Source organism: Massilia sp. R2A-15, from assembly GCF_030704305.1.
Lineage (GTDB): Bacteria > Pseudomonadota > Gammaproteobacteria > Burkholderiales > Burkholderiaceae_D > JAFCUW01.
This window is the reverse complement of record NZ_CP131935.1, coordinates 3183650-3298992: the sequence shown is the minus strand read 5'-3', so window position 1 is coordinate 3298992 and position 115343 is coordinate 3183650. Positions and strand designations below refer to the sequence as shown.

At 63.0% G+C, this 115343-nt stretch carries 101 protein-coding genes and 1 pseudogene (2 of these 102 running past the window's edge); 60 read left to right on the top strand and 42 right to left on the bottom strand.

Annotation, left to right across the window (positions count from 1 at the left end):
- From Q4S45_RS15110 to Q4S45_RS15100, 3 genes are all read right to left on the bottom strand, one after another.
- Positions 1-612, bottom strand: partial view of a SpoVR family protein gene (locus Q4S45_RS15110; protein ID WP_305505594.1) — the 5' end (the start) only. 918 nt of this gene lie to the left of the window's left edge; 612 of the gene's 1530 nt are visible here — the first part of the coding sequence; it begins with the start codon at positions 610-612; the stop codon falls past the left edge of the window.
- A 7-nt stretch (positions 613-619) separates the two neighbouring features.
- Positions 620-1888 (bottom strand): YeaH/YhbH family protein, encoded by a 1269-nt coding sequence (locus Q4S45_RS15105; RefSeq protein ID WP_305505592.1) that lies wholly within the window; start codon positions 1886-1888, stop codon positions 620-622.
- Between the two features lie 74 nt (positions 1889-1962).
- Complete coding sequence (locus Q4S45_RS15100; protein ID WP_305505590.1) at positions 1963-3885, bottom strand: PrkA family serine protein kinase; 1923 nt, start codon at positions 3883-3885, stop codon at positions 1963-1965.
- Positions 3886-4458: 573 nt separating this feature from the next.
- Here Q4S45_RS15100 and Q4S45_RS15095 point away from each other — a divergent pair.
- Positions 4459-5466 carry an adenosine deaminase gene (locus Q4S45_RS15095; protein ID WP_305505588.1) on the top strand — a complete coding sequence of 336 codons (1008 nt, stop codon included), beginning with the start codon at positions 4459-4461 and terminating at the stop codon, positions 5464-5466.
- 6 nt (positions 5467-5472) lie between these two features.
- A complete protein-coding gene (locus tag Q4S45_RS15090; RefSeq protein ID WP_305505586.1) occupies positions 5473-8001 on the top strand; it encodes an ABC transporter permease in 2529 nt (842 codons plus the stop codon).
- A gap of 102 nt (positions 8002-8103) precedes the next feature.
- Here the strand turns inward: Q4S45_RS15090 and Q4S45_RS15085 are convergent, their stop codons facing one another.
- The gene (locus Q4S45_RS15085) at positions 8104-8922 is read right to left on the bottom strand and encodes a response regulator (RefSeq protein WP_305505584.1); all 819 of its coding nucleotides are present in this window, start codon (positions 8920-8922) and stop codon (positions 8104-8106) included.
- A 141-nt stretch (positions 8923-9063) separates the two neighbouring features.
- On the opposite strand from Q4S45_RS15085, the gene Q4S45_RS15080 reads away from it, so the two are divergent.
- The 3 genes and pseudogenes from Q4S45_RS15080 to Q4S45_RS15070 form a co-directional block, all read left to right on the top strand.
- Positions 9064-9453 (top strand): group II truncated hemoglobin, encoded by a 390-nt coding sequence (locus Q4S45_RS15080; protein WP_305505582.1) that lies wholly within the window; start codon positions 9064-9066, stop codon positions 9451-9453.
- A gap of 3 nt (positions 9454-9456) precedes the next feature.
- Positions 9457-10737 (top strand): DNA recombination protein RmuC, encoded by a 1281-nt coding sequence (locus Q4S45_RS15075; RefSeq protein ID WP_305505580.1) that lies wholly within the window; start codon positions 9457-9459, stop codon positions 10735-10737.
- Positions 10738-10829: 92 nt separating this feature from the next.
- A pseudogene (locus Q4S45_RS15070) lies at positions 10830-12374 on the top strand (acyl CoA:acetate/3-ketoacid CoA transferase); the annotation flags it as partial.
- Positions 12375-12470: 96 nt separating this feature from the next.
- On the opposite strand, the gene glp reads toward Q4S45_RS15070, so the two are convergent.
- The 4 genes from glp to Q4S45_RS15050 all read right to left on the bottom strand — a co-directional run bounded on the left by glp (position 12471) and on the right by Q4S45_RS15050 (position 19949).
- A complete protein-coding gene (gene glp, locus Q4S45_RS15065) occupies positions 12471-14348 on the bottom strand; it encodes a gephyrin-like molybdotransferase Glp (protein WP_305505578.1) in 1878 nt (625 codons plus the stop codon).
- Positions 14349-14355: 7 nt separating this feature from the next.
- The gene (moaA, locus tag Q4S45_RS15060; protein WP_305505576.1) at positions 14356-15465 is read right to left on the bottom strand and encodes a GTP 3',8-cyclase MoaA; all 1110 of its coding nucleotides are present in this window, start codon (positions 15463-15465) and stop codon (positions 14356-14358) included.
- Positions 15458-16798, bottom strand: coding sequence for a chromate efflux transporter (chrA, locus tag Q4S45_RS15055; protein ID WP_305505574.1), 1341 nt, complete (start codon positions 16796-16798; stop codon positions 15458-15460). The genes moaA and chrA overlap by 8 nt, the downstream gene beginning before the upstream one ends.
- 163 nt (positions 16799-16961) lie before the next feature.
- Entirely contained in the window at positions 16962-19949 is a 2988-nt protein-coding gene (locus tag Q4S45_RS15050; protein ID WP_305505572.1) for an Rne/Rng family ribonuclease, read from the bottom strand.
- Positions 19950-20630: 681 nt separating this feature from the next.
- On the opposite strand from Q4S45_RS15050, the gene Q4S45_RS15045 reads away from it, so the two are divergent.
- Genes Q4S45_RS15045 through Q4S45_RS15030 form a run of 4 tightly spaced genes read left to right on the top strand, consistent with a single transcriptional unit; the run spans position 20631 to position 23743 of the window.
- Positions 20631-21623, top strand: a complete 993-nt coding sequence (locus tag Q4S45_RS15045) for an RluA family pseudouridine synthase (RefSeq protein WP_305505570.1) — start codon at positions 20631-20633, stop codon at positions 21621-21623.
- A gap of 58 nt (positions 21624-21681) precedes the next feature.
- The gene (locus Q4S45_RS15040) at positions 21682-22341 is read left to right on the top strand and encodes an HAD-IIIA family hydrolase (RefSeq protein ID WP_305505568.1); all 660 of its coding nucleotides are present in this window, start codon (positions 21682-21684) and stop codon (positions 22339-22341) included.
- Entirely contained in the window at positions 22341-22739 is a 399-nt protein-coding gene (locus Q4S45_RS15035; protein ID WP_305505566.1) for a Rieske 2Fe-2S domain-containing protein, read from the top strand. Before Q4S45_RS15040 ends, Q4S45_RS15035 begins: the two co-directional genes overlap by 1 nt.
- 23 nt (positions 22740-22762) lie before the next feature.
- Entirely contained in the window at positions 22763-23743 is a 981-nt protein-coding gene (locus Q4S45_RS15030; RefSeq protein ID WP_305505564.1) for a S49 family peptidase, read from the top strand.
- A 288-nt stretch (positions 23744-24031) separates the two neighbouring features.
- Here the strand turns inward: Q4S45_RS15030 and Q4S45_RS15025 are convergent, their stop codons facing one another.
- On the bottom strand, positions 24032-24796 hold the full coding sequence (locus Q4S45_RS15025; RefSeq protein ID WP_305505562.1) for a class I SAM-dependent methyltransferase: 765 nt from the start codon (positions 24794-24796) through the stop codon (positions 24032-24034).
- A gap of 402 nt (positions 24797-25198) precedes the next feature.
- Entirely contained in the window at positions 25199-25528 is a 330-nt protein-coding gene (locus tag Q4S45_RS15020; RefSeq protein ID WP_305505561.1) for a hypothetical protein, read from the bottom strand.
- A 230-nt stretch (positions 25529-25758) separates the two neighbouring features.
- Between Q4S45_RS15020 and Q4S45_RS15015 the strand changes: the two genes are divergently transcribed.
- From Q4S45_RS15015 to Q4S45_RS14945, 15 genes are all read left to right on the top strand, one after another.
- Positions 25759-26469, top strand: coding sequence for a pseudouridine synthase (locus Q4S45_RS15015; protein WP_305505559.1), 711 nt, complete (start codon positions 25759-25761; stop codon positions 26467-26469).
- Between the two features lie 593 nt (positions 26470-27062).
- Positions 27063-29012: an SLBB domain-containing protein gene (locus Q4S45_RS15010; protein WP_305505557.1), complete on the top strand. Its 1950-nt coding sequence runs from the start codon at positions 27063-27065 to the stop codon at positions 29010-29012.
- Between the two features lie 81 nt (positions 29013-29093).
- A complete protein-coding gene (locus tag Q4S45_RS15005; RefSeq protein WP_305505555.1) occupies positions 29094-30299 on the top strand; it encodes a GumC family protein in 1206 nt (401 codons plus the stop codon).
- Between the two features lie 118 nt (positions 30300-30417).
- Positions 30418-31491 (top strand): EpsG family protein, encoded by a 1074-nt coding sequence (locus Q4S45_RS15000; RefSeq protein ID WP_305505553.1) that lies wholly within the window; start codon positions 30418-30420, stop codon positions 31489-31491.
- 69 nt (positions 31492-31560) lie between these two features.
- Positions 31561-33027, top strand: coding sequence for a flippase (locus Q4S45_RS14995; protein ID WP_305505551.1), 1467 nt, complete (start codon positions 31561-31563; stop codon positions 33025-33027).
- Positions 33028-33031: 4 nt separating this feature from the next.
- On the top strand, positions 33032-33934 hold the full coding sequence (locus tag Q4S45_RS14990) for a glycosyltransferase (protein WP_305505549.1): 903 nt from the start codon (positions 33032-33034) through the stop codon (positions 33932-33934).
- A gap of 50 nt (positions 33935-33984) precedes the next feature.
- Entirely contained in the window at positions 33985-35118 is a 1134-nt protein-coding gene (locus Q4S45_RS14985) for a glycosyltransferase (protein WP_305505547.1), read from the top strand.
- A gap of 101 nt (positions 35119-35219) precedes the next feature.
- The gene (locus Q4S45_RS14980; RefSeq protein ID WP_305505545.1) at positions 35220-36074 is read left to right on the top strand and encodes an SDR family oxidoreductase; all 855 of its coding nucleotides are present in this window, start codon (positions 35220-35222) and stop codon (positions 36072-36074) included.
- A 13-nt stretch (positions 36075-36087) separates the two neighbouring features.
- Positions 36088-37098 carry a nucleoside-diphosphate sugar epimerase/dehydratase gene (locus tag Q4S45_RS14975; protein WP_305505544.1) on the top strand — a complete coding sequence of 337 codons (1011 nt, stop codon included), beginning with the start codon at positions 36088-36090 and terminating at the stop codon, positions 37096-37098.
- Positions 37091-38221 (top strand): non-hydrolyzing UDP-N-acetylglucosamine 2-epimerase, encoded by a 1131-nt coding sequence (wecB, locus tag Q4S45_RS14970; protein WP_305505543.1) that lies wholly within the window; start codon positions 37091-37093, stop codon positions 38219-38221. Before Q4S45_RS14975 ends, wecB begins: the two co-directional genes overlap by 8 nt.
- A gap of 102 nt (positions 38222-38323) precedes the next feature.
- Positions 38324-39622, top strand: a complete 1299-nt coding sequence (locus Q4S45_RS14965; RefSeq protein WP_305505541.1) for a glycosyltransferase family 4 protein — start codon at positions 38324-38326, stop codon at positions 39620-39622.
- The gene (locus tag Q4S45_RS14960; RefSeq protein WP_305505539.1) at positions 39516-40040 is read left to right on the top strand and encodes a WbuC family cupin fold metalloprotein; all 525 of its coding nucleotides are present in this window, start codon (positions 39516-39518) and stop codon (positions 40038-40040) included. Before Q4S45_RS14965 ends, Q4S45_RS14960 begins: the two co-directional genes overlap by 107 nt.
- Positions 40041-40458: 418 nt before the next feature.
- A complete protein-coding gene (locus Q4S45_RS14955; protein ID WP_305505537.1) occupies positions 40459-41703 on the top strand; it encodes a glycosyltransferase in 1245 nt (414 codons plus the stop codon).
- 186 nt (positions 41704-41889) lie between these two features.
- Positions 41890-44742 carry a YjbH domain-containing protein gene (locus Q4S45_RS14950; protein ID WP_305505535.1) on the top strand — a complete coding sequence of 951 codons (2853 nt, stop codon included), beginning with the start codon at positions 41890-41892 and terminating at the stop codon, positions 44740-44742.
- 46 nt (positions 44743-44788) lie between these two features.
- Positions 44789-46225: a phosphomannomutase gene (locus Q4S45_RS14945; protein ID WP_305505533.1), complete on the top strand. Its 1437-nt coding sequence runs from the start codon at positions 44789-44791 to the stop codon at positions 46223-46225.
- A 44-nt stretch (positions 46226-46269) separates the two neighbouring features.
- Here Q4S45_RS14945 and Q4S45_RS14940 read toward each other — a convergent pair whose 3' ends face one another.
- On the bottom strand, positions 46270-46626 hold the full coding sequence (locus tag Q4S45_RS14940) for a diacylglycerol kinase (protein ID WP_305505531.1): 357 nt from the start codon (positions 46624-46626) through the stop codon (positions 46270-46272).
- An 87-nt stretch (positions 46627-46713) separates the two neighbouring features.
- Positions 46714-46944 (bottom strand): hypothetical protein, encoded by a 231-nt coding sequence (locus Q4S45_RS14935; protein WP_305505529.1) that lies wholly within the window; start codon positions 46942-46944, stop codon positions 46714-46716.
- A gap of 341 nt (positions 46945-47285) precedes the next feature.
- On the opposite strand from Q4S45_RS14935, the gene flhB reads away from it, so the two are divergent.
- Positions 47286-48464: a flagellar biosynthesis protein FlhB gene (gene flhB / locus Q4S45_RS14930; RefSeq protein ID WP_305505527.1), complete on the top strand. Its 1179-nt coding sequence runs from the start codon at positions 47286-47288 to the stop codon at positions 48462-48464.
- Entirely contained in the window at positions 48461-50575 is a 2115-nt protein-coding gene (gene flhA / locus Q4S45_RS14925) for a flagellar biosynthesis protein FlhA (RefSeq protein ID WP_305505525.1), read from the top strand. Before flhB ends, flhA begins: the two co-directional genes overlap by 4 nt.
- A gap of 160 nt (positions 50576-50735) precedes the next feature.
- Here the strand turns inward: flhA and Q4S45_RS14920 are convergent, their stop codons facing one another.
- Both Q4S45_RS14920 and Q4S45_RS14915 read right to left on the bottom strand, forming a co-directional pair.
- A complete protein-coding gene (locus Q4S45_RS14920) occupies positions 50736-51596 on the bottom strand; it encodes an L-type lectin-domain containing protein (RefSeq protein WP_305505523.1) in 861 nt (286 codons plus the stop codon).
- A 256-nt stretch (positions 51597-51852) separates the two neighbouring features.
- Positions 51853-52827 (bottom strand): IS110 family transposase, encoded by a 975-nt coding sequence (locus tag Q4S45_RS14915; protein ID WP_305505521.1) that lies wholly within the window; start codon positions 52825-52827, stop codon positions 51853-51855.
- Positions 52828-53174: 347 nt separating this feature from the next.
- Here Q4S45_RS14915 and rfbB point away from each other — a divergent pair, with 347 nt between their 5' ends.
- The 12 genes from rfbB to Q4S45_RS14855 all read left to right on the top strand — a co-directional run bounded on the left by rfbB (position 53175) and on the right by Q4S45_RS14855 (position 68057).
- Positions 53175-54203 carry a dTDP-glucose 4,6-dehydratase gene (rfbB, locus tag Q4S45_RS14910; RefSeq protein WP_305505519.1) on the top strand — a complete coding sequence of 343 codons (1029 nt, stop codon included), beginning with the start codon at positions 53175-53177 and terminating at the stop codon, positions 54201-54203.
- Positions 54200-55096: a glucose-1-phosphate thymidylyltransferase RfbA gene (gene rfbA / locus Q4S45_RS14905; protein WP_305505517.1), complete on the top strand. Its 897-nt coding sequence runs from the start codon at positions 54200-54202 to the stop codon at positions 55094-55096. The genes rfbB and rfbA overlap by 4 nt, the downstream gene beginning before the upstream one ends.
- Before the next feature lie 7 nt (positions 55097-55103).
- Entirely contained in the window at positions 55104-55976 is an 873-nt protein-coding gene (gene rfbD / locus Q4S45_RS14900; RefSeq protein ID WP_305505515.1) for a dTDP-4-dehydrorhamnose reductase, read from the top strand.
- A 677-nt stretch (positions 55977-56653) separates the two neighbouring features.
- Positions 56654-57661 (top strand): SLBB domain-containing protein, encoded by a 1008-nt coding sequence (locus Q4S45_RS14895; protein ID WP_305505513.1) that lies wholly within the window; start codon positions 56654-56656, stop codon positions 57659-57661.
- Positions 57661-58095: a low molecular weight protein-tyrosine-phosphatase gene (locus Q4S45_RS14890; RefSeq protein ID WP_305505511.1), complete on the top strand. Its 435-nt coding sequence runs from the start codon at positions 57661-57663 to the stop codon at positions 58093-58095. The genes Q4S45_RS14895 and Q4S45_RS14890 overlap by 1 nt, the downstream gene beginning before the upstream one ends.
- Before the next feature lie 64 nt (positions 58096-58159).
- Positions 58160-60391, top strand: a complete 2232-nt coding sequence (locus Q4S45_RS14885) for a polysaccharide biosynthesis tyrosine autokinase (RefSeq protein ID WP_305505509.1) — start codon at positions 58160-58162, stop codon at positions 60389-60391.
- Positions 60392-60623: 232 nt separating this feature from the next.
- Positions 60624-62132: a hypothetical protein gene (locus Q4S45_RS14880; RefSeq protein ID WP_305505507.1), complete on the top strand. Its 1509-nt coding sequence runs from the start codon at positions 60624-60626 to the stop codon at positions 62130-62132.
- 145 nt (positions 62133-62277) lie between these two features.
- Positions 62278-63660 (top strand): lipopolysaccharide biosynthesis protein, encoded by a 1383-nt coding sequence (locus Q4S45_RS14875; protein WP_305505505.1) that lies wholly within the window; start codon positions 62278-62280, stop codon positions 63658-63660.
- A complete protein-coding gene (locus Q4S45_RS14870) occupies positions 63653-64471 on the top strand; it encodes a glycosyltransferase family A protein (protein WP_305505503.1) in 819 nt (272 codons plus the stop codon). The genes Q4S45_RS14875 and Q4S45_RS14870 overlap by 8 nt, the downstream gene beginning before the upstream one ends.
- A gap of 81 nt (positions 64472-64552) precedes the next feature.
- Positions 64553-65629, top strand: a complete 1077-nt coding sequence (locus Q4S45_RS14865) for a glycosyltransferase (protein ID WP_305505501.1) — start codon at positions 64553-64555, stop codon at positions 65627-65629.
- The gene (locus Q4S45_RS14860) at positions 65626-66873 is read left to right on the top strand and encodes a glycosyltransferase family 4 protein (RefSeq protein WP_305505499.1); all 1248 of its coding nucleotides are present in this window, start codon (positions 65626-65628) and stop codon (positions 66871-66873) included. The genes Q4S45_RS14865 and Q4S45_RS14860 overlap by 4 nt, the downstream gene beginning before the upstream one ends.
- Positions 66870-68057 (top strand): glycosyltransferase family 4 protein, encoded by a 1188-nt coding sequence (locus Q4S45_RS14855; RefSeq protein WP_305505497.1) that lies wholly within the window; start codon positions 66870-66872, stop codon positions 68055-68057. Before Q4S45_RS14860 ends, Q4S45_RS14855 begins: the two co-directional genes overlap by 4 nt.
- Before the next feature lie 266 nt (positions 68058-68323).
- Here Q4S45_RS14855 and Q4S45_RS14850 read toward each other — a convergent pair whose 3' ends face one another.
- Complete coding sequence (locus tag Q4S45_RS14850; protein WP_305505495.1) at positions 68324-69334, bottom strand: acyltransferase; 1011 nt, start codon at positions 69332-69334, stop codon at positions 68324-68326.
- Positions 69335-69543: 209 nt separating this feature from the next.
- Between Q4S45_RS14850 and flhF the strand changes: the two genes are divergently transcribed.
- The 6 genes from flhF (at position 69544) to Q4S45_RS14820 (ending at position 74998) form a co-directional block, all read left to right on the top strand.
- Entirely contained in the window at positions 69544-70836 is a 1293-nt protein-coding gene (gene flhF / locus Q4S45_RS14845; RefSeq protein WP_305505493.1) for a flagellar biosynthesis protein FlhF, read from the top strand.
- Complete coding sequence (locus Q4S45_RS14840) at positions 70829-71641, top strand: antiactivator of flagellar biosynthesis FleN protein (RefSeq protein WP_305505486.1); 813 nt, start codon at positions 70829-70831, stop codon at positions 71639-71641. Before flhF ends, Q4S45_RS14840 begins: the two co-directional genes overlap by 8 nt.
- A 12-nt stretch (positions 71642-71653) precedes the next feature.
- Positions 71654-72382, top strand: a complete 729-nt coding sequence (locus tag Q4S45_RS14835) for an RNA polymerase sigma factor FliA (RefSeq protein ID WP_305505484.1) — start codon at positions 71654-71656, stop codon at positions 72380-72382.
- The gene (locus Q4S45_RS14830; protein ID WP_305505482.1) at positions 72364-73110 is read left to right on the top strand and encodes a flagellar motor protein; all 747 of its coding nucleotides are present in this window, start codon (positions 72364-72366) and stop codon (positions 73108-73110) included. The genes Q4S45_RS14835 and Q4S45_RS14830 overlap by 19 nt, the downstream gene beginning before the upstream one ends.
- 2 nt (positions 73111-73112) lie before the next feature.
- Positions 73113-73862, top strand: coding sequence for a flagellar motor protein MotD (motD, locus tag Q4S45_RS14825; RefSeq protein WP_305505480.1), 750 nt, complete (start codon positions 73113-73115; stop codon positions 73860-73862).
- Between the two features lie 617 nt (positions 73863-74479).
- On the top strand, positions 74480-74998 hold the full coding sequence (locus Q4S45_RS14820) for a hypothetical protein (protein WP_305505478.1): 519 nt from the start codon (positions 74480-74482) through the stop codon (positions 74996-74998).
- A 167-nt stretch (positions 74999-75165) separates the two neighbouring features.
- Here Q4S45_RS14820 and Q4S45_RS14815 read toward each other — a convergent pair whose 3' ends face one another.
- The 4 genes from Q4S45_RS14815 to flgA all read right to left on the bottom strand — a co-directional run bounded on the left by Q4S45_RS14815 (position 75166) and on the right by flgA (position 78253).
- Positions 75166-76251: a M35 family metallo-endopeptidase gene (locus Q4S45_RS14815; protein ID WP_305505476.1), complete on the bottom strand. Its 1086-nt coding sequence runs from the start codon at positions 76249-76251 to the stop codon at positions 75166-75168.
- Positions 76252-76674: 423 nt separating this feature from the next.
- The gene (locus tag Q4S45_RS14810) at positions 76675-77142 is read right to left on the bottom strand and encodes a flagella synthesis protein FlgN (protein WP_305505475.1); all 468 of its coding nucleotides are present in this window, start codon (positions 77140-77142) and stop codon (positions 76675-76677) included.
- Between the two features lie 5 nt (positions 77143-77147).
- Positions 77148-77453, bottom strand: coding sequence for a flagellar biosynthesis anti-sigma factor FlgM (gene flgM, locus Q4S45_RS14805; protein ID WP_305505473.1), 306 nt, complete (start codon positions 77451-77453; stop codon positions 77148-77150).
- A 104-nt stretch (positions 77454-77557) separates the two neighbouring features.
- Positions 77558-78253, bottom strand: coding sequence for a flagellar basal body P-ring formation chaperone FlgA (gene flgA, locus Q4S45_RS14800; protein ID WP_305505471.1), 696 nt, complete (start codon positions 78251-78253; stop codon positions 77558-77560).
- Positions 78254-78448: 195 nt separating this feature from the next.
- Between flgA and flgB the strand changes: the two genes are divergently transcribed.
- The 12 genes from flgB to Q4S45_RS14740 all read left to right on the top strand — a co-directional run bounded on the left by flgB (position 78449) and on the right by Q4S45_RS14740 (position 89831).
- Positions 78449-78868, top strand: a complete 420-nt coding sequence (gene flgB / locus Q4S45_RS14795; protein WP_305505469.1) for a flagellar basal body rod protein FlgB — start codon at positions 78449-78451, stop codon at positions 78866-78868.
- Positions 78869-78870: 2 nt separating this feature from the next.
- Positions 78871-79272: a flagellar basal body rod protein FlgC gene (gene flgC / locus Q4S45_RS14790; RefSeq protein WP_305505467.1), complete on the top strand. Its 402-nt coding sequence runs from the start codon at positions 78871-78873 to the stop codon at positions 79270-79272.
- Positions 79273-79288: 16 nt separating this feature from the next.
- Positions 79289-79978, top strand: a complete 690-nt coding sequence (locus tag Q4S45_RS14785) for a flagellar hook assembly protein FlgD (protein WP_305505465.1) — start codon at positions 79289-79291, stop codon at positions 79976-79978.
- Between the two features lie 37 nt (positions 79979-80015).
- Positions 80016-81551, top strand: a complete 1536-nt coding sequence (locus Q4S45_RS14780; protein WP_305505463.1) for a flagellar hook protein FlgE — start codon at positions 80016-80018, stop codon at positions 81549-81551.
- 146 nt (positions 81552-81697) lie between these two features.
- Positions 81698-82438: a flagellar basal-body rod protein FlgF gene (gene flgF / locus Q4S45_RS14775; RefSeq protein ID WP_305505461.1), complete on the top strand. Its 741-nt coding sequence runs from the start codon at positions 81698-81700 to the stop codon at positions 82436-82438.
- Between the two features lie 65 nt (positions 82439-82503).
- On the top strand, positions 82504-83286 hold the full coding sequence (flgG, locus tag Q4S45_RS14770; RefSeq protein WP_305505459.1) for a flagellar basal-body rod protein FlgG: 783 nt from the start codon (positions 82504-82506) through the stop codon (positions 83284-83286).
- Complete coding sequence (locus tag Q4S45_RS14765; protein ID WP_305505457.1) at positions 83283-83927, top strand: flagellar basal body L-ring protein FlgH; 645 nt, start codon at positions 83283-83285, stop codon at positions 83925-83927. The genes flgG and Q4S45_RS14765 overlap by 4 nt, the downstream gene beginning before the upstream one ends.
- A 5-nt stretch (positions 83928-83932) precedes the next feature.
- Positions 83933-85042, top strand: coding sequence for a flagellar basal body P-ring protein FlgI (locus Q4S45_RS14760; protein WP_374046041.1), 1110 nt, complete (start codon positions 83933-83935; stop codon positions 85040-85042).
- A 4-nt stretch (positions 85043-85046) separates the two neighbouring features.
- Positions 85047-85940: a flagellar assembly peptidoglycan hydrolase FlgJ gene (flgJ, locus tag Q4S45_RS14755; protein WP_305505453.1), complete on the top strand. Its 894-nt coding sequence runs from the start codon at positions 85047-85049 to the stop codon at positions 85938-85940.
- A gap of 72 nt (positions 85941-86012) precedes the next feature.
- Positions 86013-87992, top strand: coding sequence for a flagellar hook-associated protein FlgK (gene flgK, locus Q4S45_RS14750; protein WP_305505451.1), 1980 nt, complete (start codon positions 86013-86015; stop codon positions 87990-87992).
- A gap of 12 nt (positions 87993-88004) precedes the next feature.
- Entirely contained in the window at positions 88005-89222 is a 1218-nt protein-coding gene (gene flgL, locus Q4S45_RS14745; protein WP_305505449.1) for a flagellar hook-associated protein FlgL, read from the top strand.
- Positions 89223-89498: 276 nt separating this feature from the next.
- Entirely contained in the window at positions 89499-89831 is a 333-nt protein-coding gene (locus tag Q4S45_RS14740) for a hypothetical protein (protein ID WP_305505447.1), read from the top strand.
- A gap of 221 nt (positions 89832-90052) precedes the next feature.
- Here Q4S45_RS14740 and fliR read toward each other — a convergent pair whose 3' ends face one another.
- The 13 genes from fliR to fliF form a co-directional block, all read right to left on the bottom strand.
- Positions 90053-90871, bottom strand: a complete 819-nt coding sequence (gene fliR / locus Q4S45_RS14735) for a flagellar biosynthetic protein FliR (RefSeq protein ID WP_305505445.1) — start codon at positions 90869-90871, stop codon at positions 90053-90055.
- A gap of 5 nt (positions 90872-90876) precedes the next feature.
- Positions 90877-91146: a flagellar biosynthesis protein FliQ gene (fliQ, locus tag Q4S45_RS14730; protein ID WP_305505443.1), complete on the bottom strand. Its 270-nt coding sequence runs from the start codon at positions 91144-91146 to the stop codon at positions 90877-90879.
- 10 nt (positions 91147-91156) lie between these two features.
- Positions 91157-91897: a flagellar type III secretion system pore protein FliP gene (gene fliP / locus Q4S45_RS14725; protein WP_305505441.1), complete on the bottom strand. Its 741-nt coding sequence runs from the start codon at positions 91895-91897 to the stop codon at positions 91157-91159.
- Positions 91887-92192, bottom strand: coding sequence for a flagellar biosynthetic protein FliO (gene fliO / locus Q4S45_RS14720; RefSeq protein ID WP_305505439.1), 306 nt, complete (start codon positions 92190-92192; stop codon positions 91887-91889). The genes fliP and fliO overlap by 11 nt, the downstream gene beginning before the upstream one ends.
- A 266-nt stretch (positions 92193-92458) precedes the next feature.
- Positions 92459-92875, bottom strand: coding sequence for a flagellar motor switch protein FliN (gene fliN / locus Q4S45_RS14715; protein WP_305505437.1), 417 nt, complete (start codon positions 92873-92875; stop codon positions 92459-92461).
- A 48-nt stretch (positions 92876-92923) separates the two neighbouring features.
- Complete coding sequence (fliM, locus tag Q4S45_RS14710) at positions 92924-93901, bottom strand: flagellar motor switch protein FliM (RefSeq protein WP_305505435.1); 978 nt, start codon at positions 93899-93901, stop codon at positions 92924-92926.
- Positions 93902-93907: 6 nt separating this feature from the next.
- The gene (gene fliL / locus Q4S45_RS14705) at positions 93908-94393 is read right to left on the bottom strand and encodes a flagellar basal body-associated protein FliL (protein WP_305505433.1); all 486 of its coding nucleotides are present in this window, start codon (positions 94391-94393) and stop codon (positions 93908-93910) included.
- 165 nt (positions 94394-94558) lie between these two features.
- Complete coding sequence (locus tag Q4S45_RS14700) at positions 94559-95884, bottom strand: flagellar hook-length control protein FliK (protein WP_305505431.1); 1326 nt, start codon at positions 95882-95884, stop codon at positions 94559-94561.
- Between the two features lie 26 nt (positions 95885-95910).
- Positions 95911-96351 (bottom strand): flagellar export protein FliJ, encoded by a 441-nt coding sequence (gene fliJ, locus Q4S45_RS14695; RefSeq protein WP_305505429.1) that lies wholly within the window; start codon positions 96349-96351, stop codon positions 95911-95913.
- Positions 96352-96384: 33 nt separating this feature from the next.
- Positions 96385-97785, bottom strand: coding sequence for a flagellar protein export ATPase FliI (gene fliI / locus Q4S45_RS14690; RefSeq protein WP_374046040.1), 1401 nt, complete (start codon positions 97783-97785; stop codon positions 96385-96387).
- Positions 97782-98396 (bottom strand): flagellar assembly protein FliH, encoded by a 615-nt coding sequence (locus Q4S45_RS14685; protein ID WP_305512111.1) that lies wholly within the window; start codon positions 98394-98396, stop codon positions 97782-97784. The genes fliI and Q4S45_RS14685 overlap by 4 nt, the downstream gene beginning before the upstream one ends.
- A gap of 40 nt (positions 98397-98436) precedes the next feature.
- The gene (gene fliG, locus Q4S45_RS14680; RefSeq protein ID WP_305505427.1) at positions 98437-99432 is read right to left on the bottom strand and encodes a flagellar motor switch protein FliG; all 996 of its coding nucleotides are present in this window, start codon (positions 99430-99432) and stop codon (positions 98437-98439) included.
- A complete protein-coding gene (gene fliF, locus Q4S45_RS14675) occupies positions 99425-101092 on the bottom strand; it encodes a flagellar basal-body MS-ring/collar protein FliF (protein ID WP_305505425.1) in 1668 nt (555 codons plus the stop codon). Before fliF ends, fliG begins: the two co-directional genes overlap by 8 nt.
- 233 nt (positions 101093-101325) lie before the next feature.
- Between fliF and fliE the strand changes: the two genes are divergently transcribed.
- The gene (gene fliE, locus Q4S45_RS14670; RefSeq protein WP_305505423.1) at positions 101326-101685 is read left to right on the top strand and encodes a flagellar hook-basal body complex protein FliE; all 360 of its coding nucleotides are present in this window, start codon (positions 101326-101328) and stop codon (positions 101683-101685) included.
- A gap of 105 nt (positions 101686-101790) precedes the next feature.
- Positions 101791-102051, top strand: coding sequence for a hypothetical protein (locus Q4S45_RS14665; RefSeq protein ID WP_305505421.1), 261 nt, complete (start codon positions 101791-101793; stop codon positions 102049-102051).
- Positions 102052-102169: 118 nt separating this feature from the next.
- Here Q4S45_RS14665 and Q4S45_RS14660 read toward each other — a convergent pair whose 3' ends face one another.
- The 7 genes from Q4S45_RS14660 to yddG all read right to left on the bottom strand — a co-directional run bounded on the left by Q4S45_RS14660 (position 102170) and on the right by yddG (position 112255).
- Complete coding sequence (locus Q4S45_RS14660; RefSeq protein WP_305505419.1) at positions 102170-104830, bottom strand: nitrate reductase; 2661 nt, start codon at positions 104828-104830, stop codon at positions 102170-102172.
- A 14-nt stretch (positions 104831-104844) separates the two neighbouring features.
- Positions 104845-106074, bottom strand: coding sequence for an NAD(P)/FAD-dependent oxidoreductase (locus Q4S45_RS14655; RefSeq protein WP_305505417.1), 1230 nt, complete (start codon positions 106072-106074; stop codon positions 104845-104847).
- Positions 106071-106418, bottom strand: coding sequence for a nitrite reductase small subunit NirD (nirD, locus tag Q4S45_RS14650; RefSeq protein WP_305505415.1), 348 nt, complete (start codon positions 106416-106418; stop codon positions 106071-106073). Before nirD ends, Q4S45_RS14655 begins: the two co-directional genes overlap by 4 nt.
- Before the next feature lie 16 nt (positions 106419-106434).
- Positions 106435-108969, bottom strand: a complete 2535-nt coding sequence (nirB, locus tag Q4S45_RS14645) for a nitrite reductase large subunit NirB (protein WP_305505413.1) — start codon at positions 108967-108969, stop codon at positions 106435-106437.
- Between the two features lie 12 nt (positions 108970-108981).
- Complete coding sequence (locus Q4S45_RS14640; protein ID WP_305505411.1) at positions 108982-110283, bottom strand: MFS transporter; 1302 nt, start codon at positions 110281-110283, stop codon at positions 108982-108984.
- Positions 110284-110648: 365 nt separating this feature from the next.
- A complete protein-coding gene (locus tag Q4S45_RS14635) occupies positions 110649-111275 on the bottom strand; it encodes an ANTAR domain-containing response regulator (protein ID WP_305505409.1) in 627 nt (208 codons plus the stop codon).
- 68 nt (positions 111276-111343) lie between these two features.
- On the bottom strand, positions 111344-112255 hold the full coding sequence (gene yddG, locus Q4S45_RS14630; RefSeq protein ID WP_305505407.1) for an aromatic amino acid DMT transporter YddG: 912 nt from the start codon (positions 112253-112255) through the stop codon (positions 111344-111346).
- Positions 112256-112445: 190 nt separating this feature from the next.
- On the opposite strand from yddG, the gene Q4S45_RS14625 reads away from it, so the two are divergent.
- Both Q4S45_RS14625 and Q4S45_RS14620 read left to right on the top strand, forming a co-directional pair.
- Positions 112446-112868 (top strand): VOC family protein, encoded by a 423-nt coding sequence (locus Q4S45_RS14625; RefSeq protein ID WP_305505405.1) that lies wholly within the window; start codon positions 112446-112448, stop codon positions 112866-112868.
- Between the two features lie 15 nt (positions 112869-112883).
- Positions 112884-113591, top strand: coding sequence for a fumarylacetoacetate hydrolase family protein (locus tag Q4S45_RS14620; protein ID WP_305505403.1), 708 nt, complete (start codon positions 112884-112886; stop codon positions 113589-113591).
- An 81-nt stretch (positions 113592-113672) separates the two neighbouring features.
- Here Q4S45_RS14620 and Q4S45_RS14615 read toward each other — a convergent pair whose 3' ends face one another.
- The 3 genes in view from Q4S45_RS14615 to Q4S45_RS14605 are tightly spaced (each overlapping or abutting the next) and all read right to left on the bottom strand, a layout consistent with a single transcriptional unit that may run on beyond the window.
- Entirely contained in the window at positions 113673-114431 is a 759-nt protein-coding gene (locus tag Q4S45_RS14615; protein WP_305505401.1) for a flagellar brake protein, read from the bottom strand.
- The gene (locus Q4S45_RS14610; RefSeq protein ID WP_305505399.1) at positions 114418-114774 is read right to left on the bottom strand and encodes an EscU/YscU/HrcU family type III secretion system export apparatus switch protein; all 357 of its coding nucleotides are present in this window, start codon (positions 114772-114774) and stop codon (positions 114418-114420) included. Before Q4S45_RS14610 ends, Q4S45_RS14615 begins: the two co-directional genes overlap by 14 nt.
- Positions 114767-115343: the 3' portion of a flagellar hook-length control protein FliK gene (locus Q4S45_RS14605; protein ID WP_305505397.1), read on the bottom strand. Its footprint extends 572 nt past the window's final position; the window shows 577 of its 1149 coding nt (coding positions 573-1149); its start codon lies beyond the right edge, outside the window; its stop codon occupies positions 114767-114769. The genes Q4S45_RS14610 and Q4S45_RS14605 overlap by 8 nt, the downstream gene beginning before the upstream one ends.

Sequence of the window (115343 nt, the reverse complement as noted above, 5' to 3'; positions counted from 1 at the left end):
TTCCTCGCGCTCCTTCTGGCGCGCGTTTTCCTGCGCCAGCGACAGCTTGGCCGGGCGCTTGTAGCGATCCACGCCGTAGTTTTGCAGCGCGTGGCAGGAGTCGAGGATCTGCTCGACCGCGTCGATGCCGTGGCGCTGCTCGCATTCGGCGATGTAATTCTTGGCGAACACCATGTAGTCGACGATGGCCTCGGCGTCGGTCCAGGTGCGGAACAGGTAATTGCCCTTGAAGAAGGAGTTGTGGCCGTAGGCGGCGTGCGCGATCACCAGCGCCTGCATGGTCAGGCTGTTCTCCTCCATTAGATAGGCGATGCAGGGGTTCGAGTTGATGACGATCTCGTAGGCCAGTCCCATCTGGCCGCGCTTGTAGCTTTTTTCCGTCGACAGAAAATGCTTGCCGAACGACCAGTGGTTGTACGAGACCGGCATGCCGACCGAGGTGTAGGCATCCATCATCTGCTCGGCGGTGATGATCTCGAGCTGGTTGGGGTAGGTGTCGAGCCCGAAGTTGCGGGCGACACGGCGGATTTCCTCGTGCGCCTGCTCGATCAGGTCGAAGGTCCACTCCGACTGTTCGGGCAGGGCGCGCGGGTTTTTCGGATCTCTGGGCATGGCAATCTCACTTCGGCTGCTTCTTGAACAGTTCCCGGAACACCGGATAGATGTCGGCCGGCGTGACGATCTTCTGCATCGCGAAATTCGGATGGTGGTCGCCCACTTCGGCGTACTGTTCCCACAGGTTCTGTTGCGGGCCGTCGGTGATTTCCACGTAGGTGTAGTACTGCACCGCCGGCATGATGGTGTTGATCAGGAGCTGCTTGCACAGCACCGAGTCGTTGTCCCAGTTGTCGCCGTCGGAGGCCTGGGCCACGTAGCTGTTCCACTCGCCGCTGCCGTAGCGCTCGCTGATGATCTTTTGCAGCAGGTGCAGCGCCGACGACACGACGGTGCCGCCCGATTCGCGCGAATGGAAAAATTCGTTCTCGTCCACCTCGGCCGCGGCCGTGTGGTGGCGGATGAACACGACCTCGATCTTGTCGTAGGCGCGCTTGAGGAATAAATACAGCAGGATGAAGAAGCGCTTGGCGGTGTCCTTGCGGCTCTCGTCCATCGAGCCCGACACGTCCATGATGCAGAACATGACGGCCTGGGTGGTCGGCTTGGGCACCTTGATGCGGTTGCTGTAGCGCAGGTCGAACGGGTCGATGAAGGGAATCGCCAGCAGCTTGGTGTGCAGGTGGTGCACCAGCTTTTTCAGTTCGACGACGTGGGGATCGTCGAGCGGGGCGCCTTCCTCTAACAGGCGCGCCAGTTCGTGCTCGGCGTGGGTGAGCTGCTTGCGCGAGTTGCCGCCGACGGCAATGCGCCGGCCGAGGGCGCCGCGCAGCGAGCGCAGCACGTGGATGTTGGACGGCGTGCCGGAGATGTTGTAGCCGGCGCGCTGGTTCTTGAATTCGGTGGTTTGCGTCAGCTGCGTCTTGACCATGTTCGGCAGCTCGAGGTCCTCGAAGAAGTAGTTCATGAATTCTTCGCGCGACAGCTCGAAGATGAAATCGTCTTCGGTGGTCTGGTCGCTGTTGCCGGCCTTGCCGCGGCCGGCGCCGCCGCCGCTGCGGGGGCGGTTGAACTGGTCGCCCTTTTGATATTCCTTGTTGCCGGGGTTAACCGTTTCCCAGACGCCGCCGTGGGCGTGGCCGAAATTCGGTTCGTTGACGTCCTTGACGGGAATGGACACCTTCTCGCCATTTTCGATGTCGGTGATCGAGCGACCTTTGATCGCGCGCCCGACAGCATCCTTGATCTGGCTTTTGTATCGCCGGAGGAAGCGCTCTCGGTTGATCGCTGACTTGTTCTTGCCTTGCAAGCGTCGGTCGATGAGGTAAGTCAAAACATGCCTCCTGCTCAAAATCCGCGGCGGGCCGGCGGAAACCCGCCTGACCCTCCTATCTTAACCCTTTCCGGTCAAGACGACTTCCGCACGCGCAGATACCACTCGCACAGCAGGCGAACCTGCTTGGCCGTATAGCCTTTTTCCACCATGCGCGCCACGAAGTCGGCGTGCTTGTTGGCGTCCTCGGCCGACGCCTTGGCGTTGAACGAGATCACCGGCAGCAATTCCTCGGTGTTCGAGAACATCTTCTTCTCGATCACGGTGCGGAATTTCTCGTAGCTGGTCCAGGCCGGGTTCTTGCCGCCGTTGGTGGCGCGGGCGCGCAGGCCGAAGTTGACGATCTCGTTGCGGAAATCCTTCGGATTCGAGATGCCGGCCGGCTTCTCGATCTTCTCCAGCTCGCTGTTGAGCGCATCGCGGTCGAACGATTCGCCGGTGTCGGGATCGCGGAACTCCTGGTCCTGGATCCAGAAGTCGGCAAAGGTGACGTAGCGATCAAAAATGTTCTGGCCGTATTCCGAATAGCTTTCGAGATACGCGGTCTGGATTTCCTTGCCGATGAAATCGACGTAGCGCTGCGCCAGGTGCTCCTTGATGTAGGAGAGGTAGCGCTGCTCGGTCTCGGGCGCGAACTGCTCGCGCTCGATCTGCTGCTCCAGTACATACAGCAGGTGCACCGGGTTGGCGGCCACTTCTGTGTTGTCGAAGTTGAAGACCTTCGACAGGATCTTGAAGGCGAAGCGGGTCGACAGCCCGTTCATGCCTTCGTCGACGCCGGCGTAGTCGACGTACTCGTGCATCGACTTGGCTTTCGGATCGGTGTCCTTGAGGTTTTCGCCGTCGTACACCAGCATCTTCGAGAAGATCGACGAATTTTCGGGATCCTTCAGGCGCGACAGGATCGCGAACTGCGCCATCATCTTCATGGTGCCAGGCGCGCACGGGGCGTGCTCGAGCGAGGAGTTGCGGATCAGCTTGTCGTAGATCTTGATTTCATCGGACACGCGCAGGCAGTACGGCACCTTGACGATGTAGATGCGGTCGAGGAAAGCCTCGTTGTTGCGGTTGTTGCGGAAAGTTTTCCACTCCGACTCGTTCGAGTGGGCCAGCACGATGCCGTCGAACGGGATCGCGCCGAAGCCCTCGGTGCCCTTGTAGTTGCCTTCCTGGGTCGCGGTCAGCAGCGGGTGCAGCACCTTGATCGGCGCCTTGAACATCTCGACGAATTCCATCAGGCCCTGGTTGCCCAGACACAGGCCGCCCGAATAGCTGTAGGCGTCCGGATCGTCCTGCGCATAGTCTTCCAGCTTGCGGATGTCGACCTTGCCCACCAGCGAGGAGATGTCCTGGTTGTTCTCGTCGCCCGGCTCGGTTTTCGAGATGGCGATCTGCTTGAGCATCGACGGGTAGCGCTTGACCACGCGGAACTTGTTGATATCGCCGTTGAACTCGTGCAGGCGCTTGACCGCCCAGGGGGAAGGGATGGTGCGCAGGTAGCGCCGCGGGATGCCGTAGTCCTCTTCGAGGATGGTGCCGTCTTCCTCTTCGTTGAACAGGCCCAGCGGCGACTCGTTGACGGGCGAGCCCTTCAGGCAATAGAAGGGCACCTGTTCCATCAGCGACTTGAGTTTTTCGGCGATCGACGACTTGCCGCCGCCCACCGGGCCGAGCAGGTAGAGGATCTGCTTGCGCTCCTCGAGGCCCTGGGCGGCGTGGCGGAAGTAGGACACCACCTGCTCGATGACCTCCTCGGTGCCGTAGAAATCCTTGAAGGCGGGATACAGCTTGATGACCTTGTTGGCGAAGATGCGCGACAGCCGGGTGTCGTTGCGCGTGTCGACCAGGGTCGGCTCGCCGATCGCGGCGAGCATGCGTTCGGGCGCCGTGGCGTAGGTCAGCGGGTCCTTCTTGCACAGTGCCAGATACTCAACGAGGGAAAATTCCTCTTCCCGGGTACGCTCGTAGCGAGCCGCGTAGTTGTCAAAAATGGTCATTTGAATGTCCTTTAATGTGCTTACACTGATCACTGTGCTGTCGGGCAATGCGTGCCCCAGGCCTGGTCGCTGGCGTCTCTCCTTTGGTATCGACAAGAACGTTTCCCGATTCAAACTTCTGAAACAAAAACGGCTGTCGAGGATTTATTTTTATGCCGGTTTTTGCCGGTCGATTGCGCGTGCTGACAACGTCTTCTTACGCCTATGAAATTTATTATGTGCTTAATGGAAGGAGAAGTCAAAGCAATGAAGCGCGATCGTGTGTAACTAATCCAAGTGACTGATTAATAAGGTAAAACAAGCGTTCTATACAGGTGATTTCTGTCGTATTACGGCCTCGTCCGCATCGACGTTTATCGATTCGATCACGCGACATGGGACACTTTTTGCGCGCGCCAACGGCGCCGGCTTTTGGTGGCGCGGGCACGTCCGGATCGATTGCCCGACGGTGCACCGAAACAGGGCAAATGTCACACTTTTTCCTTTGCGAATTAATCGGCCGGCCAACCCATCGGGCGCCTTGCGCTACACTGTTCGAATCCCCCGCATCGACCGCACACCTGGAGAATAAAAATGTCGCAAAAACAGTTGCAGAGCGTATTGCAGCAGATGCCCAAGGCAGAATTGCACATACACATCGAAGGGTCACTCGAACCCGAACTGATCTTTGAGTTGGCTCAAAGAAATGGGGTCGCGCTGGCCTACGAATCGGTGGACAGCTTGCGCAAGGCTTATGCATTCGATAATTTGCAGTCGTTTCTCGACATTTATTACGCCGGCGCCAGCGTGCTGCTGAAAGAGCAGGATTTCTACGACATGACGATGGCGTACCTGCAGCGCGCCGCCGCCGACAACGTGCGCCACGCCGAGATCTTCTTCGACCCGCAGACCCATACCGCGCGCGGCGTGCCGTTCGAGACCGTCATCAACGGCATCTGGCGCGCCTGCCAGGACGGGCCGATCAGCGCGAGCCTGATCATGTGCTTCCTGCGCCACCTGTCCGAAGCCGACGCCATCGCCACGCTGGAAGAGGCGCTGCCGTTCCGCGACAAGATCATCGGCGTCGGCCTCGATTCGTCCGAGGTCGGCCATCCGCCGGAAAAATTCTGCCGCGTGTTCGAACGCTGCCGCCAGCTTGGCCTGCACCTGGTGGCGCACGCCGGCGAAGAGGGCCCGCCGGAATACATCGAGACGGCGCTCGACCTGCTCAACGTCGAACGCATCGACCACGGCGTGCGCTGCCTCGAAAGCCCGGTGCTCACCGAGCGCCTGGCGCGCGAACAGATCGCGCTGACCGTGTGCCCGCTGTCGAACATCAAGCTGCGCGTGTTCGACCACATGGGCCAGCACAACCTGCTCGAGCTGCTCGACGCGGGGCTGGCGGCCACCGTCAATTCGGACGACCCGGCCTACTTCGGCGGCTACATGAACGATAACTTCCTGGCCGCGTTCGACGCGCTGCCGCTCGGGCTGTCGCACGCGCACCGGCTGGCGCGCAACAGCTTCAACGCGTCCTTCCTCGAACCGGAGGCGAAGCGCGCCTTCATCGAGGAACTCGACGCCTTTTTCGCCAAGGTGTAGCTCCGGATGCTGGCTCAATCGTTCCGCATGACCGCGCGCGACTGGCGCGCCGGCGAGCTGCGCTTCCTCCTGGTGGCGCTGATCGTCGCCGTCGCCTCGCTGTCGGCGGTGGGCTTTTTCATCGACCGCATGCGCAGCAGCCTCAATCGCGATGCGCACCAGCTGCTGGGCGCCGACCTGCTGGTCAACGCCGACCAGCCGGTGCGCGCCGAGTGGCGCGCGGAGGCGCAGCGGCGCGGCCTGGTGCTGGCCGACACGGTGACGTTTCCCAGCATGGCGCAGGCGGGCGAGGGCGAGCAGTCGCAGGCGCAGCTGGCGTCGGTCAAGGCGGTCAGCCAGGGCTATCCCCTGCGCGGCCAGGTGCGCATCACTACCAGTGCGATCGAGGCCAGTGCCGCGCGCGGGCAGAAGACCGCCGCCACGCCGGCGCCGGGCACGGTGTGGGTGGACCCGAATGTGCTCTCCGGCCTGAAGACCACGGTCGGCGCGCCGCTCAAGCTGGGCGACAAGACCTTCACCATCGCGCAGCTGATCTCCGCCGAGCCGGATCGCGGGCCATCATTCGCCAATTTCGCGCCGCGCGTGATGCTGTCGATGGCCGACCTGGCGGCCACCGGCCTGGTGGACAACGGTTCGCGAGTGACCTACCGGATGCAGGTGGCGGCGCCGTCGAACAACGACCTGACGCGCGTGAACCAGTATGAGCAATGGCTGAAGGCGCGCATCGCCGCGCAGAACATCAAGGGCGTGCGCATCGAGTCGCTGGAAAACGGCCGGCCCGAGATGCGCGCCACGCTGGACCGCGCCGACCGCTTCCTGTCGCTGGTCGGCCTGCTGTCGGCGATGCTGGCGGCGGTGGCGGTGGCGATGGCGGCGCGCCGCTTCATGCTGCGCCATCTCGACGCCTGCGCGATGCTGCGCTGCCTGGGGCTGTCGCAGAACCAGGTGACCGCGCTGTACCTGACCGAATTCGTGCTGGTCGGCCTCGCCGGCAGCGTGCTTGGCGTGCTGGTGGGCTTCGGAGCCCATTACGTGCTGCTCGAGCTGATCGGAAAATTCATCAGCACCGATTTGCCGCCGGTGTCGCCGCTGCCGGCGCTGCAGGGGATCGCGACCGGAATGTTGCTGCTGGTCGGCTTCGCGCTGCCGCCGGTGCTCCAGCTGCGCAACGTGCCGCACAACCGCGTGATCCGGCGCGAGCAGGCGCCGCCGCGCAAGATGGCGCTGGCCACGTATGGACTGGGCGTGTGCGCTTTCGTGGCGCTGCTGCTGTGGCAGGCCGGCGACACGCAGCTGGCGCTGGTCACGGCCATCGGCTTCCTCGGCGGCTTCGCCGTCTTCGCGCTGGCCGGCTGGCTCGGGCTAGTGTCGCTGCGCCGGCTGCGCGGTGCGATCGACCATCAAAGCTGGCGCTTCGCCGTCACCGCGCTGCAACGGCGACCGGGCGCCACCATCGTGCAGGTAGTGTCGCTGGCGCTGGGCCTGATGGCGCTGCTGCTGTTGACCGTGGTGCGCGGCGACCTGATGTCGGCCTGGCGCAGTTCCACGCCGGCCGACGCGCCGAACCGCTTCGTCATCAACATCATGCCCGACCAGAAGGAGGCGGTGGAGCAGCGCCTTGGCGCCGCGCGCGTCAGGGACGTGGTGCTGTACCCGATGATCCGCGGCCGGCTGACGGCGATCAACGGCAATGCGATCGACGCGGCCAACTACGACGAGAACGCGCGGCGCCAGGTCGACCGCGAACTGAACCTGTCGACCATGAAGGACATGCAGCCGACCAACCAGCTTGTCGCCGGCAAGTGGTACAGCGACACGCCCGGCGTGGCCGAGGCGTCGGTGGAGCAGGGCATCGCGAAGTCGCTGCACCTGAAACTGGGCGACGTGATGCGCTTCGATGTCGCCGGGCAGATGGTCGAGGCGCGCGTGACCAGCCTGCGCAAGCTCGAATGGGGCTCGATGCGGGCCAACTTCTTCGTCATCATCAACCCGCGCGCGATGGCCGCTATGCCGCAGACGTTCATGACGGCGTTCCGTCTGCCGCCGGCGGACAGCGCGCTGACCAACGCGCTTACCCGCGAGTTTCCCAACCTGACCGTGATCGACGTGAGCGGCATCATCGGCCAGCTGCAGGAAGTGCTGGACCAGGTGGTGACGGCGGTCGAATTCCTGTTCCTGTTCACGCTGGCCTCCGGCGTGCTGGTGCTGTACGCGGCGCTGATGGGATCGCAGGACGAGCGCACGCGCGAGGCCGGGCTGCTGCGCGCGCTCGGCGCCACGCGCCGGCAGCTGTCGCAGGCGCAGTGGATCGAGTTTTCGCTGGTGGGCGGCCTGGCCGGCGTGCTGGCGGCGTCGGGCGCCGCGGCGCTGGGCTGGGCGCTGGCGACCTACCAGTTCAAGTTCGCGTGGAGCTTCAGTCCGGTGGTCTGGCTGGCCGGCCTGGCGGTGGGCGTGGCATGCGCCATTGCCGGCGGCTGGCTCGGGCTGCGCAATGTGCTGAAGCAACCGCCGCTGCAAACCCTGCGCGAGGGTTAGCCCTCGAATGTCGTACCTGCGAAGGCAGGTACCCATGCTGAGCGCGCAATATGGTGAAAGCCAGCTCGGTATAGGTACCTGCCTCGGCAGGTACGACATTCATCAGGTTTCGAACAGCGCCCAGTAGTAGCGCTGCGCGCCTTCGCACACGCGGGCCGGCTCGCAATACCGGTGCCAGCGTTCCCCGACCGATTCGTCGTACATCCCGTCGCCGTTGCGGAACCACGGCACGATGCAGCGCGCATCGAGCGCATCGAGCAGCGAGGGCGGCGCGCCGCTGTCGCGCGCAACCTCATGGTGCGACTGCATGCCGCCATCCGTTTCGATCGCCAGCAGCCGTTCGCCGCCCGCTGCGTCCATCAGCATCAGCCCGCACGGCGCGGCGTGCAGGTAGTGTTCGACCACGCCATGCGCCGCGCTGACCTTGCGCACCAGCCTGGCCACCGCGGGGTCGGCCAGGAAGCCGTAATCGCCAAGCGCATGGGGCGGGACCGTCGCGTCGGACAACGCCAGAAAATATTCATCGCGCAGCGCCGCGATCGCATCCGCCAGCTGGTCCAGCGCGTCGTCGTCGCTCTTGCAGATGGCGCGGTCGATCACGCCGCGATTGAAGGCGTCGATCGCGGCGCGCTCGTCGCCGGCGCCGGTCAGCAGGATCTTCCTGCACGGGTGACTGGCCAGGGCAGCGCAAAATCCAACGCCAGTCATCGCTGCCATCCGCTGATCGACCACCACCACCGCGGGCGCCTTGGGGTTGCCGATACCGGCCTGTTCCCGCATCCATTCCAGCGCCGCTTGCGGGTCGCCGAACGCCCTGGTGGCGATGGCGTCGCCCAGTTCGCGCTGCAGCCGCGCCAGGAACGCTTCGCTGTCGTCGACCAGCACGGTGAGGCTGGGGTGCTGGAAGATCGGAAGCCGCATGCCTGTTCGCTTGGGAAGGGTTGATGAAGATCAACACCATGATCCCGCACAAGCGGACTGTGCCGTTTGATCTAAATCAAGCTCAACAATGGTGCAGATTTGACAGATGTGCCGCGGCCCGCCGTGCGCTATGATGGCGCAATGACACAATCTCACACCTTGTACGAGGTCTTCGGCGGCGAGCAGCGCGTGCGCGAGCTGGTTGACCGGTTTTACGACCTGATGGAACTCGAGCCGGAATTTGCCGGCATCCGCGCGATGCACCCGCCCACCACCGAAGGCTCGCGCGAAAAACTGTTCATGTTCCTCTCCGGCTGGATGGGCGGGCCCGACCTGTTCGTCGAGCGCCACGGCCACCCGCGCCTGCGCGCGCGCCACCTGCCGTTTGCCATCGGCAGCAGCGAGCGCGATCAGTGGCTGCGCGCGATGGCGTGGGCCATGGAAGATATCGGCATCGACGAAGCGCTGCGGCTGCGCCTGATGGAGTCGTTCTATCAAACCGCCGACTGGATGCGCAACAAGGCCGACTGACCGATGACCCAGACCGAATTCCTTATTCTCGCCGCGCTCGCGGCCATCGCCGTGGTGCTGCAGCTGGTATGGCTGATGCGCGGCCGCGGCAACCAGGACAGCCAGTTCGAACGACTCGAACGCGCGCTGCAAGGAACGGCGCAGGCGACGCGCCAGGAGCTGGCCGCGACGCTGGCGCACAACCAGCAGGCCAGCGCGCAGCAGCTCGACGCGATGCGCCAGCAGATCCACCAGCAGGCCATGACGGGCCGCGAAGAGCAGGCGGCCACGCTCAAGCGCTTTTCAGACAGTTTCGGACAACGCATGCTGGAAGTGCGCGCCACGCTGGAGACGAAAATTCGCGACCTGCAGACCGATAACGGCGCGCGCCTGGAAGAGATGCGCAAGACGGTGGACGAGAAGCTGCACGCCACGCTGGAAACGCGCCTGACCGAATCGTTCCGGCAGGTGTCCGAGCGGCTGGAAAAAGTCCACCAGGGCCTGGGCGAAATGCAGCAGCTGGCGATCGGCGTGGGCGACCTGAAACGCGTGCTCACCAACGTGAAGACGCGTGGCACCTGGGGTGAAGTGCAGCTGGAGATGCTGCTCGAGCAGGTGCTGACGGTGGACCAGTACGCGAAGAATGTCGAGACGATTCCGGGCAGCGGCGCGCGAGTCGAATTTGCGATCAAGCTGCCGGGGGCATCCGACGACGGCGCGCCGGTGTGGCTACCGATCGACGCGAAATTCCCGAAGGAGCAGTACGAGCGGCTGGTCGAGGCGGCCGAGCGGGCGGACGCGGACGGCGTGCTGCTGGCGGGACGCGAGCTGGAACGCGCGGTGCGCGGCGAGGCGAAGACGATCTGCGAGAAGTACCTTTCGCCGCCGCTGACCACCGACTTCGCCATCCTGTTCCTGCCGACCGAAGGACTGTATGCGGAAGTGATGCGCCGTCCCGGCCTGGCCGACGATCTGCAACGCACCCTGCGCGTGTCGATCGCCGGCCCGTCGACGCTGTCGGCCATCCTGAACAGCCTGCAGATGGGCTTTCGCACGCTGGCGCTGGAGAAGCGTTCGTCGGAAGTGTGGCAGGTGCTGGGCGCGGTGAAGACCGAGTTCGGCAAGTTCGGCACGGTGCTCAGTAATACGCGCCTGACGCTGGAGAAGGCGGCCAAGAGCATCGAGAACGCCGAGGTGCGCAGCCGGCAGATGGCGCGCAAGCTCAAGTCGGTGGAGGCGCTGCCGAGCGAGACGGCGGAGCTGATGCTGGGGACGGATACCGACCTGGATCCGGAGATACTGTAGAAAACGCCCGCGGCGGCGACAAACCCGGGGTCAGGTCCGCCGGACCTGACCCCAGTCCTTGGGCTGCGGCCCTGGAAAAACTTGGGGGCACGATGCGCGACAAGGTTGTGACGGCAGCAGAAGCAGTCCAGCGCATCCGCGACGGCGACACCGTCGCCACCGGCGGCTTCGTCGGCGTGGGCTTTGCCGAGAACATCGCGGTGGCGCTGGAGCAGCGCTTCACGTCCACCGGCGCGCCGCGCAACCTGACGCTGGTGTACGCCGCGGGCCAGGGCGACGGCAAGCAACGCGGCCTGAATCACTTCGGCCACGAAGGCATGGTCGGGCGCGTCATCGGCGGGCACTGGGCGCTGGCGCCGGCGCTGCAGAAGCTCGCCATCGATAACAAGATCGAGGCTTACAACCTGCCGCAAGGCGTGATCAGCCAGCTGTTTCGCGATACCGCCGCCGGCAAGCCCGGTCTGGTGACTTCGGTGGGCCTCGGCACCTTCGTCGATCCGCGCTATGGCGGCGGCAAGATCAATGCGCTGGCGCGCGAGGATGTGGTGTCGCTCATCGAGATCGCCGGCCAGGAGTACCTGTTCTACAAAACGCGGCCGATCCACGTGGCGATCGTCCGCGGCACCTCGGCCGACCACGCCGGCAACGTGACGATGGAGAAGGAGGCGCTGACGCTCGAGGCGCTGGCGATCGCGATGGCGGCGCATAATTCGGGCGGCATCGTCATCGTGCAGGTCGAGCAGGTCGTCGCAAACCGTTCGCTGAACGCGCGCCAGGTCAAGATCCCCGGCATCCTGGTCGATTGCGTGGTGGTGGCCGAACAGCCCGAATATCACATGCAGACCTTCACCACGGCGTACAGCGCCGCTTACGCCAGCGCGCACCGGGTGCCGCTGTCGTCGCTGGCGCCGATGCCGCTGTGCGAACGCAAGATCATCGCGCGGCGCGCTTTGATGGAGCTGTCGGAAGGCGACGTCGTCAACCTGGGTATCGGCATGCCGGAAGGCGTGGCGCAGGTGGCTGCGGAGGAGGGAATGCTGGAATCGATCACACTGACGGCCGAAGCGGGCGTGATCGGCGGGATGCCGGCCGGCGGACTCGATTTCGGCACCGCGACCAATGCCGACGCGGTGATCGACCAGCCGTACCAGTTCGATTTCTACGATGGCGGCGGACTCGATGTCGCGGTGCTCGGGCTGGCGCAGGCGGACCGCGAGGGCAACCTGAACGTCAGCAAATTTGGATCGAAACTGGCCGGCGCCGGGGGCTTCATCAACATCAGCCAGAATGCGCGCAAGGTGGTGTTCGTCGGGACCTTTACCGCCGGTGGGCTGGAAGTGGCGGTCAGCGAAGGGCGCCTGCAAATCGTGAAGGAAGGATCGGCGCGCAAGTTCGTCGATTCGGTCGAACACCGTACCTACGCGGGACGGTTCGCCTACGCGCGCGGGCAGGAGGCGTTGTACATCACCGAGCGCTGCGTGTTTCGCCTGGCGGAATCCGGACTCGAAATAATCGAGGTGGCGCCGGGAATCGACATCGAGCGCGACATCATGGCGCAGATGGATTTCCGGCCGCAGGTCAGCGCGCAGCTCAAGACCATGGACGCGCGCATCTTCGCGGACCGGAAAATGGGAATCGTCGTACCTGCGGAGGCAGGTACCCATGCTGAGCGCGCAGAAGAGTGAACGCGTATTCAGTATAGGTACCTGCCTTCGCAGGTACGACGAGTCGGATTAGACGAGGCCTTCGAACAGCAGCACGTCGACCATGTCGCCGGCGTTCACGTTGCCCATTTCGTCGTGCAGCACCACCATGCAGTTCGCTTCCGACATCGAGCGCAGGATGCCCGAGCCTTGCGAGCCGGTGATCGCCACCTGCTGCTGGCCGTTCGCATCGACCGACAGGATGCCGCGCTGGTATTCGGTGCGTCCGGACTTCTTGCGGATCGCGCCAAGCGACTTCACGCGCAGCAGCGGCAGCGGCGCCTCGGCACCCATCATCGCCAGCAGCGCGTTGCGGGCGAAGAAGTAGAACGACACCATCACCGCGACGGGATTGCCGGGAAGGCCGAACAGGAAGGCGCTCTTGCCGTTGGAGTTGATCTTGCCGAAGGCGAGCGGACGCCCGGGGCGCATGCCGATCTTCCAGAACGTGACGTCGCCCAGCTTGGCCATGATCTCGCGCGTGTAGTCGGCCGCGCCGACCGAAACGCCGCCCGAGGTGACGATGGCGTCCGCGTTTTCGCAGGCGTTGCGCAGCGCGTCTTCCAGCGCCTGCGGGTCGTCGCGCACGATGCCCATGTCGATGATGTCGCAGCCAAGGCGCGTGAGCATGCCGTACAGCGTGTAACGGTTGCTGTCGTAGACGCAGCCGGCGTCGAGCGGTTCGCCGATCGAGCGCAGTTCGTCGCCGGTCGAGAAGAACGCCACGCGCAGGCGCCGCTGCACCGGCACTTCCGCGATGCCGAGCGAAGCGAGCAGGCCCAGGTCGGCCGGGCGGATGATCTTGCCTTTCCTGAGCGCGGGACTGCCGGCCTTCAGGTCTTCGCCGGCAAAGCGGCGGTTGTCGCCGGTGCGGATGGCGCCGGCGTCGATGGTGATTTCGGTGTCGGAGATCGCCGCTACATGCTCCTGCGGGATCACGCTGTCGCAGCCGGCCGGCATCACGCCGCCCGTCATGATTCGCACGCATTCGCCGGCGCCAGGCACCGCGTCGTTCGGGCGGCCGGCGAACACTGTGGAGATGACTTTCAATGTGGTCGGGCCGTCGGCACGCAGGTCGGCGCCGCGCAGCGCAAAGCCGTCCATCGCGGAGTTGTCGTGCGCGGGCACGTTGATCGGCGAGATGATGTCCGCCGCCAGCACGCGGTCGAGCGCGGAGCGCAGCGCGACCTTTTCGACCGAGCGGACCGGAGTGACGAAGTCGCCGATGATCTTCTGAGCGTGGCGCACGGGAAGCGCGTCGGGATCGTAGTCGGACAGGCAGCTGACGACATCCTTCAGGCGTGGCGCGCGCGCGGTGTCGAAACTGTGCAATTCGTCGAGCGTGTTGATGTTGCGGAAGGCGTCGCTGTCCTCGAACACGACTTCGGCCACTTTCAGATCCGCGTACCAGCCATCCATCTTGCGGCCGCCCTCAAGCAGGTATTGCGACAGCACGGGGAGCAGCGAGGTTTTCACGAGGCAGAAAACCGGGTGCGGCTGCTTGCGCATGCCGGCTTCCTGCGTCACCGCCAGCGCGATGTCGGCGCCTTGCGATTGCAGCGCGTCGAACAGGCGCGCGGCCAGGTCGGCCGGGAGGAAAGGCGAGTCACACGGTGCGGTGACCAGGTAGGGCGTGGCGCAGTGGCGCAAACCGGCTTCAAGGCCGGCCAGCGGACCGGCAAATCCTGTGGTTTCATCAGGCCACACCGGCATGCCGAACGCGGCGTACGCGTCGAGGTTCTGGTTGGCGTTGATGGCGATGCTGTCGACTTGCGGCGCGAGCCGTTCGAGCACATGCTGCACCATGGTCGTGCCGCGGAACGGCTGCAGCCCCTTGTCGACATGGCCCATGCGCGAGCCGCGCCCGCCCGCCAGGATCAGTGCGCTGATCTGTTCAATCTTGTTCATGCTTGGTTTATCCGCCGATGTAAGACATTTCGACCCGCTTGGGGCCGCGTTCGATACCTGTGGTGTTGATGGTGCGCGTGTCGGAGTAGCGGTCGGCGCGCGCGCGCCACAGCTGCGCGACCGCGCTGGAGATTTCGGCGTCGCTGCGGCCAGTGCGCAGCAGGCCGCGCAGGTCGTGCCCGCGCGTGGCGAACAGGCAGGTGTAGAGCTGGCCCTCGGTCGACAGGCGCGCGCGCGTGCAGTCCTTGCAGAACGACTGGGTGACGCTGGAGATCATGCCGACCTCGCCGCCGCCATCGACGTAGCGCCAGCGCGCCGCGGTCTCGCCGGTGTAGTTGGCGCCGACCGGTTCGAGCGGCATCTCGGCCGAGATGCGGCGCACCACCTCTGCCGACGGAATCACCTCGTCCATGTTCCAGCCGTTCGAGGCGCCCACGTCCATGTATTCGATGAAGCGCAGGATGTAGGGCGTGCCCTTGAAATGGCGCGCCATCGGCACGATCTCCTGATCGTTCATGCCGGCCTTGACGACCATGTTGATCTTGATCGGGCCCAGTCCCACCTTGTGCGCGACGTCGATCCCGTTGAGCACATCGGCGACCGCGAAATCGACGTCGTTCATGCGCTTGAAGGTGGCGTCGTCGAGCGAGTCGAGCGACACGGTGACGCGGTTCAGGCCCGCGTCCTTGAGCGACTGCGCCTTGCGGGCCAGCAGCGATCCGTTGGTCGTGAGCGTGAGGTCGAGCGGGCGGCCGCTGGGCGTGCGCAATTCGGCCAGCATGCCGACCAGCCGTTCGACGTTCTTGCGCAGCAGCGGCTCGCCGCCGGTCAGGCGGATCTTTTCGACGCCGTGGTTGACGAAGATGGAGGCGACGCGGGTGATTTCCTCGAACGACAGCAGCGAGGTGTGCGGCAGGTACTGGTAGTCCTTGTCGAACACTTCCTTGGGCATGCAGTACACGCAGCGGAAATTGCAGCGGTCGGTGACGGAGATGCGCAGGTCGTGCAGCGGGCGCGCGAGGGCGTCGTCGACACGGCCGGTGGGCGATTCGAGGACGGCGGGAATGGCCAGCTGTGGCCTGCGCTCGTCGTTGAGCATAATGATTTTTTCAGCCATGCCAATACGATAGCACGAGGCCGACAACTGCACAGGCGAAGATCAGTTTGATGGTGCCGATTTTGAAGCGGAATAGGGCGACGCAGGCGGCCGCGCCGATCGCCAGCGCGGCGATATTCCAGCGGCCGTCGCGCAGGAACACGTGCTGGCCGAAGAAGACCGCCAGGCTGACGATCACGCCCACCACCGCGGCCGAGATCGCGGTCAGCGGCGCCGTCATGCGCACGTCGCCGCGGGTCGATTCCACCAGCGGGCCGCCGGCCAGGATGAAGATGAACGAGGGCAGGAAGGTGAACAGGGTGGCGACCGTGGCGCCGGCCACGCCGGCCGCCAGCAGCGACGAAGTGCCGAACAGGGCGTGGCTCCAGCCGCCGACGAAGCCCACGAAGGAGACGATCATGATCAGCGGGCCGGGCGTGGTTTCGCCCAGCGCGAGCCCGTCGATCATCTGCGGGCCGGTGAGCCAGTGGTACTGCTCGACGCCGCCCTGGTAAACATAGGGCAGCACGGCATACGCACCGCCGAAAGTCATCAGCGCGGCCTTGGTGAAGAACCAGCCCATCCGCGCGAGCACGCCCGCAGGCCCGAAGCACAGGGCCAGCAGCAGCCAGGCGCCGGCGCCGATGGCAACGCCGGCCAGCACGACGCGCGCGAGATGCGGCATCGAGAAGCGCGCGTGGCCGGGCGTTGGCGTGTCGTCGTCGATCAGGGCCAGGCCGTACGACGCCTGCTTGCCGGGCTGGCGGCCGCCGACCTGGAACCACGCCGGCCACCAGCGCCCGCCGGCCAGGCCGATGCCGGCCGCGCCCAGCACGATCAGGGGGAAGGGCAGGCCGGCCAGGGCGATTGCGCAGAAGGCGGCGAGGGCGATGGCGATGAGCACCGGGTTTTTCAGGGTGCGGCTGCCGATGCGCCACGCAGCGGCCAGGACGATCGCCACCACTGCAGGCTTGATGCCGTTCATGATGCCGGCCACCGCGGGCAAGCTGCCGAAGGCCATGTAGATCCACGAGAGCGCCATCAGGATCAGCAGCGAGGGCAGCACGAACAGCACGCCGGCGATGATGCCGCCGCGTGTCTTGTGCAGCAGCCAGCCGATGTAGATGGCGAGCTGGGTCGCTTCGGGGCCGGGGAGCAACATGCAGTAGTTCAGCGCGTGCAGGAAGCGCTGCTCGGAGATCCAGCGGCGCCGCTCGACCAGCTCGGCGTGCATCAGCGCGATCTGGCCGGCCGGACCGCCGAAGCTGATGAAGCCGAGCTTGAGCCAGTACCAGAAGGCTTCGCGCAGGGTGACGTCGGCGGGGCGGGTGTCTGGCGTGGAGGCGTTAGTCATTGATGGCGTAAGCGTTAAAAATGGCTGCTTAATGCGCCGCGGCCCAAGGGCGGGACTCGGCGTCCCCGTCGCTCCGTCGGACCTGCCCCCCGGGGTTGGTCGGCGCCGCGGATAAAAAAAGGGAAGCACGCGGCTTCCCTTTTTCATCAGGCTACTTCACTTGTTACTGACGAGTGTCGATCTGGATCAGTGGCTCGTCCACTGGCGGCGGGAGCGGCTTGCGCTCGCGCGGCACACGTACCGGCGGGGCAACCTTGGCCGCCGCTTCCTGGGCTGCACGCAGCTTTTCAGGATCGGTCGCAGCCAGGACCAGGCCAGCCGAACCCAGCATTTCGTTCAGGTCGGCCATCGGCGCCGGCGCTGGCGTTGGTGCTGGTGCTGCAGCAACAACTGGCGCTGGCGCTGCAACTGGCTCCGGTGCTGGCGCAACTGCGACTGGCTCCGGCTGCGCCACTGGCGCTTGCTCGACTGCCGGCGCAGCAACTTCTTCCGGAATCGTCTGGACGGCGATCGGGGCTGCCACCACGCGCTCTTCAGCGACGGGCTCGGCGGCCACCGGCGCTTCCGGCGTGAACAGCGGCGCTTGCACAGGTGCAGGCGCGGCGACCGGCGCTTCAGCAACGACCGGCGTCTCGACTTTCGGTTCCGGCGCTGGCGCTGGAGCGATTTCGATCGCCTCGGCAATCACATATTCCGACACCGGCTCCGGCGCGGCAACTGCCGCGGCGGCGATTTCCTGGTCCGCTACCGGGGTGAATGCTGGGGCAGCAACTGCCGCTGGCGCTTGTTCCGCACCCTCGGTTTCGCCTTCCGCGCCTTCAACGCCCTCGACCTGGTCGCGGTCGCGGCGATTGCGGTTGCGGCCGCCACGACGACGACGGCGGCGCGGCTCATCGCCGCCGGCTTCGACTTCGATCTCTTCGCCGTTCGGGCCGATGGTGGTGACCATCTTGACCGGTTGCGGCGCCGCTTCCTGGATGCCTTCAGGACCTTGCGACTCCACCGTTGGCGCTACCAGCGCTTCGGCTGCAACAACTTCCTCGGCCTTGGTTTCGGTGACGACGGCACGGTAGTCGGCGCGTTCGCGCGGTGCACGCACCGGGCGCTCGCCACGCTCGGGACGCTCGCCGCGTTCGGCGCGCGGTGCGGCCGGCGCTGCGCTTTCCACCTGCTCACGCGGTTCGCGCGGCGGACGTGGCTCGCGCGGTGGACGCGGAGGACGCGCGGCGCGGGTTTCGCCTTCGGCCGCTTTCACGGTCTCGTCGGCTGCACCTTGCTTGGCTTCACGCGGTTCACGCTCTTTCTTGTCGCCACGGTTGCGGCCACGCGGGCCACGGCCGTTGCGGTCGCCGCCGCGCTCGCCCGATGCGGCCGGCTTGACTGGCGCTGCCACCGGCGCTGGCGCCGCGACAACTGGCGCTGCCTTCTTGCCCATGAAGAAGTTGATGATCTTGTCGAGGAAGCTTTCCTCGGCCGGCGCTGTCAGCACGGGTGCGACCACGGCTGGCGCCTTGACCGGCTCGGAGCGGTCGACGATAGGCGCAGGCTGGGCCGGGGTGATCGTCTTGACGACGGCTTCCTGGCGCGGCTTGACGTCTTCCTTCTGGCGCTTGCTGTAGGCCATGTCCGTGTCGGCCTTCTCGGCCAGGTTGTAGCTGGCCTGGCTGTCTTCGAGGCGCGGATCGTCGTGCTTGATGCGCTCGAGCTTGTAGTGCGGGGTGTCGAGGTGCTTGTTCGGGATCAGGATCACGCCGATGCGGTGGCGGTTCTCGATCTTCAGCACTTCGCCACGCTTCTCGTTCAGCAGGAAAGCGGCGACGTCAACCGGCACCTGGACGTGGATGGTGGCCGAGTTTTCCTTCATCGCCTCTTCCTGGATGATGCGCAGGACTTGCAGGGCGGACGATTCGGTATCGCGGATGTGGCCGGTGCCCGAGCAGCGCGGGCAGGTCACGTGGGAGCCTTCGGACAGCGACGGACGCAGGCGCTGGCGCGACAGTTCCATCAGGCCGAAGCGCGAGATCTTGCCCATCTGGACGCGGGCGCGGTCGTGGTGCAGCGCGTCTTTCAGGCGGGTTTCCACCTCGCGCTGGTTCTTCGCCACTTCCATGTCGATGAAGTCGATGACGATCAAGCCGCCCAGGTCGCGCAGGCGCAGCTGGCGCGCCACTTCTTCGGCCGCTTCGCAGTTGGTGTTGAAGGCGGTCGTTTCGATGTCGGAGCCGCGGGTCGCGCGCGCCGAGTTGACGTCAACGGACACCAGCGCTTCGGTGTGGTCGATCACGATGGCGCCGCCCGATGGCAGCGGCACGGTGCGCGAGTACGCGGTTTCAATCTGGTGCTCGATCTGGAAGCGCGAGAACAGCGGCACGTCGTCGCTGTAGCGCTTGACGCGGTGCACCATGTCGGGCATCACGTGGCTCATGAACTGATGGGCCTGCTCGTAGATGTCGTCGGTGTCGATCAGGATCTCGCCGATGTCCGGCTGGAAGTAGTCGCGGATCGCGCGGATCACCAGCGACGATTCCTGGTAGATCAGGAAAGCGCCCTTGCCCTGGTTGCCGGCGCCTTCGATCGCGCGCCACAGTTGCATCAGGTAGTTCAAGTCCCACTGCAGCTCTTCGACGTTGCGGCCGATGCCGGCGGTGCGGGCGATCACCGACATGCCTTGCGGCAGGTCGAGCTTGTCCATGGTCTCGCGCAGTTCCTGGCGCTCTTCGCCTTCGACGCGGCGCGACACGCCGCCGCCGCGCGGGTTGTTCGGCATCAGGACCAGGTAGCGGCCGGCCAGCGACACGAACGAGGTCAGGGCCGCGCCCTTGTTACCGCGCTCTTCCTTCTCGACCTGGACCATGATTTCCTGGCCTTCGCGCAGGGCATCCTTGATCGACGCGGTGCGCACATCGACGCCTTCGCGGAAGTAGGTGCGGGCGACTTCCTTGAACGGCAGGAAGCCGTGGCGGTCTTCGCCGTAGCTGACGAAGCACGCCTCGAGCGACGGCTCGATGCGGGTGATGACACCCTTGTAAATGTTGGATTTGCGCTGTTCGCGCCCGGCGGTTTCGATATCGATGTCGATCAGCTTCTGGCCGTCGACGATGGCTACGCGCAGTTCTTCTTGCTGCGTAGCGTTAAACAACATACGTTTCATTTTTATAGGCTCCACGGCACGAGGCCGTTCCAGGCCGCTTTGTCAGGGCGGCACAATTGTCACGGGATGTACGCGGGGAGCAGGGTTTGGAGGGTGGGTATGCCTTTACGCACGGCGCAGCAACGACTTTGCATTGCGGCCGCGACAGGGCGCGGTGGGGTCGATCGACATGCCGAGTGCACGCATCACCTGCAACTGTCCTGATTGCTGCCCGGTCGAACCGGGGCACAGGACCAGCCAGGCGGTGAGCAGATCAACGAGCCAAACCGTAGCCAGCGAACAACCTAAGACTTCGAACCACAGGCGATTATTCCGCCATTATTCTCAAGCCTTTGGGATGAGGCTTACATCGGGTCGGGCGAAAACGACAAGCGTTATCGACGCCATCATCTGGCGAGCTGGCCCTGCGGGACAGCTTGCCAGTACTTATCCTTACAATTCCAAACTATCCATTTCCGGCAACCTTGCGCGTTATCCGATTACAACAACGGTGCAACCTTGATTCGCGCAGGGCTGTGCGTACACGATTTTCCATCGAATTTGCAATTTGGCGAGGCCGATGGAGACGCCCCTGTGTAAAATATCGTTTTAATTCTTACACCAGCAGAGGTTTGACCGCCGCCTGTCGATTATATATTCAAAATGAAGGACTTAGAGAGAATTTCTGGGAAGACAGGACAAATGAAGATGCAAAGCGATGTTGTTCCCCCTTCATCGGGCAATCAGCCCCAGGCGCAGTTTGTCACAATTACCGAAGAAGAGGCCGGCCAGCGGATCGATAACTACCTGCTGCGCGTCTGCAAGGGCGTGCCGAAGAGCCACGTCTACCGCATCCTGCGCTCGGGCGAAGTACGGGTCAACAAGGGGCGAATCGACCAGTTGTACCGGCTCGAGAGCGGGGACGTGGTGCGCATCCCGCCGGTGCGCATCGCCGAAAAGGCCGCCCCCACCGCGCCCGGCGCCGAGTTCGCCATCCTGTACGAGGACGCCCACCTGCTCGTCATCGACAAGCCCTGCGGCACCGCGGTGCATGGCGGCTCAGGCGTGTCCTACGGCGTGATCGAGCAGTTGCGCGCGTCGCGCCCGGACGCCAAGTTCCTCGAACTGGTGCACCGGCTCGACCGCGAGACGTCCGGCGTGCTGATGCTGGCCAAGAAGCGCTCGGCGCTGACCAACTTGCACGAGCAGATGCGCGACGGCCTGACCGACAAGCGCTACCTGACGGCGGTGGGCGGCGACTGGAAGAACGCCCGCCAGCACATCAAGCTGCCGCTGCACAAGTTCACCACGGCCGACGGCGAGCGCCGGGTCTGCGTGCAGGCCGGCGGCATGGAGTCGCACACGGTGTTCACGCTGCTGCGCAAGTGGCCGAATATCGCGCTACTCGAAGCCGAGCTCAAGACGGGGCGCACGCACCAGATCCGGGTGCACCTGGCCTCATCGGGCTTTCCGATCCTGGGCGACGACAAGTACGGCGATTTTGCGCTGAACCGCCAGCTGCTCAAGGCCGACGCCACGCGCGGCGCGCTCAAGCGCATGTTCCTGCATGCGCACCAGATCACGTTTACCCACCCCGAATCTGGCAAGCAGGTGACCATTAACGCGCCGTTGCCGGCAGAATGCGAGCGTTTCTTGGTAAGCTTGGGGAAACCGCTTAGTATTGCGCAGCGCTGACACGGCGCGCATCCGACAATCCCTGGAAGGAGCCGGCCGCCACAAGCGGCCGCAAAACATGGCAAGAAAGCAATTTGACCTGATCGTTTTCGATTGGGACGGCACCCTGATGGACAGCACCTCGACCATCGTCAAGAGCATCCAGGCGGCGGCGCGCGACCTCGGCCTGCCGGTTCCGCGCGACGAACAGGCCTCGCATGTGATCGGCCTGGGCCTGCACGAGGCGATGCAGGCCGTGTTCCCCGGAATCGAACCGGCCCTGTACGCGAAGCTGGTCGAGCGTTATCGCTTCCATTTCCTGACGAAGGACCCGGAACTGGTGCTGTTCGACGGCGTACGCGAGATGTTGACCGAACTTAGCCAGAATGGCTACTTCCTGGCGGTGGCGACCGGCAAGAGCCGAGTGGGCCTCAATCGGGCGCTGAACGCGGTCGGGCTGCTGTCGCTGTTCCACTCGACCCGCTGCGCCGACGAAACGTTTTCCAAGCCGCATCCGGCGATGCTGCAGGAACTGACCCGCGAACTGGGCCAGGACCTGAAGCGCACCGTGATGATCGGCGACACCACGCACGACCTGTTGATGGCCAACAACGCCGGCGCGGCCGGCATCGCCGTCGAATACGGCGCCCACCCGGTCGAGCAGTTGCAGTCGTGCCAGCCGCTGTTTTCGGCGCCGACCGTAGCCCACCTGCACGAGTGGCTGAGCGGGAACGCCTGATGACGGGGGAGGCGGCCGACAAGCTTTTCATCTGCGAGGGTGACGCCGTGCTCGAAGGCGGGCGCGGGGTGCGCTTCGCCGTCACCGCGTTCGGCGACGAGGCGACCGGCTTCGTGGTGCGCTACGGCGGCGCCGTGTACGGCTACCTGAACCGCTGCGCCCACGTGCCGATCGAGCTCGACTGGGCCGAAGGCGAATTTTTCGAGTCCAGCGGGCTGTTCCTGATGTGTTCGACGCACGGCGCCATCTACGTGCCCGAGACCGGCCAGTGCGCCGGCGGGCCGTGCAAGGGCGGGCGGCTGCGGCCGATCGCCGTCCGCGAAGAGCTTGGCAAGATCTACTGGCAGCCGGACGAGTTCATCAAGCCGCCCCGGGTCATTCCGATTCAACCCATTTAACGACGAGCAAGAAGCGACGATCTATGAGCGACAACCCGAGCAGTCCGCCGCCTGGCGAACCGATCAACGCCAACTGGGAGCGTGAAACCCTGGAAAAGCTGCTGTTTGCCACCGTCAAGGAGCAGCGCGCGGCGCGCCGCTGGAGCATCTTCTTCAAGCTGCTGACGCTGGGCGTGATCATCTTCGCGCTTTGGGCGTATTTCGATTTTTCCACCGGTACCGACATCGAGGCGCTGGGCCGCCATACCGCCCTGATCGAGATCAATGGCAGCATCGAGTCGGAGGGCAGCGGCTCGGCCGACAACGTGATTCCGTCGCTGAACAAGGCGTTTTCCGACGCCGGCTCGGCCGCGATCGTGCTGCGGATTAACAGCCCGGGCGGCAGCCCGGTCCAGGCCGGCATGATCGTCGACGAGATCGTGCGCCTGCGCAAGGGCTATCCGAACAAGCCGCTGTACGTGGTGGTGGACGAAATCTGCGCCTCGGGCGGCTATTACATTGCCGCGGCGGCCGACAAGATCTACGTCAACAAGGCCAGCATCGTCGGCTCGATCGGCGTGCTGATGGACGGCTTCGGCTTCACCGGCACCATGGAGAAGCTCGGCGTTGAGCGGCGTTTGCTGACGGCGGGCGAAAACAAGGGCTTTCTCGATCCGTTCAGCCCGCAGTCGGACAAGCACAAGGCGCACGCCCAGGCGATGATCAACGAAATCCACCAGCAATTCATCAGCGTGGTGCGCACGGGCCGCGGCAAGCGCCTGAAGGAAACCCCGGACATGTTCTCCGGCCTGTTCTGGAGCGGCGCGAAGGCGATCGAGATGGGGCTGGCGGACGGCTACGGCAGCGTCGACAGCGTCGCGCGCGAAGTGGTCAAGGTGGAGGACATCGTCGATTACACCGCCCACGAAGGCCTGCCGGAGCGGGTGCTGAAAAAATTCGGCGCCGCGGTGGGCGCCGGCGCGGTGAAGTCGGTGTACCACGGCGCCAGGCCGGCGCTGCGCTGAACGCAACGTCAATTTTCTCCTTGTAAGTCCGGTCAATTGTTCTATATTGAACCCGTAGTTCATCCAAGGGGGGCAATATAATAAGTTCAGTATTTTTTCATCATAAATTCGAACCGAACTACTGACTGCATCGCTGATGCGGGATCGAGAGAATTTAAATTCCTCAAAAAATGTCTCCGCAGGGGACGTGGAACGGCGGCGCAATGCCGCCGTTTCTTTTTGTGCTACGTCAACGTTTATTGTCAAATGGCACGTAAATAATGTTGCCGCCGATTCACCGAGCTGCGATTAATTGTATGTCGAAAGAGCCGTCGACACTTGGTCCCTGGTCCACAAGCACATCTGGCGCTCCGGTTCCGGAGCCATCCAGTCATCTATGCGGAATAGCGGGGCGGCAGGGAAGTTGTAGGGCGCGGATAAGAGATCGATCAGCCTGAAATCGCCGGTCAAGATGTTCCTGTTTTCAATGTCAGGTTGCGTGTGGGTAGTCGTTAGCAAATAAGGAATTCCGGAATCGACAAAGTTTTTGAGAACAGATTTGGTGTCCGCGAACGAAAGGTGAAAGAGGCAATCCCGGCAGATCATCAGGTCAGCTTTTGGGAAGCTGTCCTCGATCAAATTGATATGAATGAATGACACTTTGTCGTTTTTGTATTTTTCGCTGTGCGATTCGATCATTGGTCGAACGATATCGCCACCGATGTACTCCACGTCTACCCGGGGCAACAAATGCTGCATCCAGTTGAAGTCGCCACAGGGCGCATCGAACACGGTCTTGATCGACAAGCTGGCGAACAGCTTGGGCAGTTCCTTCCGCAGATTTTCGGTGTATTCCAGCGTGGATCCCGCCCCACTGGCACTTTCGTTGCTGTGCCAATGGTTAGTACTATAAATCCAGGTAAATTTGTCTTCGGTAGACTGATTAGGAAGAACATTCTTGATGAAGTTCCGTTGTCTCAGGGAGTGGACAGGGTAACTGACAACTTTCCCGGCAGTCTTGAAAACCCCTTCGGTGCGGAGCGAATTGCTGAACTTTTTGAGCAGAGTGGACATTAAGCGAATCCATTTCATTGGAACGGCTGATGGGTGCAACAAAATCGCCCGGGTAGGGGAAGGGTCCAAAAAAACGCAAGTTCAAGCGGGCAGCGTATGGAATACTACGGTTCGCCTAAATGGCTCCCATCAAAGCTTCCCTGGCGTGCACTCGTACGCGCACGGAAAAAATGTGCACGGACTTCGCAATCACGGAGGATAGCAGCGATCTGTCGGGAGGTTCGGGCCGAGTTCGGCTTCAAATCAGGCTTGCAAGAATAATACTGTGGCGAGATCGCTATCGTAAAGAATAATTTTGAAGCATGCATGCGAAGTGATTCTGCCAGTCAGCGCAGGTGTCAAGGGTTCTGATCGTCTGCGCTCGAGGGCTGCCGTGTGCGGACACGCCATCCTTGTTTCGCCTCAGGACGCAGCCGACGGGATATCGGTACCTGCCGGTTCGGCCACGGGAGCGCTGATCGTATACATGGCCGGAGCCAGCTCGGTGCAATCGTCGGGATACTGGGCGAACCCGCCGCGCCCCAGCCATTGCTGGAAGTTGTTCTGGTATTCAGCGTACCAGTCGGCCTGCGCCATCTGGGGCGCCGCACCGGTATCAGCCCAACGCGCGATCGCCAGGCGCGCGGCGAACAGCGCCGACTGCGCAAGGGCGACGCGGAAATGGGCCTCGGCATGCGAAACGGAGAAGGAGTCGTACCGGTCATCTCCGCTGCAGTAGTTGTCGATGGTCATGTCGTCCTCATGGTGGTTGCTGGGTTAGGTTATCCTACCGCTGAGGTAGGGGATTTACTGAGTTACCGTTAGGCCGATTCCTAACGAGGTTTCACTGTACCAACGGATGCGGTCGAAAGCTTGATCTTTGTCAAACGTGTGGCATGCACCGCAAAAAAATTCACCCTCTTGCAAATCGTCACCGCGGCGGCGGCTGACGAGGGACATGCGCTTCTGTTAAAGTCTCGCGCATGAGCAAATTATCCCTGGACCGCATCCTCCAATCGCAAGGCTTCGGCACGCGGAAATACTGTCGCGCGCTGATCGAAGACGGCGAGGTCGCCGTCAATGGCGCTCCGCATTCCAATTACAAGACGACGTTCGACACAGAAGACCTGGTATTGACCATTTTTGATGAAGAATGGGCCTACCGCGAACACGTGTATCTCGCGCTGAACAAGCCGGCCAATTTCGAATGCTCGCGCAAACCCAGCCACCATCCCGGCGTGCTGACCTTGCTCCCGGAGCAATTTACCTGGCGCGAAGTGCAGCCGGTCGGCCGACTCGACCACGATACCACCGGTATGCTCCTGATGTCCGACGATGGGCCGTTTATCCATGCGCAATCGTCGCCGAAGCGACACGTTCCGAAAATTTACCAAGCCACGACCCAGGATCCGGTGACCCCGGAGCTGGTGGCCCAGCTGCTGGCCGGCGTGAAGCTGCACGACGAGCCGGCGCCGCTGGCGGCCGTCACCTGCATCGAGCGCGGCGAGCACCAGCTCGAAATCGTGCTCGAGCAAGGCAAGTATCACCAGGTCAAGCGCATGCTGGCGGCGGCCGGCAACCATTGCGTGGCACTGCACCGTTCGGCGATCGGCGGCCTGACGCTGGCATCGCTGGGCATCGCCGAAGGGGAGTGGTGCTATCTCGACCAGAGTCAACTGGACTTGCTGCGATGAATCGCGCGAGGCTGACGAGAGAACACCGCGACAGCGCCAGTACGCTCCCATGCCTTACCACGCTGTCGGGCCTGCGCGACACTGTGCTTCAGGCCATGAAACCGATCTGACTAATTTCATAGCGATCGCGCCTGCTCCACTCAGTTAGCCTGCGACTCGAGTCCATTGAAGAGCAACCCCGGTACGCTGTGTGTTGTATGTGGCGCGGACTGGCGTTTCGATTCATTTCTGCGACCATAATTATGCTGCTTGATGGTAAAATCCGACCCGGTTGTCAAGCTAAGCAAGACATTGTCACAAAGATAGCGCACGTTTTGGTGAATTTGCCCGTTTGGATTATTTCATATTTGGCATGTCTCCACCTCCTTCGATATCTGTTCTGCGGTATCGGTACATGGCGAAGTTAACCGCGCAATGTGGTTTTTGCATGTGAATTTCGCATCGGGAACCTTTTGAAAACGATGTGACGAGCGTGCGTTGCCGTCTTGTGAGGTAGAGCCCTTATCCCAGCTGGATTGAGCACGGCTCTTTTTGAGTCGATGGACAATTGTGTCGTCCCATCAATATCGTAAACTTATCCTGAAAAGGACCGCATGCGTAAGAAAAATTGGTTCGTCGCTAACGTAAGGCAGCTGGCCGTTGTCGGAAGCGTCATTGGTTTGCTTTCGGCACAGGCCGGCGCGCAGTCGTTCAATCAGCCCGTTGAGATGCCCAGGTCGCAAAATGCGCCCTCCGCGTCCCCGAATTTGCCTGAAGGTACGGTCGACCGGGCAACCCCGGCCGAGCGCAGTTTGCCGAATATCGTCGGCACCGTTCCCCAATCGCGGCAAACTATGGACGCGCAACGCACAGTGCGTACTTCAAAGCCGTCCGGCGATGACAGCAAGGGTCCGCGGAACGCTTTCGATTTGTATGCGGAAACCGCTACCGGTTCGCGCCTTGAATTATTCGGTAAAAGTTTGTTCACCGATGTGCCGACTACCTTCGCGCCATTCGATACGGCTCAGGTGAATGCCGATTACGTGATCGGTACCGGAGACGAAATCCAGATTCGTGGCTGGGGCATGGTCAATATTGATGTGACCGCAGTGGTAGATCGCAATGGCGGGATTTATATTCCTCGCGTCGGATCGGTTAAAGTTGCGGGGGTGAAATATCGCGATTTACAAGCTTATCTGAAACAGGCGATCAGCAAAGTCTTCAGCAATTTCGAACTGACCGCGAGCATTTCGCAGACTCGCGCGGTGCAGATTTATGTGGTCGGGCATGCCGTTCGTCCTGGCACCTACACGCTCAATTCGATGAGCACCTTGCTCAATGCGCTTTTCACGTCGGGTGGCCCTGCCACTTCCGGTTCGATGCGCAATATTCAGCTCAAACGCGGCAGCGCGATCGTGACCACATTCGACTTGTACGACATGCTGGTTAAGGGCGACAAGAGTCGTGATGTTTCGATTCGCGACGGCGACGTGATTTACATTCCGGAAGTGGGCCCGCTGGTCGCACTGACGGGCAATGTCAAGACGCCGGCAATTTTCGAGCTTAAAGGTCCCGCATCCTTGGCCGACCTTGTCGGTTGGGCCGGCGGGATCGACTCTGCGGCAGAGCAGCAGAAGGTGGTTGTCGAGAAAACCGTTGGCAACGTTTACCAGACGGTGGCGCAGTTCGATGCCGCCACGACGTCAGTCAACAGCGGCCTGGCTTCGGTGCCTGTCAAGCCGACCGATGTGTTCCGCGTATTTGCCCCTGGAGCGGTGCCGATTCAGGCGCGAGTGCAAAACGAGTTTGTGCGAGTTTCCGGTGAAGTGAACCAGAGTGGCATGCTGCAAATCCGCAAAGGCGAAACCTTGCGTGAATTGATGGCGCGTCTTGGCGGCGTCTCCGACATGGGCTATTTGTATGCGACCCAAGTGAACCGCGAATCGGTTAGGCGCGCTCAGCAATTAAAACTGAACGAAATTGCGGACCGTTTCGAACGCGATATTGAGTCGGCTGCGACCGCACGTGTGAGCGGATCGACCGACAAGGACGCCATTGCCCTTCAGGCCTCTGAACTTGAGCGCCAGCGCGGGGTCGCGCAGAAACTGCGCACCGTAAAGGCCGAGGGCCGCATCGTCCTGGAGCTGGACGACAGTAACGCGCAAGTGAAAAATTTGCCTGATTTGCCCTTGCAGGACGGCGACTCCATTTATGTGCCCCGCAAGCCTGGCACAGTGGAAGTGCTGGGCGCGGTGTTCCAGTCGAATTCGTTTATCTATAAGCCACATCGTAGCGTCAAGGACTATATGCTGCTCGCCGGTGGGGTAACCGAATCGGCCGATCCTTCGGAAGTTTATGTCATTCGCGCCGACGGCACGGCCAAGAGCAGCCGGGGCATGGGTTGGTTCAGTGGTGTCGGTGGGGCGATTGTCAATCCGGGCGACACCATTGTTGTCCCCGAGAAGATCGACCGCAGCACCTTCCGCCAGAGCCTAAAAGAATGGACGGCGATCTTCTATCAATTTGGTTTGGGCGCAGCCGGACTGAAAGTTTTGAAAAATTAAGTCGCGGACGGACGGTCTGGACGGGGATTGATGCTCTGTCCGGCCTTTCCGTGTCGGCTGTGGAAACCATATCGAGAATTGATGATGCCTGATCACGCAGTCCCGAGTACCAATTTGCCGCTCCGCAAAGATGCCGAGTTCAGCATGCTGGACGTTGCAATTGTTGTCGCGAAACGCAAGAAATTTATTGTCAGCTCAATGCTCGTCGCGGCCGTGCTTGCCGCCGGTGTGAGCTTGCTGATTCCGAATACATATACGGGCACTGCCCAAATCCTGCCGCCGCAACAGCAGTCCGGAGCGTCTGCGCTGCTGGGCCAGCTGAGCAGTTTGGGTGGCTCCGTGGGGCAATCGCTTGGGGTGAAGAACCCCAACGACACCTACGTGGCGATGCTCAATAGCCGCACCGTGAGCGACAACCTGATCAAGCGATTCGACTTGTCCCACGTGTACGACAAGGAGTCGCCGACGGATCTTCGCACCGAATTGGCACTGCGATCGACGATTTTCAGTGGCAAGGATGGCGTGATTAGCATCCAGGTCGACGACAAGAATCCAAAGCGGGCAGCGTTGCTGGCCAACGGGTATGTGCAGGAGTTGCAAAAACTGACGCAGACACTGGCGGTGACTGAGGCGTCGCAGCGGCGCCTGTTCTTCGAAAAGCAGTTGATCCTGGCGAAGGAAGGGCTTGCGAACGCCGAAGCCGCATTGAAAGCCGTACAGGAAAAGACTGGCCTGATTCAACTGACGGGACAGGCCGAGGCCGTGATTCGGGCCGCCGCGGAATTGAAGGCCCAGATCGGCGCAAAAGAGGTAGCGCTGGGGGCGATGCGTACCTTCGCGACCAACAATAATCCGGAAATCGTGAAACTCGAACAAGAACTCACCGGCATGCGCCAGCAGCTGAGGAAATTAGAGACCGGAATGAATGCCGGGCATGGCGACGTATCGGTGTCGACCAGCCAAGTTCCGCAAGCTGGCCTGGAATACATCCGGAAGGTGCGAGATGTCAAGTATTACGAAACCGTTTTCGAACTGATCGCAAAGCAATTTGAACTGGCGAAAATTGATGAGGCCAAAGAAGGCTCGATCATCCAGGTGCTCGACAGTGCAATCGAACCGGACAAAAAGACCAAGCCTGCGCGGTCGATCATCGTCCTGGTCGCAGCGTTACTCGGACTGCTGCTCGCGGCGGGCAAAGCGGTTCTGGACGAAGTCTTGAGCAAATCGGACGCTGGGCAACGCGCCCGCCTGAGCGCGCTGCGCGATTCGTTGCGCTGGAAATCATAGCCGTGTGTCAGCGGCGCCGGGACGGCGCGGCGATTCCTTGACTGGGCTCGGAGTCATGCGGGGTGCTGCAAATAGCGCCGCCGCAACTTGAGCGCGGCTAACATCTATCAGACCAGACATGCACTATTTATTGGCCAATTCACTGCTGATGCTTCTCCTCCCCGTGCGCAGGGTGAGCGTGAGCGCAGTCCTGATGCTGGCCGTCCTGATGGGCGCGTTCACGATCGTGTATATGAACGGTTCGCCGGATTACAAAGGGTATCTGACTTACTTTCTTTGCTCGCAGAATCAATTTTGCTTGAAAGACGGCACGCTGAATTTCGAAACAAGTTATGTAATCATTTCGAATATTTTCTTTGCGCTGTTTTACAAAGTGGGCGGGCCGTGGGTGGTGGCGTTCTATTCGTCGCTGGCGCTGTTTATGAAATTGTTTATCCTGCGCTCCCACGCCAGCCACTTTGGCGTTGCGCTGATGGTGTACGCGACCTATGCATGGTACGTGCAGGAGATGACGCAGATTCGGATCGGTTTGGCGATTGCGTTTTATTGGTTGGCGGTGCTTCACGGCAGTCGCAGAGAAATGTGGCGCAGTGCAATATTTTTTATGGCCGCGGTATTCTTCCATAAATCGACGTTGGTCGGCGCAGTGTATTTTGTTTTTCCGTTCATTCAAGCCAGTTCTGCAAAGATTTTTAAATTTTGCGTTGCGGGAAGCGCGGTTGGTTTGCTCGTGTCGGGTACTCCGCAGTTTTTGAAGTTTATGTTTGCGATCGGGGGCGTTGATCCCCGGATCTCCGTCTATTCCGAAGCTGTCGGAAACATCGTGTCGTCCACAAATTATCTGACGGTTTATTTCGCGGCCAGCCTGGTCATGTTGGCGATCTATGCGCTGGTGGTGCCCGACGAGGAAGCGACCCAGTTCGAAATTTATAGTTTCCGATTGGCGTGCATCGGCTTGCTGTATTACGCATTTCTCTATTGGGTACCTACCGTCGGCTTGCGGGGATTCGAGTTTTTCTTATGCCTGATGCCCTTTATTGCAGCGGCGGCGTTCCGTACCACACAGAGTTATGTGATAAAGGCTGTGCTGATCGGTCTTGCGGTATTGATTTTTTATAATTTGGTGATTCGCAATGGCACCCGTCTTGATTTTGTTTTGCCAGGCCAGGCGCAGGAACAATGGATGGAATAAGGTTGTTTTCGCGGCTTAGGCCGGGTGTTCCGGTTGTATCACGAGATGAATGGATGATAGTGCGGTCCTATGGTAGTTAAAAACACGGTATATAACCTCGCAGGACTTGGTCTGCCGCTGCTGGTTGCGCTTGGGGCAATGCCGATGCTCATCCATAATTTGGGCGATGCGCGCTTCGGCGTGTTGACCCTGATCTGGGCGGTGGTGAGTTATTTTGGCCTATTCGACCTCGGACTGGGGCGTGCGCTCACGCAGCAACTGTCGGTGTTCATCGCCGAAAAGCGCGAGCGCGAGATTCCTACGCTGGTGTACTCCAGCGTACTCGTGCTGAGCGGACTGGGCGTGGTAGCGGGGGTGTTGATGTGGGTTGGCGCGTCGTGGGGTGCGCAGCGCATTTCGTTCCATGGTGACTTGCGAGAAGTGATCGGATCGATTCGGGTCATGGCCATCGCCATGCCCTTCATCGTGCTGACCTCGGGCTTGCGCGGCATCCTTGAAGCCAGGTCGGCGTTCAAGATCATTAATTTGATCCGTCTCCCTATGGGAATTTTCACCTTTTTGGGACCATTGGTCGCTGTGCTCTGGATCAAGAATGATCTGGTGTTTGTCACGCTGGTGCTCACGGTTGGCAGGGTGGTCGCTTGTGTGGTGCACGGGTATTACGCTTACCTGCAAATACCCGGGTGCCTTTCGGACCGGAAGTTTAATGGAGGCGCGATCAAGGAATTGATGTCCTCCGGCGGCTGGATGACGGTCAGCAATATCGTGAGCCCGTTGATGGGCTACCTGGATCGTTTTTTGATCGGGATTACAATCTCGGCCGCGGCGGTGGCGTATTACGTAACGCCGAATGAAATGATCACCAAACTGTGGATCATTCCGAGCGCCCTGACTGCGGTGATTTTTCCAAAGTTTGCAGTCGAAATTGCAGCGCGAAGCACGAACGCCGGGAAGTTGTTCCGAAAATCGGTGATGGTGCTTTTCCTGACACTGTATCCGATCACCTTGGCATTGGCGCTGTTTGCCCATGAAATCCTGCAGGTGTGGGTGGGTCCGGTCTTTGCGCAACACAGTTATGTCGCGATGCAGATCTTTTCGTTCGGAATACTTGTAAATTGTCTGGCGCATATTCCCTTCGTATTGATTCAGAGTGCAGGTAAGTCCAGGATCACTGCAATCGTGCACGTGCTCGAATTCGTGCCATTTGCGATTGTTTTATGGTTTCTTTCCGTTAATTTCGGCATAATCGGCGCCGCCGTCGCCTGGTTGCTGCGAATGGTAATCGACACCGGCGTCTTTTTTGCGATCGCCGGGCGCATTGTCGGCAAGGAAAGGATGGACTTTGGAAGGCTTTCGACCCTGTGTGCTCTGGTCGTCATCTCGTTTCTTGCCGGCACGTTGGCAAATGAATTGGTGAAAGCATTGATTTTCGTCGGTTCTTGCCTGGTTATTTATTGTTTTACCTGGTTTTTCCTCGCATCCGAGGAGGACCGTAGCTGGGTCGGTGCGCTTGCGCGCCGATCCCCATTGACTTGATATAATGACTACCCGACAATATCCGCTCGTATCCATTATCACGCCGGCTTACAATCAAGCCGAATATCTCGACGCGACGATTCAAAGCGTATTGGCCCAGACTTATCCCAATCTGGAATATATCGTCCTTGACGACGGCTCGTCCGATCGCACCCCGGAAGTCCTGAAGAAATACGACGGACAACTGCGCTGGGAGCGCCACGAGAACATGGGGCAGGCGCGCACGCTCAACAAGGGCTGGCGCATGTCGAATGGTGAACTGCTGGCCTATCTCAGTTCGGACGACCTGCTCGACCCGCGTGCGATAGAACGCCTGGTTGAGGAGTATGACGGCCAGGATTCCGTGATTTTCGGCGCCTACCGCTTGATCGATCAGAACGGCGCCACGATCAAGACCAAGAACACGGTTTTTCTTGGCTACGCAGATATGGTGCACAATTTCAATTGTCCGATCGGCCCTGGCGCCATATTCAGCCGCAGCCTGTTTGAGTCGAGCGGAGGCTGGAATACCGAGTTGCGGCAGATTCCGGATTATGACTTCTGGATCCGCATCGGCGCCCGGGCAAAATTCATCCGGGTCGACGAGGAATTGGCCGGTTTCCGGGTACATACCGGTTCGCAGACTTTTGCGCAGTCGAGCATTCAGAAGTCCGATGAGTCCATCGCCTCGATGGCGGACCTGTTCGAGAAGATGATGGCAACGCCTGGGCTGAGCCGAACCAAGGCCATGGCTGCCGCGTATGTGTATTCGGCCTGTCTGCATCTACGCTCTGGCCGCTACGGGACTTCAGTCAATCGTCTGGTCGATTCGCTTCGGTTCGGAGGCGCGCATGCGCTTTCGTTGAGAAACCTGAAGCGCGTGGCAGGCACGCTGTTTTCGATGTTCCGCTACTATCGGATCAAGTGAGCACGGTAGTTCTGGCAAGCATTTTATTGGGGTAACGCAGGTTGGCGAAAATGAAAATTATTCATGTGATCGAATCGCTGGCAGGCGCGGGTGGTGGGCTGCCGGCGGCGGTGAAGTCACTGGCGGTGCTACAGGAATCGATGGGCTATACAGTCGGCTTCGCTGCGACCGCCATGAAGGCGGATGCCTCGGCTTCCGATACCGGTATGGTTCGTCACCTTAAGGGCGCGGGTTTTTTCGCCAGTCTCGGCAGGAAGTTGGCATTTTTCCGCGCGATCCTCGCGCACGAATATGATTTCGTGCACGTGCATGGCCTGTGGAATCTTTCTTTTATTGCCATTTGTCTCTGCTGCAAACTGAGCGGAACGAAATATGTGGTCACGACGCATGGCCAGTTGCTGTCGACAATACTGCGTGCGGACTCGTTCGCGAAGCGCCTGAAGAAACAGCTCTACCAGTCGATAGTCGGAAAAGCGATTTTGCGGTCAGCGTATAAGGTGCACGTGTCCAGCGAGAACGAGCGCCTCGAGTTTCTGCGCAATCCCTGGCTGGCGAAAAAGGTCAATCTGATTCCGCATATCATCGATCCGATTTTTTTCTCCTGGCGCGACAATGATGCCGGCGCTGGCGCTGGCGCCGGCGCCGGCAAGTTCAAGGACATTTTGTTTGTCGGCCGCCTCGACCCGAGGAAGGGCGTGCTCGACCTGATAGAAGGATTTGCGCAATCGCGGCTGGCTCCGGAATGGCGCTTGCGCCTGGTCGGGCCCAGCAGTGACGTGGCCTTCATGGACGCGATAAGTAATGCTATTGCCGCGGCCGGAGTGCGAGACCGGGTACTGGTTGAAAGTCCGGTATATGGCGATCTGCGCCCGGCGCTGTACGCGAGCTGCTATGTGTTTTGTTTGCCCTCGTACTCGGAGGCCCCCGGGCTGGTGAATATCGAAGCGGCTTTGCTGGCGCGGCCCGTTGTCACGACGCCATATACCGGCCTATTCGACATCGCCGACAGCGGCGGGGTCCTTTGCGGCACGGGGGCAGGGGCAATCAGTGCGGCGCTGAACCAGGTCGCCAACTGGTCACCCGCCGAGTATCAAGCCCGATCGCAACGGATCCGGCAGTGGGCGGAGTCGATGCATTCGCTCGATGCCTTGGTTCCTTCCTGGCGTGCGTTTTATTCCGAGTAGCGCCGGGTAAGAATATTTCGCCAAGGTCGCTGACGGCGAGTGTTTCCGGCTTCTTGCTGAGCCAGATTTGTAAAAGATTATTTTTTGTATAGGGAATGACGATGAAAGTTTTGGTTTTAGGCGTTTCCGGCATGCTGGGCAATGCCGTGTTCAGGCTGTTTTCCGAGTCGCCCGAACATGAGGTGTTTGGTTCGGCGCGCAGCGGCGCGGTGCGTAGCGCATTCGGCCCAGAGCTGGCGAAGAACATCGTGGTCGGCACCGATGTCGATAACGCCGATTCGCTGGCGTTGCTGTTCGCGAAGGTGAAGCCGCAAGTGGTTATCAATTGCATCGGCCTCATCAAGCAACTGGCCGTCGCGAACGACCCGCTCCAAGCGATTCCCATCAATGCGCTGTTGCCACACCGTTTGGCGCGACTGTGCGAAATCGTTGGCGCACGTCTCGTGCACGTCAGCACCGATTGCGTGTTCGCCGGAACCAAGGGAAATTATCGTGAATCGGATCCATCCGACGCCGAAGACTTGTATGGCCGTTCGAAATACCTTGGCGAAGTGGACTATCCGCACGCCGTCACGCTGCGCACGTCGATCATCGGCCACGAGCTCGGCAGCGCAAATGGACTGGTCGGCTGGTTCCTGTCGCAGAGCGGTACCGTAAACGGATTCACCAAAGCGATCTTCTCGGGTTTTCCGACCATCGAGCTGGCGCACATTATCCGCGACGTCGTGTTGCCGCGGCCGGAACTGCACGGCTTGTACCACGTCGCCGCCGATCCGATTTCCAAGTTCGAATTGCTCAAGCTGGTGGCTGCTGTGTATCAGAAGGATATCGAAATCGTGCCGCAAGACCAGTTCGTACTGGACCGTTCCTTGAATGCTGACCGCTTTAAGGAAGCAACGGGGTACGCCCCGCCGAGCTGGCCCGCGCTCGTTGAAAAGATGTTCAAATTTAAATAAGGTAGGAATAGCTATGTTTGCTAATAAAGTTTTGATGATCACCGGCGGCACCGGCTCGTTCGGTAACACGGTGCTGAAGCGCTTTTTGAAAACGGATGTGCGCGAAATCCGCATCTTTAGCCGCGACGAAAAGAAGCAGGAAGAGATGCGCATTGCAATGAACAACAGCAAGCTGAAGTTCTACATCGGCGACGTGCGCGACTATGCGAGCGTGCATCAGGCGATGAAGGGCGTCGATTATGTATTCCACGCAGCGGCGTTGAAGCAGGTCCCTTCGTGCGAGTTCTATCCGATGGAGGCGGTGCGTACCAATGTGCTCGGCACCGAGAACGTCATGAACGCCGCCACCGCGAACGGCGTCAAACGCGTAGTCGTGCTCAGCACCGACAAGGCTGTGTATCCGATCAATGCGATGGGTATCTCGAAGGCGATGGCGGAAAAGCTGATGGTCTCCAAGTCGCGCATGCAGTTGGAAGGCGAGACGGTGTTTTGCGCTACGCGTTACGGCAACGTGATGGCGTCGCGCGGCTCGGTCATTCCACTGTTTGTCAACCAGCTGCGTGAAGGCAAGCCCTTGACGGTGACCGACCCGAACATGACCCGCTTCCTGATGTCGCTGGAAGACTCCGTCGACCTGGTGCTGTACGCATACGAGCACGGCAAACAGGGCGATATTTTCGTTCAGAAGGCGCCTGCCTCGACGGTGGCCGATCTGGCCCAGGCGGTCAAGGAGCTCTTCAGCAAGGAAGGCGAAGTCAAGATTATCGGTACCCGCCACGGCGAGAAATTGTACGAATCGCTGATTTCGCGCGAGGAAATGGCTCACGCCACCGACATGGGCGGCTACTACCGCATTCCTGCGGACAATCGCGACCTCAACTACGCGAAATATTTTAGCGAAGGCGAAAAGGAAATCTCCGAGCTCGACGACTACACCTCGCACAACACGCATCGCCTGAATGTCGAACAGATCAAACAGCTGCTGTTGAACCTCGACTACATCAAGGAAGAATTAAATGCGTAAGGTCATGACCATCGTCGGGACGCGCCCCGAGCTGATCAAAATGAGCCGCGTCATCGCGGAGTTCGATGAGCACACCGAGCACGTGCTGGTGCATACCGGCCAGAATTACGATTTCGAACTGAACCAGGTTTTTTTCGACGATCTGGGCATTCGTAAGCCGGATCACTTCCTGGAAGCCGTGGGCGACAACGTCGCGCAGACCATCGCTCGTGTGATCGAAAAGGCCGACGCCGTGATGGAACTGGAGAAGCCGGACGCATTGATGCTCTACGGCGATACCAATTCCTGCCTGGCAGTGCTGGCGGCAAAACGGCGCAAGATCCCAGTCTTTCACATGGAAGCCGGCAACCGCTGCTTCGACCAGCGCGTTCCGGAAGAGCTGAACCGCAAGGTGCTTGACCATCTGAGCGACATCAACATGGTGCTCACGGAGCACGCGCGCCGTTACCTGATCGCGGAAGGCATTCCGTCGGAAACGATTATCAAGACCGGCTCGCACATGCATGAAGTGCTGCAGTTCTACAAGGACAAAATCGCCAAGTCCGATGTGCTGGAGCGAATGGGCCTGAAGACGGACAAATTTTTCATTGTCAGCGCACACCGCGAGGAGAATGTCGACAGCCCCGAGAATCTGGTCGACATGATCGAAACGCTCAATGCACTGGCCGAGCAGTACGACGTGCCCGTGATCGTATCGACGCACCCGCGCACCAAGAAGCGTCTGGACGCGCTGGAGTTGGGCGAGCTGAACGCACACATTCAATTCCTCAAGCCATTTGGCTTCTGCGATTACATCAAGCTGCAGCAGGAAGCATTGTGCGTGATCTCCGACAGCGGCACGATTACCGAAGAAAGCTCGCTGCTCAACTTGCCTGCTATTACGATCCGCAACGCCCACGAGCGCCCCGAAGGAATGGATGCGGGTACCTTGATCATGAGCGGACTGAAGAAAGCCAGCGTGCTTGACGCGGTACGCGTGATCACCTCGCAATACGATAGAACCAGGCAAGTGATGCCGCCGGTACTCGATTACGAAGGCGGCGCGGTCTCGAAAAAAGTGCTGCGCATCGTGCTGAGCTACATCGATTATGTCAACCGGACCGTTTGGTCCAAGCCAGTGTAAGCAGATGCAAATGCAGTCGAATTTTGTATCTTTTTCCCCAGCTGCGAAGCGCTGCGCCGTCTTGCAGGCGGTCCGGCTGAAGCTTTCGGAGGCCGCGCCGTCATGCGTATTGCCCTAGTTGCGGACGTATTTCCGCCGCTGCGTTCGTCAGGCGCCGTACAGCTGCGCGACCTGGCGCGGGAACTGGTGCGTCAGGGGCACGAAGTGACCGCAATGATCGCGTCACCCGACCTTCAGAAGGATTGGCAGCTCGAATCTATCGATGGGGTGCAGGTGCTCCGCTTGCGCACGCCGAAAACCAAAGATGTCGGCTATTTGCGCCGCACCATCGGTGAACTGCTGATGCCGTTTGCCATGCTGCGTAATTTGCGCAGGTCGCCGCTGGCCGGCCAGCGCTTCGATGGGGTAACGTGGTATTCGCCGTCGATTTTTCTCGGCCCGCTCGTCAAGATGCTCAAGACTACCAGCGCTTGTCCGAGTTACCTGATCATTCGGGATATCTTTCCCGAATGGGCCGTCGACATGGGATTAATGGGGCGCGGGCTGCCGTATCGATTTTTCAAGGCTGTCGCGAATTATCAGTATTCCGTGGCCGACATAATCGGCGTACAGAGCCCGGGTAATCTCGATTATTTCGCGAACGTCGGCGATCGTTCGGTGCAGCGCCTCGAGGTGCTGCACAATTGGTTGGCGGAGGGCGCGGATGCCGGTTGCAGCATTAATGTGTCCGACACCGCGTTGAAGGGCCGGAAGATTTTCGTATATGCCGGCAATATGGGAGTGGCGCAAGGCGTCGACGTATTGCTCGAGTTGGCGGAGCGCTTGCAAGAACGTGCCGATATCGGTTTTCTGTTCGTCGGCCGGGGCAGCGATGTTGCGCGTTTGCGCGGTGTGGCAGTGCAGCGTGAACTCGACAATGTCGTATTTGCCGACGAAATTGATCCAGACGAAATTCCGGGTCTGTATGCGCAATGCCATGTTGGTCTGGTTGCGCTCGATCCGCGGCATAAAAGCCATAATATTCCCGGGAAATTCCTGTCGTATATGCAGTCTGCGCTCCCAGTGCTGGCGTGTATCAACCCAGGGAACGATCTGATTGGTTTGATCAACGGCGAGCGCATTGGATCGGCCTATACCGGTGGTGATCCCGCTCATTTCGCGGCCTTGGCTGAACAATTAGTCGAGCAAATCGAAAAGGAGCCGGAAATTCAAATCCGATGCACTCGACTTGCCGCTAAGATGTTTTCCGCGGAGGCCGCGGTGTCAAAAATTGTTTGCGCATTAGGTCAGAAAAATGAACATCACAGTATTTTCGCCGGAGCTACTGAGCGGCCTTATCAACCAGGCGCGGAAGTCGCCAAGGACAAGGCAGCACCACAATATCCATCAAGATTATCTTGATCCGTCCCAGCGCTTTCTGAACGCAATTGAACCTGAGAGTTACATCCGTCCGCACCGTCATTCACTCGATCCCAAAGCGGAAACTCTCATCGCGATCAAGGGGCAGTTCGGTTTGGTGTTGTTCGATGATGACGGGGGTGTCCAGAAGGTCATCAAGCTGGGGTCGGAAAAGTTCGGCGGCAATACCGGCGCCGATCTGCCGCCGGGCACTTGGCACACGATCGTTGCACTGACACCGGGTGCGGTTTTGCTCGAGCTGAAGGCGGGGCCGTTCAGGCCGGATGCTGCGAAGGAGCTGGCGCCCTGGGCGCCGGAAGAGGGCGGTGATGCGGCTGTACGGTATCTTTCAAACCTAAGAAAGATTATCGACACCTTCCCGAAGGTCGATGCGGACGCATCGTGCACACTGACTGCGTAACCGCGTCGTATCGAAAGCTACCCGCACGCCGCCGGTGCGTGTTCGCCGGATCGCCGCCGAGCTCGCCTGGCGCGCTCGTCCGGCGGGCGTAATTGTGCCGTGCCCCCCGGTCGATATCTGGTGCCTGGCGATCGTATTTTGCCCTGCGCGGGAATAACCGTTCCAAGCTGAGAACAAGATTTGTCGTTTCAGCAAGTGGACAGCGCTCCATTTAGTTGCTTCGCACAACCGAGGGGGTAATTGTCTGAATCTTTAGGGAAATTGTCACAATTTGTAATGTGGTGTTTAGTATGCTGCGCGCCACAAAACCCTGTTTCAATTGCCTTAATGTTTGGGTGGGCAAATTGCTTCATGTTAAAATCTCGCCTTGTAGCTGTTTTAAAAAATACGAAAGCTTAACTTGGCCCTGAAGTTGTTTATGAACCTGTCTTCGTCTGAAAATATCGGTTGGGTGTTGGGATTGCTTGGGGCGTTCCTCTGTTCGATCGGCCTGGTAGTGACGACGCGCTGGCATGGCAAATTCACGCTCGACGGCACCGCGGGCGTACAGAAATTCCACATCGAACCGACCCCCCGTATCGGCGGCGTCGCGATTTTCCTCGGCCTGATGATTGCCTGGCTGGCGTCCGACGACGCCCTGCAGGATGTGTTCGGCCCGATCCTGATCGCCGGCCTGCCGGCTTTTTGTTTCGGCGTGGCCGAAGACCTGACTAAGCGCGTCTCGGTGCGCACCCGGCTGGTCGCCACCATGGCCAGCGGCATGCTGGCCTGGGCGCTGACCGGCGCCAGCGTCACCCATACCGGTATCGTCGGCGTCGATTTCGCCCTGGCCTGGGTGCCGTTCTCGGTGCTGTTTACCGCCTTTGCGGTCGGCGGCGTGGCCAATTCGGTCAACATCATCGACGGCTTCAACGGCCTAGCCGGCGGCACCGTCACCATCTGCCTGGTGGCCCTGGGCCTGATCGCGCAAAACTGCGGCGACGTCGAGCTGGCAAAGCTGTGCTTCATCGTCGGCGCCGTCACCGTCGGCTTCCTGATGGTGAACTTCCCGTTCGGCAAGCTGTTCCTCGGCGACGGCGGCGCCTACCTGCTCGGCTTCATCCTGGCCTGGCTGGCCGTCACGCTGGCCTACCGCAACCCCGGCGTCTCCGCCTGGGCCCCGCTGCTGGCCTGCGCCTATCCGATCTTCGAAACCGTGTTTACCATTGCGCGCCGCGTGTGGGCCAGGACCCATCCCGGCCAGCCGGACAGCCACCATCTGCACAGCCTGATCAACGTCGCCGTGTCGGCGCGTCTGTTCCCGAACGCCCGCGCCGACCTGCGCAACGCGTCGGTGTCGCCGATCTCGTGGACGATCGCGGCGATCCCGGCGGCGTTTTCGGTGCAGTTTGCCAGCCGTAACAGCGCACTGGCCCTGTGCGGCCTGTTCAGCTTCATGATCTACCTGACGTGCTACTTCCTGGTCGCCTCGTCGAGCCGCGTGCGCAAGCAGAAGGCCGCAATCAAGGAGGACGCCGGCGCCGCGCTGCCGGCCCGGCACGGCAACATCATTCCGATGATCCCCAAGGCGCCCGCGCCGTCCGTTTCGGTGCGCAGCGGCGCCCGGCGCATGGCCTCCGAGCGCGGGATCGCCCACGCGGACCGGTACCAGGAAGCCGAATAAGCTTGCTGCATGCGGCCTCCACAAGCTTGACGTCGTCCAGGAACGGGCCCGCACTGCCGAGCGGAGTGCGGGCGCAAACATTGCTGCTAGAATAACGCACTTTCCGGCCCCGCCAAGTCGCGGCCCCCACCTGCCGTCTCCTGCCGCCAGCGGCGGGCGAGGGCGCTGACAATCTGGACCAATTCCTTGCTTACGTTCCTGCGCAATACCATCAAAATCACGTGGTGCGGCTGTGTGGTGTTCGGCGCCGCCCAAGCCGGCGCCGCCACCCCCAGCCTGAACGGCCAGTCGGGCTACATCAATATGCCCAACGCCTCGGTCGAACAGGACGGCACCTTCAGCACGGGCTACAGTTACGACAATCCTTACGGCGCGATCTGGACCAGCGCCACCATCCTTCCTTTCCTCCAGGTCGGCGCGCGCTACGTGTCGATCAGCGGCGTCGCCGGCTTTTCCAGCGTGCCGGGCCAGTACGGCAGCAATTACGGACGGTTCAAGGACAAGGTGTTCGACGCCAAGGTGCGCCTGTGGAGCGAGACGGCCTGGCTGCCGCAAGTGGCGGTCGGGGCGACCGACCTGCAGGGCACCGAGCTGTTCAAGGGCCAGTACGTGGTGGCCACGAAGACTTTCGGCGCGGCGAAGAACCTGGAGCTCTCCGCCGGTGTCGGGCGGCGGCGGCCGGACGGCGTGTTCGCCGGCGCGCGCTGGACCCCGGCGCAAGCACCAAACTGGTCGGTGGTGGCCGAATACGACGCCATCGATTACGCGCGCGATTTCCGCGCCGGGCAAACCTTCGCCGGCCAGCGCAAGGCCGGCCCGGTGGTGGGCCTGGAATATCACCGCGGCTGGCTGGGCGCCCAGATTGCCCGCCACAGCGACCATTTCAGCGCCAACGCCTACGTCTCGATTCCGTTCGCCCAGCGCGAATTCCTGCCGAAACTGCGCGAGCCCAAGGCATTCGAACAGAAGGACGCGCCGCCGCGCGCCTCGATGGCCGCGTGGCAGAAGGACGGCAAGCCGGGCGCCGCGCTGGTGCAGGCGCTGGCGCGGCAGGACTTCAAGAACATCCGGGTCGAGCTCGACGGCGGCATCCTCAAGATGACGCTGACCAATAACCGCATCTCCAACCTGGGGCGCGCGGTCGGGCGCGCCAGCCGCACGGCGCTGGCGTTCGCGCCGGCCGGCACGCGCGGCCTGCACATCACCTATACCAAGAACGAGCAGCCGGTCGCCACCTACGAATTCCAGGATCTGTATGCGCTCAGCTACTACCTGGGCGGCACGATCGACCGCGAGGCATTCCTGAAGACCGTGCTGGTGCGCCAGGGCACGCCGGACGACCGGCTCGCCACCGCCGACCAGCCCGGCATGCTGGCCGGCCTGAACGAGGACGTGCCGATCGGCGTCGATGTCGGCCACGACGGCAACGCCATCCAGCTGCGCTCGGAAGACCGCGAGAGCAACCGCATGCGCATCGCGCCCAAGCTGGGCCTGTTCTTCAACGATCCGAGCGGCGCGCTGCGCTACGAAGTGGACGCGGCCGCCAATTACGACCGGCGCCTGGCGACCGGCCTGTACCTGAACGGCGGCCTGACCGCCAAGGTGATCGAAACCGTCTCCGGCGTGACCCAGCCGTCGAACAGCCTGCTGCCGCACGTGCGCACCGACATTGCCGAGTACAAGCGCGGTTCGCGGATCAAGCTCAACAAGCTGATGCTCAACCAGTACGCGATGCCGGCGCCGAACTGGTACGGCCGGCTGTCCGGCGGCTTTTACGAAGAGATGTACCGCGGCGCCGGCGGCCAACTGTTGTATGCGCCGAACGACGCGCGCTGGGCCGCCGACCTGACGGTCGACGCGCTGCAGCAGCGCGGCGTGCGCGGCTGGTTCGACGCGCGCGACTATCGCACCGTCACCGCCCTCGGCGCCCTGCATTACCGCCTGCCGTCGGACATCACCGTCACCGCGCGCGCCGGGCGCTTCCTGGCCAGGGACGCGGGCGTGCGGATGGAATTCAAGCGCCGCTTCCTGTCGGGCATCGAACTGGGCGCCTGGTACACCAGGACCAACGGCAAGGACATCACCAATCCGGGCTCGCCGGCCAATCCCTACAACGACAAGGGCGTGTTCCTGAACATCTCGCTCAACAGCATGCTGCTGGCGGACACCCAGGCCAGCGCCATGCTCGCGGTCTCGCCATGGACGCGCGACGTCGGCCAGCTGGTGGCCACGCCGGGCGACCTGTACGAGATGATCGAAAAGCCGCGCCGCGACATGTCGATCGCCGACGGCCTGGGCAACCTGGGCGAGCGTCCCGACGAGCAGGCGCTCGCCGCGCTGTACATGGACCCGAAGCCGCTGAGCAGCCCGTGGCCGGTATTTCGCCTGCGCCTGGACCAGGCCGCCGCTTCGTCGCCGACCCTGCCCGTGTGGATCAAGGGCGGCGCGCTGGGGACCGGCGCGGTGCTGGCCAGCGCGGCGCTGGACAAGCCGGCCGACCGCTTCGTCAAGCGGCACCAGGAAAACGCCGTGATGCGCGGCTGGGGCAATTTCGGCAAGGCTGCGCCGATCGCGCTGGTGGGCGCCGCCGGCGCCGCGTTCGCGTTCGGCGACCAGCGCGCGCAGAACATCGGCCTGATCTCGCTCGAGTCGGTGGCCGGCGCCATCGGCGTGACGACGGTGGGCAAGTACGCCGTCGGCCGCGCCCGTCCCGGCGAAGAGCTGGGATCGTGGGCGCACACCGGCGGCAAGCGTTCGGAGGCATCGTTCCCGTCCGGCCACAGCGCGGTGGCGTTTGCCGCCGTCACGCCGTTCGCCCAGGAATACGATGCGCCGTGGCTGTACGGCCTGGCCGCGCTCAGTTCGGCGGGCAGGGTGGCGGCGCGCCAGCACTTCGTCTCCGATACCGTGGCCGGCGGCCTGGTCGGCTATGCGATCGGCAGCTGGCTGTGGCAGTCGCAGCGCGAAAACCGCGGTTCCTTCCTGTCGATCAATCCGGGGCCGAAGGAAATCGGCGTGTCCTGGCGCGGATCGTACTAAGCAAACGGCAACCCGGCCACCGGCCGGCCACCTCTCGGAGAACATTTTGAAAAAAATCAACATCGCCGACATGATGCGCAGCACCGGGGTGGCCTTCGGCACCAGCGGCGCGCGGGGCCTGGTGGCCCAGATGACCCCGGAAGTGTGCTACGCCTACACCGCGGCGTTCTGGCAGGCGGTGGGGACGGGCAAGCGCGCCGTCATCGGCCACGACCTGCGTCCGAGCAGCCCGGCGATGGCGGGCGCCTGCGCCGCCGCGCTGGCCGACCTTGGCGTCGAAGTGCTGTATGCGGGCGCGCTGCCGACGCCTGCGCTGGCCTCGTTCGGCCGCACGCTGGGCGCGCCTGTGCTGGTGGTGACCGGCAGCCATATCCCGTTCGACCGCAACGGCCTGAAGTTCTACAGCGCGAGCGGCGAAATCAGCAAGGCCGACGAACAGGCGATGCTGCACGCGGTGTTGACGGTCCCCGACCAGGTCGCGCCGGCCAGCCTGCCGGCGCCCGACCCGCGCGCGCAAGCGGCTTACCTGGAGCGCTATACGGGGTTCTTCGAGCCGGGCAGCCTGCGCGGCATGCGCGTGGCCGTCTACGAGCACAGCAGCGCCGGGCGCGACGTGCTGCGCGCCATCCTCGCGGCGCTGGGCGCCGAGGTGCTGGCGCTCGGCCGCGCCGACACCTTCGTGCCGATCGATACCGAAGCGGTCGGCGCGGACGACGTCGCGCGCGGCAGGCAGTGGGCCGCCGAGCACCGGTTCGACGCGATCGTCTCGACCGACGGCGACGCCGACCGCCCGCTGATCGGCGACGAGACCGGCGCATGGTTTCGCGGCGACATGGTCGGCGTCCTGTGCGCGCAATTCCTGCACGCCGATGTCGTCGTCACTCCGGTCAGCAGCAACACCGCGGTGGAGAAGTGCGGCGCCTTCGGCCAGGTGCTGCGCACCCGCATCGGCTCGCCCTATGTGATCGCCGGCATGGAGCAGGCGCAGGCGGCGCAGGGCGGCATCGTCACCGGATATGAAGCCAATGGCGGCTTCCTGCTGGGCAGCGACATCAGCCAGGGCGGCAAGCGCCTGGCGGCGCTGCCCACGCGCGACGCGGTGCTGCCGATGCTCGCTCTGCTAACCATGGCGCGCCAGCGCGGTTGCCGCCTGTCCGAGCTGGCGCGCGGCTTGCCGGCGCGCTTCACCCACAGCGACCGCCTGCAGGAGTTTCCCACCAGCGCAAGTGTCGCCCTGGTCGCCGCGCTACAGGAAGACCGCGACGCCATGGCCGCCGTGATGGCGCCGGGGGCGGGCGCGGTAACGCAGGTGGACACCACCGACGGCCTGCGGGTCACGTTTGGCAGTGGCGACATCGTGCACCTGCGCCCGTCCGGCAACGCGCCGGAACTGCGCTGCTACGCCGAGGCGGCCGATGCCGCGACGGCGCAGCGCCTGTGCCAGGAATGCCTGGCGCGAATCTTGGCGCGGGCGCGCACTTAGCAAAATGGGGTCCCCGCTTGCGCGAGGACCCCATTGCATTGCGCTCAGAGCGCGAAAGACTCGGCCAGGAAGGCGGCGAACACGGCCGCGCTGGCCAGGCTCAGCACCAGCACGGCGCCGGCGGCGCAGTCCTTGGCGATGCGGATCGCGTCGTGGCGTTCCGGGTGCAGGTGGTCGAGCGCCGCCTCGAGTGCGCTGTTGAACAGTTCGGCCGCCAGCACCATCCCGCACAGCACCAGCAGCAGCGCCCACCACAGCAGCGGCGGCCGCCGCCACGCCAGCACGGCTATGACGCCCAGCGCGGCGCAGCACTGGGTGCGAAAACTCGCCTCGTTGCGCCAGGCCGACGCGATGCCGTGCAGGGCGAAGCCGAAGCGGCGATAAAAGGGCTGATTCTTCATGTCGATGGCGGAAAGGGAGCGGGCATAAAAAACGGCCGAACGAATCGGCCGATTTCTTACCTCTGCGGCGCCGAAGCGCCGTCCAAATTAATGGTGGGTGGTGGTGCTGTTGCTGTCCGAAACGGCCACTGCAACTGCAGCAACGGCCACGCCGATGACGATGGCGGTAGCGACTGGCACGCCAGCGATGGTGCCCGACATCAGCGGAGCCGGTGCGACCGGTGCTGGTGCTGGGGTAACGGTTGCTTCAGCGGTCTGGGCGAAAGCTTGAGCCGAAACCAGGCTCAGGGCGGCGGCGATAGCGAAAATCTTTTTCATTTGTTTAATTCCTTGTGATCGAAAAATTTTGGAAGCACGGTATTCATTGATGCTTTCGTATTATAACCACGAAAACAGAATCAATTGCAACATTCTGCCAATCGCGTGCCGAATCCCATTTGACAGGCGCGATGGCGTCGGATATACGCGACATAATGCCACTTATATATTAGTCCTTGTAAATCAATCATCTGCCGTGGCCGCTTTGCCCAACGCCGCGCCGGGCCGGCCCGATAAGACCGCCCTTTGCACCCCTGTTCAGGGGATAGCCCCAGAGCAATATGACGAATAATGTCGGCTATCGTCGCCCCTCGGTGTGAAGGGGCGTAACCGGAGTGGACATGGCAGAAGACAGCGACGCAGAAAAGACCGAAGCCGCGTCAGCCAAGCGACTGGAGCAGGCCCGTGCCGAAGGCGACGTGCCCCGGTCGCGTGAATTGGCAACCTTTGCAGTATTGATGACCGCCGGCGCCGGCCTGTGGATGACTGGCGGCAGCGTGGTGCGCAGCCTGAACGCCGTGATGGTGTCGGGCCTGGCGCTCGACCGCGCCCAGGTGTTCGACGCCGACGTCCTGATCCGCCGGGTCGGCGTGGACATCGGCCACGTGCTGCTGACCTGCCTGCCGCTGGCCTTCGCGGTGATGGTTGTCGCGCTGGCGTCGCCGCTGCTGATCGGCGGCTGGCTGTTCTCCGCCAAGTCCTTCATGCCCAACTTCGGCAAGCTCAATCCGGTGCGCGGCCTTGCCAACATGTTTTCCACCAACGCCCTGGTCGAGCTGGCGAAGGCGGTCGCCAAGACCGTCGTCGTCGGCGCGGTCGCCTACCTGGTCATCATGGGCAAGAAGGACGCCGTGATGGGGCTGGCCGTCGAATCGGTGGGCGAGGGCAGCGCCCACTTGGTCAGCCTGCTCGGCACGACTTTCCTGTTCATCGTCGGCGGACTCGGCTTCGTCGCCGCCATCGACGGCCCCTACCAGGTCTGGCATTACGCCAACAAGCTCAAGATGACGCGCCAGGAAATGATCCAGGAACACAAGGAGTCCGACGGCAACCCGCAGATGAAGGGCCGGATCCGCCAGATGCAGCGCGAAATGTCGCGCCGCCGCATGATGGCCGCGGTGCCGACCGCCGACGTGGTGGTCACCAACCCGACCCACTACGCGGTGGCGCTGAAGTACGCCGACGGCCAGGGTGGCGCGCCGCGCGTGGTCGCCAAGGGCGCCGACGAAGTGGCGGCGAAGATCCGCGAGATCGCGCGCGAGAACAAGGTCGCGCTGCTCGAGGCGCCGGCGCTGGCCCGTGCGCTGCACCAGCACACCGACATCGACGACGAGATTCCCGAGGCGCTGTACTCGGCGGTGGCCGAAGTGCTGGCCTACGTATTCCAGCTGCGCGCCTTCAGCAAGGGCGGCGGCAAGTATCCGGAGCGTCCGACCAGGCTGGCCGTGCCGCCCGAGCTCGATCCGCACAACCCCGCATCGCAAAAAAAGCCTGACACGAATAACGGAGCAACGCCATGAACGCCAGCATCAAACTTCCCGCCTGGATGAGCGGCCTCGGTGGCCGCGGCGGCAGCGCGCTGGCCGCGCCGCTGATCATCATCCTGCTGCTGTCGATGATGGTCCTGCCGCTGCCGGCCTTCGTGCTCGACCTGTTCTTCAGCTTTAACATAGCGCTGTCGGTGATCGTGCTCTTGACCAGCCTGTACACGGTCAAGCCACTCGACTTCATGGCCTTCCCGACCATCCTGCTGGTGTCCACCATGCTGCGCCTGTCGCTCAACGTGGCCTCGACCCGCGTGGTGCTGACCGAGGGCCACACCGGCGGCGCGGCGGCCGGCAAGGTGATCGAAGCGTTCGGCCACTTCCTGATCGGCGGTAATTACACGGTCGGTATCGTCGTGTTCATCATCCTCACCATCATCAACTTCACCGTCGTCACAAAGGGCGCCGGCCGGATCGCCGAAGTGGGCGCGCGTTTCGCGCTCGACGCGATGCCGGGCAAGCAGATGGCGATCGACGCCGACCTGAACGCCGGCCTGATCGCCGAGGACGTGGCGCGCGCGCGCCGCACCGAAGTGGCCCAGGAAGCCGAGTTCTACGGCGCGATGGACGGCGCCAGCAAGTACGTGCGCGGCGATGCGGTGGCCGGCATCATGGTCACCGTCATCAACGTCGTCGGCGGCCTGCTGGTCGGCCTGCTGCAGCACGACCTCGGCTTCGCCCAGGCGCTGCAGACCTACACGCTGCTGGCGATCGGCGACGGCCTGGTCGCGCAGATTCCTTCGCTGATCATTTCGGTGGCGGCCGGTATCGTCGTCTCGCGCGTGGCGTCCGACCAGGACATCGGCGCCCAGCTGACCAACCAGCTGTTCGCCAAGCCGCAGGTGCTCTACATCACCGGCGGCATCATCGGCGGCATGGGCCTGATCCCGGGCATGCCGAACCTGGTGTTCATCCTCTTGGGCGGCCTGCTGATCGGTTCGGCCTACCTGATCAACAAGAAGCGCCGCGAAGCGCCGGCCATCGAAGAGGCGGCGGCGGCCGCGGCGGCGGCAAGCAATGCGCCGGCCGCCAATCCCGAGCAGGAGGAGGCCAGCTGGCAGGACATCATGCCGGTCGATACGCTGGGACTGGAAGTGGGCTACCGCCTGATTCCGCTGGTGGACAAGGCGCAGGGCGGCGAACTGCTCAAGCGCATCAAGGGCATCCGCAAGAAATTTGCGCAGGAAATCGGCTTCCTGGCGCCGCCGGTGCACATCCGCGACAACCTGGAACTGAAGCCGTCGGCCTACCGCATCCTGCTCAAGGGCGTCGAGATCGGCAGCGGCGAGTCGCTCAACGGCCAGTTCCTGGCGATCAATCCGGGCATGGCCAGCGGCACCTTGCCGGGCCTGGTCACCACCGACCCCGCGTTCGGCCTGCCGGCCACCTGGATCGACGCCGGCCTGCGCGACGAAGCGCAGAGCATGGGCTACACCGTGGTGGACGCCGGCACGGTCGTCGCCACCCACCTGAACCATTTGATCACCACGCACGCGTCGGAGTTGCTGGGCCGCTCGGAAGTGCAGGCCTTGCTGGACCATATCGCCAAGGACGCGCCGAAGCTGGTCGAGGACCTGGTGCCGAAGATCGTGTCGCTGTCGACCTTGCAGAAGGTGCTGCAGAACCTGCTGATCGAAGGCGTGCACATCCGCGACATGCATTCGGTGATCGAAACGCTGTCCGAGCACGCGGTGCACACGCAAGACCCGAACGAGCTGACGGCGCTGGTGCGCATCGCGCTGGGCCGGGCCATCGTGCAGCAGCTGTTCCCGGGCGCGGCCGAGCTGTCGGTGATGACCCTGGACAACCGCCTCGAGCGGCTGTTGCTGCAGGCGATGGGGGCGGGCGGCGACGGCACCGGCATCGAGCCGGGGCTGGCCGACACGATTGCGCAGCAGGCCGGGCAGGCCGCGGCGCAGCAGGAAGCGATGGGGCTGACGCCGGTGCTGCTGGTGCCGGCGCCGCTGCGCGCGCTGCTGTCGCGTTTCCTGCGCCGCGCGCTGCCGCAGCTGAAGGTGCTGTCGCACAGCGAGATTCCGGAAACGAAGACGATCCGGGTGACCAGCCTGGTGGGGGCGCCGGGCTAACGCGGTGAAATAAGCTGCGCCGCGCGCATCGTCGGGGTCTGGTCCTGCGGACCTGACCCCATGTTGAGAGTCGCGACGACGCCACCCTGCACCGGTTTTTTTTGGCAAGTCAAAATGGGGTCAGGTCCGCAGGACCAGACCCCGGTGCTGCGGGACGCGCTCAGGAGCGGCGTGCAGCGACCCGCTTGCGCGCGGCCAGCGCCGCCAGTCCCAGCCCCACGATCCACGCCGTGCCTGGCTCCGGCACATTCGACGGCACCACCGCGGTGTCGGCGAACGTCCACTGGATGATGTCGTGGTTCTCGCTCAGCGCGCCGGTGGCGGCAGTGAAGCCCGCATACGCCTGGTTGGTGCCGAGGATCGAGGCAATGTCCACCTGGTAGTTCTGCAGCGCCACGAACGTGGTCCCGGCCGCCTGGTCGAGCAGGCTCACCGACAGGTTCGCGCCGTCGTAGCCGACGTTGACGGTCCACAGGTCGCCGTTCGACATGCAGCCTGGCGTGGCTCCGAAGCAGTACGACTGGCCATACGGGAACACCGGGCTGGACGTAACGTAGCTGCCGTTGGCGCTCACCGCCACGTGGTTGTTGCTGTAGCTGTCGTAAAAGCCGTTGTCGTAGGTATCGAATTCGATCGCGAAGCTGTGGTTCACGCCCTGGTAACCCATGCCCTGGCCGCTGGAGCCGAGGCCGGTGGGGGCGGCGGCGAGCACGAAGGCCAAACCGTCGGCCGGGGTGCCGCCGCTGTGGGTCATGCGGAACTGGAACGAGGTGCTGAAGGTGGCGTTGCTGCCGAGCTGGAGGCTGTTGGTGCTGTAGAACGCGCCGCTGCGGCTGCCCTGGTCGGGCGTCAGCCGCATTACGGCGCCATCCCCGGTGTTCACGACGCCGGCGCTGCCCACCATGGTGAGACCGGCAGTGTTCGAAAAATTACCATAGCTGATCACGGTTGCCTGCGCCGATGCCGCGCAGCAGGCGGCAGCCAGTACCGCGGCTTGCATCAGTGGTTTGAATGCGTTCATGAGTCTCTCCCAGGGTGTGTCGATTCTTGATTTTTGGCCGCGACGCAAGCGCCCGCCTCAGGGTTAAGCAAAAAGCAAGATTTATGCCGAATTTGTTTTCCCTTTGGAATCAGAAGCTTAGTAAATACGCGGTTTTCAGATGTAAAGAACACCGACACAATCACCCAGCCGCGTCAGCTCAAGAAACGTCGTACGCGTGCAAGGGAAACGCATGCACGCTCAGTATGGGTACCTGCCTGCGCAGATACTGTGGTCCCTAATTTTTTGCAAGCGCCATTTTTGGATCGAAGCGTGCGTTACTCTTCAGTACCGCCATCATCCAATGGATCAGCTTGCGCATGACTGCGACCAACGCGACTTTACCCCCTTTGCCTGCAGCTCGAAGTCGCGCGTAGAGCGCTTGGGCAGCTGGATTGAACCGAATCGCGGTCATCGCCGGGCAGTACAATATTTTGCGTAGTCGTCCATGTCCTAGCTTGCACAAGTGTGATTTGCCGTGCACCGAATCGCCGGACTGATTATGTTCCGGTGATAGTCCTACGAACGCCACCATCTGGCGGATATTATCAAAGCGGTCTACAGGAAGCCACGCAAGAAAATAACTGCTAACCCGTTCCCCCACCCCGGGAATACTGCGTAGGAGTTCCTGTTGATTCCGCAGTCCGGGGTGGCGGTCGATATGATCGCGGATTTTTTGCGTCAATAATGCTTCCTCTTCCTTCAAAGTCAGCAATATGCGATCGACCGATTCCAACGCTTGGCCCGCCGCTTCGTGACGCCGATTCTGCTCCTGCACATGCATGCCTTGAACCGCTTCCAGGCGCGCGATGAGGCGCTGCAACTCCCGCACTTCCGTCGCGGGAGGCTCCCAGAGGACCAACTTCTTGGATTGCTCGCCAAATCGGGCGATCAACTCGGCATCAGCTCGGTCAGTCTTTTGTCTGCGCATCTCAGATTGGCCAAAAGCTTTAATTTGCAAAGGATTGACGACGCTGACCAAATATCCAGCGTCAAACATGGCATGCGCCAGAGCTTCGTAATACTGGCTGGTCGCTTCCATCACCACGCGACACTCATTCGCCGAAATACCCTGCTCGACGAGCCAATCGCAAAGCGCCTGAAAGCCAACGGGCGAATTTTCAAATGCCTTGTTACGAATCTTGCCCGTTTTTCCCGACAGCCAAGCCAAGTCAAATTTACGCTTTGCGATATCGATTCCGACTACTTCCATGGCAGCCTCCCCCATCCGCTGGTGATTTCGCTAGGACTTTATCTCGTGCATCCTTAAGAACACAGGCTCGCAGCCTCAGATACTGTTCGCACTCTGCGATAAAGGGAAGGACATGCGGCTTATCTGCGTCAACAGGCTCGAAGCCTCGGGTACGACTCAGCCTACATGCCCTTCGTTTTCCAAGCGTCCTCAGAAATCATAACGTGTTCCACAGCGTATAAGGTACGACCTGATTCGGGCAGCGCCAGTGTTTGCCGGTTCGCATTTCGCCATCGCAGCGATAGCGCGATTGCACATCGTGTAACATTCGATCACGTTCGCATTTTCGACTCTTCCGACCCGAATTCATGATCTTAGTTACTGGTGGTGCCGGTTTTATCGGATCCAATTTCATCCTGGAGTGGCTGGCGCAAAGCGATGAAGCGGTCGTCAATGTCGACAAGCTCACCTACGCCGGCAACCTGGCCAACCTCGCCAGCCTCGACCATGATCCGCGCCATATCTTCGTCCGGGCCGACATCGGCGACAGCGCGCGCCTGGCCGCGCTGCTGGCGCAGTACCGGCCGCGCGCCATCGTCCACTTCGCCGCCGAAACGCACGTGGACCGCTCGATCAGCGGACCGGCCGCGTTCATCGACACCAACGTCGGCGGCACCTTCTGCCTGCTCGAATCGGCGCGCGCCTACTGGCTGGACATGCCGCCTTCGGACCGCGCCGCGTTTCGCTTCCTGCATGTGTCCACCGACGAAGTGTACGGTTCGCTCGGCCCTGCCGATGCGCCGTTCACGGAAACCTCGCGCTACGCGCCGAACAGCCCGTATTCGGCCTCGAAGGCCGCCGCCGACCACCTGGTGCGCTCCTACTTTCAGACCTACGGCTTGCCGGTGCTGACCAGCGCCTGCTCGAACAATTACGGCCCGCTGCAGTTTCCCGAAAAGCTGATCCCGCTGGCGATTACCCGCTGCCGCGCCGGCCAGCCGGTGCCGGTGTATGGCGACGGCGCCCAGGTGCGCGACTGGCTGTATGTGGCCGACCATTGCGCCGCGCTGCGTACGGTGCTGGCCGGCGGCCGGGCAGGGGAGGTCTACAACGTCGGCGGCTGGAACGAGAAAACCAACCTCGCCGTGGTGCATGCGCTGTGCGACCTGCTCGACGAACTCGACCCGAACCCGCGCGGCAGCCATCGCGCGTTGGTCACCCACGTCGCAGACCGGGCCGGACACGACCGGCGCTACGCGGTGGACGCGGGCAAGATCGCGCGCGAACTGGGCTGGAAGCCGGCGCACAGTTTCGAGGCAGGGCTGCGCGCCACCGTCGAGTGGTACCTGGCCAACCCGCAGTGGCTGCACGACGTCATGGCGGGGGAGAAGCAATGACCGCGTCCGCGCCCGCCCGCAAGGGCATCATCCTGGCCGGCGGATCGGGCACGCACCTGTATCCGGTGACGTTCGCCGTGTCGAAGCAGTTGCTGCCGGTGTACGACAAGCCGATGATCTACTATCCGCTGACCACGCTCATGCTCGCCGGCATCCAGGACATCCTGATCATTTCCACGCCGCGCGACACGCCGCGTTTCGAGGAGCTGCTGGGCGACGGCAGCCAGTGGGGCCTTCGCCTGCGCTATGCGGTGCAGGCGGCGCCGGAGGGCCTGGCGCAGGCCTTCCTGATCGGCCGCGATTTCCTCGGCGGCGGGCCATCGGCGCTGATCCTGGGCGACAACATCTTCTACGGCCATGAGCTCGAGGCGCGCTTGCAGGCCGCGTCAAGCCAGGCGGCGGGATCGACGGTGTTTGCCTACCACGTGCACAATCCGCAGCGCTACGGGGTGGTCGAGTTCGACGCGGCGGGGAGCGCGGTGAGCATCGAGGAAAAGCCGGCGGCGCCGAAATCGCATTACGCCGTCACCGGCCTGTACTTCTACGACGGCCAAGTGGCCGACATCGCCGCCGCGATCACGCCATCGGCGCGCGGCGAACTGGAGATTACCGACGTCAACCGCGCCTACATGGAGCGCGGCCAGCTCAACGTCGAGGTGATGGGGCGGGGCATGGCCTGGCTCGACACCGGCACCCACGATTCCCTGCTCGAGGCGAGCCAGTTCATCGCGACGATCGAACACCGCCAGGGGCTGAAAGTGGCCTGCCCGGAAGAGATCGCGTACCGGAAAGGGTATATCGACGCCGGCCAGCTCCGCGCGCTGGCGCAGCGCCTGCACAAGAGCGGCTACGGCGAATACCTGTTGCGCCTGCTGAACGAGCGGATCTTTTGAGGCGCACGTGAAGATCCTCCTCACCGGCAAGAACGGCCAGGTCGGCTATGAGCTCGAACGCAGCCTGCAGGCGCTGGGCGAGGTCGTCGCCGTCGACCGCAGCCAGATGGACCTGTCCGACCTGCGCCAGGTGCGCGAGGTGATTCGCGCGGTGCGGCCGCACCTGATCGTCAACCCGGCCGCCTACACCGCGGTGGACCGGGCCGAAAGCGAGCCGGCGCTGGCCCTGCGCATCAACGGCGAGGCGCCGGCGGTGATGGCCGACGAAGCCAAAAAGCTGGGCGCGGGAATCATCCACTACAGCACCGATTACGTCTTCGACGGAACCAAGGAAACAGCCTATGTCGAGACCGATGCGACGTGCCCGATCAATGCGTATGGCGCCACCAAGCTGGCCGGCGAACAGGCGATCCAGGCCGCCGGCGTGCCGCACCTGATCCTGCGCACCAGCTGGGTGTACGGCATGCGCGGCAAGAATTTCCTGCTCACCGTGATGCGCCTGGCGGGCGAGCGCGACGAGCTGCGCATCGTCGCCGACCAGTTCGGTTCGCCGACCTGGTGCCGCACGGTCGCCGACACCACCGCGCAGCTGGTGGCCAGGCTGGATGCCAGGTCCGGCGTGGTCGAGGCGATGGCGGGGGAGCTGGGCGGCATCTACCACCTGACTGCGTCGGGCCGGACCTCGTGGCACGGCTTCACCGAGGAGATCGTCAGGCACGCTTCGATCGCCAGGAAGCCGCGGGTGACGGCGATCCGCACGGAGGAATATCCGTTGCCGGCGAAGCGTCCGCGCAATTCGGAATTGTCCGGCGAGCGCCTGCGTTCGCTGAATCTCCATATGCCGCACTGGCAACACGCGCTGGCGCTCTGCCAGGGCTGATCTCCCGCCGCTGGGAAGCCCGGTGGGGCCAGCCTTCGCTGGTACCGCCAAAATCGGCGGGGGACTGGCTGAGCTGCAGGGCGGACCCTATACCGTTGGTGCGGCGCCCCAGATTCTTAACATAACGGCATCTACGGCTGCGGGCCGGCACGTGGCGCATCGCCATTTCGGCAGTGTCGCATTCCGGTACGATCTTTCTTCAAAGTTACATTGCGTGAGGATTGCGCCTTCGTAATCTGGCACAATGGCACCCGGTTTCGATTGTTGACCATAGGTAACTTTTCTGTACGGCAACTATTGCACGAAAAGGTTTTTTACGAGCCAGTTAGCGGCCACTTGTCCGCACTTGCCCGTGACCGTTTTAAAAGTTATTGCGATGTTCGTGGGATTAATCCTACAAATAGCTACCAAATTTGTGACTGGAAGGAACTGCATGTTGTAGAATGGAAAATTGAATGGCTACCAACGTATTTATCCCGAAGGTTGCCACTTCCCAATTGAACACGCTGTTGCAGCTGCCCAAAACCAGCAGGTTGCAATGTTTGGCCGGACTGATTTAGAGAGCATCAATGTACTGTTTCACTTCCCGGCGCCTGTGCCGTATCGGCGCCTTTGCATTACCCCTCATCCTTGCCGCTTGCGCAAATCTCGAACCGGGCATGCGCCTCAATGCGAAAGTGGCGCCGGAGGCCGCCCAGCAGCCCACCCCCACGATCCTGCCGATTACTCCGTCCCTGCTGCAGTCGCAAAAGGCGGCCAAGGCGCAACTGCCATTGCCTCCAATCGAGTCGCTGGCCGGGCCTGCGCGCCCTTACGTGATTGGCAACGGTGATCTGCTGTCCATTCTTGTCTGGGACCATCCTGAGCTCAACATTGCGGCAACCGGCGCCCAGGCGCTGAGCAGTTCGGGTGCGCAATCGCCTGCCGCCTTCGTCGTCGATCAGGGCGGCATGGTGCAGTTTCCGTACATCGGCGCCATCAAGCTTGCCGGGCTGACCGAGCTGGAAGCGCGCAATCTGCTTGCCGAGAAGCTGATCAAGTCGATCAAGAAGCCCGACATCACGCTGCGCGTGCTCGCGTTCCGCAGCAAGAAGATTTATATCGACGGCGAAGTCAAAAACCCCGGCAACCAGGCCATCGACGATGTGCCGATGACCTTGCTTGAAGCGGTCACCCGCGCCGGCGGCTTCATTGCCACCTCGGACCAGAGCAATATCGTCGTCACCCGCGGCGGCGTGCAATACCCGATCAATCTGCCGCTGCTGGTGCGCCGCGGCGTGGATCCGTCGAGCGTGATGCTGCACAGCGGCGACCTGGTGCGCGTGCGCAGCCGCGACGAGAACAAGGTGTATGTGCTGGGCGAGGTCAATGCGCCGAAGGCACTGCCGATGAATAACGGCAAGCTGACCCTGGCCGAAGCGCTGGGCGAAGCAGGCGGCATCAATCAATTGAGTGCGGCGGCACGCCAGGTGTATGTGATCCGCAACGCTGGCGCGACCGATCCGCAGGTGTACCTGCTGGACGCCGCCTCACCAGTGGCGCTGGCGCTGGCCGACAACTTCGAACTCGATGCGCGCGACGTGGTGTTTATCGACGCTTCCGGATTGTCGCGTTTCAACCGCGTGATCAGTCTGATCTTGCCGACGGCTACTGGGGCGGCGGCATCTGTCGGGCAGCTTAAATAATGCAAAACATTCTTGTTCTTTGCATTGGCAATATCTGCCGCAGTCCGATGGCGGAAGCGATGCTCAAGGCTGCGCTGCCCGGCAGGACGGTTCGCTCAGCGGGCCTCGGGGCGCTAATCGGCAAACCCGCTGATCCGTTGTCGATTCAGTTGATGTCGGAGCAAGGGATGGACATCACGGCCCACCGTGCGCAACAGGTCTCGCCCAGCCTTGTGGCGCAAGCGGAACTTATTCTTGTGATGGACCTTCAGCAGAAGAGGCATGTGGAGACGCAATATGTGGGCGCGCGTGGAAAGGTCTTTCGCCTGGGCGAGGCGGCAAAGGTAGATATCCCGGATCCTTACAAGGAGGGAATAGACAGCTTCCGTTCCGCACTTGATTTGATCGACGCCGGCGTGAAGGTATGGGCTGAACAGATTTTGCGCATGAGTTGACCGAGCAAACCCGCCGCTACATTGCACCTTCTGGCAGTAACTGAACACTTTTTTTGGCCTACAAATGAACGACCTCGCTTCACAATACGCGCTAACCGCAGCTTCGCCTTCTGAGCAAGACGATGACACAATCAATCTGGCGTCGTATCTCGATTTGCTGTTCGATAACCGGTGGCTGATCGTGTCGATCGCACTGGCCGTCACTCTGATCGGCGCAGCATATGCGTTTTTGTCTCGACCGATCTACGAAGCCAACATTCTTGTCCAGGTTGAAGATAGCGCATCGTCATCGAAAAACATTCTGGGCGATCTGTCGAGTGTATTCGATCTGAAGACGGCTGCCACCGCTGAGATTGAGATTTTGCGTTCGCGGCTTGTCATCAAGCGCGTGGTCGACGACGCGCAACTGTATATCGATGTCCAGCCTAAATATTTTCCGTTCGTCGGCCGTTGGATAGCCGCCCGCAACCCCGAATTGTCGACGCCGGGTCTGTGGTGGGCAAAAGGCTATGTGTGGGGCGCCGAGGAAGCTCACGTCACGCAATTCGATGTTCCGGAGAGCCTTGAAGACGTCCGCTTCGTGTTGACCGCGGAAGGGGAGGGACGATTTCGCCTGACCGCACCTAACGGCCTTGGCGATATCCAAGGTCAAGTCGGTGTGCTGGTCAAACAGCAGTTGTCGGCGGGGATGATTGAGGTGCGCATCGACAGCTTGAACGCACGACCTGGTGCGCAGTTCTATCTGACGCGTTCGCCGATGTTGCGGGCCGTGGAGAATTTGCAGGGCGCTTTGTCAATCTCTGAGAAGGGAAAACAGTCAGGGATCATTGGCATCGCGCTGGAAGGCAGCGATCCACGAAAAACTGCCGGCATCCTGAACGCGATCGGGCGCGAATATATCCGCCAGAACGTGGACCGTAAATCGGAGGAGGCTGAGAAGTCGCTGGCTTTTTTAGCCAAGCAGCTTCCGGAAATGAAAGAGAATCTCGAGCAATCGGAACACAAATACAATGAGCTGCGTAACCTTCGTGGCACCATCGATTTGGGGGAAGAGGCCAAGACTGTGTTGCAGCAGTCGGTGCAGGCACAATCCAAGCTGGTCGAACTGAAGCAGAAACGCGATGAGCTGATGACGCGCTTCCAGGACGCGAATCCATTGGTTCAAGCGGTGAATAGTCAGATCAGCACCCTGAATGCAGAGATTGCATCGGTCAATGGCAAGATCAAGCGGCTCCCATCCGTGGAGCAGGACGTATTCCGACTGACTCGCGACGTCAAGGTCAATACCGAACTTTATACGGCACTCTTGAACAGCGCGCAGCAACTGCGCCTGGTCAAGGCGAGCAAGGTTGGCAATGCGCGCCTGCTTGATGGCGCTGAAAAACCTCTGAATCCAATACGTCCGCGGCGTTCGGTGATCATCTCCATGGCGCTCCTGATCGGCCTGTTCGTCGGTGTGATCGGTGCCTTCGTGCGAAAGAACCTGTTTGGCGGAATTGACGACCCTCACGAAATCGAACAGATCCTGGGCCTGACCGTCAGTGCGGCAATTCCGCACAGTGAGGCGCAACAGGCGCTGTACACCCGGATGCAACAAAATCCGCTGGGCGTTTCGGTGCTGGCGGCTGACCAACCGCAAGACTTGGCGATCGAGAGTTTGCGCAGTTTCCGTACTTCGCTTCAGTTCTCGATGCTGGGTGCGGAAAACAACATCGTGATGATCAGTGGTCCTACCCCGGGTGTCGGAAAATCCTTCGTTTCGGTCAACTTCGCCGCTGTGCTCGCCTCGACCGGGAAAAAAGTACTGCTAGTCGACGCCGACTTGAGAAAAGGCTATCTACAAAAATATTTCGGCCTGAAGCGGGCACGCGGACTTTCAGAGTTGATCGTCGGCGAACTCAAGCTTGAACAAGTGCTTCACAACAACGTCATCGAAAACGTGGACTTCATTTCGACTGGCGTCTTGCCGCCGCGGCCGGCCGAGCTGCTGGCGCACGAACACTTTGCCGACTTCCTGGCGACGGTCAAGCCGCTGTACGACATTGTCCTGATCGATACCGCTCCGGTGCTGGCCGTTTCGGACGCGTTGGTTGTCGGAAATCACGTGGGCACGATTTTCAACGTGGTTCGCGGTGGCGTCAGCAATATTGGCGAGATCGCCGAAGCAGTGAAGCGCTTCAAACAGGCAGGGACACACGTCACCGGTATTGTATTCAATGACCTGAAACCTCGCGTTGGGGGGTATGGCTATGGGTCGAAATACGGGAAGTACCGTTATGCCCAATATAAGTACTAATCCATTCCATCGGGCTGCACATCAAATGGTCTATAAGAAATCGGTCCACCGCAAGAATCGGTGGTCGCACAGAGCGAAACGTGGTGCGTTTTTTCTCACACTTTTGTTTGCAGTTGCTGCTGCCGCGCTTCTAGCCATGGCGTAGCAGCGCACCGGAAGAAAACCAACGACGTCGAAGATCCTATCTGATCAGTCGTCTCAGACCCTAATAAGTGCTTAGAAAGCAATTTGATTGACCAAGAATTTGGTCGATTTGGGCCCACTTCGCATTACGTTTATAAATATTGGAACAGAATTAATGGCCGGCCAGCGAAACAATAGCGGACTTGCACTGCGAATTTTTTCGGCGCACATTTTCATGGGCGTGATCGCGATCGGCCTGTCGCAATCCATTGGACCGATCGGCTGGGAAGTCATTGTTCCATTTTGCGGCGCCAGCATTCTGCTCCTGATGTATCTGTTTTTGGTGCGTGTCGTGAGAAATCCCTCTTCGCTGATTCTCGACCCGATCGTTTGTTTTGCGTTGGCGACTGCTGTTTACTTCGGATTCGGGCCGTTGCTGTATGTTTTTGGGCCAAATGAAACTGCCGAATACTCGCTGGCCTGGTACCCAACTGACCCGCGGGCCGGATTGTGGTTAATAGCACTCCATTTTATCGGTATCGGAATTACCGGTATCACCTGCATCTCGACAAGATTTAATGCTGTTTCACGGGCCGCTAGTGTGTGTGCCACACGCTGGGCAAGGATTTCGACGGAAAAGGTAGTAGTGTTCTTCATTGTCGTCGGAATGCTGTTTAGGTTTTTCTTCGTTATACCTTACGAGTTCGGCATGATTAAGATGCCGCCGTCTGCCCTCGTTCGTGCCCTGCAAAACTTCGTGCTGGTCGGATTTTTTATTGGGTTCTCTTTGCCGAGAATGAATCGGTCATTGCGAAAACTTTTGAAATATGCGCTGGTTGTCCAGGTTGGCACCAGCATCTTAATGTTCAACAAGACGGAAGTATTGCTGGCGGTTTTATCAGCCGGGCTCGGGATGTTCATAGCCCGCGGGCGGATAATGAGTTTGGTCTCGATGGCAGGGATCGCCATCGCCATTTACGTAGTGCTTGGCCCACTGGTTCTGTTTGGTCGCAATCAACTTTTGGACTCGGGAACTGACGGAATGAGAGTGGCCGGAATGATAGACCGCGGAGTGCTGGTGCAAGAGTATCTCGAATCAAGGCGCACCGGGGGGCAATCGGGCGAAACCGAAGCAATGTGGTGGTATCGGCTTAATTACATTCCGTCTCAGCATGCCGCAGTTGACTTGTACAACGAGGGCCGCGGCAGCGAAAGTTTCAAGAACGTGCTATGGCTGTTTGTGCCGCGGAGCATCTATCCTGATAAGCCGATCCTGTCCAGCGAAGGCGCCATGCTCACCGATAAGGTTCACGGATTTTCGACCAGTTCGACCGGTATTGGTGTGTTTGCTGACGGTTACTACAACTTTGGTTGGTTCGGCGTTGTTCTTTCGGCCATTACCTATGGCTTGGTTTTAAGTGTGTATCGATGTATCGCCCGGCCGATCATTAACCAGAAGGCTTTCGCGCTATATCCCTTGGCCTTGGTCGGAGTTACTGTAGCAATCAGACCGGATGGATGGTGGCTCCTTGACGTCGCGGGGCCGGTCATTCTCGTTCTTGCAGGCCTTTTTTTAGTTCGTTCGTTTTCTGAGTCAAAGTTGCGTTTTCGCGGATGAAACCAACGTCTATTTTTGTCGCCAAGGTCCGTCGGGACCCGGTCGACGCTGATAGTTCTACATAGATTGCTGCTGTTCGATAATGTCTTTTTTTCGAAATACTATATGGAATGCCGCCGGGACCTTAGTCGCCACTATCGGGCGGATGGGAATCGCTGTTGTTTTGGCACGTTGCCTTGGGCCCGAGAAATTTGGTGCGCTGGTCTTCTTGCAATGGCTCAGCGATATGACCTATCTACTGTTCTCTGGCGGACTCGCGGGGGTTGCTACACGGTTTTTCCCGCAGTCGATCCATCCCAACAACGGTAATACTTCTGTATTTGGCAATTGGTTTATCCGCTCCGCTGGGGTGGTAGTCTTAATTTCTTTTGTTTTCGCTGGTGTCGCGACCCTTTTGTTCGGCGGACAAAATCGTCCTTTTGAAATCGTTGCCGTTGCGTTTCTAGGCGGGGCGTCGGCTTGCTACGCTCTCGCGACCGCACGCAGCCAGGGCCTGTTCCAGTATCGAAAGATAGCCTATGCGTCCACGGTATTCATAGCCGTAACGTTTTTCGGCTTGATTTTCGCGTCTATCCGAACAAGCGTACCGTTGACGATCATATTGCTTGCGTGCGCAAATTGCGCTGGCTCGCTGTGTCTGTTACTTGACCTGCGCAAAACTCCTGAGAGCCTATTCGCGCCACTTTCGCGCGACCTTTCCAAACACATTGGGCAGTATGCGAAGAACTCCTGGGTAACGTCGGTTATTTCTTCGCTTCTTTGGTCGCGGGGTGAATTGCCTTTAGTTAGGAAAAATCTTGGCGAGGCATCGGTCGGCTATTACTCGATCGCCTTGACTATTTCCGGAATCGTCAATCAAGCATTAAGTCTTCTGATTGGCGCACTCTGGCCACAGATCGCGTTGAATTGGGACAGGGGTGCGGCTGAGAAATTGGACGAATTCTGCAATACCCTGACAAATCTATTGATCTTGCTCGCTGGTTTGTCGATCGGATTAATCGTCTGTCTTTCATCTCACATCATTGGACTTTTGTTTGGTACGAAGTACCTTCCCAGCACCGATATTGTATCCATCCTGGCGTTGGGAACCCTCGGCCTGACGAGCGGGTGCGCAAACCTGGTCGTGCAGGCCAAGACGGATGGAAAATTCGCTCGTAATATCAGTGTCCTCGGCAGTGGATTGCTGTTCGGACTGGCGATTATTTTGATACCACTGTTCGGCGTACAGGGCGCCGCTGTTACCCGCGTCACTACTCAAATAGCCATTGCGGTTGCGACGTTGGTATGGATGCGAAAAATGTCGAGTTTACCGGCAGATAGACACAATAATTTGCTTATCTTTTTTCTTGTTTTGGTGCTCTCCATTCTACTTTCTACAGTGAAGTCGCTGATGCCGGGGCTGGCAGTCTGGGGTGATCTCTCCTTGTTGGCGGTGTATACGTTTGCCGTTGTGTTCGCGTGCACGAATGGATTGAGGATCAACATATTCAACGAGGTGAAGAGTTTGTCGAGGCTTGGTCATGGATGAACGAGATATGGCTGCAGCGGAAAATTCATTGTCGGTGCTATTTATTACATTTAATCGTTCGGACCTGCTGCAAATCGCCTTCGATGCCTTTAGAAATCGAGCCGGTCTCGACAATAGTCGCACCGAGTTTATTGTTTCCGACGACGCGAGCGCGATAGCCCATGTGGACCGGATTCGATCGATGCCCTTTGATATGCACTTGTTGGCAGACCGCAATGCGGGGCTGGGGAACAACCAAAATAAGGCAATCGCGGCCGCGACGGGGACGCTGATTTTACAGGTGCAGGATGACTGTGAATTTGTCGGCGACACGGATCTAATGGCAAACGCGTTCGAGATATTGAAGGCCGAGCCGGGCGTCGGAATTGTGCAGTTTAATGATCTGACGCCGCATATTCCGCACGAAGTTCGCACGCTGCAAAACGGAACTGTCTACCGAGTCTTTCGGAACGACTTGCAGGAAATCGCGCGTAATTGTGACGAGCGACCGTATTCCGATCAGCCGCACCTTAAGCGCGCAGCCTTCTGCCGGGATATCGGGCCCTATCGCGAGGCGGTTCCAATGACGGTAATGGAACTCGATTTCAAACGACGCGTGGCCTGTCAAGAAAGATGGACAGTGGCGGTGATTGTGGGGCGGCCGAGTTTTGTTCACATTGGTGCAGAGCGAAGCTTCAATCCCGGCGCGATCCGGTCGCGACGTTTGGCCCGAATAGAAGCTGTGCCAATTGCCGGCGGGATTTTCAAGTTTGGCAGGCCGTATGCGAAATTTTGCCGCGACTGGCTAAGGTTGCGGTTGGGCCGGCGTTGAATAGTGCGGCGCGGACCATTCCAAGCTGTTGGTTGTCTCTCGGTTAATTGAAAAAAAGTTGCGATGCGTAATTTGGATAAGATGAAAATTCTGTTTGTTGGCGCGACCTGGAAGGGCTCGTCTGCCCGATCCTTACGAGAAGGGCTGGGACAGATTCCTGAGGTGTTTATGGACGAGGTAGGCGAAGACCACTTCCTTCCGCTTTACCGTTCAAAGCCGTTACGCGCGCTGAATCGCTTGGTCAAGCCTTGGCAAATTAAAGACTTGGAACGCGAGATCACCACCAAGCTAGACGCCCTGAAACCGGACGTATTGATCATCTATAAGGGCAACGGAGTTCGAAGCGACTTCATCGAGAAGGTGAAAAAGCGCGGCGTACTGACCGTAAATGTGTTCCCAGACTATTCGCCACATGCTTATGGCCGCGCGCTAGCGTCTGCAATGGGAGTCTACGATCTCGTCATCTCGACCAAGCCGTTTCATCCAGCGGGGTGGCAATCTGTCTATGGTTATTCGAATCGTTGCGAGTTCGTTCCGCACGGCTACGATCCAGATGTACATTTTTGGCCAACCCCTTACCAAGCGCCGGAATTTGATGTCGTGTTGGCCGCCAGTTGGCGTGCCGAGTACCACGAATTGATGCAGGGTTTCGCCAACGCAGCAAATACGCAAGGCCTGACTGTCGGCCTGGCCGGTAATGGCTGGGAGGAACACCGTTCCGCTTTTCCGGCGAATTGGCAGTATGCGGGGCCATTGTACGGTCGTGCGTACGGCGATTGGGTGCGAAAAGGAAGAATAGTAATAGCGCCGGTTCATTCGCGTGTGGTGATCGACGGTGTGCGGCAACCGGGGGATGAAGACACAACTCGTACCTACGAGTTAGCCTCCGCATTTTGTTTTTTCCTGCATCGTCGCACGCCATACGCCTCGCGGATTTACGACCAGGCAACTGAGGTGGCAATGTGGGACGACGCGGACGAGCTGGCACGCAAAGTCTTGCATTATTTGCCACGCGACTCCGAGCGCGCTGAAATGGCAGCGGCGGCCCATGCACGCGCGGTGCCAGCGTATTCGATACCGGCCCGGGCGAGTGAAGTACTGGAGAAAGTGCGCGATGCGCTGGCCCGCCGGTCTCTCGAGGGCGCCTGCACCTTATGATTCAGCGTCCAAAAATCGGCTTGGTCGTACCAAGCCTTGCGCTGGGCGGGGGCGTTCCCTCGGTTGCGCGATTTGTTAAAAACGTCATCTTGCAGAATGAGGGTTACGACCTGAAACTTGTGTCGTTGTCTACCTCGTCGCGCGATCAGTGCAGCCTGAACCTGACATCCCCATCCACGTATTTTCGCGGTGCTACGACTCAGCCCGGAATTTGGGATGGAATGGATTTTACCCACGTGGGCGCGATCGGCGGGGAGCTGGAATTCCAACGCTACCGGCCTCGCAAAGTACTCGCTGGCGTCCTCGCGGACTGCGATGTCATTCAGGTGGTCAGCGGTTCGCCCGCTTGGGCGAATGCCGTTGTCGGGCTGGGTATCCCTGTGGCGTTGCAGGTAGCGACCCGGGTCAAGGTGGAGCGCCGCATGCGTGATAGCCAGCCTCGTAATTTGTCCGGCTGGTGGCGGAAATCCATGACCGTGGTCAGCGACAAGCTCGACGACAAGGCGCTACGCGCGGTTGACGCGATTCAGCTGGAAAACCCGTGGATGCTCGAATACTCCCAGCGAATCAACCAGGACCGCCATGGTGTCGATATCCGCTATGCCCCGCCTGGGATCGATGCGGATTTGTTCTGCCCCCTGCTGGCGAGACCTGCGCCGGACAATCCGTACATCCTTTGTGTCGGTCGGCTTGACGATCCGCGAAAGAACGTCGGCCTGCTGCTTGAATCGTTCCGGATATTGTCCTCGGCGCTGCCACACGTGCACCTGGTCACTGCGGGATCCAGTGCCCCGCCGGCGAGCTATTGGGCGAGGGTGAATTTCCTCGGCTTGCAGGATCGGGTTCGACACGTTGCTCGGCCGTCGGTCGCCGAGCTGGTAACGCTGTATCAAAATGCAGCGGTGTTCGCCCTCGCGTCAGATGAAGAGGGTTTGGGGGTCGTTATTCTGGAGGCGATGGCCTGCGGCGTGCCTGTGGTAGCGACGCGATGTGGTGGTCCGGATGGGATCATCACAGAAGGAAAAGACGGTTTTCTTGTAGCGCTTGACTCACCATCAGAGATGGCCAACCGTTTGACGGAGCTTTGCAGTAACTGGCCGGCCAACTTACAAATGGGGCTGGCGGCAAGGGAGACCGTGGAGCGCAGATACGCAGATAGTGTTGCGGGTAGTGCATTTGTCGATGTTTGGAATCGCCTTTTAAAGATGGCGGCGCCAGCAATCGGGAAAGGCAAACTCCAATGAAGCCTATCGTGCTGACCTTGACTTCCTGTTACCTTCCGGGATTTCGGGGAGGCGGACCCATTCAAACGATCCGCAATATGGTCGAACACCTCGGTGATGAATTCGACTTCAGGATAATTACCACAGATCGCGACTTGGGCGACCACGTACCTTACGCGGACATCCGAGCGAATGCGTGGAACGCCGTGGGGAAAGCACAGGTTTATTACGTCAGCAATTCGTTGCGAGCGTTGCCGGTGCTCCTCAAACTGATTCTTGCCACACCGTACGACGTGCTTTATTTGAATAGCTTCTTCGATCCTCGCTTTACGCTGCTGCCGATGGTATTGCGTTGGCTCGACCTCGTCGCCAAAAAGGCCGTGGTTCTCGCGCCGCGAGGTGAGTTTACCGATGGCGCACTGCGAATTAAACGTTGGAAGAAAACTCCGTTCATTCGCCTCGCGCGTCGCATTGGCTTGTTCAGTACCGCCAACTGGCATGCCTCGACCACGTTGGAAGCCGCCGATATCCAGAAGGTCTTCCCGAACGTGAAGAATGTACACGTAGCGAACAATGTGATCATTGCGCCGGATTTATTGCAGAAATTATCGGAAACTTTCCCGTTGAAGGGCGAGGAGCGTGGCGTGGCCGAACCGATCAATATTTGTTTTCTTTCCCGTATTTCTCCAATGAAGAACCTGGAATTCGCGCTGGAAGTTCTGCGCGACGTGTCGGTCCCGGTCGCTTTCAATATCTATGGGCCTAAGGAAGACGCCGGCTACTGGAGCAAATGCGAGGCGAGGATCAAGCTATTGCCGCCCAATATTTCGGTCGCCTATTGCGGTCCCGTCCCGCATTCCGGTGTACGGAAGGCTATTAGCGCGCACGACATATTTTTTGTTCCCTCCCGCGGCGAGAATTTTGGACATGTCTTCATGGAAGCGTTGTCTGCAGGGGTACCTATTTTGGTAAGCGATCGGACTCCATGGCGCGACCTGCAAAGCCGCCGCGTCGGGTGGGATCTTTCGCTTGACGACAGAGCGGCGTTTGCCACTGCGATCGAAAAATTCGCGCTTTCAAATGCAGCGGAAAAGCGTGAAATTCGCATGAACTGTTTACGCTTCGCGAAGGAAAAAGTGGACGATCCGCACGCCGTAGAACTCAGCCGTACCCTGTTTAGGCGTGCTCTTGCCATGAATAGCTGACGGGGCCGAAATGCTGCGTCTGGATCATAAAAACATATTTTTGAAGGGGCAGCAAGTATACGGGATGAGTTTAGCATGGCCTCGCGATATGCCCCGTTCAGTTGCGCACCAGGGCGCTTGCCGATAGCGTCTTGGCACGCGCTCCGGCGGGGCAAGGCGCGAGTGGCGTGATGCCCGGACTCTGGCCGATGGGGGCCGGTGTGCGGACCGGCGGCCGCTCGTATCCGGGCGCGATGCCTGCCGGATCCGCCGCTACGTTGCAGCCTCTACTGAGCGGCGACCCTCGTTGTGAAAATAACGGGCGCGCCTTTTGAAAGCCGGCGCGCCAATTCGTGGAACGGGCGCTCGATGAGACGAAAGAAGGCGTACGACATAACCAATCCCAAGATCAGCGCCGCAGCGAACGCCAGAAGCTCTTTCTCAATACTGAACCCGGCCATGACAATTAAACCGATCGCGATCTTGTGGCACAGGTACAGGGAATAGCTCCATGTACCTATCCAAGTAAGGATCGCGTTTTCTTTCTCGTTAGCGGCAGCCCGCAATTCCACCAGCAGCCACCAACTCGCCATCAAGCCGAAGGGGATCATGGTGTATTTGTAAGAGAGCGGGGAATGGAAGTGCGCAACCAGCGCTACCGATGATGCCAACCACATGGCCCCCCAGAGGGCCCGCCGCGGCCAAAACGTCGGCATCCAACCGGGTGCACGAAGGTTATCAGCGACATAGACCCCCAGCAGCCAGCTCGGCAGACCGAGAATCCACGACAGCCCGACACCATAGGTCCACAGGAAGCCGTTGTGGTCATCCTTCACGGAGACCAGCGCGCAGGCCGCTATGAGGGACGTCACAATCATCAGCGGCCAGCCGATTTTCGAAGCCATGGAGCAGAGGAACGGGTAAATAAAATAGTAGATTAGTTCGCAGTACAGCGACCACAGCACGGCGTCGAGCACGTCAGTGCTGCCGAACACGAAATGCGAGAGACCTACGGCGCAAAGCAGCGGACCGCCGACGCGGACGAAACGGCGCACCCAGAACGGACCGAGTTCGAGCGATTCGGCCTGGGACGCCAGACGAATGCAAATTCCGGAAATGATGAAGAAGATGACGACGGCCGCCGTGCCGTTGAACAGGGTTCCGTAGATGCTCAACAGCAGCGATACCATGCGGCCGGTTCCCAAGTGCGACTCTAGTGGAATCTTCCCCAAGTGGGACAGGAATACCCATATCGCGGCCAACGCGCGAATGCTGTCTATACCGCGAACTTTGATCACTGCTGCCCTAAGCTATTTTTGTTGGGCAACAGTATAACATTCGGTCAAGCCGCCCCTCCATGCGCCGCCCCGGCCAACTCGCTCTTGAATTGCGCCCCAATCACCCACCTTTTCGCTCGATGGTTTCTTTGCGGCATCGTCAATAATGGTCACTGTTAGAAACGAGGTGGCTCGCGTGAGCCGGATGCAGGACCCCAGGAGCTTGATCGATGAATGTCAAAAAATTTACCGCCGCCACCTCGCGTGAAGCCTTGCGCAAAGTGCGCGACGCGCTCGGTCCGGACGCCGTCATTCTGTCGAACCGCCCGGTCGACGGCATTGTCGAAATCCTCGCGCTGGACAACGACGACGTCGCCTCCATCTCCGCGCCGCCGCACGGCAGCGAAATGGCTCAGCCGGCGCCGGCCCTGCACGTGCCTGAAAATTACGCCAACCGCCGCGCGCCGCAGCCGCAGCAGGACAACGTCGACATGGCCGCGATGCAGTCGATGATGGCCGCCGCAATCGCCCACGCCAAGGACAGCGCCGCCGCCGAGATGTCGGCCATGATGAACGAGGTGCGCGCCATGCGTGGCCTGATGGAAACCCAGCTGGCCGCGATCTCCTGGGGCACCACCCAGCAGCGCGAGCCGGAAAAGGCCACCGTGCTGCGCCAGATGCTGGCCGCCGGCTTTTCCGCCAACCTGGCGCGTTACCTGGTCGAGAAAATGCCGTCCGGTAAAAGCGAAGCCGACAGCGCGCGCTGGATCAAGACCGTGCTCGAACGTAACCTCACTTCCATGACCGACGAGGACGAGATCCTCGACAAGGGCGGCGTGTTCGCCCTGGTCGGCCCGACCGGCGTGGGCAAGACCACCAGCACGGCCAAGCTGGCGGCGCGCTGCGTGATGCGCCACGGCCCGGAAAAGCTGGCCCTAATCACCACCGACGCCTATCGTATCGGCGGCCACGAGCAGCTGCGCATCTACGGCAAGATCCTCGGCGTGATGGTGCACTCGGTCAAGGACGAGGCGGACCTGCGCATCGCCCTGAAGGAACTGCGCAACAAGCACACCGTGCTGATTGACACCGTCGGCGTGTCGCAGCGCGACCAGATGGTCACCGAGCAGGTGGCGATGCTGTCCGAAACCGGCGCCGACGTGAAGCGCCTGCTGTGCCTGAACGCCACCTCGACCAACGAGACCCTGAACGAAGTGGTGCGCGCCTACCAGGGCAGCGGCCTGGCCGGCTGCATTATGACCAAGATGGACGAAGCGGCCTCGATCGGCAACGTGCTCGACGTGGTGATCCGCCAGAAGCTGCGCCTGTTCTACATCTCGAACGGCCAGCGCGTGCCGGAAGACCTGCACCTGGCCGACAAAGCGATGCTGATCGACCGCGCCTTCCGCCTCACGCGCGAGCAGGCCGCCACCCAGTACGCCGACAGCGACCTGCCGCTGCTGATGGCGCAGGCCGGCAACGTCAATGGCGACCGCAGCCTGCGCGAGGTGTCGCTTGGCTAATTTCGATTTCGACCAGGCCGAGGGCCTGCGCCGCATGCTCGCGGGCCCGCGCCCGCGCATCGTGACCTTTCTTTGCGCCACGCCCGAAGACGACAAGGGCGCCATGCTGGTGAACCTGGGCGCGTCGCTGGCGCGCGCCGGCAACGACGTGCTGATCGTGGACGCCTGCGCGCGCGACTACGGCGTGGCCCAGCGCCTCGGGCTGGCGCGCGGCGCCGGCCTGCTGGAAGTGGCGCGCCAGGAATGCGGCCTGAACGAAGTGATCCACGCGGCGCCGCAAGGCTTCAACGTGGCGCGCATGAAACGCGGCGCCGGCGCCGACGAGGCGCGCCGCCTGGCCAAGAGCTTCGACGTGCTGGTCAAGCAGACCGGCATCGTCATCGTCGATGGCGAGTTCGGCGCCGAGGACAGCTTTCCCGTGCCGATCATGGACAGCGCCGAGATCGTCGTGCAGGTCGGCACCTCGGCCGCCTCGATCACGGCCGCCTACAGCCTGATCAAGCGCCTGTCGCAGACCCTGGGCCGGCGCCCGTTCGGCATCCTCGTGACCGGTGCGACGGAAGCCGAAGCGAAGGTGGTATACGATAATATGTGTTCTGCGGCAAGCCGCTACCTGGCGGTGACGCTGACGTCGATGGGCTCGGTGCCAGCCGACGAGTACCTGCAGCGCGCGGCGCGGCTGGGACGCGCGGTGGTCGATGCCTTTCCGCTGGCGGGCGCGTCGGTCGCGTTTCGCCGCCTGGCCGGGCGTTTTGCCCTGTCCGGAATGCCTCAGCTTGGGGGAACCACCCGTTTTGGCTCATAACAACGCATAACCATGTATACGGTCAAAGGGAAAGCGGACAAGAACCAGCTGCTGACGGATCACATGCCGTTGGTGAAGCGGCTCGCGCACCACATGAAGGCCAAGCTGCCACCCAGCGTCGAAGTGGACGACCTGATCCAGGCCGGCATGATCGGCCTGCTCGACGCCATCAGCCGCTACGAGGAGACGCACGGCGCCCAGTTCGAAACCTATGCGGTGCTGCGCATCCGCGGCGCCATGCTCGACGAGCTGCGCAACAGCGACTGGCTGCCGCGCTCGATGCGCCAGAACATGCGCAAGATCGAGGCGGCGATGGCGTCGCTGCAGCAAAAGCTCGGCCATCCGCCGACCGAGTCGGAAGTGGCGAAGATGCTCAAGATGTCGCTGGCCGACTACCAGGAGATGCTGTCCGACGGCGGCGGCCACCAGCTGGTGTACTACGAGGACTTCCACGACGACGACGGCAACGACAGCTTCCTCGACCGCTACGCCGTGGACGACGATGATCCGCTGCGTAGTCTGATGGACACGGGCTTTCGCCAGGCCGTCATCGACGCCATCGACGCCTTGCCGCCGCGCGAGAAGATCCTGATGGGCCTGTACTACGAGGAAGAACTGAATTTGAAGGAAATCGGCGCCGTGATGGGCGTGTCGGAATCGCGCGTGTCGCAGCTGCATACGCAGGCTGTGGCGCGGTTGCGCGCAACGTTACGGGAGCAGGCGTGGACTGGGCCAGCTTAATCGGCATCGCGCTGGCGCTGGCCGGCGTGTTCCTCGGCCACGGCCTGGACGGCGGCAAGCTCGCCTCGCTGGTGCAGCCGGCCGCGTTCGCGATCGTCGTCATCGGCACGGCCGGCGCGGTGCTGCTGCAGACCGAAACGCCGACCTTCATTCGCGCGATGAAGATGCTGCGCTGGGTGTTTCGCCCGCCGCCAAGCCAGCGCCAGACGCTGGCGCGCGACATCGCGCTGTGGAGCAACCATGCGCGCCGCGACGGCCTGCTGTCGCTCGAGCAGCACATGCTCGATACGCGCGACCCCTTCGTGCAGAAGGGCCTGCGCCTGATGATCGACGGCATCCACCCGGACAAGCTGCGCGGCCTGATGGAGGCCGAGGTGACGGCCTACGAATTCGCTCAGCGCCAGGCGGCCAAGGTGTGGGAGTCGGCGGCCGGCTATTCGCCCACCATTGGCATCCTGGGCGCCGTGCTGGGCCTGATCCACGTGATGGAAAATCTGAGCGACCCGTCGCGCCTGGGCGCCGGCATCGCGGTGGCGTTCGTCTCGACCGTGTACGGGGTGGGCCTGGCGAACCTGTTCTTCTACCCGATCGGGAATAAACTCAAGTCGATCGTGGCTGAGACGGTGACGCAGTATGAAATCCTCACCGAGGTGTTCTACGACATCTCCAGCGGCGACCATTCGCGCGTGATCGACGAGCGCGTGGCGAGCCTGCTGTCGCGGCCCTGACCATGGCGCGCAAAAAATACGACGAGGCCACCGACAACCACGAGCGCTGGCTGATCTCGTACGCCGATTTCATCACCTTGCTGTTCGCGTTCTTTGTGGTGATGTACGCGATCTCGGTGGTCAACGAGGGCAAGTACAAGGTGTTCTCGGATGCGCTGGGCAATGCCTTCGGCGGGCGCGTCGCGCCCAGATCGACGGCCGAGATTCCGGGCGCGATCCAGCTGCCCAACATCGTCGCCAAGCGCCGCGCCGAAGCGCTGCGGCGCGAGCGCGAGCGCCTGACGACGCTGGCGCGCGACCTGACATCGACGCTGGCGCCGCTGGTCAAGGAAGGCAAGGTGCGGGTGACGCAGAACAGCCGCGGCGTGAGCGTCGAGATCAATGCGAGCGTGCTGTTCGATTCGGGCGACGCCACGCTGACGAACGATTCGCGCGAAGCCTTGCGCGCGCTGGCGGTGCTGCTGCGCGACGATCCGCACACGCTGCAGGTCGAAGGGCACACCGACAATCTGCAGATCAGGAATCCGGTGTTCCCGTCGAACTGGGAATTGTCGGCCGCGCGCGCGAGCGCCGTGGTGCGGCTGTTCATCGACAGCGGCGTGGCGCCAGGGCGCATGACGGTGGTGGGGCACGGCTCGAACATCCCGGTGGCGTCGAACGACGACGCGGAAGGTCGCGCGCGCAACCGCCGCGTGGCGGTGACGATCCTGTCGGCCTTGCCCGACGCGACGAAGGAAATCCCCACCAAATAAGGTCGGCGCGGCGTCCGGGGGGCTGACTCTTACGCCGTTTAGTGAAGGACCAAGTCAGCATCGACAAAGGCCATTAGCCGATAGACCGTCGTTCCTGCGGAGGCAGGAACCCATGCTGAGCTTGCATTACCGGTCCGGATGCTCAGCATAGGCACCTGCCTTCGCAGGTGCGACAGGCTTCTCGCGTCCGGGGTCAGACTCTATCACCTGCTACCCGATAATGCCGTCGTTCCTGCGTAGGCAGGAACCCATGCTGAGCACGCAGCACCAACGGAGCAAATTCAGCATGGGTTCCTGCCTTCGCAGGAACGACAATCGGCCCACCCTGGAAATTACGCGCCGCGTCCGGAGTCTGACCCCGCGGGGTCAGACCCTATCACCTGCCACCCGATAATGCCGTCGTTGCGTAGGCAGGAACCCATGCTGAGCACGCAGTACCAATGGAGCAGATTCAGCATGGGTTCCTGCCTTCGCAGGAACGACAATCAAGAAATCTTGCGCGCGCTCATGCGCCGGTGTTGCCGCGCGCGATTTTCCTTTGTAACTTTGCGCAAGTCCGCTTGGCGAACGGCATGGCGCGGTGCACAATCACGCCAGTTATTTTTCTTGGAGCAGTAATGGGCAGGGCAGCAACAAAGGGTATTCTGGCAGTTTTACTGGGCGCGGCCTGCGCGACGGCGGTCATCGTTCTCGGCGGCAGCGCCAGCGCAAGGGACGGCATGGTCAATCCGGTCAGCGAAAAAGTGCAGGTGGAATCGCGCGACGGCAAGGTGCTCGTGCGGCTGACGATCGACAACCAGAGCGACCGCACGGTGTGGGTGGCTCGTTCGGTGGCGACCGAGCAGGAATTGTTCGGCAACTGGTTCGAGGTGCGCGACAGCTCGAACGGCGACCCGCTCGACTACACCGGCCCGACCGTCAAGCGCGCGCCGCTCGGCAAGGCCGACTTCGTCGCCGTCAAGCCGCACAGCCAGCTGAAGAACACCATCGACATCACCCGCGCCTACGCGTTCATGCAGGGCCGCCACACCTACCAGCTGAACTACGCGGGCAGCTATCTGGCCGACGTGAAGAAGATCGCCGACGCCACGCCGGTCGAGCCCGAGACCGTGCTGTTCGCACACATCATCCAATAACAAAAATGCACCATATTGGTGCATTTTTTAAGATGGGTTGGGTCCGTTGGGGCGGCGCGGACGCCTAGTCCCCGTTTTTGCCAGCACAACAGAAAATCCGTTTCGACGATTTCACCGCTGGCGTGCAACTTCGGGGTCAGGTCCGGCGGACCTGACCCCATTCTCCCTTACTGCAGCGCCGGCGTATTCTCGCCAAAATACTCGTGCGAGTCGGCGTTGTCGATCGCCTTCGCCGGATCGCTGATCGCCAGGCTGGCCGCGCCCGACTGGCCGTACACCCAGTCGTCGGTGCTGGCGACCACATTGAAGTGGCTCATCTCATGCACCAGGGTGCCGCCTTTCGAATCGGTGCCCGTCATCGGCGCCGTCCAGAACGCCTTGCACACGTAAATCACATACGGCTGGGTCGGATAGACGTAAGCGTAGTAGGTCTTCTTGCAGCCGCAGTCGACCGTGACCGGCTTGTTGGCGAACGCATCCTTGAGCGAGGCGAAGTGCGCCTTGACGGTGCTTTCGCGCGCCGCGTTGTTGGCGCCGAACCACTTGACGTAGCGCGCGCCCTTGGCGCCGTTCATGTAGGCGTCGCCATTGCTGGCCATCGCCGAGCCGGCCGACAGCGCCTGCGCGATGGTGGTCTGCTGCGACGCCGTGCACTTGCTGAAGGCCAGGCTCTGGCCCTGCGCGGCACGCAATTCGTCGATGGTAGGGCCCTTCGGCATGGTGCCGCGCGGCTGCGCGCCATCGATCCAGACCGTCAGCGGCGCCGAGGTGATCTCGCCGATCTCGCGCTGCGCCGCCACGCCCCTGGCGGCCGGCTCGTCGTAGAACAGCTGCAGCGATTTGGCGTCGTAGCTGATCTGGTAGTCGCCGGTGATGCTCATGTCGTACATCGACGACAGCTCGACCTTCATGCTGTGCGACGCACCGGGCTTGAGCAGGTAGTAGTCGGCCGCGGTCGGCGCCTGGCGCTTGTAGTGGGCGCCGAGGTAGGGCACGGGCAGGCCGTCGCGCGTGACCTTGAACAGTGACTCCTCGATCTCGCCGAACGGCGTATGCCACTTCAGCACGTATTGGGGACTGGCCGAGGTGTTGGTGATGGTCACGTTGACCACCACGTCGTCGGTTTTGCCGAGCGCATGCTTGTCGGTGGTGAGGGTGGCCGTGACGCCGTTCGAGGTCGCGGCCTGCGCGCCCATGCACAGCGCGCATGCCAGCGCGGCGAGTCCGGTCCTGCAGATCTGGTTCCAGTTCATGCTTTCTCCGTATCAAGATGTGTGGTCTAGGGGACAGAGTCCTCGCCGTCGAAAATCCACTGATGTGTTAGCGAAAACCCATCATTTAATGATCCGGTAAGGTAGGGGACTTGTAAACACAAATCGCGGGGTGTTGCGAAACTCACCAATTATTTCATCGCCGCAATCGCGCGCGAAGAAGCTGTGCTAGGACAGGGAAAAGAGTTCAAGTCGCAGCGTAGTAGTGCGCTGTCAAGGAATAGTGACCGCGTCGCACGAAGAGCGATTAGCCAATAGACAGTCGTACCCGCGAAGGCGGGTACCCATGCTGAGCACGCCGACGAGGTAAAGCGCGCTCAGCGTACCTGCCTTCGCAGGTACGACAGCTTAACTTGGCGGCATCACTTGTTGCGCGACGCATGTCGCGAGGCCGGGGAGGGAGGGTCAGCCGACCACGAATCGGCGCGACGGGCCGGAGGCGGCGGCCTGGCCGCTGGGGCCGTACACGCCGCTGTCGGCGGCGCCGGCCGGCGTGCGCATGGCGTTGATCGCCGTTTGCGTGTGGTTCATCTGCTTGTTGATCAGCATGCCGTTGACGCGGTTCAGTTCCTTGGCGTCGGTGGTGCGCGCCAGCAGTTCGCGCCGGGCGCTGCGCGCGGCGTCGTCGCCGTGGGCGGCGAGCCAGCTTTCCATGCCGCTTTCGCTGGGGGGAAAGCCCGCCGCGGCCAGCGCCTGGTGGCGCCGCGCGGCCAGCGCAGCCATCTGCTGCACCAGCTCGGCCTTGTGCGGGGTCAGGCCGGACAAGCCCTCACTGTCTGCGCGAATCAGGAAAGCTTGTTCCTGTTGCATCGTGTCGATCAGGGAAGCGATCAGTTGCTGTTCGTCGCGCAGGGTCGTGGCCGGGCTGGTCATGGAGTTTATCGTTTGCGGGAATGCAGCAGGTCGCGCACTGTTTCCAGCAGGCCGTCCGCTACTTTCTCTGAATTGACGGAGAACTGGCCATCGGCGATGGCCATCTTGATGCGTTCGACTTTCTTGGCGTCGAACACGGCGCCGGCGCCCACCGCGCCAGCCAGCGCCTGGCCCTGGGACGACAGGCGCACGCTGTCGGTCGGGGCTGGCGTCGCGCCGGCCGTCCGCTCCGCACCCTTGCTGGCGCCGGCGGCAGGCGTATTCGTTGCCGGAAGGCCAGGGGTGGTCTTGAGGGTATCGTTAATTTTCACAGCATCATCCTTCTCTGGCCAGAGCACATACTCCGGGATATGCGTAAGTAACGGCCTGCGGGCCGCAAACTTTAGCGCACATCAATGGCATCTTGAACAACTGTTCAGATCGCCACTTCGACCAAGCCTCCCGCTTTTGCCACGCCGCTAATGATCTTGCCTGCCGGTGTGCGCACCTGCACCACCTGGCCTTCGCTGGCCGTGCCGATCGCGCGGCCCTCGGCCGACACTTCGAATCCGGCGCCGGTCGAGACCACGCGCACGGCCTGGCCCTGCTGGACCACGGGTCTGCTTTTCAGTCCGTCCAGGCGCAGCGGCGCGCCGGCCTGCAGCGATACCGTGCTGCTGCGCCCGATGGCCTGATCCATGTCAGTCAGCACGCCGTTCGGCAGCGCGGCCAGGTCGCCCTTGACCAGCACCAGCTGCGACTGCTCGATCGGCTGGCCCTGCGCCAGCGGCACCGCCGCGGCCACATACTCGCCCTGGACCGACACTTTCGCCTGAATATACACTTTCCACGCCGTCGGCGCCGCACAGCGCACGCCCACCGTGGTGTTGCCCCAGGCGCGCGCGCCCGGCTGCAGGAAGGCTTCGGGCGCCGGGCAGGCCGCCAGGCTCATGCGCGCGTCGAGCGGGCGCACCTCGACCCCGACCGTGCCGGGCAGGCCGGCGCCCTGAACCTTCAGGAACTCCTCGACCACGCTGCGCAGCGCGTTCAGGTCCTGGCGCGGGGCCGCGGCCTGCTGGGCAAAGGCCAGCGGCGAAGCGAGGAGGAGGGCGGCGAGATAAGTGAATTTCATGATTGGCTTCGACACCGGGGGGCGACCCGAAGTGCGGGTCAGACCCTTGAATTGGGAATGCTGCCATCTTAGGCCCCATGATTCTTTGGTGAAACATCGAATAGCCGCGCTTTGTGTGTCCTTATCCTTCGATTGCGCCGGCTTTTACAGCCGTATGATCGATCCTGTCATAAAAAAGACCCACCTGGAGCTGACATGATTGGCAAACTCGACGATTACCTGCGCTTTAATGAAGCCGCGCTGAGCCTGCGCTCGCAGCGGCAGCAATTGCTCGCATCGAACATCGCCAACGCGGACACGCCCAACTTCAAGGCGCGCGACATCGATTTTGCCAGCGCCCTGCAGGCGAGCCTGGCGCGCACCGCGCCGCCCGCCGGCCAGCTGGCCGCCACCTCGCCGGCCCATTTGGCCGGCGTCCAGAACGGCGACCTGCTGCCGGACGGCACCCAGGTGCAGTACCGCAACGTGGCCCAGGGCGCGGTGGACGGCAATACGGTGGACATGGACGTCGAGCGCAACCAGTTTGCCGACAACGCCGTGCGCTACGAGGCCGGCATCACGATGATCAATCACCAGATCCGCAGCCTGATGGCGGCGATCCAGGGAGGACAATAATCATGTCGCTGTTTAATATCTTCAACGTCTCCGGCTCGGCCATGAGCGCCCAGGCGCAGCGCCTGAACGCCACCGCCAGCAACCTGGCCAACGCCGACAGCGCCACCTCGGCCAGCGGCCAGGCCTATCGCGCCAAGCAGGTGGTGTTCGAGGCCGTGCCGCTGGAGGCCGGCGGCACCGCCGTCAAGGTGGCCCAGGTGATCGAAGACCCGAGCCCGCTCAAGCAGGTGTACGACCCCAAGCATCCGATGGCCGACGCCAAGGGCTATGTGTCGATGCCGAACGTGAACGTGGTCGACGAGATGGTCAACATGCTGTCGGCCTCGCGTTCCTACCAGACCAACGTTGAAACCATGAACGCGGCCAAGACCCTGCTGCTCAAGACGCTGACGCTCGGTCAGTAACCCACCTTAGCTCACTATGGCACTGAACCCCATTCCCCAGACCGTTTCGCCCGACCTGCTGGCGACCGTCAATCCGAAGAAGGCCGCGGCCGCCGACGGCAGCGTCGAGGCCGACACCAACAAGTTCATGACCCTGCTGGTCACGCAGCTGAAGAACCAGGACCCGATGAACCCGCTCGACAATGCGCAGATCACCAGCCAGCTGGCGCAGCTGTCGACCGTCACCGGTGTCAACAAGCTCAACACTACGCTCGAGTCGCTCAAGTCGAGCTACCAGTCGTCCGAGGCGATGGCCGCCACCAACATGATCGGCCACGGCGTGCTGGTCGAAGGCGACTACGTCAACCTGGCGTCCGGCAAGGGCATCATGGGCGTGGACCTGGCCAGCGCGGCCGACAGCGTCAAGCTGATCGTCACCGATCCGACCACCGGCAAGGACGTGCAGACGATCGACTTCGGCGCGCACGCGGCCGGCACGATCCCGGTTGCCTGGGACGGCGTACCCGACGGCGCGACCTCGCCACTGAAGGACGGCAAATACCTGATCCGCGTCGTCGCCACCCAGGGCGGCGCAGCGCTCAAGGATGCCAAGGCCTTGTCGTTCGATAGCGTGGCCAGCGTGACCACCAGCGCCGCCAACGGCGTCAAACTCAATTTGCCCACCCGGGGCACGGTGTCGATGAGCGACATCAAGCAGATTCTGTAAGCCCGGACCGCGACCAAACTTTTACCAGGAGAACACCATGTCTTTTCAACAGGGACTTAGCGGCTTGAACGGCGCTGCCAAATCGCTCGACGTCATCGGCAACAACATCGCCAACTCGAGCACGGTCGGCTTCAAGGGTTCGCAAGCCCAGTTCGCCGACGTGTACGCGAACTCGCTCAACGGCGCCGGCGGCAACCAGGCCGGCATCGGCACCAAGGTCTCGCAGATCGCCCAGACTTTCTCGCAAGGCAATATCGAATCGTCCAACAACCCGCTCGACATCGCCATCAACGGCGCCGGCTTCTTCCGCACCACCGTCGGCGGCGCCACCCAGTATTCGCGCAACGGCCAGTTCTCGCTCGACAAGGACGGCTACATGGTCAACGCCCAGGGCGCCAAGCTGACCGGCTACGCCACCGGCCCGAACGGCACCATCCTGGCCGGCTCGCCCGTGCCGGTACAGATCAACACGGCCGACCTCAAGCCTGTGCCGACCAGCAAGATCGAAACCGAGCTGAACCTCGACTCCGGTTCGCTGAATCCGGCCAAGACGCCGTTCGACGCCAACGACCCGAACACCTACAACAAGCAGATCCCGATCGACGTGTACGACACGCTGGGCAATCCGCACGTGATGAGCTCCTACTTTGTCCGCACCGACGCCGGCAAGTGGGACGTGTACGTCGCCAACGACGGCACCGAAGTGAACAACCTGAAAGTGGGCGCCGCCGCCCAAGGCACGGCGTCGCCGGCGTTTGATGCGGTCAACACCGCGCGCGCCACCTGGCGCGCCGCTGCGCAGGCGGTGCCGCCGGACGCGAACGCGATCGCCGCCGCGCTGGTGACCTACGCCAGTGCGGCCGGCGCGATGGTCGCCGCGGCCGCCGCCGATCCGGCGATCGGCAACGCCAGCCCCGCGCAGGTGGCCGCGATCAACACCGCCGCCACGCTGTCGGGCCAGGTGCTGGGCAACACGCCGGAAGATGTGGACCACGACATCGCCGCCGCCGTCAATTTGCAGCCGACCAAGGTGGGCACGCTGCTGTTCGACGCCAAGGGCACGCTGTCGGCTTCGACCGCGCCGATGTCGGTCAGCCTGCCGATCTTCCCGCCGACCGGCGCCGCGGCGACGCTGCCGGTCACGCTCAACTTCACCGGCTCGACCCAGTACGGCGCGGCCACCAGCGAAAAGCGTTCGAGCCAGGACGGTTACACCGCCGGCCACCTGCAGCGCTTCTCGGCCAGCGGCGACGGCACCATCCTCGGCCAGTACAGCAACGGCCAGTCGCAGGCGCTGGGCCAGATCGTGCTCGCGAACTTCGCCAACCCGAACGGACTGTCGCCGCTGGGCAACAACGCCTGGGCCGAAACGTCGAACTCGGGCGTGCCGCTGATCGGCGCGCCGACCTCGGGCAGCCTGGGCGTGCTGCAGTCGTCGGCGGTGGAGAACTCGAACGTCGACCTGACGGCCGAACTGGTCAACATGATCACGGCGCAGCGCGTGTACCAGGCCAATGCGCAGACCATCAAGACCCAGGACTCGGTGCTGCAGACGCTGGTCAACCTGCGTTAATGAGCGCCCCGGGGTCTGGTCCTGCGGACCTGACCCCATTGTCAGAATTCCGACGACGGAAAACAAGATGGGGTCAGGTCCGCAGGACCAGACCCCGATGCTGCAAATAGCGCGAATTCCCACCCCAACTGATCGGCATTGCCACCATGGACCGTCTCATCTACACCGCCGCCAGCGGCGCCAAGCACATCCTGGAACAGCAGGCGACGACCTCGCACAACCTGGCCAACGTCAGCACCACCGGCTTTCGCGCCCAGATCGATTCGTTCCGCGCGGTGCAGGTGCAGGGCGGCACGCTGCCGACCCGCGCCTTCGTGGTCGATGCGACCGTCGGCGCCGACTTCTCGTCCGGCCCGCTGCAGGCCACCGGGCGCGACCTCGACGTGGCCATCAAGGGCAAGGGCTGGATCGCCCTGCAGATGCCCGACGGCAGCGAAGCCTACACCCGCAACGGCGCGCTCCAGATGAACGAGAACGGGCTCTTGACCGGCCCCGGCGGCAACCCGGTGGCCGGCGACGGCGGCACCATCTCGGTGCCGCCCGAAGTGACGGTGACCGTCGGCGGCGACGGCACCATTTCGACCATTGCCACCAGCACCAAGCCGGGCGCGGCGACCGTGCTGGGGCGCCTGAAGCTGGTCAACCCGCCGGAGGCCGACCTGGTGCGCGGCGACGACGGCCTGTTCCGCTTAAAAGACGGCAAGGCCGCGCCGGCCGATCCGCTGGTGGCCGTGGCGGGCGGCACGCTCGAGGGCAGCAACGTCAGCCCGGTCGATTCGATGGTCAACATGATCTCTTTGGCACGTTCTTTCGAGACCCAAATGAGCCTGTTGAAGAACGCCGAGAATAACGCCACGAAAGCAACCCAGATCCTCGCTTTGGGTTGACGGCGCTGACTCCATAATGATCGTGTGCATGGCGGTATTCGCCGGCCTCGTTAGTGGAGAAGCAAATGATTCGTTCCCTGTTCATCGCCAAGACCGGTCTGGAAGCGCAGCAGACCAACCTTGACGTCATCACCAATAACCTGGCCAACGTCAGCACCAACGGCTTCAAGCGTTCGCGCGCCGTGTTCGAGGACCTGCTGTACCAGAACGTGCGCCAGCCCGGCGCTCAGTCGTCGCAGCAGACCAACCTGCCGTCCGGCCTGCAGATCGGCACCGGCGTGCACGCGGTCGCCACCGAGCGCATCTTCACCCAGGGCAATCCCCAGTCCACCGGCAATTCGAAGGACGTGATGGTCAACGGCTCGGGCTTCTTTTCCGTGCTGCTGCCCGACGGCACCGCTGCCTACACCCGCGACGGCTCGTTCCAGAGCGACGCCAACGGCCAGCTGGTCACCGCCTCGGGCTTCGTCGTGCAGCCTGCCATTACCGTGCCGCCCAACGCGCAGTCGCTGACGGTCGGGCGCGACGGCACCGTGTCGGTGACCGTGCCCGGCTCCAACACGCCGACCCAGATCGGCACGCTGCAGCTGACCACCTTCGTCAACCCGGCCGGCCTGGAGTCGAAGGGCGAGAACCTGTACGTCGAGACGGGCGCCTCCGGCAGCCCGAATACCAACACCCCCGGCACCAACGGCGCCGGCGTGCTGATGCAAGGCTATGTCGAAACCTCGAACGTGAACATCGTCGAGGAAATGGTCAACATGATCCAGACCCAGCGCGCCTACGAGATCAACAGCAAGGCGATCACGACGTCCGACCAGATGCTGCAGAAACTGTCCCAATTATGAAAAAGCTCGCTTTCCTCGGCATGCTGGCGCTGGCCGGCTGCTCGACCACCCCGACCTCGATCGTCAAGGGCCCGACCAGCACCCGCCCGGCGCTGGCCGACGCCGTGCCGCCCACCGACGGCGCGATCTTCCAGGCATCGACCTACCGTCCGATGTTCGAAGACCGCCGCGCGCGCCACATCGGCGACATCCTCACCATTCAGATCACCGAGAAGACCGCCGCCGTCAAGGCCGGCGCCAGCTCGGGCAACAAGAGCGGCTCGGTCAGCTTCGCCGCGCCCGGCATCGCCCAGGGCCGCCTCGGCGCCACCGTGGCCGCCAACGGCGCCACCAAGTTTGCCGACGGCGACAACCAGAGCGCCAGCAACACGTTCTCCGGCACGATGGGCGTGACCGTGACCGAAGTGCTGGCCAACGGCAACCTGATCGTCGCCGGCGAGAAGCAGATCGCGATGAACAAGGGCGTCGAGTTCATCCGCTTCTCCGGCATGATCAACCCGGATTCCATCCAGTCGGGCAACGTGGTGTCGTCCACCCAGGTGGCCGACGCGCGCGTCGAGTACCGCACCAACAGCCAGATCGACCGCGCCGAGATGACCGCGATGGCCTCGCGCTTCTTCCAGTCGCTGCTGCCATTCTGATCGGGATGACGATGCGCTTCTCCACACCACTCATCGCCCTGTGCGCGGCATTGCTGCTCGCGCCCGCGGCCCAGGCCGAGCGCCTGAAGGACCTCGCTTCCATCGGCGGCGTGCGCCAGAACCAGTTGTCCGGCTACGGCATCGTCGTCGGTCTCGACGGCACCGGCGACCAGACCACCCAGACCCCGTTCACCGTGCAGTCGATCGTCGCGATGCTGCAGCAGAAGGGCGTCAACCTGCCGGCCGGCACCAGCCTGCAACTGAAGAACGTCGCCGCGGTGATGGTCACGGCCTCGCTGCCGGCCTTCGCCCAGCCGGGGCAGACCATCGACATCACGGTGTCGTCGATCGGCAACGCCAAGAGCCTGCGCGGCGGCACGCTGGTGATGACGCCGCTGCAAGGCGCCGACAACCAAGTGTACGCAATGGCCCAGGGTAACGTGCTGGTGGGCGGCGTCGGCGCGTCGGCCGGCGGCTCGCAGGTGCAGGTCAACCATCTGTCGGTGGGCAAGATTTCCGGCGGCGCCACCGTGGAGCGCGCGGTGCCCAACAGCCTGGGCGCCGGCAACCAGATCAAGCTGGAACTGAACACCACCGACTTCCTTACCGCCAGCCGCGTGGTCGAGGCGGTCAACAACCACTTCGGCCCCGGCATCGCCACCGCGCTCGACGGCCGCGTGATCCGCGTGATGACGCCGTCGTCATCGGACCAGCGCGTCGCTTTCCTCGGCATCCTCGAAGGCCTCGACGTCTCGCCGGCCGTGTCCGCCGCGAAGGTGATCATGAACGCGCGCACCGGCTCGGTGGTGATGAACCAGGCCGTGACGCTGGAGCAGTGCGCCATCTCGCACGGCAACCTGTCGGTGACGATTTCGTCCGAGCCGCAGGTGAGCCAGCCGAACGCGCTGTCGAAGGGCAAGACCGTGGTGTCCCAGTCGGCCCAGGTCGAAGTGAAGAAGGATCTGGGCAAGGTGGTGCTGGTCAAGGGCGGCGCCAACCTGGCCGAAGTGGTCAAGGCGATGAACGCGATCGGCGCCTCGCCGCAAGACCTGCTGGCGATCCTGCAGGCGCTCAAGGCCGCCGGCTCGCTGCACGCCGAACTCGAGATCATCTGACGCCATGGCCATCCAGACCAACGACCTCACGTCCAAGCTCGCTTTCGACGCCAACGGTGTGGCGGGCCTGAAGCAGTCGGCCAAGACCGGTTCGCCCGAGGCGTTGAAGCAGGCCGCGACCCAGTTCGAGGCAATGTTCATCAACATGATGATGAAGAGCATGCGCGACGCGACGCCGCAGGACGGCATGCTCGACAACCAGCAGACCAAGACCTTCACCACCATGCTCGACCAGCAGATGAGCCAGAACCTGGCCAAGCGCGGCGTCGGGCTGGCCGACGTGCTGGTGCGCCAGCTGGGCGCCAACGCGGCAAACGCGCAGGCGCTGGCGATCGGCGGCGAGCAGGGCGCGCAGCCGGCCGCGCTGGCGATTCCCGCAGACGCCGCCGCGCCGGCGAAGGCCGCGGCGCCGGTGGCCAGCGTGTCGTCCAAGAACCAGCCGGCGCACATCCGCTCGTTCCAGGAAAAGCTGGGCGCGGACGCGGAAGCGGCCAGCAAGGCGACCGGCATCCCGGCCAAGTTCATGCTGGGCCAGGCCGCGCTGGAGTCGGGCTGGGGCAAGCGCGAAATCAGGAATGCCGACGGCAGCGCCAGCCACAACCTGTTCGGCATCAAGGCCGGCCCTGGCTGGAAAGGCAAGGTTGTCAACGCGGTCACCACCGAGTACGTCAACGGCGTGCCGCAGACCCGGGTGGAAAAATTCCGCGCCTACGATTCCTACGCCGACAGCTTCAAGGATTACGCGAAACTGTTGTCCGACAATCCCCGCTACGAGAAGGTGCTCGCCAGCGCCGGCGACGCGTCGAAGTTCGCCCACGGCCTGCAGAAAGCCGGCTACGCGACCGACCCGCACTACGCCGCCAAGCTCAGCCGCATCATCACGCATTCGCTGGCTTGATGAATCGTCAAGTCAAGTTTTCGCGCAGCCTGCCGTAGAGTAGATAACGCAGCATAGAAAGAAGCAACGATCATGGCTGGAAACCTCCTCAATATTGGCAAGACCGGACTGTACGCCGCGCAGGCGGGCCTTGCCACGACCGGCCACAACATCGCCAACGCCAACGTCACCGGCTACAGCCGCCAGACCGTGGTGCAATCGACCACCACCGCGCAGGACATGGGCTACGGTTTCGTCGGCAGCGGCACCCAGGTCGCCGAGATCAAGCGCTTTTCCGACGAGTTCTTGAACGTCCAGGTGCGCAACGCCCAGTCGGCCACCAGCGCGCTCAACGCCTACAACGCCCAGGCCAGCCAGGTCGACAACCTGATCGCCGACAGCACCACCGGCCTGGCGCCGTCGATGCAGGATTTCTTCAAGGCGGTGCAGGACGTCAGCGCCAATGCCGCCTCGACGCCGTCGCGCCAGGCCTTCCTGTCCGCCGCCGAGACGCTGGCCGCGCGCTTCCAGGGCCTGAACGGGCAGATGCAGGACATCCGCGATGGCGTCAACAGCCAGGTCACCTCGAACGTCACGCTGATCAATTCCTACGCCAGCCAGATCGCCAAGCTCAACGACCAGATCAGCACGCTGTCCAACGCCACCGGCAACGCGCCCAACGACCTGCTCGACGCGCGCGACCAGCTGGTGCTGGACCTGAACAAGCAAGTCAAGGCCACGGCGATGAAGGGCGACAACAACACGGTGACCGTGTCGATCGGCGCCGGCCAGCCGCTGGTGGTGGGCAGCAAGGCCTTCCAGCTGGCGGCCACGGTATCGCCGACCGACCCGTCGCGGGTCGAAGTGGGCTACCTCAACGGCTCGAAGACCACCATCCTGTCCGACGCCTCGCTGTCGGGCGGCGAACTGGGCGGCCTGCTCGACTTCCGCAGCAACACGCTCGACCCGGCGCAAAATGCGCTGGGGCGCGTGGCGATGACGCTCGCCGCCACCTTCAACGCGCAGAACCGGCTCGGCCAGGATGCCTCGGGCAAGATGGGCGGCGACCTGTTCGCGCCGGCGCCACCCGCGGCCGGCATCAACAAGAACACCATGCCGCCCGACGCGGCGAATCCGAGCACGGTGACCGCGACCCTGGTGGACCCGAGCCAGCTGACCACCAGCGATTACCTGGTCTCCTACGACCAAGTGCAGGGCGCCTTCACGGTCAAGACCCTGGCCGACCCGAACAAGCCGCCGGTCACCTTGCCGGCCTATACCCAGCCTGGCCCGCAGACCGCGGTCATCGACGGCCTGTCGTTTTCGATTTCGGGCCAGCAGGTTGCCGGCGACGCCTTCGTGGTGCGGCCGACCGCCAACGGCGCGCACCAGTTCGCGGTGGCGGCGAAGAGCATCGCCGACATCGCTGCCGCCGGCCCCGTGCTGGCCAACGTTGCGGCCGGCAACAGGGGCGCGGCGAAGGTCAGCGAAGGCACGGTGGACGCCAGCTTCACCGGCGTGTTCCCGCCGGCCACGCTGAAGTTCGAAGCGGCCACGGGCGAGCTGAGCGGATTTCCGAACGGCGCCACGGTCAACGTCACCGTCGCGGGCGTGACCACGCCGTATCTGGCCGGCACCGACACGATCCCGTTCACCGACGGCGCCAGCTACACCTTCAACGGCGCCACCGTGTCGTTCAACGGCAAGCCGGTGGACCAGGACAAGTTCACGGTCGGCCGCACGCCGCCGGGCGGCGCCGACAACCGCAACCTGCTGGCGATGGGCCAGCTGCAATCGAAGCCCATTATCGACAACGGCAGCGCCACCTACCAGAGCGCGTTTGCCCAGATCGTCAGCACGGTCGGCAACAAGGCGCGCGAAGTGCAGGTCAACGGCGAAGCGAGCGCGGCGATGCTGGCGCAGGCCACCAGCGTCCAGCAGAGCGTGTCGGGCGTCAACCTGGACGAAGAGGCGGCCAACCTGCTCAAGTACCAGCAGGCTTACCAGGCGGCCGGCAAGGTGATGCAGATCGCCAGCACCCTGTTCGACACGCTGCTGTCGCTCGGACGATAATCAAGGATTCCCATGCGTATCAGCACCAACACGATCTATGCCCAGTCCACCAGCCAGCTCGGCACCTTGCAGAGCCAGCTAGCGCGCACCCAGCAGCAGCTGGCCACGAACAAGCGCATGCTCAGCGCGGCGGACGATCCGATCGCATCGGCGCGCGCCGTCGAGGTGAGCCAGTCGAAATCGATCAACGCCCAGTTCGCGACCAACCGCGCCAACGCGCGTTCCTCGCTGTCGCAGGAAGAAGTGGCGCTGACCGGCGTGCAGTCGCTGATCCAGGACGTGCAGGGCATCGCGGTGGCGGCCGCCAACGGCAGCAATTCGCCCAGCGACCGCGCCACCTACGCCAATGAGCTGCAAGGGCGGCTCGACGACCTGGTCGCGCTGGCCAACAGTTCGGACGGCAATGGCGGCTACGTGTTTTCCGGCTATGCCTCCACCACGCAGCCGTTCGTCAAGTCCAGCAACGGCGTCGATTACATGGGCGACCAGGGCCAGGTGCAGCTGCAGGTGGCGTCATCGCGCAAGGTCGGCATGAACGATCCCGGCAGCGCCGTGTTCAACGGCATCCCGACCGGCAACGGCAGCTTCACCACCGCGCCGGTCAACGGCAACGCCGGCAGCGGCGTCATTTCGGGCGGCATGGTGACCGATCCGTCCCAGCTCACCGGGCATTCCTACAATATCGAATTCACGGTGGCGGGCACCAACACCAGCTACACCATCACCGACCAGACCACTAATCCGCCGACCCAGGTGGTGGCCAGCGCGCCGTACAAGCCGGGGGCGCCGATCAATGTCGCCGGCATGCAGTTCGACGTGTCGGGCATCCCCGCCGACAGCGACGAATTCACCGTCAAGCCGAGCGACCGGCAATCGCTGTTTACCACGCTGGGCAAGATGATCGACACGCTGCGCGGGCCGGCCGTGACCGACAGCGACAAGAAAGCCATGACCGACGGCATGTCGGCCGCGATCAACAACCTCAGCCTGGGCCTCGACAATGTGCTGGCGGTGCGTTCGTCGGTGGGCGCGCGCATGAAGGAGCTCGACACGCTTGACACCATCGGCAGCGACGCCGACATCCAGTACGCGGCCACGCTGTCGGGCTTGCAGGACCTGGACTTGGTGCAGGCGATCTCGCAGTTCACCCAGCAGCAGGCCACGCTCGAAGCGGCGCAGAAGACGTTCAAGTCGGTCTCAAGCCTGTCGCTGTTCAACTTCATCGGCTAAGTCGCACCGCGTGCAGCACCGGGGTCTGGTCCTGCGGACCTGACCCCATTTTTTTTGGTCGCGAGCGGCCGCAGCAGGGCCGGGGGCGTCGCGATGTTCGACATGCGGTCTGGTTCGCAGAACCAGACCCCCGATCCTGCAATTTCCGCGGTTAGGAACGACAGGCTGGGGGAGTTGATGAAGGCGCACTGGTTCGCAGTCGGGATTGCAGTGGTGTCCGCTGGTACCACGTCAGGCTGGGCCGCCTGTCCAGCGCAAAGTTCAGGGAAAAAAAGCATGGCACAAGACAAACGCAAAGCGCCCCCCGTTGTGGAGGCCGTTGGCCCCGACGGCACCCGTTATAGCGAGGTGCAGTTCGAAAAGAGCGACGGCCAGGTGGACCAGAACAGCGGCTACATCGCTGCCGTCGACGGCGCCAGCGGTCAGCGAAAATGGGTACTGAAGGTCTACGATGTCTGCTATTCCAGCGACCTTGAAGCTGACGTGCAGGATATTTTCATCAAGCAGCTCAGTCTCAGTGGCGACGGAAAGACTCTCTTCATCACCAACGAGGATGGGCATCGCTACGCTGTGGACCTGGAGCGGCGCACGGTGATCGAGTCGAAGTAGGCCGGTTTTGGCGCTTCGCGGCGCGACCGGGGAGGACTTTCTCAGCGCTGCATCAAGGCTGTGACTGTTCAACTTCATCGGCTAAACCGCACCGCGTGCAGCACCGGGGTCTGGTCCTGCGGACCTGATCCTAGCTTTGGTCCGCGGCCCTGAGCACGGCGGCGATCAGTTCCGCTGCCGCGACAAAAACGGGGTCAGGTCCGCAGGACCAGACCCCAACTTCACGGCGCGGCCGGCGCCGGCGCTGCCGGTGTGCGCGCGCCTGCGGCCCGCGGCAGCAGGCGCGCCGCTTCGATCCCCTGGTTGAACAGGTTCTGGATCGGCGTGTTCAGGTAGGGCAGGGACAGGCTAAGCAGCAGCAGGCCCACCCCCAGCGTAATCGGGAAGCCCAGCGCGAACAGGTTCAGCTGCGGCGCCGCGCGCGTCAGGATGCCCAGCGCGATGTTAGTAATCAGGAGGGCGGCGACGATCGGCAGCGACAGTTGCAATCCGGCCGAGAAGATGCGCGCGCCCCAGCGCGCCAGTTCCAGCGGGCCGCCGCCGGCAATCGGCGCGGCCGACACCGGCATCGTGATGAAGCTCTCCGCCAGCGCCTGCAGCAGCACCAGGTGCGCGTTGGCGGCCATGAACACCATGGTCGCCACCAGCACCAGGAACTGGCTGACCGCCGAGGAGCGGCCCGCGGTGAGCGGGTCGAAGAAGCTGGCAAAGCCCAGGCCCATCGTCATGCTCGCCACTTCGCCCGCCATTTCGATGGCGGCGAACACGATGCGCATCACGATGCCCATCGCCAGGCCGATCATCAGCTCGCGCAGCAGGATCAGGAAGCCGGCCAGCGACATCGGGTCGGCCGCCGGCAGGGCAGGGATCGCCGGCGCGATGATCATGGCCAGCAGGATGCCCAGCACGGCCTTGATCGACACCGGCACCGCGGCATTGCCGAACAGGGGAGCGGAGGCGATCAGGCCGAGGATGCGCGTCAGTGGCCACAGCAGCGCCGCGATCCAGGTGTTCATCTCAGCGCTGGTCAGCGTGAGCATGGGCGCTAACCGATCAGGCCGGGTATGCCGGTAAACACCTGGCGCATGTAGTCGAGCATGACGGCCAGCATCCACGGGCCGGCCACCACCAGCGCGACGAAAATGCCGATCAGCTTGGGGATGAAGGACAGCGTCGCTTCGTTGATCTGGGTGGCGGCCTGGAAGATGGACACCACCAGGCCGACGATCAGCGCCACCAGCAGCATCGGCGCGGCCACCATCAGCGTCACTTCCATCGCGTTTCGGCCCATCGTCATGACGGTTTCGGGAGTCATCGCCGGCCCCCTAGTAGAAGCTCTGCGAAAGCGAGCCAAGCAGCAGCTGCCAGCCGTCCACCAGCACGAACAGCATCAGCTTGAACGGCAGCGAGATCACCGCCGGCGACATCATCATCATCCCCATCGACATCAGCACCGACGCGACCACCATGTCGATGATCAGGAAGGGGATGAAGATCGCGAAGCCGATCTGGAACGCGGTTTTCAGTTCGCTGGTGACGAATGCCGGAATCAGCACGCGCAGCGGGATGTCCTCGGGGCCCTGCAGCGCCGGCGAGCGCGAGATCTTGACGAACAGCGCCAGGTCGGCCTGGCGCGTCTGCTTGGTCATGAAGGCTTTCAGCGGTTCCACGCCTTTCTGCATTGCCTCGGCCATCTGGATTTTGTTTTCCTGCAGCGGCAGGTAGGCCTCGGTGTAGATCTTGTCGAAGGTCGGGCCCATCACGAAGAAGGTCAGGAACAGCGCCAGGCCCACCATCACCTGGTTGGGCGGCGCCGACTGCGTTCCCAGCGCCTGGCGCAGCAGGCCGAGCACGATGATGATGCGGGTGAAGCCGGTCATCATCAGCAGCGCCGCCGGCAGGAAGGTCAGCGCCGTCATCAGGATCAGGGTCTGCACCGGCAGCGAGTAGGCGGTGCCGCCGCCCGGCGCTGGCGCGCTGGTGAAGGCCGGGATGCCCTGGGCGGCCAGCGCAAAGGCCGGCATGGCGAGGGCGGCCAGCGCCAGCAGGAGTTTCTTATTTCGCATTACGTTTGTCGATCGTCTGTTTGAGCCAGTCGGAGAAGCTGGACGCCGGCGGCTGGTGCGGGTGCAGCAGGGCGGCGCTCTCGGCGCCTTCGCGCTTTGGCATCGTGGCCAGCGCGTTGACGCGGCCGGGCGAGGCGCCCACCACGATCCACTGGTCGCCCACTTCAACCACCATGATGCGCTCGCGCCCGCCCAGGTTCAGCGCGCCCACCAGGCGCACGTTGGCCGAACCGGCGGCGGCCTTGGGGCCGTAGCGTTTCAGGAACCAGGCCAGCACGGCCAGCAGGCCAAGCACCAAGCACAGGGCGGAGATGGTTTGCAGCAGGCTGCCGGCGGCGGTGGGGCCGGCGGGGGAGGGGGCTGGTCCTGCGGACCTGACCCCATTTTTTGTCGCGATCGGGGCCCCATCGCCGCGGCCGGCACTCGGCTGACCTGTCGCGACGGCGCTTGGGGCGGCGACAACGGCGGGGTCAGGTCCGGCGGACCTGACCCCATATTGCGCCTCGGCCGCGCCGCCCGCGAGGCAGGCGGCCAGGGTGAGGGCGAGCAGGAAGCGCGCCATCATTTATTGAGTTTGCGGATCCGTTCCGACGGCGTGATGATGTCGGTTAGGCGAATGCCGAACTTGTCGTTGACCACCACCACCTCGCCCTGGGCGATCAGGCAGCCGTTGACCAGCACGTCCATCGGCTCGCCGGCCAGGCCGTCGAGCTCGACCACCGAGCCCTGCGCCAGCTGCAGCAGGTTCTTGATGGCGATCTTGGTGCGGCCCAGTTCGACCGTCAGCTGCACCGGGATGTCGAGGATGAAGTCGATGTCGTTCGGGGTGTCGGTCTTGGTCGCCTTGCCGGAAAAGTCCTTGAACACGGCCGCGCTGGCGGCCTGGTTCTGCAGCGCCGCCGCTTCCGCGCGCGCCTGCTCGGCGATCGCCGCGCCCCAATCGTCGTCCATGCTTTGGTCGTCTTGATTATCGGCCATGTTGCTTCTCCTGTGGTGCAATCTGCGGCGCCCGGCGCCGCCGTGAAATTATTTGGTTTCCGAATTGGCGAGCAGCTTCTCGACCTTCAGCGCGTATTGCCCGTTAAGCACGCCGTAGGTGCAGTCCATCACCGGCACGCCGTCCACGGTGGCCTGGATCTGCTCCGGCACGGACAGGGGGATGATGTCGCCCACCTTCATGTTGAGGATGTCGTCGAACGAAGCCTTGGCGGTGCCCAGCGTGGCGACCAGCTCGACCTCGGCGACCTGGATCTGCTGCGTCATCAGGCGGATCCAGCGCTTGTCCACTTCCAGCGCCTCGCCCTGCAGGCTCGAGGTCAGGGCGTCGCGGATCGGCTCGATCATCGAATACGGCATGCAGAAGTGGATCTGGCCCGACACCGAGCCCAGTTCCACCGTGAAGGTCGACGACACCACCACCTCGTTGGGCGTGGCGATGTTGGCGAACTGGGTGTTCATCTCGGAGCGGATGTATTCGAACTCGACCGGGAACACCGGCTCCCACGACTTGGTGTAGGCCTCGAACACAATGTCGAGGATGCGCATGATGATGCGCTGCTCGGTCTGGGTAAAGTCGCGGCCCTCGACGCGGGTGTGGAAGCGGCCATCGCCGCCGAACAGGTTGTCCACCAGCAGGAACACCAGGCCCGGGTCGAACACCATCAGCGCGGTGCCGCGAAGCGGCTTCATGTGCACCAGGTTCAGGTTGGTCGGCACCACCAGGTTGCGGATGAATTCGCTGTACTTGGACACGCGCACCGACCCGACCGACACCTCGGCGCTGCGGCGCAGGAAGTTGAACAGGCCGACCCGCAGCAGGCGCGCGAAACGCTCGTTGATGATCTCGAGCGTCGGCATCCGGCCGCGCACGATCCGCTCCTGGGTCGCCAGGTTGTAGGTGCGGACTCCCGAGGTCTCTTCCGGCGCCGCGGCGTCGTCCTGGTCGCCGTTGACCCCCTTGAGGAGGGCATCGACTTCTTCCTGGGAGAGGAAATTATCGGCCATGGTCCGTTACTGGATGATAAATGCGGTAAACAACACATCGCTCACCTGCTGCGGCTCGCCCTTGTCGACGAACGGCTGGTTCAGGCTCGCGATGATTTCCTTGGCGAGCTGGTGCTTGCCTTCGACCGTCGCGATCTCCGAGGCTTTCTTGCCCGACAACAGCAGCAGCACGCGGCTGCGCACCTTGGCCATGTTGGCCTTGATCTCTTCGCCGTCCTTCTGGGTCGGCACCTGCAGCGTGAACGCCACTTGCAGGTATTGGTCGCCGTTCTCCGGCTGCAGGTTGACCACGAACTGGTCGATGGCCACATATTCCGGCGGGCCGGCCTTGGCGGCTTCCTTGTGCGCCGGCCCAGCCGCTTTCGGCTGCATGAAGAACCAGGCCGCGCCACCGCCGCCGGCCAGAACGACCAGCGCCAGCACGATGATAATGATCAGTTTGTTCGAGCCTTTCGCCGCGGGAGCTGCCTCTGCCTTTGGATCAGCCTTCATTTTTGCGTTCGCTTTCAAGATACCCCTGGTGCCGTCTATGGTTGGATTACGCCGTCATTATGTCATTATCGGGAATAAATGAGCGGCGAGATGCGTTGAAAAGAGGGAATAACCGCGGCTACCTCATGGCATGCGGCAACAAAAAACCGCTGTCGTACCTGCGGTTTACGCGAAGGTGTCCACCAGGCCGGCGCCGCCGCCCGATCGCGCCGCGCGTGGCGCAAGCACCGGCGTCTCGATCGCGCCGGCGTTGCCAAAGCGGCCACCCGCGCCGTGGCCGCGCGGCTGCTCGCCTTGCTGCGCCTGGCGCTGCTCCGGCGTGCCCGCGTCCACGCTCGCGTTGCCCAGCGCGATGCCCGACTCGCTCATCATCTCGCGCAGCTTCGGCATCGCGTTTTCCAGCGCCTGGCGCACCTCCGGCTGGGCCGCGCTGAACGTCACGCTGGCCTGGTCGTTGTGCACGTTCAGCACCACCTGCATCGGCCCCATGTCAGGCGGGTTGAGCGTCAGGGTCGCGCTTTGCTCCTTGCCGGCCACCATCCAGATGATCTTCTGGCCGACCTGGTTGTCCCAGCCCGGCGTGCCCACGCGCGCCGCGATGCGGTCGGCTGGCACGCCGTTCACGGCCTCCGCGACCGCCAGCGACGCCTGCTGCAGCGGGGCGGCGAGCGGGGCGGCCGCGGCCGGCGCCGGTTCCTTGATGGCAGCCACCTCGGCCTCGCGGGCGTGCAGCGGCGCCGGCTCGGCATGCAGCGGCGCCGGCGCCGGCGCCGCTTCGGCTTTCGCATTGGCCGGCGCCGCCACGGCGTCGCCCAGGTCCGCCTTGGGCGCAGCGGTGTGGGCGAGATCCTTCGTGCCGGCGGCCGGGGCAGGGCGGGCCGATGCCGCAGCCTGCGGCCCGGTCGCCTTTTCCGCGGCGCCGGCCAGTTCCTTCACCGAAAAGCGCGCGGCGCCTTCGATGGCGGCAAGCGCATCCTTGCCTTCGTCGGCGCCAACGGCCGGCGCGGCCTTGCCGGCGGCCGGCTCCAGGTCGGCCTTGAGCTGCTTGCCCGTGCCGCCTGCCGCCGCGGCCACCGCCGCTTCGGCGGCCACCGGGTCGGCGGCTGGCGCGCTTGCCGCGGGGGCTTGGTTGAAGCTGGCGACCAGCGCGATCAGGTCGGCCACCGGGGTGACGGCCGCGGCATCGGCTGCGTCATCCTGCGCCTCGTCGGCCACCGCATCCTTGCTGGCGCTGGCCGGCCTGGCGTCGTCCGCTTTCGCGCTCTCCGCTTTGGCTGGCGGGGCGGCAGGGGCTGCCGCCGATGCCGGCGCGGCCTGCGGCTTCGCCGCTTGCTGGCTGGGAGCGGCGGGCGCGGGACTGTCCTGGCGCTGCGCCATTTCGCGCGTCAGCGCCTGCGAGAACTGCGCGGCATCGGCCTGCGGCGCCGCGTTCGCGCGCTGCGGCGCCGGGCTTGGGGTCGATACCTGGATCGGGAGAGTCGTGGTCTGCATGGTCGTTTCGGTTGCCGTTGAACGGGTCAACGTTTGTAATAGGCCTGGCGCGCTGCGTGTTCGTCCATCGCCTTCTGGTCGCGCTTGTTCTCGACGCGCAGCGTTTCGGCCGCCGCGCGCTCGGACAGGGTGCGGTAGGAAAGGCGCTTGCGCTCGCTGGCCTGCCACGCCGCCTTTTCGACCGCGCTCTTGTGGTGCGCGTGCTTGACGACTTCGCGCTGGCCATTGATCGCGTTATCGAGCTTGCCCATGAAGGCGACGAAGTTGTGATACGCCAGCGGCGTGATGCCGGCCATCTGCGCCGCCTCGAGCTTTTTCGCGTAGTCCTCGCGGTAGTTCATCAGCATGGCCAGCTTCTGTTCGGTTTCCTCGGCCGCCTGCAGCGCCGCGCCCAGGCGCTTGGCCGCGGCGTCGGTGTCGCGCTGGGCCAGGTCGATCAGGGTGTCAAGTGCGGAAGGTGCGGCCATGGACGAATTATAGGGGGCGGCGACGCGGCCCTATCAGCCGAACAGCGAGGTAAGTTGGCCCAAGCTCTGGAGCATGTCTTCCTTGTCGTGGATTTCCTGGCACAGGAAAGCCTCGATCTTTTCGTGCAGTGCGATGGCCTGGTCAAGCACCGGGTCGCTGCCCGGCGCATAGGCGCCCACGCTGATCAGGTCGCGCGAGCGCTGGTAGCGCGAATACAGCTGCTTCAACTTGCGCGCGGCCTGCTGGTGCGCCGTTGACGTAATGCCATGCATCGCGCGGCTGATCGACTGCTCGATGTCGATCGCCGGGTAGTGGCCCGCCTCGGCGAGATGGCGATTGAGCACGATGTGGCCGTCCAGGATACCGCGCGCCGCGTCGGCGATCGGGTCCTGCTGGTCGTCGCCTTCCGACAGCACGGTATAGAACGCGGTGATCGATCCGCCGCCTTCCAGCCCATTGCCGGCGCGTTCGACCAGCACCGGCAGCTTGGCGAACACCGACGGCGGATAGCCCTTGGTGGCCGGCGGCTCGCCGATCGCCAGCGCGATCTCGCGCTGCGCCATCGCGTACCGGGTCAGCGAGTCCATAATCAGCAGGACGCTCTTGCCCTGGTCGCGGAAATGCTCGGCGATGGCGGTGGCGTAGGCGGCGCCCTGCAGGCGCATCAGCGGCGGGCTGTCGGCCGGCGCCGCCACGACGGCCGAGCGCGCGCGCCCGACCGGCCCGAGGATCTGTTCGATGAATTCCTTGACCTCGCGGCCCCGTTCGCCGATCAGGCCCACCACGATCACGTCGGCGGTGGTGTAGCGCGCGATCATCCCGAGCAGCACCGACTTGCCGACGCCGGTGCCGGCGAACAGGCCGAGGCGCTGGCCGCGGCCGACGGTGAGCATGGCGTTAATCGCCCGCACGCCGACGTCGAGCGTCTCGGTGATCGGCGCGCGGTCGAGCGGGTTGACCGGGCGCGCATTGATCGGCGCCATCTCGTCGCTGCCCAAAGGTCCCAGGCCGTCGAGCGGGCGGCCGGCGCCGTCCACCACGCGGCCCAGCAGCTTTTCGCCGACGGGCAGGTGGCGCGCGCGGTCGCTCGGGCGCCGGCGCGGATGCGCAACCGTGCCCGGGCGCGGCACCGAGGCCTCGACCGGGAACACGCGCGAGCCGGGAACGATGCCTTCGACATCGCTTTGCGGCATCAGGAACAGCTTGTCGCCGTCGAAGCCGACCACTTCGGCCTCGACCCGCACGCCGTTGGCCATCGGGATGGTGCAGGCGCTGCCGACGGCCAGGCGCAGGCCGACGCACTCCATCACCAGGCCGGCCACGCGCGTGACGCGGCCCGACACCTGCATCGGCTCGACGAAGTTGACCAGCGAATCGCAGTCGCGCAGGTAGGCTTTCCAGCGCGCGGTGTGGCGGTCGGGCGAGGCCGTCATGGGCCCAGCCACTCCACGTTCTTGCCGAGGGCATGGGACAGCCGGTCCCAGCGCGACGACACCTGGGCGTCGATCTGGTTGGTGGCGGTATCGACCTTGCAGCCGCCGCGCGCGATGGCGGTATCCTTGACCATGCGCCAGCCGCCCTTGTCGAGTTCTTCGCCGATGGCGTCGCGCACGATGTCGGCATCAAGCGGATTGAGCACCAGCAGGGCAGGCTGCTGCAGCACCGGCAGGTATTCGATCGACTCGCGCACGATCGGCAGCACCAGCTCCGGCTTGATTTCAAGCGCGGTGCGCAGCATGGTTTTCGCCAGGTGCAGGGCCAGGTCCAGCACTTCGGTGGCGATGGTTTCGTCGGCATGGGCGACGGCGCTGCCAAATTCCAGCGCGATCGACTGCAGGTGCTCGAGCTCCTTCGCCGCTTCGGCGCGGCCGATCGCCAGGCCGTCGGCGTAGCCCGCAGTGTGGCCCTCGTCGTGGCCGGCGGCGCGCGCCTGCTCGCGGATCGCGGCCAGTTCCTCCGCCGACGGTCCTTCGATCACCGGCGCGGCCGGCTCGGGCACGCGCTTCGCCACCACGCTCGGGCGGTCGTCGCCGAACGAGTTCATCTCCCAGCGCTGGTAGGCGCTTTGCAGCTCTTTTGGCGTATCAGACAAAACTATCCTCACCTTTTCCGCCCAAGACGATCTGGCCTTCGTCGGCCAGGCGGCGCACGATCTGCAGGATCTGCTTCTGCTGCGCCTCGACTTCGGACAGGCGCACCGGCCCTTTCGATTCGAGGTCTTCGCGCATCATCTCGCCGGCGCGCTGGCTCATGTTGCGGAAGATCTTCTCGCGCAGGTCCTGCGAGGCGCCCTTGAGCGCGATGATCAGCATCTCGGACTGCACTTCGCGCAGCAGCAGCTGGATGCCGCGGTCGTCGATGTCGATGATGTTATCGAACACGAACATCTCGTCCATGATCTTCTGCGCCATGTCGTTGTCGTAGTTCTTGATGTTGTCCATCACCGAACCTTCCTGCTCGCCGCTCATGAAGTTGAGGATTTCGGCGGCCGCGCGCACGCCGCCCAGCGAGGACTTCTTGATGTTCTCGTTACCGGACAACAGCTTGGTGAGCACGTCGTTCAGTTCGCGCAGCGCGGCCGGCTGCACGCCGTCGAGGGTGGCGATGCGCAGCACCACGTCGTTGCGCAGGCGGTCGGTGAAGTGGCCGAGGATCTCGCAGGCCTGATCGCGCTCGAGGTGGACCAGGATGGTGGCGATGATCTGCGGGTGCTCGTTGCGGATCAGTTCCGACACCGACGACGCATCCATCCACTTCAGGCTCTCGATGCCGGAAGCGTCCTTGCCGCCCAGGATGCGCGACAGCAGCACCGAGGCCTTGTCGTCGCCCAGCGCCTTGGTCAGCACCTGGCGGATGTATTCGTCGGAGTCGAGTCCGACGGTGGAGGTCAGCTCGGTCTGCTCGCGGAACGCCTCGAGCACCGTTACCACCTGCTCGTGCTGCACGCTCTTCATCGTCGCCATCGCCGCGCCCAGCTTGAGCACTTCGCGCGGGCCGAGGAATTTCATCACTTCCGCCGCTTCGGTCTCGCCGAGGGCGAGCATCAGGATGGCAGCCTTCTGGATGCCGTTATCATTCATTTGCGCCTACCCATGCCTTGACGACGTTGGCCACGACCCGGGGATCGTCGTGCGCCAGCTTCTTCGCCATGTTTAAATTTTCCCGATAGCCGTTCACCTGCTGCGTCGCTTCCGCTTCGTGTTCGGCGCGCTCGGCTTCTTCTTCAATGTCTTCCAGCGTGGGCTTGACCGGCTCCGGCGGCACCTCGGTGATCTGGTCGAACTTGCGCAACGCCGGGCGCAGCATCGGCCGCAGGATGCGGAAGTACAGGAACAGCAGCACGGCGCCGGCGGCGACGTACTTGGCGACCTGGCGCGCCAGTTCCTGCATCTCCGGGTCCTTCCACCACGGTTGCGCGGGCGGCGCTTCGGCCGGCTTGTCCACGCCGTCGAACGGCGCGTTGGTTACGTTCAGCGTGTCGCCGCGCTCCTTCGAGTAGCCCATCGCCTCCTTGACCAGGTCGTTGATCTGCGCCACTTCGGCGGCGGTCAGCGGCTTGATGGTCACCTTGCCGGTCTTCGGATCGACCAGGCGGCGGTAGTTGACGACCACGCCCACCGACAGTCGCTTCAGGCCGCCCATCGGCTTCTGCTCGTAGCGCACGGTCTTGTCGACTTCGTAATTGGTGGTGCTGTCCTTGCGGTTCGGTCCCGCGCCGGCCGCCGGGGCGGGGGCGGGTGCGCCGCCAGCGATCGGCGCGGTGGCCGTGCCCGGCGGCTGGTTCGACAGCGCGCCCGGCACGCCGCTGGCGCCGGCGGCCGCGGTGGCGGCCTCGGACGACTGCTGGCTGCGGATCGCGGACGCGGCGGGCGGCGAATTGGGCTTGTACATTTCGGCGGCGGTGTCCACCTGGGCGAAATCGACGTCGGCAGTCGCCTCGGCGCGCACGTTGCCCTGGCCGACCAGCGGGGTGATCAGCGACTCGACCTGCTTGACGATGCCTTCCTGGAGCGCGGTCACGTATTTGAGCTGGTTCGGGTCGAGGTTCTTGCCGCTGGCCGGCTTGGTGGTGTCCGACAGCAGGTTGCCGGCCTGGTCGACCACGGTGACGTTCGACGGCGGCAGTTCAGGCACGCTGGAGGCGACCAGGTGGACGATCGCGCTGACCTGGGCGGCGTCGATGGTGCGGCCGGTCTGCAGATTGAGCAGGACCGAGGCGGTGGGCTTTTGCTGGTCGCGCACGAACACTTGCGGTTTCGGCAGCGCCAGGTGGACGCGCGCGGCGCTGACCGCGGCCAGCGACTGGATCGAGCGCGCCAGTTCGCCTTCCAGCGAGCGCTGGTAGTTGACCTGTTCGAGGAACTGCGACACGCCCAGCTTCTGGTTTTCCATCAGCTCGAAGCCGACGTTGCCGCCTTTCGGCAGGCCCTGGGCCGCCAGTTTCAGGCGGATGTCGTGGACCTGGTTGGCCGGCACGAGGATGGCGCTGCCGCCTTCGGAGAACTTGTACTTGACCGCCATCTGGTCGAGCGAGGCGGTGATGGCGCCGCCGTCGCGGTCGGTGAAATTGGAGAACAGCACGCGGTACTCGGGCTGCTGGCTCCACATCCAGACCGCGACCATCACCGCGACCACGATCGCCGCGCCGACGCCCAGCGCGATGTTGCGTCCAAACGAAGTCTGGAGGAACGACGGCTGTTCGATGGTGGTGGTGGTGACCAGGTTTTCCGCTGCTGCCATGTTGGTTTTTCGAGAACGACTCGCCGATGGTGTGAATTTTTCCCGCTCCCAGGACAGGGAATGGGGCTTAACCATGAGTATGGGGCTACCGGGCGAGAATCAATCGGTCGAATAGGGCGTGGTTTGGTGCCCTGATCGGCCTGAAATGGCGGGGCCGCGGTGCTATTGTGACAGCCTGAGTCTGCTTGTACGCACATTGTACCCGCGTGCGACGCAGCATAAAAGGAGCGAATATGAGCATAGGCGGAATCGGCGGGATCGATAGCAGCCGCATCCAGGCGATGATGGAACAGATGAAGGCGGCGGCGACCAAGCCGGCCGCCAGCCCGGTGGCGCCCTCCGGCGTGGGCGAAGCGGGGTCCGCGACCAAGGTCAATTTCTCGGACGCGCTGAAATCGTCGCTGGAGAAGGTCAGCGACAGCCAGATCCAGGCCGACGAAATGGGCAAGGCTTTCGCGATGGGCGACGACAAGGTCAACCTGTCGGACGTGATGATCTCGATGCAGAAGGCCAGCATCAACTTCCAGGCCACCGTGCAGGTGCGCAACAAGCTGGTGTCGGCGTACCACGAGATTATGAATATGCAAGTGTAACCCGGACCTTCTCCCTGGGGCCGTCCCACGGTAATACCAAAACGCCCCCATTCTGGTTGTACCGCCTTGACGTGTATGCTACCTTCGATATGAGGAGGGCACGTCATGAGTGCAGAGTTGCAATTGAAGAAAGTTCCCGCCACGGTGAAAGCGCTGATCGAGCGCGAAGCCAGTACTCACCGCCGCTCCATCAATCAGGAAGCCATCGTCTTGCTGGAGGAGGCTTTGATGGCAAGAGCGAAAGTTCAACATCCGGACCGCGCCGAAATCGACCGGATCCTGAGCCGTTATGACAAGTTGCCTACTTTGGATCCCCGCCCAATGGACGAGTCGATTGAGTACGACGAGCTTGGTCTTCCCAAGTGAAACAGTCGCTCAAGACGGACATTCCGGACGCGATGAAAATTCTAGATTACGCGTTCAATGACACGCATATGCCGGTTCTCATGCCGGAAGGCTGAAACCTGGGTCTGACCCAGCGGGGTCAGACCCTTTGCAGCTCTTCAGCCAGCAGTTGTTTCAACTCCGGCACGCAGGAGCCGCAGTTGCCGCCGGCTTTGACGCAGGCCGTGATCGCGGCCACGCTGGTCAGCGCGTTGTCGCGGATCGCGCTGCAAATCGTGTTGCGCCCCACGCCAAAGCAGGAACACACCGTCGGCCCCGCATCGACGCCTTTTTCGATCGGCTGCCCGCTCAATAATCCGACCCGGTCCGCCAATCCCAGCCGCTCCTTGCCGAACAGGCTGGCGAGCCACGCGCGCGAGGGCAGGTCGGGCCGCGGCGAAACGAACACGCATTGCTCGATGTGGTCGTCGACCAGGTGCACCGCGCGGTACACGGCGCCGCCTTTGTCCTCGTAGTCGAGCCAGTCGGCCTCGTCGTCCGTCACCCCCAGCAGCGCGCGCGCCCACATCGCATGGTCCTTGATGGCGCCGCGCCCGGCCAGCTCGTAGCGGGCGAACTGCTTGCCCTGGATGCGCGTCCAGTGGGCGACGTTGTCCAGCGCGAGCTCGCTGCGGGAGAGCACGAACCCGTGCCACGACACGCCGAAGCGTTCGACCTTCACCGGCGTGTGCTTGAACTCCGGCTCTCCCGACACCGGGTCCACCGCCGGATTGACCACCGTGCCGACCCGCGCGTCCGACGCATTCTGGCCGCTCCAGTGGATCGGGATGAATACGCCGCCCCGCGCGATGCCCCCGCCGTGCGTCACGCGCGCGACCATCGCGCCCCACTTGCTGGTCACGCGCGCCAGTTCGCCTTCGCGCACGCCGCACAAGAGAGCGTCCTGCGGATGCAGGTCGATGAACGATTCGGCCGTGTGGTCGGACAGGCGCGCGGCCTTGCCGGTGCGCGTCATGGTGTGCCACTGGTCGCGCACGCGGCCCGTGTTGAGCGTGAGCGGGTATTCGTCGTCGGGCAGGTGCGCCGGCGCGCGCGGCTTTGTGGCGATGAAGCGCGCCTTGCGGTCCGGATGGGCGAAGCGGCCGTCGCCGAACAGGCGCGCGCCTGCCCATTGCACCGGCTCGAGGTCGTCGTATGCGCGTGCGCTCAGGCCGGCGAGCGGCTCCAGGTTGAATACGCGCGCGGTGTCGCCTTCGTTGCGGTGGGCAGACAGGCGCGCGTGCTCGTCGAAGATCTCGTGCACGCCGGCGTAGTCGAAGCCGGAAAATCCCATGCGGCGCGCCACCTCGCAGACCGCTTTCCAGTCGGCGCGCGCCTCGCCCGGCGCGGCCAGGAAAGCGCGCTGGCGCGAGATGCAGCGCTCGGAATTGGTCACCGTGCCGTCCTTCTCGCCCCAGCCGAGCGCCGGCAGCAGCACGTCGGCAAACGCGTTGGTGTCGGTGCCGGCGACGATGTCGCTGACCACCACCAGCTCGCACTGTTCCAGCGCGCGCTGCACCTGGTTCGCGTCCGGCAGGCTGACCAGCGGGTTGGTGGCGATGATCCACACCGCCTTCACTTTGCCCGCCTCGATGTCGCGGAACAGATCGACCGCCTTCAGTCCCGGCTTGCTGGCGATGTGCGGCGAATGCCAGAAGCCCTGCACCAACTGGCGATGGGCGGGATTGTCCAGTTCCATGTGCGCCGCCAGCGTGTTGGCCAGGCCGCCCACTTCGCGCCCGCCCATCGCGTTCGGCTGGCCGGTCAGCGAGAACGGGCCCATGCCCGGATGGCCGATGCGCCCCGTCAGAAGGTGGCAGTTGATGATGCTGTTGACCTTGTCGGTGCCGGCCGAGGACTGGTTCACGCCTTGCGAATAGGCGGTGACGACCTTGCGCGTGGCCGCAAAGCCTTGATAGAACGCCAGCAGCTTGTCGGGATCGACGCGGCAAGCCCTGGCCACGGCCAGCGGATCGGCGCAGTCCACTTCGGCGGCCGCCAGCGCGGCGTCCAGGCCGGCTGTGTGGGCGGCGACGAATGCATCGTCGGCTGCTCCGTGCCGCGCCAGGTAGCACAGCAGGCCGTTGAACAGCCACACATCGGTGCCCGGCTTGACCGGCAGGTGCAGGTCGGCCAGTTCGCAGGTGGCGGTGCGGCGCGGATCGATCACGACAATCTGCAACTCGGGCCGCGCTTCCTTGATGCGGGTGATGCGCTGGAACAGGATAGGGTGGCACCAGGCCGTGTTGGAGCCTGCCAGCACGATCATGTCGGCCTGCTCGAAGTCGTCGTAGCAGCCGGGGACGATGTCCTCGCCGAACGCGCGCTTGTGGCCGGCCACCGAGGACGACATGCACAGGCGCGAGTTGGTGTCGATATTGGCGCTGCCGATGTAGCCCTTCATCAGCTTGTTGGCGACGTAGTAGTCCTCGGTGAGCAGCTGGCCCGACACGTACATCGCCACCGCGTCCGGCCCGTGCGCGGCGATGATGTCGGCGAAGCCGCGCGCGACCTTGTCGAGCGCCGCGTCCCAGGTCACGCGGCGCAGCTGGCCGTCTTCGCGCACGGTCGGGTACAGCAGGCGGCCGTCGAGCCCCAGCGTCTCGCCCAGCGCCGAGCCCTTGACGCACAGGCGGCCGCGGTTGGCTGGATGGTCCGTGTCGCCGGTAACGTCTATTCCTGGCGTGACCGTGACGCCGCAACCCACGCCGCAATACGGGCAGGTGGTGCGCACCGAGAGTGGAACGGGGGCCATATTCATGATGATAATCCTCGTCAGGCGGCTTGGGCGCACAGCGCCTCGCCGAACAGCAGGTGGTTGCGCATGGCGGAGATGTCGGTGCGTTTCTGGATCAGGTCGAAGTACCAGGGGCCGTCCTGCACGTCGCCGTACAGCACCGCGCCGGCGACGCGGTTGCCGTTCAGGACCAGACGCTTGTAGATGCCGCGGCGCGGGTCGCGCAGCACCAGGTCTTCGCTGTCCTCGCCGCCGATGAAGTCGCCCACCGAATACAGGTCGACGCCGGTGACCTTCAGCTTGGTGGCCGTGGCCGCATGCACATAGCGGCGGTGGCCCTTCTGCGCGAGGTGCGCGCCGCAGACTTTGGCCTGGTCCCAGATCGGCGCCACCAGGCCGAAGGTGGCGCTGCGGTGCTGCACGCATTCGCCCACCGCGTAGATGCGCGGGTCGTAGGTTTGCAAGGTGTCGTCGACGACGATCGCGCGCTCGCAGTGCAGGCCGGCTTCTTGCGCCAGCGCGAAGTTCGGGCGCACGCCGGCTGCCATCACCACCAGGTCGGCCGGGATCTCGCTGCCGTCCTTGAAGCGCACGGCGCTCACGCGCTTCCTGCCGACGATCTCAGTGGTGTGCGCTTCGAGCAGGAAGCGCAGGCCCTTGCCTTCGAGCGCGGTCTTGAGCATCAGCGCGGCCGGCTTGTCGAGCTGCTGGTTCATCAGGCTGTCCATCATGTGCACCACCGTGACCTGCATGCCGCGCCGGAGCAGGCCGTTGGCCGCCTCGAGGCCGAGCAGGCCGCCGCCGATCACGACCGCGTTGCCGCCGGCGCGCGCCGCCGCCAGCATGGTGTCGACATCCTGGATGTCGCGAAAGCCGATCACGCCTTCGAGCTTGTGGCCGGGCACCGGGACGATGAACGGCGACGATCCGGTGGCCAGCAACAGGCGGTCGTACCAGACCTCGCGGCCGGACTTGGAACGCACCAGGCGCCTGCGCCGGTCGATGTGTACCACAGGGTCGCCGGCGTATAAAGTGATACAGTTTTCGGCATACCATTGCCTGGTATGTATCATGATGTCGTCCACATTCTTTTCCCCGGCCAGCAGCGGCGAGAGCAGGATGCGGTTGTAGTTCCCGTGCGGCTCGGCGCCGAACACGGTGATGTCGTACAGGTCTGGCGCGAGCTTGAGCAGCTCCTCGACCGTGCGCATGCCGGCCATGCCGTTGCCGATCACGACCAGCGACTGCCTGGCGGCCGGCGCGTTCATGCGCCGACCCACACCTTGCCGTCGGCGATGCGCGCCGGGAAGGTGCCTACCGAGTGCTGCGGCGCTTCCAGGCATTCGCCGGTCTGCAGGTCGAAGTGGTGCTTGTAGATCGGCGAGGCGACCACGATGCGCTCGCCCAGGTTGCCAATCAGGCCGCGCGCCAGCACCGATGCGCCGGAGTTGGCGTCGTAGTTCCCGATCGCGAACACGCGCTGGGCGCCGTCGTCGATGTGGAACACCGCCACCTGTTCGCCATTGAGCAGGGCGCACACGCCGGTGTTGGGCACGATCTCGTCGATCGCGCAGACGGGAATCCATTGTTCGAGTTTCAGGTCGCGGTGCATGGTGTTCTCCCTTGGGTCAGGCAGTGCGCGCGACGATCGGGATGATCTTGCGCTGGCGTTCTTCGATGGTGGCCGGACGGATCTGGCCGCGTTCGGACATGAACACGACGTTCTGGTCCGGCTCCGGGCTGTTGACGAAATGGCGGAAGCGCTTGCGCGTCTCCGGGTCCTCGACCGCGGCCTTCCACTCGCAGGTATAGGTGTCGACCACGCGCTGCAGGTCCGCTTCCAGTTCGGCGCCGATGCCCAGCTTGTCGTCGACGATCACCTGCTTGAGGTAATCGAGGCCGCCTTCGAGGTTGTCGCGCCAGACGCTGGTGCGCTGCAGGCGGTCGGCGGTGCGCACGTAGAACATCAAGAAGCGGTCGATGTAGCGCACCGCGGTGGCTTCATCGAGATCGGTGGCCAGCAGCTCGGCGTGGCGCGGCTTCATGCCGCCGTTGCCGCACACGTACAGGTTCCAGCCTTTTTCGGTGGCGATCAGGCCGACATCCTTGCCCTGCGCCTCGGCGCATTCGCGGGTGCAGCCGGACACCCCGAACTTGATCTTGTGCGGCGCGCGCAGGCCCTTGTAGCGGTTCTCCAGCGCGATGCCGAAGCCCATGCTGTCGCCCACGCCGAAGCGGCACCAGGTCGAGCCGACGCAGGACTTCACGGTGCGCAGCGACTTGCCGTAGGCGTGGCCGGACTCGAAACCGGCGGCGATCAGCTCTTCCCAGATCAGCGGCAGCTGGTCCACGCGGGCGCCGAACAGGTCGACCCGCGCGCCGCCGGTGATCTTGGTGTACAGGCCGAACTTCTTGGCGACCTGGCCGACCGCGATCAGGCCGTCGGCGGTCACTTCACCGCCCGGCATGCGCGGCACCACCGAGTAGGTGCCGTCCTTCTGGATGTTGCCGAGGTAGTAGTCGTTGGTGTCCTGCACCGCCGCGTGCACCGGCGTGAGCACGAATTCGGCCCAGGTCGAGGCGAGGATGCTGGCGGCGGCCGGCTTGCAGATGTCGCAGCCCAGGCCCTTGCCATGCTGCGCCAGCAGTTCGGGGAAGGTCTTGATGCCGCCGACGCGAACGAGGTGCAGGAGCTCCTGGCGCGTGTAGGCGAAGTGTTCGCACAGGTGGTTGTTGACGGCCATGCCCTGCTTTTTCATTTCTGCCTTCATCACCTGCGTCACCAGCGGCACGCAGCCGCCGCAGCTGGCGCCGGCCGAGGTGCAGCTTTTCAGCGCGCCGACCGTCACCGCGCCATCGCGCACCGCGGCGCAGATGGCGCCTTTCGAGACGTCGTTGCAGGAGCAGATCTGGGCCGCCTCGGGCAGGGCGTCGACGCCGAGCATGGGGCGTGCGGCGCCGTCAGCCTGCGGCAGGATCAGGAACTCCGGCGACTCGGGCAGCGCGATTTTGTTGAGCATCATCTGCAGCAGGGTGCCGTATTCGGCGGCGTCGCCGACCAGCACACCGCCCAGCAGGTAGGTGCCGCAGCTGGAGACGACGATCTTCTTGTAGACCTGCTTGCGCTCGTCGGTGAACTGATACGAACGTGCACCTTCAGCGGTGGCGTGCGGATCGCCGATGCTGGCCACGTCCACGCCCATCAGTTTGAGCTTGGTGCTCATGTCGGCGCCGGTGAACTCGGCCTGGGTGCCGAGCAGGTGGCGGGCGCACGTGCGCGCCATGTCGTAGCCCGGCGCGACCAGGCCGTAGACGTTGCCGTTCCAGGCGGCGCATTCGCCGATCGCGTACACGTCGGGATCGGAAGTGCGGCAGCTGTTGTCGATGACAATGCCGCCGCGTGCGCCGATCGCCAGGCCGCTCGCGCGTGCCAGTTCGTCGCGCGGACGGATACCGGCCGAGAACACGATCATGTCGGCGTCGAGATGGCTGCCGTCGGCAAAGCGCATGCGGTGCGTACCTTCTTCGCCATCGACGATTTCCAGCGTGTTTTTCTGCGTGTGGACGGTCACGCCCAGGTCTTCGATCTTCTTGCGCAGCACGCGCGCGCCGCCGTCGTCCACCTGCACGGCCATCAGGCGCGGCGCGAATTCGACCACGTGGGTGGCCAGGTTCATATCGCGCAGCGCCTTGGCGCATTCGAGGCCGAGCAGACCGCCGCCGATCACCACGCCGGTCTTCGAACGCTTGCCGCATTCGAGCATCGCCTCCAAGTCTTCGATGGTGCGGTAGACGAAGCAGTCCTTGCGGTCCTTGCCGGACAGCGGCGGCACGAAGGGATACGAGCCGGTGGCGAACACCAGCTTGTCGTAGTTCAGCACTTCTCCGCTGGCGACGGTGACCGTTTTCGCGGCCCGGTCGACGCTTGCCGCGCGCGCGTTCAGCTTGAGCAGCACGTTGCCGTCGTCGAAGAAGCCCGGCGCGACCAATGACAACTCGTCGGCCGATTTCCCGGCGAAGAACTCGGACAGGTGCACGCGGTCGTAGGCGGGGCGCGGCTCTTCGCACAGGACCGTCACCTCCAGTTGCGGCGCGTCGCCCGCGGCCAGCGTTTCGAGGAATTTGTGGCCCACCATGCCGTGGCCGATGACGACGATTTTCATGTGCGGTTCTCCTTATGCGGCCGCGGCGGCCGGTGCGGCGTCGGCGGCGGTGTCGATCGTGAAGCGGGCGGCGATGGCGCACATGGCCGAGATGATCACCAGCGCGCTGAGGATGGCCAGGGTCTGCTGGATGTTGCCGGTGCCTTTCATCAGGAAGCCGGCCGCCACCGCTCCGACGTTGCCGCCGGCGCCGATGATGCCGGCCACGCCGCCCAGCGCCTTGCCGTCGACGAAGGGCACCAGCGCGTAGGTGGCGCCGCAGGCCATGTGGGTGAACAGGCCGAACACCAGCATCGCGATGACGGCGTATGTGACGCTGCCGGCGTTGGCGAACCACAGCAGGCCGAGGCCTTCGCCGATCATCATCACGAACAGCACGGTGACGCGGCTATTCAGGTTGCCGTTCGCGGCGCGCTTGTCGGACAGCCAGCCGCCCAGGGCGCGGGCGAACAGGGCGAGCAGACCGAAGCTGCCGGCGGCAAGGCCCGCGGATTTCAACGACAGCCCGAAATGGTCGACGTAATACACGGCGGCGATGTTGTGGATGAAGATCTCGATGCCGAAGCAGGCGCCGTAGGTGACGAACAGCAGCCACACGCGGTAGTTGGCGCTGGCGGCCTTGAAGCTGGACCAGCCGCCTTTCTTGCCGCCGTCGATGGCGACGCCGGCCTTGCGCAGGTCCGCGTAATTCCCTTGCGGGCAGTCCTGGGTGTAGCGGTAGTAGACGCCGGCCATCACCAGCATCAGCACGCCCGGAACCAGCAGGGCGGCGCGCCAGCCGAGTGTTTCGGAGACGCCCAGCATGATCATTGCGGCCATCAAGAGCGGCATGATGGCCTGCGCGGCGCCCCCGCCGGCGTTGCCCCAGCCGGCTGCCGCGGCGTTGGCGGTGCCGACCACGTTGGGCGCGAACATCACCGAGGTGTGGTACTGGGTGATGACGAAGGACGCGCCCACCGCGCCGATGCCGAGGCGGAAAATCAGGAAGCTCTCGTAGCTCTGCGCCATGGCGACGCCCAGCACGGGAATGGCGCCCAGCAGCAGCAGGCCGGTGTAGGTCTTGCGCGGGCCGAAGCGGTCGCACATCGGGCCAATGATCAGGCGCACGAGGATGGTGATGGCGACGGCGGCGATGTTGATGTTCGCGATCTGCGCGACGGACAGGCCGAATTCGCCTTTGATGACAGGCATCAGCGGGGCGCAGGCGAACCAGGCGAAGAAGCAGACGAAGAACGCCATCCAGGTCAGGTGGAAGGCGCGCATCGGCGCGCTGGAGAAGGAGAACAGTTCGATCTTGCTTGCTTTGGTGGCCATGTCGAATCCCTTAAAAACAAAATGGCGTCCGCGCAAGCCCGATCGGTTGACCAGGTTGGGCGGACGCCGTTGTCCGTGATATGTCCGTCGTTGGACCAGCCTTGCTGTTGATGCCTTTGGATCGCCGTTGACCCTTGCTTGGGTATGAGCAGGAAGCGTGCCAGTGGGCTTAGCCCGTGAGGATGGTGGAATTGCGCGGGTTTTGCATCATGGCGGGGCGGGCATGCACGAAAATGATGCGGTGCAGCGAAATAAGGTTGATGCGAGGAAAATGGGGACTAGGCGTCCCCGTCGCTCCGCAGGACCAGACCCCGATGCGTTCGGATTTCGGGGTCTGGTCCTGCGCGACCTGACCCCATCTTTGATTAGCCGAGCAGGTCCTCGACGTCGAGAATCCGCTGGGCAATATCGGCCAGCTTCATCTTCTTGTTCATCGCCATGCTGCGCAGTTTCTGGTAGGCCTGGTCTTCGCTCAGGCGCTGGCTGGCCATCAGCACGCCCTTGGCGCGCTCGATCACCTTGCGTTCGGCCAACTTGTGGCGCGTGTCGGCCAGTTCGTCCAGCAGCTTCTGCTCCTGGCGGAAGCGCGCCATCGCGACGTGCAGCACCGGCTGCACCCGCTCGGCCTGCAGTCCCGCCACGATGTACGCCGACACGCCGGCCGCCATCGCCGCTTCCATGCTGGCCGGCGCCGCGTCCTCGGTAAACATGACGATCGGGCGCCGCTCGTCGCGGCTGGCGATGACGATGTGCTCGAGCACGTCGCGCGCATCGGACTCGGCGTCGATGATGATCAGGTCGGGTTGCAGCTGGGCGATGCGCTCGGGCAGGTACATGTCGGCCGGCAGCGCGGCGACCAGGTCGTAGCCGGCTTCGAGCAGGCCGATGCGCAGGGCGGCCGAGCGCCGCAGCTGCGCGGCCAGCGCGGCGTCATCGGCCTCGCCCGGGTGGGCGACGCTGGTGGCGACGACGATGCGAAGAGGTGGGTTCATGCCTCTTGGGCGTGCAAGTTTCGTGCCGGACTTGGAAAGAGGGATAGGGAGGCGGGCAGAAGCGACGTCTACTCACGCGCAGTCGCGGCAGAGCTCTCAGGCCGGCGCGTTGCCAGCCAGCACAGGATTGCGCCGCCGCACACCATGGCCGCGCCCTGCCAAAACTTCAGTGACAGCGGCGTTCGCAACAGCAGCACCGAGAGCAGGGCGGAGAACACGGGTATGAAGTATGAAAATCCTGCCAGCACAGTGACGTTGCCGTGCAAGATACCGACGTTCCAGGCTGCATAGCCGAAGCCCATCGCCGCCGCGGCCAGAATCAGATAGACGAGCGCGTGGAAGTTGAACTCCATCGCGCCTCCACCGCCGGCCAGGTATTTCACCCACAGCGCCAGCGCGGTCAGAATGAAAAACAGCGTTATGCCGTTCCTGCCTTCCGCGATGCGCGCCGTCACGGTGCAATAGGCCGCCCAGATCAGCGCGCCGGCGAAGGCCAGTCCGTAGCTCAAGGGGTTGTCGCGGACGTTCTCCAGCATGCCCGCCACATCAACGCCGCGCTCGCCTGCCAACACCCAGCAAATGCCGACGAGGGACAGGACAAACCCCGGTACGATCAGCACATTGGACTTTTGCCGGTTGAACAGGATGGCTGCGACGATGGTGAAAGTGGGCCACAGGTAATTGACCATGCCTACTTCGATTGCCTGGCGGGCGTTGTGCGCGTAGCCAATCGACAAGGACAGGCACAGCTCGTAAGTCACGAAGAGGACACTGCCCCAGACCAGATAGCGCCTGGAAAAATCGCGCAGCCTGCCCAGGCCCACGGACAGCACCAGGAACACTGAAGCCAGGCTGTACATCATGGCTGCGCCGCCCGTGGCGCCGAGGTATTCGCTCACGCTACGGATCAGGCCGATAATCGCGCTCCACAAGAAGATGGCTACTAGTCCAACCAGGGTCGCCTTGTTTGGGTTGTTCATTGTTCCGAAATCATTGGGGGGAGGGGCCATTGTAATCGGGCGGTTGCGTACAGCCCGCCGAACACGGCCGTCCGCCCTGTCGAGAACGCGGTCCGGACAGTTCCCATTGGCAGAAGCTTTGGCATCAGATTACGAAAAATTGCGCTGTGTGGCATTCTGTTCCCATGTATAACTCGCTGAGAAGGCAACCATGACCACGACCGCTTTATTTCATCTGGCGTTTCCGGTGAACGACCTGGAAGCGGCGCGCCGTTTCTATGGCGGCTTGATCGGGTGTGCGGAAGGCCGCAGTTCGGCCAACTGGATCGATTTCAATTTTTACGGACACCAGCTGGTGGCGCACCTGGCGCCGGAAGAATGCGGGCATGTCGCGACCAGCACCGTCGACGGGCATCAGGTGCCGGCGCGCCACTTCGGCGCAATCATCCCGCGGGGAGAATGGGAAGCGCTGGCTAACCGGCTGCGCGCCGCCGGCATCCAATTCGTCATCGAACCCTATATTCGGTTCAAGGGCGAGCCCGGCGAACAAGCGACGATGTTCTTCCTCGACCCTTCGGGCAACGCGCTGGAATTCAAGTCCTTCGCCGACCTGGGCCAGGTATTTGCCAAATAACTTCAAGGAGCGTCCATGTCCGAATTCGTCATCACGCCGCCGGCGACGCCGTCGGTAGCCGTTGCAGGCAGCAACGCGCGCTTTCCTGTGCGACGGGTATTCTGCGTCGGCCGTAACTACGCTGCGCATGCGCGCGAAATGGGCAAGGATCCCGATCGGGAACCGCCGTTCTTCTTCATGAAGCCGGCCGACGCCGTTGTCGCCGCGGAAGGCGTCATTCCCTATCCCCCGGCCACGAATGAGCTCCACCACGAAGTCGAAATGGTCGTCGCGCTCGGTGGCGGCGGGGCCGGCGTCGCGGTGGAAGACGCGCTGGCGCTGGTATGGGGCTATGGCGTCGGCGTGGACCTGACGCGGCGCGACATGCAGGCGGTGGCCAAGGAAATGAGCCGTCCCTGGGATCTCGCCAAGGGATTCGACGCGTCGGCGCCGTGCAGCGCGCTGCGCCCGGTCGGAGAGATCGGTCATCCGGCCGACGCGCGCATCTCGCTGGAAGTCAATGGAGTCGTCAAGCAGAGCGGGACGCTGAAGGAGATGATATGGTCGGTCGCGGAGGTGATCAGCCATCTCTCGCGCTTCGTTACCCTGGCCCCTGGCGACCTGATCTTTTCGGGCACGCCCGCAGGTGTTGGCAGCCTGCAGCCGGGAGACCGCGTGCGTGGCGTGGTGGATGGTGTCGCGGAGTTCGATTTCGAAGTGGGTGCCGCGGCGCAGGAAGCGTAACCTAGCTCAGCGGCGCCGACAAACCCGGGGACTGGGCGTCCCCGTCGCGTCGCTAAACCCCTGCTACACCCCCCAACGCGGTCAGCCCAGGCCGGCGAGGCGGGCGTTGCGCTCGCGTTCGAGCTTGGTGATGTAGCGCTGCACCATTGCCAAATTGGCGCGCGAAATGTTGACGAAGGAACAGCCGAGGCGGCGATTGGTCTTGTTGTTCAAAAGCGTCAGATCGACCGAGTTGCGCACCTGCAGCGTGGTGGTGACGGTGCCGATCTCGGGCAGGTCGACGCGGACGTTCTCGTAGTTGGCGCCGATGGTATTGCCCAGCACCAGTTTGTTGTCCAGGATAGCAATGCCGCCGCAGCTGATGTCCGACAAGGGAAAAATCGCCGTGCCGCCACCCATTTCCTCGGGCATCGGGACCACCGCGCGCACCGGGTTGCTGACCGGCGTGGCCATGCGGTAGAACTCGCGCCGCTGCAGGCGGATCATGGTCGAGGGCAGCGCCATCTTCAGCGCCGCGCCGTTCTGGAAGCTGGTCTCCGAAATGTCGTCGCTGGCGAACAGGATGCGAATCTTGTCGAGCGAGGTTTCGAAGGAGACCCGCTGGGCGCGCACGATGCGCTCGTTCTGCTCGCGGTTGATGGAGCGGTCGAGGATGACCGAATCGGTGTCCGGATCGACGTCGAGGATCGAGGTGACGCACACGTCCGAGTCGCCCTGGATCAGCATGCGGATCAGCTGGTTCTTGTCGCGGATATTGCGCAGCAGCGCGATGATTTCCCGGCGCGAGCCGATTTCAAAATCGTGCCAGTTTTCCAAAGCCAAATCGTTAGGTGCTTGCATCTGTCCTGGCCAAATTTTCTGATGATTCGATGAGTCGGCGTGCGTCCGGTGGCGGCGGCGCGGGATCGCCATTTACTTGCGCGGATTCAACATGATATAGCCACGCCAGCAGTTCCGCAATCGCCCGATAGAGGGCCGGCGGAATCTGCCGGTCGAGGTCGATGTCCATCAGCAGCGCCACCAGTTCCTTCGATTCGTGGACGAACACGCCGGCCTCGCGGGCGCGATCGATAATCTGCGCGGCGACCATGCCGTTGCCCTTGGCCACCACCTTGGGGGCGCCGTCGCCTTCCTGGTAGGCCAGCGCGACCGCGCTCTGCTTGCGGTTGGCGGCGTCAGTCACGGGCGGCGCGGATGTTGAGCGACGACAGCGGCGAGCCGGCCGCGTCGAGCGCATTGGCCAGCTTCCCGGCATGCGCCTGCAGCAGGCGCTCGATGTCGGCAGTGCCGGCCTGGACCTGGACGTGCAGTTCGCCGCCGGCCATGACCACGCTGGCGCCGATCTCGCCGAGCAGCGGAAAGCGGAAGCGCACCGTGCTGCGCCAGGCCGGTTCGGGATCGGCGCCGCCGGGACGCCGCTCGGGCGCGTCGCGGCTCACTTCCCACTGCAGCGGCTGGCCCGGCCACAGTTCGCCATGCCAGGCCACGCGCTGCTGTTCGTGGCTGGCCAGCTGCAGGTTGATGAACTGGGCGGTGGCGGGATCGGTGAGGGCGGCGCCCGGCTTGGCGGCGCCGCCATCGAGAACTTTCTGCATCTGCGGTTCGCGCGCCAGGTCGGCCAGCGGACGCGCGCCCTCGGACCATTCGCGCAGGTGCGATTCGTAGAACAGGCCGCTGCTGTCGATGGCGTGCTTCAGTGCGCCGGCCAGCTTCGCCGCTTCGGGGGCGGGCCGGTCCAGCAGCGGCGCCGGC

Bases quoted from the DNA above. Each gene is read 5' to 3' on its own strand.
- Q4S45_RS15080 (WP_305505582.1), top strand. From the start codon at position 9,064: ATGACACAATCTCACACCTTGTACGAGGTCTTCGGCGGCGAGCAGCGC.
- Q4S45_RS14780 (WP_305505463.1), top strand. From the start codon at position 80,016: ATGTCTTTTCAACAGGGACTTAGCGGCTTGAACGGCGCTGCCAAATCG.
- fliN (WP_305505437.1), bottom strand. From the start codon at position 92,875: ATGGCCGATAATCAAGACGACCAAAGCATGGACGACGATTGGGGCGCG.
- flhA (WP_305505525.1), top strand. From the start codon at position 48,461: ATGAACGCCAGCATCAAACTTCCCGCCTGGATGAGCGGCCTCGGTGGC.
- Q4S45_RS14700 (WP_305505431.1), bottom strand. From the start codon at position 95,884: ATGCAGACCACGACTCTCCCGATCCAGGTATCGACCCCAAGCCCGGCG.
- Q4S45_RS14835 (WP_305505484.1), top strand. From the start codon at position 71,654: ATGTATACGGTCAAAGGGAAAGCGGACAAGAACCAGCTGCTGACGGAT.
- fliQ (WP_305505443.1), bottom strand. From the start codon at position 91,146: ATGACTCCCGAAACCGTCATGACGATGGGCCGAAACGCGATGGAAGTG.
- Q4S45_RS14685 (WP_305512111.1), bottom strand. From the start codon at position 98,396: ATGAACTCGTTCGGCGACGACCGCCCGAGCGTGGTGGCGAAGCGCGTG.
- Q4S45_RS15010 (WP_305505557.1), top strand. From the start codon at position 27,063: ATGCGTAAGAAAAATTGGTTCGTCGCTAACGTAAGGCAGCTGGCCGTT.
- Q4S45_RS15015 (WP_305505559.1), top strand. From the start codon at position 25,759: ATGAGCAAATTATCCCTGGACCGCATCCTCCAATCGCAAGGCTTCGGC.
- Q4S45_RS14985 (WP_305505547.1), top strand. From the start codon at position 33,985: ATGAAAATTATTCATGTGATCGAATCGCTGGCAGGCGCGGGTGGTGGG.
- Q4S45_RS14935 (WP_305505529.1), bottom strand. From the start codon at position 46,944: ATGAAAAAGATTTTCGCTATCGCCGCCGCCCTGAGCCTGGTTTCGGCT.
- Q4S45_RS14820 (WP_305505478.1), top strand. From the start codon at position 74,480: ATGGGCAGGGCAGCAACAAAGGGTATTCTGGCAGTTTTACTGGGCGCG.
- rfbB (WP_305505519.1), top strand. From the start codon at position 53,175: ATGATCTTAGTTACTGGTGGTGCCGGTTTTATCGGATCCAATTTCATC.
- flgL (WP_305505449.1), top strand. From the start codon at position 88,005: ATGCGTATCAGCACCAACACGATCTATGCCCAGTCCACCAGCCAGCTC.
- fliJ (WP_305505429.1), bottom strand. From the start codon at position 96,351: ATGGCCGCACCTTCCGCACTTGACACCCTGATCGACCTGGCCCAGCGC.
- Q4S45_RS15040 (WP_305505568.1), top strand. From the start codon at position 21,682: ATGGCAAGAAAGCAATTTGACCTGATCGTTTTCGATTGGGACGGCACC.
- Q4S45_RS14765 (WP_305505457.1), top strand. From the start codon at position 83,283: ATGAAAAAGCTCGCTTTCCTCGGCATGCTGGCGCTGGCCGGCTGCTCG.
- fliL (WP_305505433.1), bottom strand. From the start codon at position 94,393: ATGAAGGCTGATCCAAAGGCAGAGGCAGCTCCCGCGGCGAAAGGCTCG.
- Q4S45_RS14615 (WP_305505401.1), bottom strand. From the start codon at position 114,431: ATGCAAGCACCTAACGATTTGGCTTTGGAAAACTGGCACGATTTTGAA.
- flgK (WP_305505451.1), top strand. From the start codon at position 86,013: ATGGCTGGAAACCTCCTCAATATTGGCAAGACCGGACTGTACGCCGCG.
- Q4S45_RS14990 (WP_305505549.1), top strand. From the start codon at position 33,032: ATGACTACCCGACAATATCCGCTCGTATCCATTATCACGCCGGCTTAC.
- Q4S45_RS14980 (WP_305505545.1), top strand. From the start codon at position 35,220: ATGAAAGTTTTGGTTTTAGGCGTTTCCGGCATGCTGGGCAATGCCGTG.
- Q4S45_RS15020 (WP_305505561.1), bottom strand. From the start codon at position 25,528: ATGACCATCGACAACTACTGCAGCGGAGATGACCGGTACGACTCCTTC.
- Q4S45_RS14860 (WP_305505499.1), top strand. From the start codon at position 65,626: ATGATTCAGCGTCCAAAAATCGGCTTGGTCGTACCAAGCCTTGCGCTG.
- Q4S45_RS15075 (WP_305505580.1), top strand. From the start codon at position 9,457: ATGACCCAGACCGAATTCCTTATTCTCGCCGCGCTCGCGGCCATCGCC.
- Q4S45_RS14940 (WP_305505531.1), bottom strand. From the start codon at position 46,626: ATGAAGAATCAGCCCTTTTATCGCCGCTTCGGCTTCGCCCTGCACGGC.
- Q4S45_RS14625 (WP_305505405.1), top strand. From the start codon at position 112,446: ATGACCACGACCGCTTTATTTCATCTGGCGTTTCCGGTGAACGACCTG.
- flgG (WP_305505459.1), top strand. From the start codon at position 82,504: ATGATTCGTTCCCTGTTCATCGCCAAGACCGGTCTGGAAGCGCAGCAG.
- flgB (WP_305505469.1), top strand. From the start codon at position 78,449: ATGATTGGCAAACTCGACGATTACCTGCGCTTTAATGAAGCCGCGCTG.
- fliG (WP_305505427.1), bottom strand. From the start codon at position 99,432: ATGAATGATAACGGCATCCAGAAGGCTGCCATCCTGATGCTCGCCCTC.
- Q4S45_RS14865 (WP_305505501.1), top strand. From the start codon at position 64,553: ATGAAAATTCTGTTTGTTGGCGCGACCTGGAAGGGCTCGTCTGCCCGA.
- Q4S45_RS15030 (WP_305505564.1), top strand. From the start codon at position 22,763: ATGAGCGACAACCCGAGCAGTCCGCCGCCTGGCGAACCGATCAACGCC.
- Q4S45_RS14655 (WP_305505417.1), bottom strand. From the start codon at position 106,074: ATGAACGCGCCGGCCGCCAGGCAGTCGCTGGTCGTGATCGGCAACGGC.
- nirB (WP_305505413.1), bottom strand. From the start codon at position 108,969: ATGAAAATCGTCGTCATCGGCCACGGCATGGTGGGCCACAAATTCCTC.
- fliR (WP_305505445.1), bottom strand. From the start codon at position 90,871: ATGCTCACGCTGACCAGCGCTGAGATGAACACCTGGATCGCGGCGCTG.
- Q4S45_RS14875 (WP_305505505.1), top strand. From the start codon at position 62,278: ATGGGAATCGCTGTTGTTTTGGCACGTTGCCTTGGGCCCGAGAAATTT.
- fliP (WP_305505441.1), bottom strand. From the start codon at position 91,897: ATGCGAAATAAGAAACTCCTGCTGGCGCTGGCCGCCCTCGCCATGCCG.
- Q4S45_RS15035 (WP_305505566.1), top strand. From the start codon at position 22,341: ATGACGGGGGAGGCGGCCGACAAGCTTTTCATCTGCGAGGGTGACGCC.
- wecB (WP_305505543.1), top strand. From the start codon at position 37,091: ATGCGTAAGGTCATGACCATCGTCGGGACGCGCCCCGAGCTGATCAAA.
- chrA (WP_305505574.1), bottom strand. From the start codon at position 16,798: ATGACTAACGCCTCCACGCCAGACACCCGCCCCGCCGACGTCACCCTG.
- moaA (WP_305505576.1), bottom strand. From the start codon at position 15,465: ATGGCTGAAAAAATCATTATGCTCAACGACGAGCGCAGGCCACAGCTG.
- Q4S45_RS14920 (WP_305505523.1), bottom strand. From the start codon at position 51,596: ATGAACGCATTCAAACCACTGATGCAAGCCGCGGTACTGGCTGCCGCC.
- fliF (WP_305505425.1), bottom strand. From the start codon at position 101,092: ATGGCAGCAGCGGAAAACCTGGTCACCACCACCACCATCGAACAGCCG.
- Q4S45_RS14960 (WP_305505539.1), top strand. From the start codon at position 39,516: ATGAACATCACAGTATTTTCGCCGGAGCTACTGAGCGGCCTTATCAAC.
- Q4S45_RS15025 (WP_305505562.1), bottom strand. From the start codon at position 24,796: ATGTCCACTCTGCTCAAAAAGTTCAGCAATTCGCTCCGCACCGAAGGG.
- Q4S45_RS14810 (WP_305505475.1), bottom strand. From the start codon at position 77,142: ATGACCAGCCCGGCCACGACCCTGCGCGACGAACAGCAACTGATCGCT.
- Q4S45_RS14660 (WP_305505419.1), bottom strand. From the start codon at position 104,830: ATGAATATGGCCCCCGTTCCACTCTCGGTGCGCACCACCTGCCCGTAT.
- fliE (WP_305505423.1), top strand. From the start codon at position 101,326: ATGAGCATAGGCGGAATCGGCGGGATCGATAGCAGCCGCATCCAGGCG.
- Q4S45_RS14635 (WP_305505409.1), bottom strand. From the start codon at position 111,275: ATGAACCCACCTCTTCGCATCGTCGTCGCCACCAGCGTCGCCCACCCG.
- Q4S45_RS15090 (WP_305505586.1), top strand. From the start codon at position 5,473: ATGCTGGCTCAATCGTTCCGCATGACCGCGCGCGACTGGCGCGCCGGC.
- Q4S45_RS14640 (WP_305505411.1), bottom strand. From the start codon at position 110,283: ATGGCCACCAAAGCAAGCAAGATCGAACTGTTCTCCTTCTCCAGCGCG.
- yddG (WP_305505407.1), bottom strand. From the start codon at position 112,255: ATGAACAACCCAAACAAGGCGACCCTGGTTGGACTAGTAGCCATCTTC.
- Q4S45_RS14665 (WP_305505421.1), top strand. From the start codon at position 101,791: ATGAGTGCAGAGTTGCAATTGAAGAAAGTTCCCGCCACGGTGAAAGCG.
- fliM (WP_305505435.1), bottom strand. From the start codon at position 93,901: ATGGCCGATAATTTCCTCTCCCAGGAAGAAGTCGATGCCCTCCTCAAG.
- rfbA (WP_305505517.1), top strand. From the start codon at position 54,200: ATGACCGCGTCCGCGCCCGCCCGCAAGGGCATCATCCTGGCCGGCGGA.
- flhF (WP_305505493.1), top strand. From the start codon at position 69,544: ATGAATGTCAAAAAATTTACCGCCGCCACCTCGCGTGAAGCCTTGCGC.
- flgC (WP_305505467.1), top strand. From the start codon at position 78,871: ATGTCGCTGTTTAATATCTTCAACGTCTCCGGCTCGGCCATGAGCGCC.
- Q4S45_RS14620 (WP_305505403.1), top strand. From the start codon at position 112,884: ATGTCCGAATTCGTCATCACGCCGCCGGCGACGCCGTCGGTAGCCGTT.
- Q4S45_RS14890 (WP_305505511.1), top strand. From the start codon at position 57,661: ATGCAAAACATTCTTGTTCTTTGCATTGGCAATATCTGCCGCAGTCCG.
- Q4S45_RS14965 (WP_305505541.1), top strand. From the start codon at position 38,324: ATGCGTATTGCCCTAGTTGCGGACGTATTTCCGCCGCTGCGTTCGTCA.
- Q4S45_RS15045 (WP_305505570.1), top strand. From the start codon at position 20,631: ATGAAGATGCAAAGCGATGTTGTTCCCCCTTCATCGGGCAATCAGCCC.
- Q4S45_RS14885 (WP_305505509.1), top strand. From the start codon at position 58,160: ATGAACGACCTCGCTTCACAATACGCGCTAACCGCAGCTTCGCCTTCT.
- Q4S45_RS14815 (WP_305505476.1), bottom strand. From the start codon at position 76,251: ATGAACTGGAACCAGATCTGCAGGACCGGACTCGCCGCGCTGGCATGC.
- flgJ (WP_305505453.1), top strand. From the start codon at position 85,047: ATGGCCATCCAGACCAACGACCTCACGTCCAAGCTCGCTTTCGACGCC.
- Q4S45_RS14870 (WP_305505503.1), top strand. From the start codon at position 63,653: ATGGATGAACGAGATATGGCTGCAGCGGAAAATTCATTGTCGGTGCTA.
- Q4S45_RS14955 (WP_305505537.1), top strand. From the start codon at position 40,459: ATGAACCTGTCTTCGTCTGAAAATATCGGTTGGGTGTTGGGATTGCTT.
- flgF (WP_305505461.1), top strand. From the start codon at position 81,698: ATGGACCGTCTCATCTACACCGCCGCCAGCGGCGCCAAGCACATCCTG.
- Q4S45_RS14995 (WP_305505551.1), top strand. From the start codon at position 31,561: ATGGTAGTTAAAAACACGGTATATAACCTCGCAGGACTTGGTCTGCCG.
- Q4S45_RS14915 (WP_305505521.1), bottom strand. From the start codon at position 52,827: ATGGAAGTAGTCGGAATCGATATCGCAAAGCGTAAATTTGACTTGGCT.
- Q4S45_RS15095 (WP_305505588.1), top strand. From the start codon at position 4,459: ATGTCGCAAAAACAGTTGCAGAGCGTATTGCAGCAGATGCCCAAGGCA.
- Q4S45_RS14760 (WP_374046041.1), top strand. From the start codon at position 83,933: ATGACGATGCGCTTCTCCACACCACTCATCGCCCTGTGCGCGGCATTG.
- Q4S45_RS14975 (WP_305505544.1), top strand. From the start codon at position 36,088: ATGTTTGCTAATAAAGTTTTGATGATCACCGGCGGCACCGGCTCGTTC.
- Q4S45_RS15000 (WP_305505553.1), top strand. From the start codon at position 30,418: ATGCACTATTTATTGGCCAATTCACTGCTGATGCTTCTCCTCCCCGTG.
- Q4S45_RS14785 (WP_305505465.1), top strand. From the start codon at position 79,289: ATGGCACTGAACCCCATTCCCCAGACCGTTTCGCCCGACCTGCTGGCG.
- Q4S45_RS14855 (WP_305505497.1), top strand. From the start codon at position 66,870: ATGAAGCCTATCGTGCTGACCTTGACTTCCTGTTACCTTCCGGGATTT.
- nirD (WP_305505415.1), bottom strand. From the start codon at position 106,418: ATGCACCGCGACCTGAAACTCGAACAATGGATTCCCGTCTGCGCGATC.
- Q4S45_RS15085 (WP_305505584.1), bottom strand. From the start codon at position 8,922: ATGCGGCTTCCGATCTTCCAGCACCCCAGCCTCACCGTGCTGGTCGAC.
- glp (WP_305505578.1), bottom strand. From the start codon at position 14,348: ATGAACAAGATTGAACAGATCAGCGCACTGATCCTGGCGGGCGGGCGC.
- Q4S45_RS15005 (WP_305505555.1), top strand. From the start codon at position 29,094: ATGATGCCTGATCACGCAGTCCCGAGTACCAATTTGCCGCTCCGCAAA.
- Q4S45_RS15100 (WP_305505590.1), bottom strand. From the start codon at position 3,885: ATGACCATTTTTGACAACTACGCGGCTCGCTACGAGCGTACCCGGGAA.
- flgA (WP_305505471.1), bottom strand. From the start codon at position 78,253: ATGAAATTCACTTATCTCGCCGCCCTCCTCCTCGCTTCGCCGCTGGCC.
- flhB (WP_305505527.1), top strand. From the start codon at position 47,286: ATGGCAGAAGACAGCGACGCAGAAAAGACCGAAGCCGCGTCAGCCAAG.
- Q4S45_RS14740 (WP_305505447.1), top strand. From the start codon at position 89,499: ATGGCACAAGACAAACGCAAAGCGCCCCCCGTTGTGGAGGCCGTTGGC.
- fliI (WP_374046040.1), bottom strand. From the start codon at position 97,785: ATGACGGCCTCGCCCGACCGCCACACCGCGCGCTGGAAAGCCTACCTG.
- motD (WP_305505480.1), top strand. From the start codon at position 73,113: ATGGCGCGCAAAAAATACGACGAGGCCACCGACAACCACGAGCGCTGG.
- Q4S45_RS15050 (WP_305505572.1), bottom strand. From the start codon at position 19,949: ATGAAACGTATGTTGTTTAACGCTACGCAGCAAGAAGAACTGCGCGTA.